The 111,722-nt window shown below is 73.6% G+C and carries 91 protein-coding genes, 1 tRNA gene and 1 other RNA gene; 32 read left to right on the forward strand and 61 right to left on the reverse strand.

All coding sequences use genetic code 11. The features are described 5' to 3' along the window. Positions 1–127 precede the first annotated feature (127 nt). The 7 genes from AB0953_RS28970 to clpS all read right to left on the reverse strand — a co-directional run bounded on the left by AB0953_RS28970 (position 128) and on the right by clpS (position 4,892). Positions 128–1,078, reverse strand: coding sequence for a cysteine synthase (locus AB0953_RS28970; protein ID WP_366862532.1), 951 nt, complete (start codon positions 1,076–1,078; stop codon positions 128–130). Beyond that, positions 1,078–1,356: a MoaD/ThiS family protein gene (locus tag AB0953_RS28975; protein ID WP_366862533.1), complete on the reverse strand. Its 279-nt coding sequence runs from the start codon at positions 1,354–1,356 to the stop codon at positions 1,078–1,080. The genes AB0953_RS28970 and AB0953_RS28975 overlap by 1 nt, the downstream gene beginning before the upstream one ends. 112 nt (positions 1,357–1,468) lie before the next feature. Further along, positions 1,469–1,576, reverse strand: a complete 108-nt coding sequence (locus AB0953_RS28980; protein WP_361920146.1) for a putative leader peptide — start codon at positions 1,574–1,576, stop codon at positions 1,469–1,471. Positions 1,577–1,653: 77 nt separating this feature from the next. After that, on the reverse strand, positions 1,654–2,076 hold the full coding sequence (locus AB0953_RS28985) for a M67 family metallopeptidase (protein ID WP_362175325.1): 423 nt from the start codon (positions 2,074–2,076) through the stop codon (positions 1,654–1,656). Between the two features lie 133 nt (positions 2,077–2,209). Continuing rightward, positions 2,210–3,649 (reverse strand): amino acid permease, encoded by a 1,440-nt coding sequence (locus AB0953_RS28990; RefSeq protein ID WP_366862534.1) that lies wholly within the window; start codon positions 3,647–3,649, stop codon positions 2,210–2,212. Between the two features lie 311 nt (positions 3,650–3,960). Continuing rightward, the gene (locus tag AB0953_RS28995; RefSeq protein ID WP_366862535.1) at positions 3,961–4,578 is read right to left on the reverse strand and encodes a DUF2017 domain-containing protein; all 618 of its coding nucleotides are present in this window, start codon (positions 4,576–4,578) and stop codon (positions 3,961–3,963) included. Then, on the reverse strand, positions 4,578–4,892 hold the full coding sequence (gene clpS, locus AB0953_RS29000) for an ATP-dependent Clp protease adapter ClpS (RefSeq protein ID WP_366862536.1): 315 nt from the start codon (positions 4,890–4,892) through the stop codon (positions 4,578–4,580). Before clpS ends, AB0953_RS28995 begins: the two co-directional genes overlap by 1 nt. Positions 4,893–4,973: 81 nt before the next feature. On the opposite strand from clpS, the gene AB0953_RS29005 reads away from it, so the two are divergent. Together AB0953_RS29005 and AB0953_RS29010 are read left to right on the forward strand one after the other, a co-directional pair. Continuing rightward, entirely contained in the window at positions 4,974–6,302 is a 1,329-nt protein-coding gene (locus AB0953_RS29005; RefSeq protein ID WP_366862537.1) for a nicotinate phosphoribosyltransferase, read from the forward strand. 321 nt (positions 6,303–6,623) lie between these two features. Further along, the gene (locus tag AB0953_RS29010; RefSeq protein WP_366862538.1) at positions 6,624–7,226 is read left to right on the forward strand and encodes a nicotinamidase; all 603 of its coding nucleotides are present in this window, start codon (positions 6,624–6,626) and stop codon (positions 7,224–7,226) included. Between the two features lie 17 nt (positions 7,227–7,243). On the opposite strand, the gene AB0953_RS29015 is transcribed toward AB0953_RS29010, so the two are convergent. Continuing rightward, positions 7,244–7,558: a hypothetical protein gene (locus tag AB0953_RS29015; protein WP_366862539.1), complete on the reverse strand. Its 315-nt coding sequence runs from the start codon at positions 7,556–7,558 to the stop codon at positions 7,244–7,246. Positions 7,559–7,690: 132 nt separating this feature from the next. Next, the gene (locus tag AB0953_RS29020) at positions 7,691–10,096 is read right to left on the reverse strand and encodes an immune inhibitor A domain-containing protein (RefSeq protein ID WP_366862610.1); all 2,406 of its coding nucleotides are present in this window, start codon (positions 10,094–10,096) and stop codon (positions 7,691–7,693) included. Between the two features lie 395 nt (positions 10,097–10,491). Between AB0953_RS29020 and AB0953_RS29025 the strand changes: the two genes are divergently transcribed. Continuing rightward, positions 10,492–10,827, forward strand: a complete 336-nt coding sequence (locus tag AB0953_RS29025; protein ID WP_366862540.1) for a hypothetical protein — start codon at positions 10,492–10,494, stop codon at positions 10,825–10,827. 26 nt (positions 10,828–10,853) lie between these two features. Here AB0953_RS29025 and AB0953_RS29030 read toward each other — a convergent pair whose 3' ends face one another. Both AB0953_RS29030 and AB0953_RS29035 read right to left on the reverse strand, forming a co-directional pair. Beyond that, entirely contained in the window at positions 10,854–11,585 is a 732-nt protein-coding gene (locus tag AB0953_RS29030) for an RDD family protein (protein ID WP_366862541.1), read from the reverse strand. A gap of 90 nt (positions 11,586–11,675) precedes the next feature. Continuing rightward, positions 11,676–13,397 (reverse strand): RDD family protein, encoded by a 1,722-nt coding sequence (locus AB0953_RS29035; RefSeq protein WP_366862542.1) that lies wholly within the window; start codon positions 13,395–13,397, stop codon positions 11,676–11,678. Between the two features lie 258 nt (positions 13,398–13,655). Between AB0953_RS29035 and AB0953_RS29040 the strand changes: the two genes are divergently transcribed. Further along, the gene (locus tag AB0953_RS29040; protein ID WP_366862611.1) at positions 13,656–14,138 is read left to right on the forward strand and encodes an SsgA family sporulation/cell division regulator; all 483 of its coding nucleotides are present in this window, start codon (positions 13,656–13,658) and stop codon (positions 14,136–14,138) included. 146 nt (positions 14,139–14,284) lie between these two features. On the opposite strand, the gene AB0953_RS29045 is transcribed toward AB0953_RS29040, so the two are convergent. Then, positions 14,285–15,676, reverse strand: a complete 1,392-nt coding sequence (locus AB0953_RS29045; RefSeq protein WP_366862543.1) for an FAD-linked oxidase C-terminal domain-containing protein — start codon at positions 15,674–15,676, stop codon at positions 14,285–14,287. 97 nt (positions 15,677–15,773) lie between these two features. Here AB0953_RS29045 and AB0953_RS29050 point away from each other — a divergent pair, with 97 nt between their 5' ends. Further along, complete coding sequence (locus tag AB0953_RS29050) at positions 15,774–17,366, forward strand: tetratricopeptide repeat protein (protein WP_366862544.1); 1,593 nt, start codon at positions 15,774–15,776, stop codon at positions 17,364–17,366. A gap of 182 nt (positions 17,367–17,548) precedes the next feature. On the opposite strand, the gene hppD is transcribed toward AB0953_RS29050, so the two are convergent. Next, on the reverse strand, positions 17,549–18,700 hold the full coding sequence (gene hppD, locus AB0953_RS29055; protein ID WP_366862545.1) for a 4-hydroxyphenylpyruvate dioxygenase: 1,152 nt from the start codon (positions 18,698–18,700) through the stop codon (positions 17,549–17,551). Between the two features lie 147 nt (positions 18,701–18,847). On the opposite strand from hppD, the gene AB0953_RS29060 reads away from it, so the two are divergent. From AB0953_RS29060 to AB0953_RS29075, 4 genes are all read left to right on the forward strand, one after another. Continuing rightward, entirely contained in the window at positions 18,848–19,318 is a 471-nt protein-coding gene (locus AB0953_RS29060) for an Lrp/AsnC family transcriptional regulator (RefSeq protein ID WP_366862546.1), read from the forward strand. A 90-nt stretch (positions 19,319–19,408) separates the two neighbouring features. Further along, positions 19,409–20,017 (forward strand): helix-turn-helix domain-containing protein, encoded by a 609-nt coding sequence (locus tag AB0953_RS29065; protein WP_366862547.1) that lies wholly within the window; start codon positions 19,409–19,411, stop codon positions 20,015–20,017. A gap of 69 nt (positions 20,018–20,086) precedes the next feature. Then, complete coding sequence (locus tag AB0953_RS29070) at positions 20,087–20,326, forward strand: hypothetical protein (RefSeq protein ID WP_366862548.1); 240 nt, start codon at positions 20,087–20,089, stop codon at positions 20,324–20,326. After that, positions 20,323–21,615 carry an MFS transporter gene (locus tag AB0953_RS29075; RefSeq protein ID WP_366862549.1) on the forward strand — a complete coding sequence of 431 codons (1,293 nt, stop codon included), beginning with the start codon at positions 20,323–20,325 and terminating at the stop codon, positions 21,613–21,615. Before AB0953_RS29070 ends, AB0953_RS29075 begins: the two co-directional genes overlap by 4 nt. Here AB0953_RS29075 and AB0953_RS29080 read toward each other — a convergent pair. The 6 genes from AB0953_RS29080 to AB0953_RS29105 form a co-directional block, all read right to left on the reverse strand. Beyond that, complete coding sequence (locus AB0953_RS29080; RefSeq protein ID WP_366862550.1) at positions 21,545–22,342, reverse strand: S16 family serine protease; 798 nt, start codon at positions 22,340–22,342, stop codon at positions 21,545–21,547. The genes AB0953_RS29075 and AB0953_RS29080 overlap by 71 nt on opposite strands. A 398-nt stretch (positions 22,343–22,740) precedes the next feature. After that, positions 22,741–23,382, reverse strand: a complete 642-nt coding sequence (locus AB0953_RS29085; protein ID WP_366862551.1) for a helix-turn-helix domain-containing protein — start codon at positions 23,380–23,382, stop codon at positions 22,741–22,743. A gap of 312 nt (positions 23,383–23,694) precedes the next feature. Continuing rightward, entirely contained in the window at positions 23,695–25,482 is a 1,788-nt protein-coding gene (locus tag AB0953_RS29090; protein ID WP_366862552.1) for a DEAD/DEAH box helicase, read from the reverse strand. Positions 25,483–25,694: 212 nt separating this feature from the next. Beyond that, entirely contained in the window at positions 25,695–26,066 is a 372-nt protein-coding gene (locus AB0953_RS29095) for a Fic family protein (RefSeq protein ID WP_366862553.1), read from the reverse strand. Beyond that, positions 26,063–26,260 (reverse strand): Arc family DNA-binding protein, encoded by a 198-nt coding sequence (locus AB0953_RS29100; RefSeq protein ID WP_366862554.1) that lies wholly within the window; start codon positions 26,258–26,260, stop codon positions 26,063–26,065. Before AB0953_RS29100 ends, AB0953_RS29095 begins: the two co-directional genes overlap by 4 nt. A 54-nt stretch (positions 26,261–26,314) precedes the next feature. Next, positions 26,315–27,817, reverse strand: coding sequence for an MFS transporter (locus AB0953_RS29105; RefSeq protein ID WP_366862555.1), 1,503 nt, complete (start codon positions 27,815–27,817; stop codon positions 26,315–26,317). Between the two features lie 203 nt (positions 27,818–28,020). Between AB0953_RS29105 and AB0953_RS29110 the strand changes: the two genes are divergently transcribed. Beyond that, positions 28,021–28,092, forward strand: a tRNA-Cys gene (locus AB0953_RS29110). 67 nt (positions 28,093–28,159) lie between these two features. Here the strand turns inward: AB0953_RS29110 and AB0953_RS29115 are convergent. From AB0953_RS29115 to AB0953_RS29170, 12 genes are all read right to left on the reverse strand, one after another. Next, positions 28,160–28,717 (reverse strand): hypothetical protein, encoded by a 558-nt coding sequence (locus tag AB0953_RS29115; RefSeq protein ID WP_366862556.1) that lies wholly within the window; start codon positions 28,715–28,717, stop codon positions 28,160–28,162. Then, the gene (locus AB0953_RS29120) at positions 28,717–31,002 is read right to left on the reverse strand and encodes a DUF6571 family protein (protein WP_366862557.1); all 2,286 of its coding nucleotides are present in this window, start codon (positions 31,000–31,002) and stop codon (positions 28,717–28,719) included. Before AB0953_RS29120 ends, AB0953_RS29115 begins: the two co-directional genes overlap by 1 nt. A 20-nt stretch (positions 31,003–31,022) precedes the next feature. Further along, on the reverse strand, positions 31,023–31,412 hold the full coding sequence (locus AB0953_RS29125) for a hypothetical protein (protein WP_366862558.1): 390 nt from the start codon (positions 31,410–31,412) through the stop codon (positions 31,023–31,025). A gap of 193 nt (positions 31,413–31,605) precedes the next feature. Then, entirely contained in the window at positions 31,606–32,772 is a 1,167-nt protein-coding gene (mycP, locus tag AB0953_RS29130; protein ID WP_366862559.1) for a type VII secretion-associated serine protease mycosin, read from the reverse strand. Between the two features lie 28 nt (positions 32,773–32,800). Then, positions 32,801–34,246 carry a hypothetical protein gene (locus AB0953_RS29135; RefSeq protein WP_366862560.1) on the reverse strand — a complete coding sequence of 482 codons (1,446 nt, stop codon included), beginning with the start codon at positions 34,244–34,246 and terminating at the stop codon, positions 32,801–32,803. Further along, a complete protein-coding gene (locus tag AB0953_RS29140) occupies positions 34,246–34,767 on the reverse strand; it encodes a hypothetical protein (protein ID WP_366862561.1) in 522 nt (173 codons plus the stop codon). The genes AB0953_RS29135 and AB0953_RS29140 overlap by 1 nt, the downstream gene beginning before the upstream one ends. 174 nt (positions 34,768–34,941) lie before the next feature. After that, on the reverse strand, positions 34,942–37,182 hold the full coding sequence (locus AB0953_RS29145; protein ID WP_366862612.1) for a xanthine dehydrogenase family protein molybdopterin-binding subunit: 2,241 nt from the start codon (positions 37,180–37,182) through the stop codon (positions 34,942–34,944). 155 nt (positions 37,183–37,337) lie between these two features. Then, positions 37,338–40,514: a 2Fe-2S iron-sulfur cluster-binding protein gene (locus AB0953_RS29150; RefSeq protein WP_366862562.1), complete on the reverse strand. Its 3,177-nt coding sequence runs from the start codon at positions 40,512–40,514 to the stop codon at positions 37,338–37,340. Further along, positions 40,511–41,398 (reverse strand): FAD binding domain-containing protein, encoded by an 888-nt coding sequence (locus AB0953_RS29155; protein WP_361915488.1) that lies wholly within the window; start codon positions 41,396–41,398, stop codon positions 40,511–40,513. Before AB0953_RS29155 ends, AB0953_RS29150 begins: the two co-directional genes overlap by 4 nt. A gap of 384 nt (positions 41,399–41,782) precedes the next feature. Then, on the reverse strand, positions 41,783–43,498 hold the full coding sequence (locus AB0953_RS29160; RefSeq protein WP_366862563.1) for a beta-N-acetylhexosaminidase: 1,716 nt from the start codon (positions 43,496–43,498) through the stop codon (positions 41,783–41,785). A 273-nt stretch (positions 43,499–43,771) separates the two neighbouring features. Further along, positions 43,772–44,056 (reverse strand): DUF3039 domain-containing protein, encoded by a 285-nt coding sequence (locus AB0953_RS29165; protein WP_030010729.1) that lies wholly within the window; start codon positions 44,054–44,056, stop codon positions 43,772–43,774. 29 nt (positions 44,057–44,085) lie between these two features. Continuing rightward, positions 44,086–44,646, reverse strand: coding sequence for a YqgE/AlgH family protein (locus tag AB0953_RS29170; protein ID WP_366862564.1), 561 nt, complete (start codon positions 44,644–44,646; stop codon positions 44,086–44,088). Positions 44,647–44,943: 297 nt separating this feature from the next. On the opposite strand from AB0953_RS29170, the gene murA reads away from it, so the two are divergent. Continuing rightward, positions 44,944–46,284, forward strand: a complete 1,341-nt coding sequence (murA, locus tag AB0953_RS29175) for a UDP-N-acetylglucosamine 1-carboxyvinyltransferase (protein ID WP_366862565.1) — start codon at positions 44,944–44,946, stop codon at positions 46,282–46,284. A gap of 214 nt (positions 46,285–46,498) precedes the next feature. Here the strand turns inward: murA and AB0953_RS29180 are convergent, their stop codons facing one another. The 8 genes from AB0953_RS29180 to AB0953_RS29215 all read right to left on the reverse strand — a co-directional run bounded on the left by AB0953_RS29180 (position 46,499) and on the right by AB0953_RS29215 (position 56,585). Next, positions 46,499–46,780, reverse strand: a complete 282-nt coding sequence (locus AB0953_RS29180; RefSeq protein WP_007264399.1) for an HU family DNA-binding protein — start codon at positions 46,778–46,780, stop codon at positions 46,499–46,501. Between the two features lie 305 nt (positions 46,781–47,085). Continuing rightward, positions 47,086–48,510 (reverse strand): NAD-dependent malic enzyme, encoded by a 1,425-nt coding sequence (locus AB0953_RS29185; protein ID WP_366862566.1) that lies wholly within the window; start codon positions 48,508–48,510, stop codon positions 47,086–47,088. Positions 48,511–48,960: 450 nt separating this feature from the next. Then, positions 48,961–51,297, reverse strand: coding sequence for a UvrD-helicase domain-containing protein (locus tag AB0953_RS29190; protein WP_366862567.1), 2,337 nt, complete (start codon positions 51,295–51,297; stop codon positions 48,961–48,963). 90 nt (positions 51,298–51,387) lie between these two features. Continuing rightward, entirely contained in the window at positions 51,388–51,960 is a 573-nt protein-coding gene (locus AB0953_RS29195) for a CGNR zinc finger domain-containing protein (protein ID WP_366862568.1), read from the reverse strand. 104 nt (positions 51,961–52,064) lie between these two features. Beyond that, entirely contained in the window at positions 52,065–52,610 is a 546-nt protein-coding gene (locus tag AB0953_RS29200) for a GNAT family protein (RefSeq protein WP_366862569.1), read from the reverse strand. 235 nt (positions 52,611–52,845) lie between these two features. Continuing rightward, the gene (locus tag AB0953_RS29205; RefSeq protein ID WP_366862570.1) at positions 52,846–54,027 is read right to left on the reverse strand and encodes a uroporphyrinogen-III synthase; all 1,182 of its coding nucleotides are present in this window, start codon (positions 54,025–54,027) and stop codon (positions 52,846–52,848) included. Between the two features lie 122 nt (positions 54,028–54,149). Continuing rightward, positions 54,150–55,523, reverse strand: coding sequence for a nitrate/nitrite transporter (locus AB0953_RS29210; RefSeq protein ID WP_366862571.1), 1,374 nt, complete (start codon positions 55,521–55,523; stop codon positions 54,150–54,152). Between the two features lie 96 nt (positions 55,524–55,619). Beyond that, positions 55,620–56,585: a LysR family transcriptional regulator gene (locus tag AB0953_RS29215; RefSeq protein ID WP_366862572.1), complete on the reverse strand. Its 966-nt coding sequence runs from the start codon at positions 56,583–56,585 to the stop codon at positions 55,620–55,622. 118 nt (positions 56,586–56,703) lie between these two features. Between AB0953_RS29215 and AB0953_RS29220 the strand changes: the two genes are divergently transcribed. Further along, the gene (locus AB0953_RS29220; RefSeq protein ID WP_366862613.1) at positions 56,704–57,921 is read left to right on the forward strand and encodes an MFS transporter; all 1,218 of its coding nucleotides are present in this window, start codon (positions 56,704–56,706) and stop codon (positions 57,919–57,921) included. On the opposite strand, the gene AB0953_RS29225 is transcribed toward AB0953_RS29220, so the two are convergent. The 6 genes from AB0953_RS29225 to ftsE form a co-directional block, all read right to left on the reverse strand. After that, on the reverse strand, positions 57,908–58,222 hold the full coding sequence (locus tag AB0953_RS29225) for a hypothetical protein (RefSeq protein WP_366862573.1): 315 nt from the start codon (positions 58,220–58,222) through the stop codon (positions 57,908–57,910). The genes AB0953_RS29220 and AB0953_RS29225 overlap by 14 nt on opposite strands. 135 nt (positions 58,223–58,357) lie before the next feature. Further along, positions 58,358–58,750, reverse strand: a transfer-messenger RNA (tmRNA) gene (ssrA, locus tag AB0953_RS29230). 87 nt (positions 58,751–58,837) lie between these two features. Next, entirely contained in the window at positions 58,838–59,323 is a 486-nt protein-coding gene (gene smpB / locus AB0953_RS29235; protein ID WP_366862574.1) for an SsrA-binding protein SmpB, read from the reverse strand. An 18-nt stretch (positions 59,324–59,341) separates the two neighbouring features. After that, positions 59,342–60,547: a S41 family peptidase gene (locus AB0953_RS29240; protein WP_366862575.1), complete on the reverse strand. Its 1,206-nt coding sequence runs from the start codon at positions 60,545–60,547 to the stop codon at positions 59,342–59,344. A gap of 67 nt (positions 60,548–60,614) precedes the next feature. Next, on the reverse strand, positions 60,615–61,547 hold the full coding sequence (ftsX, locus tag AB0953_RS29245; protein ID WP_366862576.1) for a permease-like cell division protein FtsX: 933 nt from the start codon (positions 61,545–61,547) through the stop codon (positions 60,615–60,617). A gap of 18 nt (positions 61,548–61,565) precedes the next feature. Continuing rightward, positions 61,566–62,255, reverse strand: a complete 690-nt coding sequence (ftsE, locus tag AB0953_RS29250; RefSeq protein ID WP_361920038.1) for a cell division ATP-binding protein FtsE — start codon at positions 62,253–62,255, stop codon at positions 61,566–61,568. A gap of 234 nt (positions 62,256–62,489) precedes the next feature. Between ftsE and AB0953_RS29255 the strand changes: the two genes are divergently transcribed. Continuing rightward, on the forward strand, positions 62,490–62,681 hold the full coding sequence (locus AB0953_RS29255; RefSeq protein ID WP_361920040.1) for a hypothetical protein: 192 nt from the start codon (positions 62,490–62,492) through the stop codon (positions 62,679–62,681). 205 nt (positions 62,682–62,886) lie between these two features. On the opposite strand, the gene prfB is transcribed toward AB0953_RS29255, so the two are convergent. After that, entirely contained in the window at positions 62,887–64,005 is a 1,119-nt protein-coding gene (gene prfB / locus AB0953_RS29260; protein WP_366862577.1) for a peptide chain release factor 2, read from the reverse strand. A 315-nt stretch (positions 64,006–64,320) separates the two neighbouring features. Between prfB and AB0953_RS29265 the strand changes: the two genes are divergently transcribed. Beyond that, positions 64,321–65,322, forward strand: a complete 1,002-nt coding sequence (locus AB0953_RS29265; RefSeq protein ID WP_366862578.1) for a 2-oxoglutarate and iron-dependent oxygenase domain-containing protein — start codon at positions 64,321–64,323, stop codon at positions 65,320–65,322. 239 nt (positions 65,323–65,561) lie between these two features. Here the strand turns inward: AB0953_RS29265 and AB0953_RS29270 are convergent, their stop codons facing one another. Both AB0953_RS29270 and AB0953_RS29275 read right to left on the reverse strand, forming a co-directional pair. Next, on the reverse strand, positions 65,562–66,845 hold the full coding sequence (locus AB0953_RS29270; RefSeq protein ID WP_366862579.1) for a serine/threonine-protein kinase: 1,284 nt from the start codon (positions 66,843–66,845) through the stop codon (positions 65,562–65,564). A gap of 198 nt (positions 66,846–67,043) precedes the next feature. Next, positions 67,044–68,765 carry a protein kinase gene (locus AB0953_RS29275; RefSeq protein WP_366862580.1) on the reverse strand — a complete coding sequence of 574 codons (1,722 nt, stop codon included), beginning with the start codon at positions 68,763–68,765 and terminating at the stop codon, positions 67,044–67,046. A gap of 466 nt (positions 68,766–69,231) precedes the next feature. Between AB0953_RS29275 and AB0953_RS29280 the strand changes: the two genes are divergently transcribed. From AB0953_RS29280 to AB0953_RS29305, 6 genes are all read left to right on the forward strand, one after another. Beyond that, positions 69,232–72,741, forward strand: coding sequence for an FtsK/SpoIIIE domain-containing protein (locus AB0953_RS29280; RefSeq protein ID WP_366862581.1), 3,510 nt, complete (start codon positions 69,232–69,234; stop codon positions 72,739–72,741). 129 nt (positions 72,742–72,870) lie between these two features. After that, a complete protein-coding gene (locus AB0953_RS29285; protein WP_366862582.1) occupies positions 72,871–74,280 on the forward strand; it encodes an ABC transporter substrate-binding protein in 1,410 nt (469 codons plus the stop codon). A 99-nt stretch (positions 74,281–74,379) separates the two neighbouring features. Further along, positions 74,380–75,654 carry a sugar ABC transporter permease gene (locus AB0953_RS29290; RefSeq protein ID WP_366862614.1) on the forward strand — a complete coding sequence of 425 codons (1,275 nt, stop codon included), beginning with the start codon at positions 74,380–74,382 and terminating at the stop codon, positions 75,652–75,654. Next, the gene (locus AB0953_RS29295; RefSeq protein WP_366862583.1) at positions 75,651–76,499 is read left to right on the forward strand and encodes a carbohydrate ABC transporter permease; all 849 of its coding nucleotides are present in this window, start codon (positions 75,651–75,653) and stop codon (positions 76,497–76,499) included. Before AB0953_RS29290 ends, AB0953_RS29295 begins: the two co-directional genes overlap by 4 nt. A gap of 116 nt (positions 76,500–76,615) precedes the next feature. Further along, entirely contained in the window at positions 76,616–78,934 is a 2,319-nt protein-coding gene (locus AB0953_RS29300; protein ID WP_366862584.1) for a bifunctional glycosyltransferase family 2 protein/CDP-glycerol:glycerophosphate glycerophosphotransferase, read from the forward strand. A 120-nt stretch (positions 78,935–79,054) separates the two neighbouring features. Next, the gene (locus AB0953_RS29305) at positions 79,055–79,822 is read left to right on the forward strand and encodes an iron-containing redox enzyme family protein (protein ID WP_366862585.1); all 768 of its coding nucleotides are present in this window, start codon (positions 79,055–79,057) and stop codon (positions 79,820–79,822) included. 102 nt (positions 79,823–79,924) lie between these two features. Here the strand turns inward: AB0953_RS29305 and AB0953_RS29310 are convergent, their stop codons facing one another. Next, positions 79,925–80,572 carry a TetR/AcrR family transcriptional regulator gene (locus AB0953_RS29310; RefSeq protein WP_366862586.1) on the reverse strand — a complete coding sequence of 216 codons (648 nt, stop codon included), beginning with the start codon at positions 80,570–80,572 and terminating at the stop codon, positions 79,925–79,927. Between the two features lie 146 nt (positions 80,573–80,718). On the opposite strand from AB0953_RS29310, the gene AB0953_RS29315 reads away from it, so the two are divergent. Together AB0953_RS29315 and AB0953_RS29320 are read left to right on the forward strand one after the other, a co-directional pair. Further along, positions 80,719–81,627, forward strand: coding sequence for an ABC transporter permease (locus AB0953_RS29315; RefSeq protein WP_366862587.1), 909 nt, complete (start codon positions 80,719–80,721; stop codon positions 81,625–81,627). Next, positions 81,620–82,402: an ABC transporter ATP-binding protein gene (locus tag AB0953_RS29320; RefSeq protein WP_366862588.1), complete on the forward strand. Its 783-nt coding sequence runs from the start codon at positions 81,620–81,622 to the stop codon at positions 82,400–82,402. The genes AB0953_RS29315 and AB0953_RS29320 overlap by 8 nt, the downstream gene beginning before the upstream one ends. Positions 82,403–82,613: 211 nt before the next feature. Here AB0953_RS29320 and AB0953_RS29325 read toward each other — a convergent pair whose 3' ends face one another. The 4 genes from AB0953_RS29325 to AB0953_RS29340 form a co-directional block, all read right to left on the reverse strand. Beyond that, positions 82,614–84,503: a protein kinase gene (locus AB0953_RS29325; RefSeq protein ID WP_366862589.1), complete on the reverse strand. Its 1,890-nt coding sequence runs from the start codon at positions 84,501–84,503 to the stop codon at positions 82,614–82,616. Between the two features lie 189 nt (positions 84,504–84,692). Continuing rightward, positions 84,693–89,657, reverse strand: a complete 4,965-nt coding sequence (locus tag AB0953_RS29330; protein WP_366862590.1) for an NAD-glutamate dehydrogenase — start codon at positions 89,655–89,657, stop codon at positions 84,693–84,695. 359 nt (positions 89,658–90,016) lie between these two features. After that, entirely contained in the window at positions 90,017–90,736 is a 720-nt protein-coding gene (locus AB0953_RS29335; RefSeq protein WP_366862591.1) for an HAD family hydrolase, read from the reverse strand. Next, complete coding sequence (locus AB0953_RS29340; protein WP_366862592.1) at positions 90,733–91,233, reverse strand: hypothetical protein; 501 nt, start codon at positions 91,231–91,233, stop codon at positions 90,733–90,735. The genes AB0953_RS29335 and AB0953_RS29340 overlap by 4 nt, the downstream gene beginning before the upstream one ends. A 543-nt stretch (positions 91,234–91,776) precedes the next feature. Here AB0953_RS29340 and AB0953_RS29345 point away from each other — a divergent pair. Continuing rightward, a complete protein-coding gene (locus AB0953_RS29345) occupies positions 91,777–92,193 on the forward strand; it encodes an Rv3235 family protein (RefSeq protein WP_366862593.1) in 417 nt (138 codons plus the stop codon). Here the strand turns inward: AB0953_RS29345 and AB0953_RS29350 are convergent, their stop codons facing one another. Continuing rightward, positions 92,194–92,346, reverse strand: coding sequence for a hypothetical protein (locus AB0953_RS29350; RefSeq protein WP_366862594.1), 153 nt, complete (start codon positions 92,344–92,346; stop codon positions 92,194–92,196). Between the two features lie 199 nt (positions 92,347–92,545). Continuing rightward, positions 92,546–95,338 carry a preprotein translocase subunit SecA gene (secA, locus tag AB0953_RS29355; RefSeq protein ID WP_366862595.1) on the reverse strand — a complete coding sequence of 931 codons (2,793 nt, stop codon included), beginning with the start codon at positions 95,336–95,338 and terminating at the stop codon, positions 92,546–92,548. A gap of 227 nt (positions 95,339–95,565) precedes the next feature. On the opposite strand from secA, the gene AB0953_RS29360 reads away from it, so the two are divergent. Both AB0953_RS29360 and AB0953_RS29365 read left to right on the forward strand, forming a co-directional pair. Then, on the forward strand, positions 95,566–96,141 hold the full coding sequence (locus tag AB0953_RS29360; protein WP_366862596.1) for a GNAT family N-acetyltransferase: 576 nt from the start codon (positions 95,566–95,568) through the stop codon (positions 96,139–96,141). A 39-nt stretch (positions 96,142–96,180) separates the two neighbouring features. Further along, on the forward strand, positions 96,181–97,353 hold the full coding sequence (locus tag AB0953_RS29365) for a crosslink repair DNA glycosylase YcaQ family protein (protein WP_366862597.1): 1,173 nt from the start codon (positions 96,181–96,183) through the stop codon (positions 97,351–97,353). Between the two features lie 68 nt (positions 97,354–97,421). On the opposite strand, the gene AB0953_RS29370 is transcribed toward AB0953_RS29365, so the two are convergent. From AB0953_RS29370 to mtrA, 6 genes are all read right to left on the reverse strand, one after another. Then, complete coding sequence (locus AB0953_RS29370; RefSeq protein ID WP_366862598.1) at positions 97,422–98,123, reverse strand: response regulator transcription factor; 702 nt, start codon at positions 98,121–98,123, stop codon at positions 97,422–97,424. A gap of 197 nt (positions 98,124–98,320) precedes the next feature. Continuing rightward, entirely contained in the window at positions 98,321–99,019 is a 699-nt protein-coding gene (raiA, locus tag AB0953_RS29375) for a ribosome-associated translation inhibitor RaiA (RefSeq protein WP_366862599.1), read from the reverse strand. Between the two features lie 348 nt (positions 99,020–99,367). Continuing rightward, positions 99,368–100,111: a ComF family protein gene (locus tag AB0953_RS29380; RefSeq protein ID WP_366862600.1), complete on the reverse strand. Its 744-nt coding sequence runs from the start codon at positions 100,109–100,111 to the stop codon at positions 99,368–99,370. Positions 100,112–100,218: 107 nt separating this feature from the next. Next, positions 100,219–102,180 carry an LpqB family beta-propeller domain-containing protein gene (locus AB0953_RS29385; protein ID WP_366862601.1) on the reverse strand — a complete coding sequence of 654 codons (1,962 nt, stop codon included), beginning with the start codon at positions 102,178–102,180 and terminating at the stop codon, positions 100,219–100,221. Then, entirely contained in the window at positions 102,170–104,155 is a 1,986-nt protein-coding gene (gene mtrB, locus AB0953_RS29390; RefSeq protein ID WP_366862602.1) for an MtrAB system histidine kinase MtrB, read from the reverse strand. The genes AB0953_RS29385 and mtrB overlap by 11 nt, the downstream gene beginning before the upstream one ends. A gap of 1 nt (position 104,156) precedes the next feature. After that, entirely contained in the window at positions 104,157–104,846 is a 690-nt protein-coding gene (gene mtrA, locus AB0953_RS29395) for a two-component system response regulator MtrA (protein WP_361918457.1), read from the reverse strand. 236 nt (positions 104,847–105,082) lie between these two features. On the opposite strand from mtrA, the gene AB0953_RS29400 reads away from it, so the two are divergent. The 7 genes from AB0953_RS29400 (at position 105,083) to AB0953_RS29430 (ending at position 111,602) form a co-directional block, all read left to right on the forward strand. After that, positions 105,083–106,408 carry a hypothetical protein gene (locus AB0953_RS29400; RefSeq protein ID WP_366862603.1) on the forward strand — a complete coding sequence of 442 codons (1,326 nt, stop codon included), beginning with the start codon at positions 105,083–105,085 and terminating at the stop codon, positions 106,406–106,408. A 7-nt stretch (positions 106,409–106,415) separates the two neighbouring features. Continuing rightward, a complete protein-coding gene (locus AB0953_RS29405) occupies positions 106,416–107,096 on the forward strand; it encodes a DUF4129 domain-containing protein (protein ID WP_366862604.1) in 681 nt (226 codons plus the stop codon). A gap of 380 nt (positions 107,097–107,476) precedes the next feature. Then, on the forward strand, positions 107,477–108,577 hold the full coding sequence (locus tag AB0953_RS29410; RefSeq protein WP_366862605.1) for a DUF4350 domain-containing protein: 1,101 nt from the start codon (positions 107,477–107,479) through the stop codon (positions 108,575–108,577). After that, on the forward strand, positions 108,574–109,536 hold the full coding sequence (locus tag AB0953_RS29415) for a MoxR family ATPase (protein ID WP_366862606.1): 963 nt from the start codon (positions 108,574–108,576) through the stop codon (positions 109,534–109,536). Before AB0953_RS29410 ends, AB0953_RS29415 begins: the two co-directional genes overlap by 4 nt. After that, positions 109,536–110,846, forward strand: coding sequence for a DUF58 domain-containing protein (locus AB0953_RS29420; RefSeq protein WP_366862607.1), 1,311 nt, complete (start codon positions 109,536–109,538; stop codon positions 110,844–110,846). Before AB0953_RS29415 ends, AB0953_RS29420 begins: the two co-directional genes overlap by 1 nt. Positions 110,847–110,919: 73 nt before the next feature. After that, a complete protein-coding gene (locus tag AB0953_RS29425) occupies positions 110,920–111,294 on the forward strand; it encodes a type II toxin-antitoxin system RelE/ParE family toxin (protein ID WP_366862608.1) in 375 nt (124 codons plus the stop codon). Continuing rightward, a complete protein-coding gene (locus AB0953_RS29430) occupies positions 111,291–111,602 on the forward strand; it encodes a helix-turn-helix domain-containing protein (protein WP_366862609.1) in 312 nt (103 codons plus the stop codon). The genes AB0953_RS29425 and AB0953_RS29430 overlap by 4 nt, the downstream gene beginning before the upstream one ends. Positions 111,603–111,722 lie beyond the last annotated feature (120 nt).

Consider the following 111,722-nt stretch of genomic DNA (forward strand, 5'->3'; position numbering starts at 1 on the left):
TCCGCCCGGACCCGGTTCCGGGCGCTTCGCGCCCGGTGCGCTCAAACGCCGCGCGGGCTGGATTTTCCGCCCCCGGTTTCGGGAAGGGGCGGGGACCCGCCTTGCGCGTCGGCGGGGGTGGAAGGGGTCAGGCCCAGAGTTGGCCCTGGAGGACTGCGATGGCTTCCTCGGTGGTGGGGGCCGTGTAGACGCCCGTCGAGAGGTACTTCCAGCCGCCGTCGGCCACGACGAAGACGATGTCGGCCTGTTCTCCGGCGGCCACGGCCTTGCGGCCGACGCCGATCGCGGCGTGGAGGGCGGCTCCGGTGGAGACGCCGGCGAAGATGCCCTCCTGCTGGAGCAGCTCGCGGGTGCGGGTGACGGCGTCCTCGGAGCCCACCGAGTAGCGGGTGGTCAGGACGGAGGCGTCGTACAGCTCGGGGACGAAGCCCTCGTCGAGGTTGCGCAGGCCGTAGACGAGGTCGTCGTAGCGGGGCTCGGCCGCGACGATCTTGACCCCGTCGACGTGTTCGCGCAGGTAGCGGCCGACGCCCATGAGGGTGCCGGTGGTGCCCAGGCCCGCCACGAAGTGGGTGATCGACGGGAGGTCGCGCAGGATCTCCGGGCCGGTGGTGGCGTAGTGGGCGCCGGCGTTGTCCGGGTTGCCGTACTGGTAGAGCATCACCCAGTCGGGGTGCTCGGCCGCCAGTTCCTTGGCCACCCGGACGGCGGTGTTCGATCCGCCCGCCGCCGGCGAGGAGATGATCTCGGCTCCCCACATGGTGAGAAGGTCGCGGCGCTCCTGGCTCGTGTTCTCGGGCATGACGCACACGATCCGGTAGCCCTTGAGCTTCGCCGCCATCGCCAGGGAGATGCCGGTGTTGCCCGAGGTGGGTTCCAGGATGGTGCAGCCCGGCTGGAGCCTGCCGTCCTTCTCGGCCTGCTCGACCATGTGGAGCGCGGGGCGGTCCTTGATCGAGCCGGTCGGGTTGCGGTCTTCCAGCTTGGCCCAGATGCGGACGTCCTCGGAGGGCGACAGCCTGGGCAGCCGGACGAGCGGGGTGTTCCCGACCGCGGCGAGCGGGGAGTCGTACCGCATCAGGCAGCGCCGCCGGCGACGGCGGGGAGGATGGTGACGCTGTCGCCGTCCTTGAGCGGGGTGGCGATGCCGTCCAGGAAGCGGACGTCCTCGTCGTTGAGGTAGACGTTGACGAAGCGGCGCAGCTTGCCGCCGTCGACGATGCGCTCCTCGATGCCCTTGTGGCGGGTCTCGAGGTCCGCGAAGAGCTCGGAGAGCGTGGCGCCCTCGCCGCTGACGGCCTTCTCGCCGTCGGTGTAGGTGCGGAGGATGGTGGGGATGCGGACCTCGATGGCCATGGCAGGCTCCAGTTGTGTCAGGCGGGGCGGGGCGGGCGGGGCGTCTGCGGCGCGGGCGCGCGGCGCCGGGTGCCCCGCGGTGGCTGGGGTCCCTCTGCGGGTGCTGTGGTGCTCAGGCGGCAGGACAGATGCTGCTGGCGAGGCGGCACAGGTCGACGTGCAGCCGGGCCACGAGCAGCAGGCTGCCGGGCGTCTCGATGCTCACGTCGTGGGGAACCATGCGGTCATGTTAACGATTCCCGGTCCCCCGTATGGAGTGTGATCCCGCATCGTGGACGCCATCGGCTCGCATGTTGGTCAGTAGGCTTCCACGACCTGCACTTCTTCCTCGGTGATCACGCCGTCGACGATGCGGTACGAGCGGAACTGGAACTCGCCGAGGCCGTCGGTGTCGGCGGTGGAGACGAGGACGTAGTGGGCGCCGGGCTCGCCGGCGTAGGAGACGTCGGTGCGCGAGGGGTAGGCCTCGGTGGCGGTGTGCGAGTGGTAGACGATCACGGGCTCCTCGTCCCGGTCGTCGAGTTCGCGGTAGAGCTTGAGCAGGTCCTTGGAGTCGAACTCGTAGAACGTGGGCGAGCGGGCCGCGTTGAGCATGGGGATGAACCGCTCGGGGCGACCGGTGCCGGCCGGGCCGGCGACCATGCCGCAGGCCTCGTCGGGGTGGTCCTTGCGGGCGTGCGCGACGATCTGGTCGTAGAGGGCCTGGGTGAGGGTCAGCATGAGCGACAGGATAAGCAGACGGGCCCGTTCGTACCGAGGTGTGGTACGCACGGGCCCGGATGCTGGACACGCCGGTCCGCGGGGCCCCGGCCGGCGGCCGTGACGGCCGGCCGGGTCCGCGGCCCCGCAGGCTTCAGGAGGCCTTGGTGAAGGCGGCTCCGGCGGGGTCGCGGCGCTTGAGGACCGCGTACGAGACGCCGAGGATCAGCGCCCACAGGGGGGCGCAGTACAGCGAGACGCGGGCGTCGGCGTCGACGCCCATCATCACGATGACGACGGCGATGAAGGCGAGCGCGAACCAGCTGGTCCAGGGCGAGCCGGGGGCCTTGAACTTCGAGGCGGGCAGTTCGCCGCGGTCGGACTTGGCGCGGTAGCGGATCTGGCAGACGAGGATGACGATCCAGGCCCACATGCCGGAGATGGTGGCGAAGGAGACGACGTAGTCGAAGGCCTTGCCGGGGGCGACGTAGTTGATCCAGACGCCGACGAGCATGAGGGCGGCGGAGAAGGTGGTGCCGACCAGCGGGGTGCCGCTCTTGGTCAGCTTGGTGAAGACCTTCGGGCCCTGGCCGTTGAGGGCGAGGTCGCGCAGCATGCGGCCGGTGGAGTACATGCCGGAGTTGCAGGAGGACAGGGCGGCGGTCAGCACCACGAAGTTGACGATCGCGGCGCCGATGCCGAGGCCCATCTTCTCGAAGGCGAGGACGAAGGGGCTCTCGCCGGCCTTGAAGTTGGACCACGGGATGACCGACATGATCATGATGAGGGCGCCGACGTAGAAGACGGCGATGCGCCACGGCACGGTGTTGATGGCCTTGGGCAGGGTCTTCTCGGGGTCCTTGGACTCGCCGGCGGTGACGCCGACGAGCTCGACGGCGAGGAAGGCGAAGACGACGATCTGCAGGGTCATCAGCGTCTCGCCGATGCCGTTGGGGAAGAAGCCGCGGTCGTTCCACAGGTTGGCGAAGGTGGCGCCGTCGGCGGCGTCGCTGAAGCCGATGGTGAGGATGCCGGCGCAGATCAGGATCATGCCGACGATGGCGGTGACCTTGACCATGGAGAACCAGAACTCCAGCTCGCCGAAGAGCTTCACGGAGATCAGGTTGGCGGCGTAGAGGACGACCGTGAAGATCAGCGCGTACGCCCACTGCGGGAAGCCGTCGTGGGTCCAGTACGTCATGTACTTGGCGGCGGCGGTCACTTCGGTGATGCCGGTGACGACCCAGAACAGCCAGTACGTCCAGCCGGTGGCGTATCCCCAGAACGGGCCGAGGAACTCTCGGGCGTAGTCGGAGAAGGAGCCCGCCACGGGGCGGTACATCAGCAGCTCGCCGAGGGCGCGCATGATGAAGAAGATGACCAGGCCCGCGATGGCGTAGGCCAGGATGAGGCTCGGCCCGGCCTTCGAGATCGCCTTGCCGGCGCCCAGGAAGAGGCCGGTGCCGATGGCGCCGCCGATCGCGATCATCTGGATCTGGCGGGCGCCGAGTGTGCGGTGGTATCCCTCGCCACCCTCGGCCCCGGCGCCCTCGCCGGGTGCCTTGTCGTGCTGCTCGACCTGCACAGAGGTCATGTGTTGGTGCGCCTTTCTCCACGCCGACCCGCGCCTTCGATGGCTGCGGATCGGGTCCTCGATCCCCCCGGATACGGATGGAGTTGCACGCCGGCGGTCAGCCGGTTGAAGCAGGCCGCGGGGACATGGGTGGCGTTCCCGTCGGCGGTCGTGAAGATCTATCACGGGCCGGTCTCCGGCCAGGAGGCGCACATGTGGCACAGATCACATACAAATCAGGACATGGGCCGCTAAAACGAGTCAGATCACCGCATGGCGGTGATCTGATCGTTATCCGGATTTGAGCGTCCGCTGAGCGAACAGCGGGTGCGTCAGAGCGTCTCGATGAGGGTTTCCTGCAGGCCGGTGAGCCACACGTACGCCATCGAGATCGGCTTGCGCGGATCATCGTCCGGGAGCCCGAACAGCAGCGCGCTCTCGTCGTCCTCGGTGATGTCCAGGCGGGCGGCGATGGTCAGGCGCAGGTCGTTGAGCGCGCCGAGCCAGCGCAGCGCGAGCTCGCCGGTCAGCTCCAGCACGGCCGAGCCGTCCTCGCCGGGGGTGAGCGCGTTCAGGCTGTGGACGACGGCGAGCGCGTCGTCCCGCTTGCGGGCCCGCAGGTCGTTCTCGGTGAACCGGCGGAATTCGGCCGAACGGGCGGCGATCTCGGCCTGGTCCACGCCCTTGTCCTCGGAGCCGGGGCCGCCGTAGGCGTCGGGGAAGAGCCGGGCGAGCGCGGGGTCCGCGGGCTTCTCCGTGGGGCCCTGGTGCTCCTCGGCGAACAGCACGGCCAGCGGGTCGGCGTCGGCGTCCGGCTCGGGCGCGCCCGGTCCGATGAGCTCCAGGAGGTTGACGGCGAGGGAGCGCAGGATGGAGATCTCCACCTCGTCCAGCGCGATGGCGGCCCCGCCGCCGTCGATGGCTTCGAACATCGCCGCGGAGCGCCCCATCACATGCGGTCCTGGGAGAGCGTCGCCCACAGGCCGTAGCCGTGCATGGCCTGCACGTCGCGCTCCATTTCCTCGCGGGAGCCACTGGAGACGACGGCCCGCCCCTTGTGGTGGACGTCGAGCATCAGCTTGTGCGCCTTGTCCTTCGTGTAGCCGAAGTACGCCTGGAACACGTACGTCACGTAGCTCATGAGGTTGACCGGGTCGTTGTGCACCAGGGTCACCCAGGGAACGTCGGGTTCGGGGACCGCGGAGGTCTCTTCGGCCGACTCGGTGCGTTCGATCTCAAGGGGAGCAACACTCACTTGTCCCATGCTGCCACTGTGACGGGTCCGTCGCACAAACAGGCCCCTACATTTCGTCACTCTGACGAGATGTGCGCTAGCATCCGTGGCATGAACCCTGCGGACCTGGGCCTGCCGGTGGACGTGCCGTCGACAGCGCTCTTCACGGATCATTACGAGCTCACGATGCTGCAGGCCGCCCTGGCGAACGGCACCGCCGACCGCCGCTCGGTCTTCGAGGTGTTCACCCGGCGGCTGCCCGAGGGGCGGCGCTACGGGGTCGTGGCCGGCACCGGCCGCGTCCTGGACGCGGTGGAGAACTTCCGCTTCGACGGCGCCGTGCTGGAGTTCCTGCGCGAGCGGGCCGTCGTCGACATGCGGACCCTGGACTGGCTCTCCTCGTACCGCTTCTCGGGGGACATCTGGGGCTACCCCGAGGGCGAGGTCTACTTCCCCGGCTCGCCGATCCTGCGGGTCGAGGGCAGCTTCGCCGAGTGCGTGCTGCTGGAGACGGTCATCCTGTCGATCCTCAACCACGACTCGGCGATCGCCGCCGCCGCGTCCCGGATGGCCTCGGCCGCCGGGGAGCGGCCGCTGATCGAGATGGGCGCCCGGCGCACCCACGAGCTGGCCGCCGTGGCCGCCTCGCGGGCCGCGTACGTCGGCGGCTTCACCTCCACCTCGGACCTGGCGGCCGGATTCCGCTACGGGATCCCGACCGTCGGGACCAGTGCGCACGCCTTCACCCTGCTGCACGACAGCGAGCGGGACGCCTTCACCGCCCAGGTGGCCTCGCTGGGCGGCGGGACCACCCTGCTGGTGGACACGTACGACGTGGCGGAGGCGGTGCGCACCGCCGTGGAGATCGCCGGGACCGGGCTGGGCGCGGTCCGGATCGACTCCGGGGACCTGCTGCTGGTCGCGCACCGGGTGCGGCAGCAGCTGGACGAGCTGGGGGCGGAGCGGACGAAGATCGTGGTCACCTCGGACCTCGACGAGTACGCGATCGCCTCGCTGGCGGCGGCGCCGGTGGACGCGTACGGGGTCGGCACGCAGCTGGTGACGGGCAGCGGGCACCCGACGTGCTCGATGGTCTACAAGCTGGTGGCGCGGGCGCAGTCGGCGGATCCGAAGGCACCGCTGGTGCCGGTGGCGAAGAAGTCCACCGGGGGGAAGACCTCCGTCGGGGGGCGCAAGTGGGCGGCGCGGCGGCGGGACGCCGACGGGGTCGCCGAGGCGGAGGTGGTCGGGACCGGGCCGGTCCCGAACGCCCTTGCCGACCGGCAGCTGCTGGTCCAGCTGGTCAAGGCGGGGGAGGTGGTGGCGCGGGAGCCGCTGGAGGCGGCGCGGGAGCGGCACCGCGAGGCCCGGGCCGGGCTTCCGCTCTCCGCGACGCAGCTGTCGCGCGGCGAGGCCGTGATCCCGACCGAGTACCTCTAGCCTCCGGCGGGCGCCCGGGCCGGCTTCTCCTCGCCGGCCCGCCGGCCACCGCCGGAGCCGCTGCGCGGAGCCAGTCCCCTCCCCACCCCTTCCCGAAACCGGGGCTGACGCCCCGGACCCCTTTTCCGGGCGCTCCGCGCCCGGTGCGCTCAAACGCCGCGCGGGCTGGATTGTGCCGCTGCGCGGCAATTCCAGCCCCGCCGGCGTTGGGCGGGTTCCGGGGGCGGAGCCCCCGGTTTCGGGAAGGGGCGGGGTGGGGGAAGAGCCCCCCGCAGGGGCCCGCCGCCGCACCACCACACCCCGAGCCGAAGGGCACGCGAAATGCACCGCGCACTGATCGTCGTCGACGTACAGAACGACTTCTGCGAGGGCGGCAGCCTGGCGGTGACCGGCGGCGCCGACGTCGCCGCCGCCATCACCGAGCTGATCGGCAACGCCACCGCCGGCTACCGCCACGTCGTCGCCACCCGAGACCACCACGTCGACCCCGGGCCGCACTTCGCCCGGCCCCCGGCCGCCCCGGACTACGAGACCTCCTGGCCGGTGCACTGCGTCGCCGGGACCGAGGGCGTCGGGTTCCACCCGAACTTCGCCCCCGCCGTCGCCTCCGGCGCGGTCGCCGCCGTGTTCGACAAGGGGGCGTACGAGGCGGCGTACAGCGGCTTCGAGGGCGCCGACGAGAACGGCACGGGCCTGGCGGAGTGGCTGCGCGAGCGCGGCGTCACCGAGGTCGACGTGGTCGGCATCGCCACCGACCACTGCGTGCGGGCCACCGCCCTGGACGCGGCCCGCGCCGGCCTGCGCACCCGCGTCCTGCTGGACCTCACCGCGGGCGTGGCCCCGCACACCACCGCCCGGGCCCTGGAGGAGCTCCGGGAGGCCGGGGTGGCGCTGACGGGCACCCCGGTGGTCCGCACCGCCTAGCGGCGCCGGCGGGGCCCTCAGGCGCCCCGCAGCAGGGCGCGTATCGGGTGCCAGAGCTCGCCCGCGGCGTCCGGCAGGGCGCGCCACAGCAGCCCGTCGGGGTGGTGCAGGACGGCGGTGACCTCGTCCGGGGTCGGTGGCGCGGTGTTGCCGCGCAGGTACACGGCGCGCAGGCCCAGGTTCCGCAGCCTGGTCAGGGCGCGGGCCCGGTTCGCCGCGTGGACGAGGACCCGCACGGGTCCCTCGCCGTCGCCGCCCCCGCCCGGTCTCGGCAGGGTCAGCGCGACGACGACGCTCCCGTTCGGGAGCCTGGTGAAACCTCCGGCAGGCATGCTGTACGTCTCCCCCGTCAGCTGGACGTCAATAAGGGCGGTCGACACAGGTCGCTTCGCATCTAAACGCGATCGGCCGCCGCCCGCTAGGGGGCGACGGCCGATCATGCTGTGACCTGCGGTTTTACCGGGTTACTTCGAGGAGGGGCCGACCTCGACCGTCATCTGGAGACCGTCGTAGGTCTCCTTCGCGATCTTGATCTTGGTGTTGGTGTCGGAAACCTTCACCGAACCGGTCGGGTTCTCGTCGTAGTAGTACTTGCCCTTGTGGTCGTCGAAGACCAGGTTGGCGGGCTTCGGCTTCAGGAACAGCGACTCGCCCTTGTTGTGCAGCGTGAACGCGTCCGTCGAGTACGCGCTGAACGGCGCGTCGTACGGCTGGATCTTGTTGCGCAGCAGGGTGCCGTCCGCCCACTTCATGGGCTTGGCGTTGGCGTCGATCGGCAGGATCAGACCCGAGCCGGGGTGCACGCTCGTGTTGTTGTCCTTCTGGGACTTGTCCCACAGCCAGATCAGCAGGCCGTCCTGGTACGGGTAGTGCTCGACCCAGCCCGGGCGGGTGTTGGCCCAGCCGAAGTTGTACGGGCCGACCTTCAGGGTGGAGTCGTACGACACGTAGCGGCGGTTCTCCGCGATGTAGTACTGCTCGTACTCCTTGGTGAAGCCGGCGCCGATGCGGGAGAAGCCCTTGCCGGTCCAGCCGTTGTCGCCGTTCTCGGCGCCGTCGGTGAACAGCGCGGAGCCGTCGGCGGTCAGCTTGATCGCGTCGGCGGTGAAGCCCTTGCCGCCCGCGCCGCCGTCCGTCTGGTAGCGGAAGCGCAGGTCGACCTTCTTGCCGGCGTAGGCGTCCAGCGGGAAGTTCAGGTCCTGCCAGCCGCCGGAGACGTCGGTCAGCGCCGGGGAGCCCGCGGCGTCGAGCGGGATGGCCTTGCCGTTCGCGGTACCGGCCAGGGCGGTCCAGGTGGCGCCGCCGTCGGTGGACACCTCGGTGTAGAGGAAGTCGTAGTCCTTCTCGATGTCCCACCAGCCCTTCAGGGACAGGGCGGCGGACTTCTTGCCGGTCAGGTCGACCGAGCGGGTCAGGGTGTTCTTCAGGTCGTCACCCATGCCGCTCCACCACTGCGAGGAGCCCTCGGCGGGGGTGGTGACGTCGGTCTTGACCTGCTTCTTCGGCAGCTCGACGAGCAGGGCCTGCTTGTCCTTGGTGTTGTACTCCGAGACACCGAGCTTGTGGGTGGACTTCGTCGCGGCCTTGGCCGTGTCGTAGTTCAGCCAGCCCAGCTGCAGCTTGTCCCAGGCGGTCATGTCGCCCGGGAGGTCGCCTATGGAGTCCTTGCCCTCGCCGAGCCAGGAGCCGGCCGACATCAGGGACCAGAAGCCGACCGAGTTCTCGCCGCCGCCGGTGGTGTCGTACAGGTCCGGCAGGCCGAGGTCGTGGCCGTACTCGTGGGCGAAGACGCCGAGGCCGCCGTTCTCCGGCTGCATCGTGTAGTCGCCGACCCAGATGCCGGTGTCGCCGATCTGGGTGCCGCCGGCCTTGTTGTTCGCCGGGCCGGTCTTGCCCGTGTTGGTGCCGTACGCGTACCAGCGGTGCGCCCACAGCGCGTCGTGGCCCTGGACACCGCCGCCGGCCGACTCGTCCTCGCCCGCGTGGACGATCTGGAAGTGGTCGATGTAGCCGTCGGGCTCGTTGAAGTTGCCGTCGCCGTCGTAGTCGTAGCGGTCCCACTGGTCGTACTGGGACAGCTGCGCCTTGATCTGCTCGTCGGTCTTGCCGGCCTTCTTCTGGGCGTCGACCCACGCGTTGACGCCGTCGCGGACGGTGTCCCACACGTTGGAGCAGTTGGTCTGGCCGCAGTAGTTCGAGCCGTAGCGGGCCTCGTTGTACGGGATCTTGACCCAGTCGGCGACCTCGCCGTCGACCGAGTAGCGGCCCGAGGAGGTCTTCTCGTAGTAGGTCTTCAGCGAGTTCTTGCCCTGGCCGGTACCGAAGTACAGGTCCTGGAAGTAGTCGCGGCTGAAGTCCTTGCGCCACGCGGTGCTGTTGTTGTTCGCGCGGTCGGGCTGCGCGATCGTGTTGTGCAGCGGGCCGGGCGTGCCGCCGTACTTCGGGACCGGGGGCTTGGGGCCCTCCGGGCCGTCCGGGTCGAACATGGTCGAGTTGTCGACCTGGTCGCCGAACTCGACGAGGATCGTGAAGATCTTGTCGGTCTTCTCGCGGCCGAGCTCGACGTACTTCTTGTCGTCGAGCTTGACGACCTTGGAGGCGCCCCGCTGCTCGACGTTCTTCTTGCCGCTCAGCACCTGGTCGAGGGCAGCTTCACGGGCCTGGGCCTGCTGGTCGCTGAAGGGGCCCTTCAGGTTGTGCTGGACCTGCTCCTTGGCCGGAGAGGTCGGGTCCTGCTTCTCGGCGGCCGGGACGCCGGCAGCAGCACCGTTGGCCTGGGCGGTGACGGCGAAGAAGGCGCCGGATGCCGCGGTGGCGGCCAGGGTCACGCCGATGGCTGCGGTGCGCAGTGCTCGCCGGCGGTTGGACATGCTGGTCACTTGATGTCGTTCCCCTCCCGCGGCCGCGACACAGGTCGGAACGTCTCCGAAAGGGTGGGGGGTTCCGCGCGGCGCGCGTCTCAAGTGACGACATTTGACCGGAGAGTCTAAAGAAAAGACAGACCTTGACTTCTTCCTTACAACTGCATTATGCGGTCAGGCAGTTCCGCTATCCGGACGATCCCCGGCGATAAGGGACGAAGGGGGGGTTCCCGACCGCCATGTGAGACGGGGTCATGAACCCGTGCGCCCCCCGCGCTCCGGGCACCGTGGGTCAGGTCACGCTTACCGGCTGCTGCACCCGGGCATCCCCCGTCGTAGAGTCGCCTGCCGCGCGAGCGACTTGAGCAGACCGCCCGCCCGCCGCCTTGAGGACGGACACCGCCATGCCGCGCCCCACCGCCGCCCAGTTCCTCTACGGGTCCGCCGCCGTCGTCGCCTCGACGATCGCCATGCTGCTGCTCTCGCAGACGCGCACCGGGCTCGGGGTCGCGGTCATCACCACGGCCGCCCTCGCGCTCGGCCTGCTCGTCGCGCTCACCGCGGCCGCGCCGCGCCGCCGGGGCCGGCACGAGGCCCCCGCGCAGGCGGGCGCCCCGGCCGGATCCGGAGCGGCGGATGTTACCGAAGTCACGCCCGGCGCGGCCCCCTCGGACACGGCTGCGGCCGTCCGGGTGCCCGGATCCCGGACGGCCGCCTCCGAACAGCCGGTGCACCACTGAGCCTGCGGGCCCCGCGCCTCTCGGCCTCAGGCGACGGTGACCACCACCGTCTTCGCCACCTTGTCGTGCAGGGCCTGCTTGTACGGCTTGTCCACGAGCATCGACACGATGAGCGCCAGCGGCCACAGGCAGGCGCAGCACACCAGGGTCGGCAGCCACAGCACCGCGGCGCGGGCGAAGGCCGCGCCGGAGGGCGGGACGCTGCCGTCGTTGAGCATCGCCACGCGCAGGCCGAGCGCCTTCTTGCCGACGGTCCTGCCGTCCTTGTGCGTCAGCCACCAGTCGTAGCCGATGTACGCCACGACCGAGATCAGGGTCATGGCCAGGCCCCGGCCGCTGTACGACTTGGTGAGGACCTCGCTGATGTCCTCCCCCTTGTTCGTCTCGACCACGTACCGGTTGGTGCCGAAGGCCAGCTGGATGAGGAAGAGCGGGACCAGCACGAGGAGCACGTCGAGGACCCGGGCCCCGAGCCGCTTGCCGAACGGGGCGAGCGGGGGCATGCCGGCGAGCGGGTCGGGCATGCCGTAGGGATCGCCGCCGTGCGGGCCGCCGCCGTACGGGCCTCCCGGGGGCGGGGGCGGGTAGCCGCCGCCGGCGCCGCCCGCCCCGCCGCCGTACGGGCCTTGCGGGGGCGGGGGCCCGCCGGGGGGCGGCGGGCCGTAGGGCGAGCCGCCCGAGGGGGGTGCGGGGTCGTGGGGCTTCTTGAGGAACGGGTCGTCCTCGGGCGGCGGGCCCGGCGGCTGGTCGGTGCTCATGGCCCGAGTCGAACCCGGCCCTGCCCACCCCGCAACGGGACGGCGTCCGTTCGGGGGGAGCCGGCCGGGCCGGGCGCCGCCGGGGGCGCCTCAGCGGGACACGTACGTCCCGGCTGCTCTGTCGTGCCAGCCCCTGCGGCGCGGGCGGTCCACGAGGCACCAGAACGCGGCGAAGGGGCCGAGGAGCCAGTACACCAGCCAGCGGCGCAGTGCCGCGCCGAAGCGGGGCGGGCGCAGGCCCGAGCCGGTCAGGACCCGCACGCGCAGCAGCCACTTGCCCGGGGTCCGGCCCCAGCGGACGGTGGGCAGCACCTCGTAGAACACCCCGAAGAGCAGGACGGCGCCCACCACCACGCCGAGGTACCCGGCCATGGTGGTGTCGAACAGCCAGACGGTGGTGACGCGGCCGGTGCCGCGGGCGGCGTCCACCTTGGCCCGCAGGTGGTCCGTGGCCGCGGGGACGAGGGGCCAGGCGGCCGCTGCGGCGACGGCGTAGTAGACGACGGTGTCCAGGGACCGGGCCACGGCACGCCGCAGCAGGCCGGAGGGGCGCACGGCCCGCTCGGCCATGTCCTCGAACACCGAGCGGTCCGTGGGGCGGTGGGGCGCCGCGGCCGCCCGGGCGGCCGGTGCCGCCGTGCTGCCGGGGGCCTGCCGCGGGCCGGGGGCCGGGGCGGCGGCGGGCTCCGGGCGGGCCGTGCAGGGCTCGGCCGGTGCCGGTGACTGCGGCTGCGGCTGCGGCTGCGGCTGCGCGGCCGTGCCGGCTCGCTGGGGGCCCTGGGGCGCGCGGTCGGCCGCCGGGGCCGCGGGGCGGGCGGAACGCGGCTCCCAGCCCGAACCGCGGGGCGTCTCGGGCTCCTCGGCCACCGGGGTACGGGGCTCCCAGGCGGGCTCGGGGTCGGGGGCCTCCCGGCGGTCCGTGCCGGGCTGCCACGCGGGGCCCGCGGGGGGCTCGGCGTCCCAGACCGGGTCGCGGCGGGGCGTGGTGCGCGGTTCCCAGTCGGGCTCGGGGCGGGGGGCGGGCGGGGTCCGGCGGGGGGTGGCCTCGGGCCAGGAGGAGGTGAGTCCGGACGCGGGGCCGCCTCCGGGGGCGGTGGGCCAGGCGGTGTCGGGGCCGGAGGCCGGGGGCGGGGCGGGGGCGGTGGCGGGGGCCTGGGTGAGGGCCGCCGGGGAGCGGGCCGACAGGATGCCCATCGGCTCGGCCCCGGGGCGGCCGGCCGCGGCGGCGGCCGGGGTCCGGGCGAACGACACCCCCGCCCGGCGCCCGATCGCGTCGGCGGCGTCCGCGAAGTCCACCGGCTCGGCCACGTCGGCCAGGTCCGGCCGGTCGGCCCGCTCCAGCGGCTCGGGGCGCGGTCCGCGGCCCGGGGAGACCCCGGCCGAACGGGCGGGCGCGTGCCCGGGACCGGGCTCCGGCTCGGGCTCGGGGCGGCTGCCCCAGGAGACGCGGCGGTCGTGCGGGCCGCCGAAGCCGGACTGGTGCAGCGGGTCGGCCTGCCAGGCGGCCGCGGGAGCGGGCGCCTCGGCGGGAGCGGGGGCCGGCACGGGGACGGGGGCGGGCGCCGGGGCGGGCACGGGTGCGGGCACGGGCACCGGGCGGGGCGCGGGCCGGGGACCGGAGTCGGACAGCGCCTCGGTCAGGGAGGTGTCGTCCAGGAACACCGGGCCCGTCTCGTCGGCCGCCGGGGCGGGGCGGCTCGTACCCGGCACCCAGGACAGGCCGTTCCAGTACCGGACGTAGCCGGGGATGGACGGATCGGGGTAGTAGCCCTCGCGGGCCGCGTGCTCGCCGTCACCAGGGGAGGCCGTCATGTCCCCAACTCCGATCGTGGCTTGAGGCTTGTGCAAGGGCAGGACCATAGCCAAGAACCGCGGCCCGACCGGTCGGGTAACGGGAGAATCCAAGCCTTCGGGCGAACGTCGCCCGTCAGGGCGGTTTTCGGCCAGCAGAAAGATTTCCGCCAATCCGCGGTCCGGTGCGCGAAGTCGCGTCATACCCGGGCACATCGACGCTCTCTGCAAGTGCGGGGCCACACGCCGGCCCCGTACGCCGAACGAAGCGAGGCCGCGATGCACCACCCCGTCATCGAGCGCGAGCTCGAACTCCGACTGGTCCTGTCACCCGAGCGCAGCGTCCCGGTACCGGCCCGGCTGGCCTACCTCACCGAGGACCCGTACGCCGTCCACATCACCTTCCACACCGGCTCCAGCACGCCGGTCGACTGGACCTTCGCCCGCGAGCTGCTGGTGGAGGGGGTGTTCCGCCCGTGCGGGCACGGCGACGTGCGCGTCTGGCCCGCGAAGGCGGAGGACAAGGCGGTGCTGTGCATGGCGCTCAGCTCGCCCGACGGCGACGCCCTGCTGCAGGCGCCGGCCGGCGCGGTGTCGGCGTGGCTGGAGCGGACCCTGCGCGTGGTCCCGCCCGGCACGGAGGCGGAACGGCTGGGCCTGGACGCCGCCCTGGCGGTACTGCTCGCCCCGACCCCGGCCGACGAGCTGTGGATGCGCGACCCGTGGCCCTCGGACGAGTCGGCGGACGGCGGTGACCTGTGATGCGGGGTCCGGTGAAGCGCGGCGTGCGCGGGCACATGCGCCTGGTCGATCCCATACGCCCGGGGCAGCCCGCACGCCCGGCGCGCCCCGCGGGACCGGGGCAGCCCGTGCGCCCGGTGCGCCCCGGACGGCCCGAGGGGGGCGGGTCAGAAGAGTTTGCCGGGGTTGAGCAGGCCCAGCGGGTCGAACGCCTGCTTGACCGCCTGCTGCATCTGGAGCCCCACCGGCCCCAGTTCCCGGGCGAGCCACTCCTTCTTCAGGACGCCGACGCCGTGTTCGCCGGTGATGGTCCCGCCGAGGGAGAGGCCGAGCGCCATGATCGCGTCGAAGGATGCGCGGGCCCGCCGCGTCTCGTCCTTGTCCGCGGGGTCGAAGCAGACCACGGGGTGGGTGTTGCCGTCACCGGCGTGCGCGCAGACGCCGATGAGGAGGTCGTGGGCGCGGGCGATGGCGGCGGTCCCGTCGAGCATCTCGGCGAGCCGGGAGCGCGGTACGCAGACGTCGTCGATCATCGTGGCGGGCCGCAGGGAGTCCAGGGCGGTCAGGGACATCCGGCGCGCCCGGAGCAGCAGTTCGGACTCCGCCTCGTCCTCGGCGGGAACCACGGCGGTGGCGCCGGCCGCGGTGCACAGCTGCGCCACGGCGGCGAGCTCGTCGGGCGCGTGCGGGGTGTCGAAGGCGGCCAGGAGCAGGGCCTCGGTGGTCTCGGGCAGGCCCATCCTGCCGAGGGCGTTGACGGCGCGGACGGTGGTGCGGTCCATCAGCTCCAGCAGGGAGGGCGTCAGGCCGGCCTCCATGACGGCGCAGACGGCCGCGCAGGCGGCCGCGGCGGAGGGGAACTCGGCGGCCAGCGCGAGCTGCCGGGGCGGGGCGGGCTTCAGCGCGAGGACGGCGCGGACGACGACGCCGAGGCTGCCCTCGGAACCGACGAAGAGGCGGGTGAGGTCGTATCCGGCGACGCCCTTGGCGGTGCGGCGGCCGGTGCGCAGCAGCCGCCCGTCGGAGAGCACGACGTCGAGGCCGAGCACGTATTCGGCGGTGACCCCGTACTTGACGCAGCACAGGCCGCCGGAGGCGGTGCCGATGTTGCCGCCGATGGTGCACTGCTCCCAGCTGGAGGGGTCGGGCGGGTAGTACAGGCCCTGTTCGGCGACGGCCCGCGAGAGCACGGCGTTGACGACGCCCGGTTCGACGACGGCGATCCGGTCGATCGTGTTGACCTCGAGGATGCGGTCCATCCTGACCAGGGAGAGCACGATGCAGCCGTCGGAGGCGTTGGCGGCGCCGGACAGGCCGGTGCGGGCGCCCTGCGGGACGACGGGGACGCGTAGGGCGGTGGCGGTGCGCAGGACGTGCTGCACCTGTTCGACGGTACGGGGCAGGACCACGGCCGCCGGGGTGCCGGCGGGGCAGAACGCGGCCATGTCGGTGGCGTAGGAGGAGGTCACCTCGGGGTCGGTGAGGAGGGCCTCGGCGGGGAGCCCTTCGAGGAGGCTCGCGCGCAGACGTGCGGTCGGCTCGTCAACCATGAGATCCATGGGCTCAGCGTGGCAGCCGGGGCCATCGGTGTGAACACGGCCGCGGCGGGCTTCGGACACCTCGGCGGGCCATTCATATTGACGCACAGTGAACCGCATGGACCGTATCGAGGAGGAAGCGCAGCAGCCCGCGCCGCCCGTGACGTTCACCGGCCGCAAGACGGTCGTGGCGGCCGCGGTCGCGGTGGTCCTGATCGCCGGGGCCCTGCTGGTCCGGCCGGCCCGCCCGGCGGACGACGCCCGCCCGCCGGGACCGATGGAGCGGGCCGCCTCGGCGGTCGGCATGGGCGCCCCGGCCTCCGCGGTGGACCTGACGGCGCTGGTCGCGGACCGGGAGAAGTGGCTCCAGGCCCATCCGCGCGACGACGCGTCGTGGGCGGTGCTGGGGGCGGCGTACCTGGAGCAGGGGCGCCGCACGGCGGACCCGGGCTGGTACCCGAAGGCGGAGAAGGCGCTGAAGCGCTCGCTGGAGCTGCACCCGGCGGAGAAGGGCAACTTCGACGCGATGACGGGCATGGGCGCGCTGGCCAACGCCCGGGGCGACTTCGCGACGGCCCGCAAGTGGGGCGAGCTCGTACGGGCGCAGGGGCCGAAGCAGTGGGTGGCCTACCCGGTGCTGGTGGACGCGTACACGGGGCTCGGTGACTACAAGGCCGCCGAGAAGGCCATGGAGCGGCTGGTGGACCTGCGGCCCGGGCCGGCGGCGTACCTGCGGGCCTCGCAGGTCTACCGGGACCGCGGCTGGCGCGAGGACGCCGCGATGGCGGTGGAGAGCGCGGCGGGCGCGGCCAAGTCGCCGGCGGAGAAGGCGTACGTGCTGTACCGGATCGGGGAGCTGGCGTGGGAGCGCGGCGACCCGGCGGAGGCGCTGCGCCAGTACGAGGGCGCACTGCGCACGGACCCGGCGCAGGCGGAGGCGCTGGGCGGACGGGCCCGGGCGCTGGCGGGGCTCGGCCGGAGCGGGGAGGCGGTGCGCGACTACCGGATGGCGCTGGGGCGCGCTCCGGTGCCGCGGCTGGCGCTGGAGCTGGGCGAGCTGCTGGAGTCGCTGGGGCGCCGGGAGGAGGCGCGGGCGGCGTACGGGCTGCTGCGGACCACGGCGGCGCGGGGGACGGCGCAGGGCGTGAACGAGGAGGTGGTCCTCGGCCTGTACGAGGCGGACCACGCGGATCCGGCGGCGGCGGTGCAGCGGCTGCGGAAGGAATGGACGCGGCACAAGAGCATGCAGGTCGCCGATGCGCTGGGGTGGGCGCTGCACCGCAGCGGCGACGACGCGGCGGCCCTGGAGTACGCGAAGAAGGCCACGGACCGCGGGATGCGGAGCGCGGACTTCGCGTACCACCTGGCGGTGATCGAGCAGGGCGTCGGGGACGAGGCGGGGGCCCGGCGGCACCTGCAGGAGGCCATGCGGACGAACCCGGTGTTCTCGCCGGTCCGCGCCCCGCTGGCGAAGGAGGCGCTGGCGGCCATCGGGCAGCCGCCGCCGGGCGGGCCGGAGAACATGCAGCCGCGCGTCCCGTGGGTACCGGTGGAGCTTCCGACGGCGTCGCCGTCGCCGAGCCCCTCCGCTGCCGCGGCGTCCGAGTCCCCGAAGCCGGCCCCCGCGGCGTCGGGGTCACCGGCGGCCCCCGCCGCGTCCGGGACCCCGAAGCCGGCTCCCGCCGCGTCCGGAGCCGCCGCGAAACCGTGACCGGCGCCGCCCCACCGCTGCGCGGAGCCGTTCCCCCACCCCGTGCGCTCACACGCCGCGCGGGCTGACATCAGCCCCGCCGGCGTTTGAGGCGCGGGGTCCGGGGCGGAGCCCCGATCTTTGGCGGGTCCGGGCGGAGCCCGGTTTCAGGCTCCGCCCAGCGGCAGCGGCGGCGGGACCCGCTAGAGGTTGCCGCGCTTGGCCTGCTCGCGCTCGATCGCCTCGAACAGGGCCTTGAAGTTGCCCTTGCCGAAGCCCATGGAGCCGTGCCGCTCGATGATCTCGAAGAAGACCGTCGGCCGGTCCTGCACCGGCTTGGTGAAGATCTGCAGCAGGTAGCCGTCCTCGTCCCGGTCCGCGAGGATCTTCAGCTCGCGCAGGGTCTCGATCGGCACGCGCGTGTCGCCGACCCACTCGCCCAGCGTGTCGTAGTACGAGTCCGGGGTGTCGAGGAACTGCACGCCCGCGGCCCGCATCGACCGCACGGTGGCGACGATGTCGTTGGAGGCCAGCGCGATGTGCTGGACGCCGGCGCCGCCGTAGAACTCCAGGTACTCGTCGATCTGCGACTTCTTCTTCGCGATCGCCGGCTCGTTGATCGGGAACTTCACCTTGAGGGTGCCGTCCGCGACGACCTTCGACATCAGCGCCGAGTACTCGGTGGCGATGTCGTCGCCCACGAACTCCTTCATGTTCGTGAAGCCCATGACCTTGTTGTAGAACGCCACCCACTCGTTCATCCGGCCGAGCTCGACGTTGCCGACGCAGTGGTCGATGGCCTGGAAGGTGCGCTTGGCCGGCGGCTCCACCATCGGGTCGACGGAGACGTAGCCGGGCAGGTAGGGGCCGGTGTAGTTCTTGCGCTCGACCAGCGTGTGGCGGGTCTGGCCGTAGGTGGCGATGGCGGCGAGGACGACGGTGCCGTGCTCGTCGGACACCTCGTACGGCTCGTCCAGGCCGCGGGCGCCCTGCTCGACGGCGTACGCGTAGGCGGCGCGCGCGTCTGGGACCTCGATGGCGAGGTCGACGACGCCGTCGCCGTGCTCGGCGACGTGCTCGGCGAGGAACCGGCCGCGGTCCGTGCTCGCCTTGATGACCGAGGTCAGGACGAAGCGGGCCGAGCCGTTGGTCAGGACGTAGCTGGCGGTCTCGCGGACGCCGTTCTCCGGGCCGGAGTAGGCCACGAGCTTCATGCCGAAGGCGGTCGAGTAGTAGTGCGCGGCCTGCTTGGCGTTGCCGACGGCGAAGACGACCGCGTCCATGCCCTTCACCGGGAAGGGGTCTGCCTCACGCGCGGTGTGCGGGGTTTCCAGGTTCACCAAAGACTCAGTCATGAGCGCAGAGTCCCGCCGATCCACAAGCTGCGCAATAGTTTCCTGTTCTGCTGTACAAGCTGCACAGCCGGGCGGCAGCATTGCTGAAACATCTGTGCAGGATGACCACTCCCGGGGCGACACTGGACAGCGCGGAGGAACAAACCCATGGGCATCGACGAACTCGACGGCCGGCTCATCGTCCTGCTGGCCCGCGAGCCGCGGATCGGGGTGCTGGAGGCCTCGCGGCGGCTCGGCGTGGCGCGCGGCACGGTGCAGGCGCGGCTCGACCGGCTGCAGTCGAACGGGGTGATCCGCGGATTCGGCCCGCAGGTCGATCCGGCGGCGCTGGGGTACCCGGTCACCGCCTTCGCCACGCTGGAGATCAAGCAGGGCCAGGGCGCCGACGTACGGGCGCACCTGAGCGGGGTGCCGGAGGTGCTGGAGCTGCACACGACGACGGGGCACGGGGACATGCTGTGCCGGCTCGTGGCGCGCTCCAACGCCGATCTGCAGCGGGTGATCGACCGGGTGGTGGCCTTCGAGGGCATCGTGCGGGCCTCGACGGCGATCGTGATGGAGAACCCGGTCCCGCTGAGGGTGATCCCCCTGGTGGAGCAGGCGGCGCAGGAAGGCTGACGGCGGGGTGGGGCGCGGAGGCGGGGCTTCCAAAGAACATGTTGCAAAGAAACCCTTGCATAGGTTCCTTTGCATCCCTACCGTAGAGGCATGCCCGAAGAGCCGGAAGCCCCGGAAGACCGCCCGACCCCGCAGCACCAGCAGGTGCGGACCCTCGACGCCCGCTCCCTGCGCGGCCTCGCCCACCCCCTGCGCATGCGCCTGCTGGCCGCCCTGCGCGAGGACGGGCCCGCCACCGCCTCCCAACTGGCCGGGCGGCTCGGCGAGTCCAGCGGCGCCACCAGCTACCACCTGCGCCAGCTCGCCGCGCACGGGTTCGTCGAGGACGCCCCGGAGCACGGCAAGGGCCGCGAGCGCTGGTGGCGGGCCGCCCAGGACTGCACGCAGTTCGACGAGTCGCTGGTGTTCTCCGCCGACCCGGAGACCCGCGGCGCCGCCGACGTCTTCCTGCACGAGATCGCCGCGATGCACGCCCAGGAGATCAACGGCTGGCTGGGGCGCGCCGGCGCCTGGCCCACCGAGTGGCGGCGCGCCAGCGACCTCAGCGACTTCACGCTGCGGCTGACCGCGGAGCAGTCCCTGGAACTGGTGCGCAAGATGCACGAGTTGGTCAGGTCGTACAGCGACCTGCCGCCGAGCGAGGGCTCCGAGGTCGTCCGCCTCCACACGCACGCCTTCCCGCGCCCCTCCGGCCGTTGAGGCCGCCGGCCGCCGCTGTTCGCCCTTCGCGCCTCCCCCTTCCCGTTACCCCGCAGAAGGAGTCCTGCCATGCACGCCTTCACGCACGCCGAGATACAGGCCGGGTACGCCACCCGCAGCCACGCCGCCCGCACCGCCGAGCTGGCCGCCGAGGCCGCCGCCGCGGGCCTGGCCCGGGAGGCCGCCGGTCCCCGCGCGCCGTTCGCCCCCGCCCTGCGCAACCGGCTGGGCGAGGCCCTGGTCAGCGCCGGGCGCCGGCTGATGACCCCCGCGGAGCCCGCCCGCTTCCGGACGCGGGCCGCGGGATGAGCCGACGGCCCCTCGCCGCCGTCCTGGCCGCCAACACCGTCTCCACCGCCGGAAGTTCGCTCACCCTGATCGGCGTCCCGTGGTTCGTCCTGCAGACCACGGGCAGCGCCGGCCGGGCCGGGATCGTCGCCTTCTGTGCGACCCTGCCCATCGTCGTCGCCGCCCTGGCCGGCGGACCCGTCATCGACCGGATCGGGCGCCGCCGCGTCTCGGCCGCCTCCGACCTGGTCTGCGCCGTGTCGGTGGGCGCGATCCCGCTGCTGCACTACGCGGACCTGCTGGACTTCTGGATGCTGTGCGCCCTGATGGCCGTCGGCGGCCTCGTGCACACCCCGGGCCTGACCGCCCGCTCCGTCCTGGTGCCGCACCTCGCCGAGCACGCCGGCACCACCGTCGCCCGTGCGACGAGCCTGTTCGACGCGGTCTTCCGCGGGGCGCGGATGATCGGAGCCGCGGTGGCCGGCGTGCTGATCGCGGTCCTGGGTGCCGAGGCCGTCCTGCTGCTCGACGCGGCGACCTTCGCCGCCTCGGCGCTGCTCGTCGCCGCCTTCGTCCGCGGCATCCCGGCCGCCGAGCCCCAACCGGGCGGGGAAAAGGCGTCCTTCGCCCGCTACCGGGCCGAACTCGCCGAGGGTTGGCGCTTCCTGACCCGCTCCCGGCTGCTCGCGGGCATCACCCTGATGGTGATGATGACCAACGGCCTGGACCAGGGCTGGTCCGCGGTGCTGCTGCCCGTCCACGGCCGCGAGGCCCTCGGCGGGGCCGCCGCGGTCGGCCTGATGTTCTCCCTCTTCGGCGGCGCCGCTCTGCTGGGCGCCCTGTTCTACGGGGCGTGGGGCGAGCGCCACCCGCGCCGGGCCGTGTTCGCTGCGGCCTTCCTCGTCTCCGGGGCCACGCGCTACCTCGTCGCGGGTCTCACCGGGACCGCGCTGCCCCTCGCCGTGACGATGGTGCTCGCCGGGCTGGGCGCGGGCATGCTCAACCCGATCCTCGGCACCGTCATGTACGAGAAGGTCCCCGAGGAGCTGCGCAGCCGCGTCTCCGGGGTGACCATGGCCGGCTGCGAGCTGACCATGCCGCTGGGCGGGCTGGCCGCCGGGCTGCTGGTCGACGCGTTCGGCACGTCCCGGGCGCTGCTGGCGTTCGGCGGGGTCTACCTGCTCGTCACGCTCGCGCCGCTGGTGTTCCCGGCCTGGCGGTCGATGGAGCGCGAGCCGGTCAGCAGGTCGGAACCGGCTCTCCCCGGTTCAGCGAGCGCAGTGCGCCCACCGCGTCCTTCAGTGAAGTGACGGGGATGAGCCGGAGCCCCTCCGGCAGCTCGGACCGGGCGTCCGAGCACTCCGCCTCCGGTACGAGGAAGACGCTCGCCCCGTCGCGCTGCGCGGCCTGGGTCTTCAGGGCCACGCCGCCGACCGCGCCGACCTTGCCGTCCTCGCTGATCGTTCCCGTACCGGCGATGACGCGGCCGCCGGTGAGGTCGCCGCCGCTGCCGTCGCCGTCGAGCTTGTCGACGATGCCGAGGGAGAACAGCAGGCCGGCGCTGGGCCCGCCGACGTCGGCGAGGTTCAGTTCGACCTTCACGTCCTTGGGGTCCTTGTGCAGGAATCCGAGGGCGGCCCGGGCCGCGTTCGTCTGGGAGGTGGCCATTTGCTCCAGGTTGTGGGCCTCGATCTCCTTGTCGCTTCCGCCCGACGGGTAGACGGCCTCCTTGGGCAGGACCGCCCGCTTGCTGTCGAACCAGTCGCCGACCAGCTCGGGCAGCTTCACGGAGGTGGAGGGACCGGTGGCCTCGATGGTGGTCATCCGCAGCTGGCCGGTGGTCGCGCGGGCGGGTGCGCCGGTGACGGTGATCACGGGCTTGCCGTCGCGGGCCCCGAGCACGTCGGCCGTGAGCCCGGGCTGGGCGATCACGAAGGGCAGCGGCGCGAGGGCGGCCACGGCGAACAGGCCGAGCACGGGCGCGGCACAGACGGCCAGGGCGGCGGGACGCGGCAGACGTGTGAGGCGAGAGAGCACACCGCCAATCTATCGGGCCCCGCCGGCCCGCCCGCCCCCGGCGGCCCGGCCCCACGCCGCCAGGCCTACCGCGGCCCGCCCCCTCCACCCCTCTCGAAGCCGAGGCCTGGCATTTTCAGCCTCGCCGGCGTTTGCGGCGCGGGTCCGGGCAGAGCCCGTGCCCTGCGGAGCCGGGTTCCTCGGGGCGCCGCCCCGAGGAACCCGCGCCTCAAACGCCGGCGAGGCTGGATGTGCCGGACCCCCGCTTCGCAAGCAGGGGCGAGGCTGACATGCGTGGCGCGGGTCGCGCGCCAGAGGGCGGCCCCGTACGACCGTCAGCGCAGCCCGCCGGCACAAGGCGGCGGCGCAGGACGACACGGTAGGGCGGCGGCGCAGGGATGCGAGGCGGGGGGCCGGCGTCAGCGCAGGGCGTCGGCGACCTCGCGGGCCGCGTCCACGACGCGCGGGCCGACCCGCTCGGGCACGGCGTCGGCCAGCATGACGACGCCGACGCTGCCCTCCAGCCCGGTGATCCCGACGAGCGGCGCGGCCGCCCCGCTGGCGCCCGCTTCGAGCTCGCCGTGGGTCAGCGTGTACCCGGGCTCGGTGAGGGTGCCCTGGCGGGCGGCCAGGATGGCGCGCCCGGCGGCCCCGCGGTCCAGCGGGTGGCGGAAGCCGGCCCGGTAGGCCACGTGGTAGTCGGTCCAGGTGGGTTCGACGACGGCGACGGCCAGCGCCTCGGTGCCGTCGACGAGCGTGAGGTGCGCGGTGGCGCCGATGTCCTCGGCGAGGGCGCGCAGCGCCGGCAGGGCCGCCTCGCGCACGAGGGGGTGGACCTGGCGGCCCAGCCGCAGCACGCCGAGGCCGACGCGGGCGCGGCCGCCGAGGTCGCGGCGGACCAGGGCGTGCTGTTCGAGCGTGGCCAACAGGCGGTAGACCACGGTGCGGTTGACACCGAGGCGGTTGGAGAGCTCGGTGACGGTCAGACCGTGGTCGGTGTCGGCGAGCAGTTTGAGGACTCTGAGTCCCCGGTCGAGAGTCTGTGAGGTTTCCGCGGTCACGACGCCTCTCCCTCGTTGGTGAGCGGCGGTGACTCTCGGGGGGAACGACGCCGGTCCCACGGCGACGCACGGAGAGGCCGCCGGTAGCGGCCATGGCACCGGCTGCGCTCCCGCGGCGGCGCTGCCACGGGGCGTTCGATGCGGGGACAGTAGCGAGCGGGTCCGCTCAGCGGAAGTCCTCGTCCAGAATCCGGGCGCCAACGGCCCTTTTATGGCGGTTCGGATCGTGGTTGTGACCGACTTCCGGACCCTCCCCGCCCCCGTCCGCCTGTGCGATCGGACGAGGGCGGGCGGACCGGTCGCCCGTCGGGATCACCGCATGCGGGTGGCCCACTCCTGCACCTTCTTGATGCGTTCCTTCAGCTGCCCGGCGGTCGCCTCGGCGCTCGGCGGGCCGCCGCACACGCGCCGCAGTTCGGTGTGGATCACGCCGTGCGGCTTGCCGCTCTGGTGGACGTACGCGCCCACCATCGTGTTGAGCGACCTGCGCAGCTCCAGCAGTTCCTTGTGCGAGACCACCGGGCGGCGCTCGGCGGGCAGCTCCAGCAGGTCCGCCTCGGCGTCGGGCTTGCGGCGGCTGTGCGCGATCTGCCGCGACTGGCGCTTCTGCAGCAGCAGCTGCACCTGCTCGGGCTCCAGCAGCCCGGGGATGCCGAGGTAGTCCTGCTCCTCCTCGCTGCCGGGGTGGGCCTGCATGCCGAACTCGGCGCCGTCGTACAGGACGCGGTCGAAGACGGCGTCGGACTCCAGCGCCTCGAAGGACATCTGCTCGTCCTCGCCGGTGTCCTCATCCTCCTGCCGGTTCGCCTCCTGCATCTCCTTCTCGGACTCGGCGTACGGGTCCTCGTCCTCCCCCGCCTTCTTCGGCCGGTCCAGGGCGTGGTCGCGCTCCACCTCCATCTCGTTGGCGAAGCCGAGGAGATAGGGGATCGTCGGAAGGAACACCGATGCGGTCTCGCCGCGCCTGCGCGAGCGCACGAAGCGGCCGACGGCCTGGGCGAAGAACAGCGGGGTCGAGATCGTCGTCGCGTACACGCCGACCGCGAGGCGCGGGACGTCGACGCCCTCGGACACCATGCGGACGGCGACCATCCAGCGGTCGTCGTTTCCGCTGAAGGTGTCGATGTGCTTCGAGGCGCCGGCGTCGTCGGAGAGCACGAGGGTCGCCTTGGTGCCGGTGATCTCGCGGATCAGCTTGGCGTAGGCGCGCGCCGAGTCCTGGTCGGAGGCGATGACGAGGCCGCCGGCGTCGGGGATGCTCTTGCGGACCTCGGTCAGGCGCTGGTCGGCGGCGCGCAGCACGTTCGGCATCCAGTCGCCGCGCGGGTCGAGGGCCGTGCGCCAGGCCTGGCTGATGGCGTCCTTGGTCATCGGCTCGCCGAGGCGGGCCTCGATCTCGTCGCCGGCCTTGGTGCGCCAGCGCATGTTGCCGCTGTAGGAGAGGAAGATGACGGGCCGCACCACGCCGTCGCCGAGGGCGTTGCCGTAGCCGTAGGTGTAGTCGGCGGAGGAGCGGCGGATCCCGTCGTTGCCCTCCTCGTACGTCACGAACGGGATCGGGTTGGTGTCGGAGCGGAACGGCGTGCCGGTCAGGGCGAGGCGCCGGGTCGCCGGGTCGAAGGCCTCCAGGCAGGCCTCGCCCCAGGACTTGGAGTCTCCGGCGTGGTGGATCTCGTCCAGGATGACGAGGGTCTTGCGCTGCTCGCAGCGGTTGCGGTGGAGCATCGGGCGGACGCCGACACCGGCGTAGGTGACGGCGACGCCGTGGTACTCCTTGCTGAGCGGCCCGGCCGAGTACTCGGGATCGAGCCGGATGCCTATCCGGGCGGCGGCCTCGGCCCACTGCTTCTTCAGGTGCTCGGTCGGTGCGACCACCGTCACCTGCTGCACGACGTGGTGGTGCAGCAGCCAGGAGGCGAGGGTGAGCGCGAAGGTCGTCTTGCCGGCGCCGGGCGTGGCGACCGCGAGGAAGTCCCGCGGCTGGGTCTGGATGTACTTGTCCAGGGCGCCCTGCTGCCAGGCGCGCAGCTTGCTGGCGGTGCCCCAGGGGGCACGGCCGGGGAAGGCGGGAGAGAGGTGGTGGGAGGCGGTAGTAGTCACGGTCTCCGGTTCGTGCTCTCGTCGTCGGCGGCGGCGGTCGTCGTGCTCGCCGTCGTGATCATGGTCTTACAGTCGTGATCATGGTCGTACGGAGGACAACCGGGCCACCCTACCGGTGCGGGCCCGCCCCTCGCGGAGGGACAGGCCCGTGACCTCGGGGGGTGCGGCGAGCGTCACATCGGGCGCGCCGGAGCGGCCCGGAGCAAGCCGCGCTACCGCGCGAACCCCGGCAGCTGCGCTGCGATCTTGGGAACGTCCAGAGCACCCTGGCACACGTCCAGGACGAAGCGCTCCGCCTCATCGACATCGAAGTCGGCGTCCAGCGGATGCCCGTTCATGTGCAGGAACACCCACGTCGCGTACCACGCGATGCGCTTGTTGCCGTCAATGAGCCCATGGTTGCGGGCCAGCGACTCCATCAGGGCTGCCGCCTTCTGCCAGACGTCCGGGTAGGCGTCCTGCCCGAACACACTCGACTGCGGGCGCGCCAGCGCCGAGTCGAGCAGTCCGTAGTCACGCACCTCGCTGGCCCCGAGCCGTTCCGCCAGGTTCAGCAGCTCGGGCAGGGTGAGGTAGTGCGTCACGCGAGCCTCCGGTTCAGCTCCTCACTGGCCTTCAGCACGTGCTCCGCCGCCTCGTTGAACAGGCGGGAGTGCTCGTTGATCGCCCTGATCACGGCGTCGTGCGCGAAGGACTGCATGCTGCGCCCCTCCGCCTCGGCGCGCTCGCGCAGCGCGTCCAGTTCCTGCTCTGTGAACCTCACGTTGAGACCGGCCATAGGACAACGGTACTGCTTGGTACCACTCTGTGCCAGCGATTCCGCCGCGCCGCGTCAGTCCCCGCGGGGGAGGCCGGCGGCGGCCGAACCGGGCGGCGCAGGGGCATGCAGGCGGGTGGCGACCCAGGCGCCGACCAGGGCGACGGCCGACATCGGCAGGAAGACGACCACGAACGCGGCGGGGTGCGAGGCCCCGGCCCCACCGGCGGCGGCCGAGACGGTGTGCCCGGCCCCCACCGCTCCCCCGCCGAGCGCGGCGAAGGCCGCACCGCCGGCCGCGAGCAGCACCACATTGGCCAGCGCGTCGGAGATCTGCAGGGCGGCGGAGTTCGCGCCCGCTTCCTCCGGCGCCGACAGCTTCAGCAGCAGCACGCTGGTCGAGCCGATCACCAGGCCCATGCCCAGGCACCCGATGCCCCAGGCCAGGGCCAGCGTCCACACCGGCACCCACGGCAGCAGCACCGCCGGCGCGCCCGCGATGGCCGCGGACACCATCACCATCCCGGCCACCATCAGCCGCTCCCGGTACGGCGCGACCCGCCCCTTGGACTGGATCCAGGAGCCGCCGGCCCAGGTCAGCCCGCCCAGCGCCAGCGAGAACCCGGCCAGCGTCGGGCTCAGCCCCCGCTGCGTCACCAGCATCAGCGGCACGAAGCTCTCCGCCGCGATGAACGAGCCCGCCGCGACCCCGCGCAGCAGGACCACCGCCGGCAGCCCGCGCCGCGCCCGGTAGGTGCCGCGCGGCAGCAGCCCCAGCACCGCGGGCACCAGCAGCCCGGCCCCGGCCGCGGCGGGCAGCAGCGACAACCACCGCAGGTCCTGGGCGGCGTACTGCAGCAGCCCCGCCCCGACGGAGATCCCGAGCGCGAGCCGGATCCGGCGCCGGTCGAACGCGGCGGGCGGCGCATCCGGATCCACCGGCCCGGAGGCGCTGCGCCGGATCGCGGGCAGCGCCACGGCGAGCGGGACGACGACCAGGACGGGAATCCCGAGGAACACCCACCGCCAGCCGAGGTGCTCGGTCACGGTCCCGGCGGCGAGCGGCCCGACGATCGAGGGCACCACCCAGCTCGCGGCGAAGGCTGCCATGATCGCCGGGCGGAGCCGCTCCTCGTAGGCCCGACTCACGACGACGTACAGGGCCACGATGACGAGCCCGCCGCCGAAGCCCTGCACGGCCCGCCCGAGCACGAACACCCCCATGAGCGAGGCGGTGCCCGAGCACACCAGCCCGGCGGCGAAGGCCCCGATCCCCACGGCCAGCGGCCGCAGCGGTCCCTGCCGGTCGCACCACTGGCCGGAGAGCACCATGCCGAACAGGCTGGTGGTGAAGTACGCGGAGAAGGCGAAGGCGTACAGCCCGACCCCGTCGAGCTCACGCGCGGCCACCGGCATCGCGGTACCGACGGCCGTCGCCTCGAAGGCGATGAGGAAGATGCAGGAGATCATCCCGAAGCTGAGCGTCCGGTACGCGGAACCGAGGATCCCGCCCTGCGTCCGGGCGGGATCCTGCTCGCTGCTCGCTCCTTGTGACACACGGGGTTCAAGGGCACTCATCGCCCCAGAGTAAGCGGCAAACCCACCCCTGGCCCCTGTCCGGGGGACCAATCCCGCCTGGTCCCCGAGACCTACGCCCGAGGGCCGGGGGGCCGGGGGCCGTTCGGGTTCGTGAACGCAGCATGGCAGTCGTGTGGCGCCCCCGCCGAAGCCCTTCCGCGCCGCCCGGGGCCGCTCGTACGGTCTTCTCAGCAACACCGCACGGCCGTGTGCCCGAGTGGCCTAGGGACTCGCCTGCAAAGCGGGGCACGCGGGTTCAATTCCCGCCACGGCCTCTCCCGAAGGCCGTCCAGGCCCGGCGCGACCTGGACGGCCTTCGGCATGCCTGCCGCTGACACCGCCTCAGGGGGCGTCGCTGCCGCAGCGGGTCTGCCGTTTGGCGGCCGCCAGCAGCTTGGCGATGAGCACCCTGAACAGCGGGCGCGCCTCCCTCTTCTCCATCTGCTCCGTGGACCCGCCCACCGTCACCTCAAGCTGAAACGAATCGCCTCCTGGGCTTGTGCAGGTGAGGGCGACACGGGCGCCGGTGTCGTACACAATGCCCTTGTCCCCCAGGGTGAGCGGGTCCGCACGCGGCTGGATCAATTGGGCGTTCCAGAAGAAGCTTTCGTTCAACGCCTGGCGCGTGACGGAGGCGTCGAACCGGCCCTCCCCATCGACATCCACCACGCAGGTCGCGCCCCGGCGCTCCGCAGTCAGCCGCATGTCGACGGGCCCGTCCTCGTGCACCTCAGTGCCCTTGCCCACCAAAGGGGCAAGGTCCTGGCGCGTGAAGACACCGAAGCACGAGCGTTCCGGCAGCCGTGGTGCGGCCGACGGCACCTCCTTCGAGCAGCCCACGGCCGTTCCCGCCACAACGAGCACCGTGGTGAGCCTCCGCAGTATGCGTGTGATGCGCATCAGGAACTGCCGCTCGACGTGGCGACCTGCCCACGCCCCACGGCATGCGCGTTTGCCGTCTCGGTGGAGGCCACGCCTGCGAGGGCGTCCACGGTCCGCCCGGTCATGCCGGTACCCGCTGCCGCCCTACGGACCGACTGTGCCGCGGACTCGCCCGCCGCGCGTTGGGCATCGGTGTAATCGATCACCGCAGCGTGGTCGGCCTCATCGATCTTCTTCGCGTGGTCGTGCTTCGCCCGCTCGACCACGCTCTCCGTGACATCTTCCTGGAGCCACCCCACGACGTCTCCGGCCAACGGGATCAGCTCCACGTACTTCACACCCGCTGCGCTGATGCCGCGGTTGATCCACTTGGCATTGCTTTCGACGCCCTTGACGTACTCCTCGTGCTGGTGGCCGTTCTCGGCAAACGTGCCCTCGGCCCGGGCCTGCGAGAGGATGCCCGCCACCTGGCCACCAGGATGCACAGCGCTCTTGATGGCGGCATCCACGTCCTCGTACTCGCTGCGGTGCGCGACGACGTCGTTGATGAGTGTGGTGGTGAAGGCCCGCTGGGCATTCGTCATCGCGCCGTACGCGCCGGGGTCCTGGCCGACCGCGCCGATGAACGCCGCCATGTCCGCCTTGTGGAACCTGGCCATGACGCCGTTCGCCTTGATCTGGCCGCTGCCGTTCTCCGCGGAGGCCTGGAGGTCCGGCATGTACTCCGCGGCCATCTGGCCGAAGTGCCCGGACAGGCCCTTCAGCCGGCCCTCCTCCTCGCCCGGCTTCGCCGCGACCAGCTCCGGCTCCGCGCCGATCCTCTCGACGACCCGTTCCATGACGGCCGCCATCTCCCTGGTGTGCGGGACGGGCTTCGCCGTCTCGTCGCCCGCGGCGCGCCCCGACACCGCCGCTTCGAGCGCGCCGCCGAGGGCGTCCTGCGCGGGGTGCGGGGCACCGGTCGGCGCGATGTCGAAGCCGTCCGCGTAGGGCTTCTTGTCGAGCATGTAGTCGACCATGCCCCGCGCCCGGCCGTGCAACCCGCCGACCGGCTTGTCGGCGCGCGTGACGAGCCCGTCGCCGTCGCTGTCGTCCCGGACCGGCTCGTTGAAGAAGGCGGTCGCCGCTTCCGGGTTGTTGCCGAGGACCTTCATCAGGCCCGTCAGCGGATGGAAGCCGCGGCCTCCGTCAGCGGTGTGGTTGAGGACGGCCGCCGGGTCGGCGGGGGCGCCGGACTCCCAGATCCCCGGGTGCTTGCGGTCCATTGCGACCATGTCACGGCCGACCGCAGTCAGGAACTCCGTGTCGTACGAGCCCTCGCGCAGCAGCGCCCCGAGCGCCTGGTAGCCGTACACCGGCTGGGCCAGGCCGACGTCGAGCTCCTTGCGGCCGGCCCGCATCAGCGCGGTGGTCCACGCGGCGTCGAGGTGGTTCGGGACGTCCTCGTGCGTGGCCAGGCCCAGGATCGCGCCCAGGTCGTCCTGGATGCGGCCGACCATCAGCGTGCGGTCCAGGCCGGCCCGGCCGAGGGCCGAGGAGTCCAGGGACATCGTCGCGTACGCACCGAGCACGCCCTCGGGGCCCACCCGGCGGCAGAAGGCCGTCGCGAACTCCGGGTCGTCGCGGTTGTCGTCGAGCAGGTCCTCCAGCTCCCGCAGCGCCTCGCGGTTCTGCGCGGTGCCGCCCCCGCCGACCGCCGTGATCTTCCGCATCAGCTCGGCGGCGCGGTCGGCCTGTTCGGCGTCCAGGCTCGTGTAGCGGGGCGGGCCGAAGTCGTGGCGTGCGGCGTCGGCCTGGAGGACGCGGACCAGCGAGGCGTCGGCGTCCTGGGCGTTCTCCACCGCCCGGTCGACGCGCGCCTGCCAGAGGTCCCTGTTCTTGCGGAGCAGCTGCTGGTGGTCCGGGTCGTGCCGGGCCGCGTACTCCTCCCGCGGATCGGAGAGCGGGACGGCGCAGACCCGGCCCGAGCCGTCGATCCGGAATCCGGCGGCCGGCGCCTCCTCCATCAGCTTCCGGATCTCGGCCTGGGCGGCCTGGAAGGTGGTGTGCCCGTCGGTGAGGACCAGGTGGACGCCCCTGGCGTGGCGGGCGGCGTCCTCGAACTCCTTGGCCGTCTTGTCGACCAGCGACCGTGCCACGCCGGCCGTGACGCCGTTCCACTGCGCCTTGTCGGACTTGGCCTTCATGCCGGCCCGCGCCGCCTCGGCCAGCTCGTCCAGCTTCTTGGCCATCGCGGCCCAGTCGGTGATCGCCGTCTGGAGCTTGCCCAGCGGGGCGTTCATCAGGTTCTCGTACGTCAGCACCCGCGCTCCGCCTCCCGCCGTCAGGTGAGGAGCCGGTCGAGCTTGGACGCGGTGAAGGCGGCGTAGAGCTCGTGCTCCTCCTTGGCATGGGAGGAGAGGGAGTAGTCCAGGCCGTTGGAGATGTTCGCGCAGGCCGCCACCAGGGCCTGGAGCCGGGACTCCCAGCGGGACTGCAGCGAGTGCAAGGCGGCCCCGCTGGCGAAGCCCTCCGCGGCGAGGGCGGTCGCCGCTTCCGTGGTCGCCCGGGCGGCGTGCCTGCCGTCGGTGGTGAGGCGGCCGTGGAGGTGGAAGGCCTCCGTGCCGATGGCGCCGACGTGGTCCTGGTTGAACTCCAGGTCCGCGGTGGCGAAGCCGCCGACCGCGGGCCTGGCGCTGGCCCGGGCGAGGGACCACTCCTCGTCGAACGACACGCGGCACGCTCCTGGCTCCGGGCGGGGTCGGAGCGGCCAGCGTGACACGGTGCGGTGCCGCACGGGCGAATACCGGACACGGCGTGCCGCCGCGTCGCACCCGTCCGGGCCCGGGCGGGCCGCACCTCGGACCGATCCGGGCCGGGCGGGGGCGGGCTGGATTCGGGCCCTGCCCCTCACCCGGGCGGGTGAGTCAGCGGCTCCTGCGACGGACGAGGACCGCGGCGACCGCACCGCCGCCGACGAGGACACAGGCCCCGAGCCCGAGCGCGAGCCAGGGCAGGCTGCTGCCCTTGTCGTCCGTCTTGGCCTCGGCCTGGGGCGCGCTGGATGCCGGGTTCTTGGCGTCGGCGGACGGGGCGGGCGACTTCTTGCCTTCTGCCGCCGCCAGGTCGGGAAGCGGGTACACGTCCTTCGGCCCCGGGTCGCCGGGCGTGGGCAGCGCGACCTTCGGCCGGACGATGCCGTAACCGAGGTAGTCGTTCCGCTCCTTGCCGTCGTCCGCCTTGCCGGCGGTGTTCAGCAGGACGCGGAGCACCTGGTTGTTGGTCCAGTCGGGGTGCGCGGACCACAGCAGCGCCGCGGAGGCGGAGGCGAGGGCTGTGGCGTCGCTCGTGCCGTGCGTGTTGCACAGGCCAGTTTTTCCGGCACACCCGGTCACGATGTTGATGCCAGGCGCCGACATGTCGACGTAAGCATTGTGCTGCGACTCCTTCGTCGCAGCACCGTCTGCATCAACAGCTGCAACACCGACGACTCCGGGTATCGCCGCCGGGTAGTAGACGTCGCTGTTCCCGTCGTTACCCACACCAGCAAAGATCAACTTACCCTTGGACAGGGCATATTTCACCGCAGCGGCAAGGTTCTCACTCTGGTTGACGCCCACCATGGAGATGTTGAGCACCTTGGCATCCGAATCCGCCGCATAACGAACTGCTTCGCTCATCGCCTTGAACGGCGTGCCGCCATCACCACCGAGATCGACCCGGAGCGGCAAGATTTTGACGCCTGGCGCGAGGCCGAATGCACTGTCTACGCCGCCGGGCCCTTTTCCGTTCCCGGCAATGATGGCGGCGATGCCGGTGCCGTGGTTTTCATAGTCTGTTCGCTCGTCACCGGCATAACTGGGCGCTGCGAAGTTTCTACCGGGAAGCACCTGCCCTTCGAGTTCAGGGATGCGGGCAACGCCGGTATCAATGACCGCGACAGTGACGCCCTTACCTGTGGTGATCTTCCAGATGTCGTCGGCCTTCATGGCGTCGAGATGCCATTGCTTGGACCGGACCGTGTCCGCGTGGGCCGGGGTCGCGGCGACCCCGGCCAGCAGGAGGCCCACCAGGGCCGAGGTCGCCTTACGCATGCGCATCTCGTGCAAAGGTCCGTTCTGCTCAGTCGATGACCGGCGGAACAACACGACCGTTGCCCTGCCAGGTCTCTTCGTCCTCGGACAGGTAATCGGGGCGGTCGCCCGTCCGCTGGGCATGCCGGTTGCCAGGCGTGTGGCCCCCCGCACCGGCGACGCCCATGGTGCCGCGGCCCGCCCCAGAGGCGGAAGTATTGCGCACGAGGCCCGAGCCGCCCTGCGTGAACGGCTGACCGCCCGCTACTGGACGACCGACCACGCCGGGCTGGCGCCCACCGACGACACCGCCCGGCTCCATGGCCAGCCGACGGCCCGCCGCACCACCGCCCGGCCCACCACCGTGAGGGCCACCCACGCCGGGGTGCATACCGCTGCCGCCCATACCGCGACCGCCCTGCACACCCTCCGTGCCGATGACCGTCGAACGCGGGAGACCCGGAGTAGGGCCACCGGTGGTCACCTGGCGGCCACCGATGATGCCAGTGTCACGAGGAAGCAGCGGAGCCGGACCACCGAACTTGCCGCCAGGACCCGTCAGAGGCGGCAGCTTGCTCACCGGGCCGCCACCACCGGGCAGCGTCGGCCCGGGAAGAGACGGAAGCCCGATCGGCGGCATGGGGGCGACCGGTCCGGGGCCGCTCGGGCCGGGACCAGGGAGGTTCGGCATGTTGGTGACCGGCGGGACGGTCCTGTCCGGCAGGGTGCCCACGTGGTCGAGGTCCACGTCCACGTCGTGGTCCGGCAACACCGGCACCGGAGCGGGTCCAGTGGTCGGAGGCAGTGTCACCTCCGGCCGGTGACCGCCGACCCCGCCAAGGTCGTTGGACGGACCGCTGGTCCGGGGAGTCGACGGCGCGTACGAACCGCTGCCCCCGCCGGATCCAGCGCCATAGCCGCCCCCAGAGCGCTGTATGTCTTCACTGCCGTAGACACCGTAATCCGGAACGAAATCCCCCGGCGGCGGCGGGAACGTCGGGGGCTCCACCTTGCCGATCTGCGTGTTCGACTGCTCGTACGCCCCGGCCAGCTTCGTCAGGGCGTCGATGGCCTTCTGGTGGTCGCCGCTCAGCTTGGCGTGGGACTCCGAGGCAAGCTTCTGGGCGTCCGGGTCGTTGTGGTACTTCCGAGCAGCCTCGTAGGTCTCGGCGGTCGAACTGTCGTAGGCCGGAATGTTCTTCTTGACCTCGTGCATGATCTGGGCGGCCTCGCCCATCCACTTGCCGCCCGCGGCGCTGTAGTCGCTCAGGGCCAGCGTCGCGTTGCCCGTTCGGTCGGCCCATTCCTCGAACTTGGTGGCGGCCTCGCCTTCCCAGCCCTTTACCTTGTGCTTCTTGAGGGCCTTGCCGATCTCCTCGATCGTCTTCGCCGCCTCCGTCAGGAGGGTGCTGCGGGCGGTTACCGTCTCCGGGTCGAGAGAAGCGACCATGGCGAGCAGTTGCTGGTGGGAGAAGCCCTCGAAGTTCGTCGCCATCAGATCTTGCCCTTCGGCTTGTTCGCCTCGCCGGCCGTGCCGGGCTGGGCGTCCTTGTGCTCCTTCTGCTGCTGCTTGTTGAGCGGGTCGCGATCAGGGTCGTAGTCGTGCTTGGCCTGCTTGGCGATCTGGGCCATGCGGCGCTTCTGTTCCTCGTCCATCTCGGCGTACCCCTTGCCCGACGTCTGGATCGCGATGCCCAGGCCCTCGATCTGGCCCGCCAGGTTCTTCGAGAGGTTCTCCAGCTGGGTCTGGACCGTCTCGTACGTCTTGAAGAGGGCGTCCGCCTCGGCGAATCCCTTGCCGAGGGCCCCCTTGGGGAGGGTGCCGTGGGCCAGCTTCTTGTCGTCCGCCTGGGAGTCGTTGAGCTTCTTCAGGAGTTCGTCGACGACGTTCTTGTAGCCCGACAGCGTCTCGTAGTCGACCGCGAGCGCCTTGGCCTGAGCCCGGATCGCAGCCGCCGCGCCGCTCGCGCTGGCAGCCAGCCCTGAGAACAGGTCTGGTGCTGCATTCTCTGCCACGATGGCCTCCCCGTTTGTCTCCCCGTGTGGGGTGCGGTGTCACCACCGCTCCCCGTCCCCGTTGCACCCGTTCGCACGCGAACGCAATAAGTCTCACCGATCACTTTAGCGATCGGTTCCGACACTCCCAAGCTCGGGTTGCACGTGCAATGCGACTCAATGCGGCTCTTCCGGTCAGGAGTTGGGCGCCGCCACCGCCGCCGAGGGCCTGATCGGGAGCCTGTTGACCGGGCGGCCCGTGGCCGCGCGGACCGCCGAGGCCACTGCTGCCGGGGACGTGACCACCGGGACCGCGCTCGCCGCCTTCGCGCCGAACGGGGCCACCACGTCCCGCTCCTCGACCAGCTTGACGATCCGCACCGCCGGGGCGTCCAGCGACGTCGGCAGGGCGTAGCCCGTCAGGTCGGGGTGGCGGACCATGCCGGCCACCGAGCGGAGGTTCTCCGTCAGGGCCGCGCCGACGCCCTGCGTGACGCCCGCTTCGATACGGGCGTGCAGCTGAGCGGGGTTGAGGACCCGGCCGACGTCCTGCGCGACGGCCAGTTCGACCACGCGCACCGTGCCCAGCTCGATGTCCACGTCCACCACCGCGCGGATCGCGCAGAAGGCCAGGCCGACGAAGGCGTCGCCCTGCCCGTCGCCGTCCAGCGGCTCCGTGGGGTGCGGGCGGCACTGGGCGGTGGCCCAGAGTTCCTTGCCCGCCATGGCCTCCGCGACCGTGGTGGAGAACGCGCCGTCGTAGGAGGTGATGCGGCCGTCCTTGATCTGGAGGAGCTCCGTGGACATGCCGAGCTTGTGCGCCATGGGCTGCAGGAGCTGGGTGCGGACCATCTTCGCGGCGCGCTCCACCGCCCCGCCCGAGACCCACGTGTGCCGGCCGTGCGCCGAGGGGCCGGCGGGGGGCTGGTCGGTGTCGACGGGGGCCGTCGTCACCTCGTCCACGCCCAGGACCTCCTGGACGATCTGGCGGGCGAGGGTGGCGAAGCCCTGGCCGGTGTCCACGGCCGCGCAGATCACCGTGGCCACGCCGTTGACCACCTTGACGGTGGCCGTGGAGACCTCGTCGGTGCCCTCCGCGCCCAGCATGTGCACCATGCCGACCCCGTACCCGACCCCGCGCCGCACCGCGCCCGGCTCGCCCGCGCCCTCCGGGCCGCCCGGCAGCAGCCACTCCTCCTCCGGGGCGTCCTTCGGCAGCGGGGGCAGCTCGACGTCGCGGACCGCGCGCAGGAGTTCCGCGACCGGGGCGGGGCAGGTCACGGTCTGGCCGGTGGGCAGCAGGTCGCCGGTGGCGAGGACGTTGCGCAGGCGCAGCTCCGCGCCGTCGATGCCGAGGGCGGCGGCCAGCTTGTCCATCTGGCCCTCGTACGCGGCGCAGACCTGCATGGCGCCCTCGCCGCGGACGTGCCCGGACGGCGGGTTGTTGGTGCGCACGGCCCAGCCCTCGACGAAGGCGTGCGGCACCACGTACGGGCCGCAGGCGAACGCGACGGCCGCCGCGAGCGACTCGGAGGAGGAGTCCGCGTACGCGCCGGCGTCCATCAGGATCTGGGCCTCGACCTTGACCAGGCGGCCCTCCGCGTCCGCGTGGTGGCGGTAGCGCAGCAGGGTCGGGTGGCGGTGGGTGTGGCCGAGGAAGGACTCCTCGCGGGTGGCGGCCAGTTTGACCGGGTGGCCCGTGCGCAGGGCGAGCAGGCCCAGCGGCAGCTGGAAGGCGGCGTCCTCGCGGTCGGCCGTGGCGCCCGGCACACCGGTGACCACGACGCGGACCCGGTCGGGTTCGAGGCCGAAGCAGGCCGCGGCCAGGTCGCGGTCGAGGTGCGGGTCGGTGGAGGCGGTGTAGATCTCCACGCCGCCGTCGGGGCGGGGCACGGCGAGGCCGGCCTCGGCGCCGATGGGGGCCGGGTCCTGGCGGCCGATGCGGTACAGGCCCTCGACGACGACCTCGCCGGTGGCCTCCGGGTCGCCGTAGCGCAGCGGGATGTGCCGGATCAGGTTGCCGTCGGGGTGCAGGGGCGGAGCGCCGAAGGCCTGCTCGGGGTCGGTGACGGCGTCGAGGAGCTCGTACTCGACGATGATCGCGGCGGCGGCCAGGCGCGCCGTGTCGGGGTGGTCGGCGGCGACGGCGGCGATGGGCTCGCCGTGGTGGCGGACCACCTCGTGCGCGAAGACGGGGCGGTCGGCGATGCGCCGGCCGTGGGTGGTGGCGCCGGGGACGTCGGCGTGGGTGACGACGGCACGCACGCCGGGCATCTCGGCGGCGGCCGAGGTGTCGATGGACAGGATGCGGGCGTGGGCGTGCGGGGAGCGCAGCACGGCGGCCCACAGCAGGCCCTCGGCCCACAGGTCGGCGGCGTACGGGAAGGTGCCCTCGGTCTTGGCGCGGGCGTCGGCGGGTGCGACGGAGGCGCCGATGCCGCGGGGTACCGCCGGCTCCCCGGCCTCGGCCGGGCCGCCGCCGGGCGCGCCGGAGCCGCCCGGGGCTGCGCCGGTGGTGACCGTCACCGTGGTCGTCGCCGTCGCCGTCGCCGAGCCTGCCGCGCCCGCCGAGCCCGCCGCGTCCTGCCCGCTCACGCCATGCCTCCGTTGTGGTGGATCCCGCCCTCGCCGGGCTGGGCCTGGTGCGGGATGCGCATCTCGATGCCCGCCGCCTGCGGCGCAGCCGCTCCGCCCGCCTCGGCCTCCGCCTCCGCGGCGGCCGTCGCCTCGCGTCCGGCGACGACCTCGCGGACGGCCTCCAGGACGCCCTTGTAGCCGGAGCAGCGGCACAGGTTGCCGCAGAGGGCCTGGCGGGTCTCCAGGTCGCTGGGGGCGTGGTTGCCCTCCAGCAGGTCGTGGATGGTCATGGCCATGCCGGGCACGCAGAATCCGCACTGCACCGCGCCCGAACGGCACAACGCCTGCTGCACGTCGGAGAGTTCCCCGCCGCTCGCCAGGCCCTCGACCGTCCGCACCTCGCTGCCGGCGGCCGTCGCGGCCGGGACCAGACAGGACGCGACGAGCCGGCCGTCGACCTGCACGGCGCAGGCGCCGCACTCGCCCTGCGAGCAGCCGTCCTTGGCTCCGGCGAGCCCGAGGCGTTCGCGCAGCACGTACAGCAGGGACTCGCCGATCCAGGCGCCGGTGACGGGGCGGTCGGCGCCGTTGACGCGCAACACGTAGGACGCAGACGGGTGTTCGTGGTGGGCGACGGCCGCGGCGGCCGCCTGGTCTTCCTCGTACGAGGGCCCCGCGCCCGGGAGTCCTTCGGCGATACCCGCGGCCGGCGGTGCCACGGCGATGTCCGCGGTTCCCGCACCCGGCGCGGGCCCGGCCCCGGCTCCGCCCGGGCCGTCCGTACCGTCCGCGTCCACCGCGGCAGGCGCGGCCGCGGCGTCGAAGCCGCCGCCGAGGGTGTCCCCGGGGCCGCGGCCCCGGCCTTCGCCAGCGGCCTGCCCGCGGTCGTCACCGCGGCCCTCGGCCTCGCCGTCCCCGTCGGCCCGGCCCTGGCCGTGCGGGTCGCCCGCGCCGTGCGCGAGGGCGTCGCCGCGGCCGAGCGTGCCGCCGGGGCCTTCGGCCTGGCCGCCGTGGACGTCGGTGCCGGGGCCCTGGCCGGGAGCGCCGGCCGGGTCGTGGGCGCCGGTCGACGCGTGCGCGTCCGCGGACCCGTGGGCCTCGGCCGGTGCCCCGTCCTTACCCGGACCGCCGGCCGGCCCGTGGCCGTCGGCGGCGCCGTGCCCGAGGGTGTTGCCCTGACCGGGGGTGGTGTCGTGGGCTGCGGCCTGGGCCTGGTCCTGCGCGTAGGGGCGGCCGTGGCCGTCGGTGTCGGCCGGGCCGTGGCCCAGGCCGTGCGCGTCGGCGGGGCCGTGGCCGTCGGCCGGGGGCTCGGCGTAGGTCGGGCCTTCGGCCGGGGCCTGCGCGTATGGCTGGCCGTGCCCGTCGGTGGCGGCCGGGCCGTGCCCGTCGGCCGGGGCCTCGGCGTAGGTCTGGCCGTGGCCGTCGGTTCCGGCCGGACCGTGGGTGCCGGGCACCCCGTAGGCGCCGGTGGGGCCGTGGCCCTCGGCCAGGGCCTGCGCGTACGACTGGCCGTGCCCGTCGGTGGCAGCGGCGCCGTGAGCACCGGCCGAGCCGTGGGGCTCCGCCGGGCCGTGGGGCTCCGCCGGGCCGTGGGGCTCCGCCGGGCCGTGGGGCTCCGCCGGGCCGTGGCCGTCGGCCGGGCCCTGCGCGTAGGCCTGGCCGTGCCCGTCGGTCCCGCCCGGACCATGGGTGCCCGGCAGCCCGTAGGCGCCAGCGGGGCCGTGGCCCTCGGCCAGGGCCTGCGCGTACGACTGGCCGTGCCCGTCGGTGGCGGCGGGGCCGTGGCCGTCGGCCGGGCCCTGCACGTAGGCCTGGCCGTGCCCGTCGGTCCCGCCCGGGCCGTGGGTGCCGGGCAGCCCGTAGGCATCGGCGGCACCGTGGCCCTCGGCCAGGGCCTGCGCGTACGACTGGCCGTGCCCGTCCGTGGCAGCAGGGCCGTGAGCACCGGCCAGGCCCGCGTACGACTGGCCGTGCCCGTCGGTGGCAGCAGGGCCGTGAGCGTCGGCCGGGCCGTGGCCGGGCTGGGGCTGGGCGTGGCCCTCGCCGTGGCCGTCGGCGCCCGCCGGGCCGTGGTCGTGGCCGGCAGCGTGGGCGCGGACGTAGGGCCGGGTCAGGCCGTCCGCGGCGGCCGCGGGCCGGGTGGTCTCGGCGGCCGGGGCGTGCGGCGCGGCGAACGCGCCATGGCCGTGGCCGTCGGTCCGGTCCGCGTACTGCGCCGCCGTGTCGCCCGGCCGGGTGCCGGCGTGCGCCGCGGGGGCGTGTTCGTGCGCAGGTGGGAAGGCGCCCGCGGGGTCGGCGTGGGCGGGCGCCGCGGCGGCGGCGTGCGCCGGGTCGCCCTCCGGGAGGGTGCCCACGCCGGGGCCGCCCAGGACGCGCGGGCCGCGGCTCGGGGCGCCGACGCCGGGACCGCCGAGGCGGCGCAGGCCCGCGCCCGAGGTGCCCGAGGTGCCCGGCGTGCCCTGGGCGTCGGGCAGGACGCCCGAGCTCAGCGGGGCGTCCGCGCGGGCGGTTTCGAAGCCGGGGTGGGCCGCCCACGGGGCGGGGGCGCCGCCCGGCAGGGTCACGGGGGCCTGGCTCCAGTCGGCGTGCAGGGTGTCGGGGCGGAACTCCCCGGTCTCCTCGCCGAGTTCCGGCAGGGTCCACTGGCCCGTGGCGACCGGCTCGGCCTCCCGCACGGCGTCGGGGAACTGCCATTCGGCCGTGGCCCCGGGGTCCTCGTCGCCCTCGGCGACCTCCCCGGCCCCGGCCACCGCCGCCTCCGGGCCCGCGTCCGCGAACGCCGCGGCGACCGACGCCGGGATCGGGATCGACGCCGGGATCGGCCCGCCGACCGGCGCCGGGGCAGGAGCCGAAGCGGGAGCACCGGCACCGGCACCCGCGCCGGCACCCGCCTCGCCCGCGCCCCCCGGCACCTCCGGCCACTGCGCCGGGATCGTCCAGGTCCCGGTGGCCGCCGGGTCGGTCGTGGCGGCGCCCAGCGGAAGGATCATCGGCGGCGGGACGTACCCGTGCCCGGGCGCGGCCAGCGGCTCGCCCGTGCCGAGCGCGTCCAGCATCTCCGGCGGCAGGCTGACGAACGCCGTCGCGTCGGAGTCGAACTCGGCGCCCTGCGGCACCGGCTCCCAGCCCCACGCGGCGCCGGGCCCGCCCGCGTCCCCCGTCGTTCCGTTCACGTTCTCGTTCTCACTCATGAGGTCAGCGCCCTCCCCAGGGCCCTCCGTGCCAGCACGGCCACGGTGCGCCGCAGGTGCAGCACGCCCGGGGCCACAGGTTCCCCCTGGTCGGGTACGCAGGCGGCCGCGACGTAGTCGCCGAAGGCCTCCAGCGCCTCGGGGGCCAGGGTCCGCTCCCCGTCCCAGTCGATCAGCGAGGCCACCCACTGCTCGGCCTCCAGCGGCCGCAGCGGCATCGGGGCGACCGCGCCCACGGCGATGCGCACGCCCCGGCGCGCGGGGTCCAGTACGAGCCCCACGGAGGCCACGGCGCGCCCCGGGCCGGTGCGCCCGGTGGCCTTCAGGAAGACCTGCGGCGCGTGCAGCAGCGGCACGCGCACGAAGCCGATCAGCTCCCCGGGCCGCAGCATCTCGCGGCCCGCGAGCAGGTACGAGACCGGGATCTCCCGGCGCGTCCCGCCCGGGCCGACGATGACGAGGACGGCCTCCAGCGCGGCCAGCACGGGCAGCGCGTCGCCCGTCGGCGCGGCGCTGGCGATGTTGCCGCCGAGGGTGCCGGCGTTGCGGATCTGCGGCGGCCCGGCGGCGCGCGCGGCGGCGGCCAGCGCGGGCATCAGGGCGGCGAAGTCCGGCCGGCCCATGCGGGCGTGGGTCAGGCCCGCGCCGAGCAGCGCGTGCCCGTCCTCCTGGTACTGCCAGCCGCGGATCTCGTTGATCCGGCCGAGGCTCACCAGTCCGGCGGGCCGCAGGAGCCCGGCGTTGACGGCGGCCATGAGGTCGGTGCCGCCGGCCACGGGCACGGCGGCGGGCATGGCGGCGAGAGCCGCCACGGCCTCCTCGAGCGAGGCCGGCAGCATCACGGACTGCGCCGCCTGCGGTGTGTGCGGTGCGTGCGTGGTCAACCCAGCTGCCCCTTCCCGATGTCCCGGTCACGGCGCTCACGCCTGTCCGCCGTACGGTACGTGCTCACCGCCGGGACGTGGCAACTCTGGCACATCTTCCCCACCGCCCGGCGCGAGGGTCCTCCGGGCGCCCCCTCGAGCTCCCGGCCGTCCGGTTTCCCCCGTATCGACCGAATCGACACGAACAACGGAATAGCTGGAATTGCCCAATACGCCGTTTTCGAGGGAGAGTTCCGGACAACCCCCGGGGAACGTAGGACGTACCGGATTGATCAGGAGTTCCCGGGAGCTCGGGAGAGGTCCGCACCGCCCGGTGCGGCTCGCCGCGGCCCCGGGCGGCTCCGCGCCGCCCCCGGGCGGCTCCCCCGCCTCCCGCGCGCCCCGTCACACGTTCGGCGGGGCCCCCTCGATCGGGCGTCCGAGCACCCCCGGCCGCCGCTGCCACGGCAACGGCCCGGCGGGCGGCCGGTGGTCGACGCCGAGGGCGTCCAACCGCCGCCGGTGGGCCGCCATCCGGGCCTCGAAGCCCTCGTAGTCCCGCTCGGCCGGCGCCGGCAGCCGCGACCACACCGCCTCCGCGAACGCAGCCAGCCGCGGGAACACCTGGTAGTCGACCCGGCTCCGGTTCTCCGTCACCTCGGTCCACACGTTGGCCTGCGCACCCAGCACCCGGGCCGCGGCCGCCGTCCCGGACAGCTCCGGCGGCACCGGCTCGAAGCGGTAGACGTCCTCCAGCGTGCGCACGTACCCGATCGGCACCGGCTCGTCCGGGCCCGGTGCCTGACGGTGGTCCAGGTAGACCTGCTGCTCGGGGCACATCACCACGTCGTGCCCGGCCTGGGCGGCGGCGATCCCGCCCGCGTAGCCGCGCCAGGAGGACACCGCCGCGCCGGGCGCGAGCCCGCCCTCCAGGATCTCGTCCCAGCCGATCAGCCGCCGCCCGCGCGCCGCGAGCCAGCCGTCGAAGTGCCCGGTGAACCAGGCCTGCAGCCCGTCCTCGCCGGCCACCCCCAGCTCCCGGATCCGCGCTTGCGCGGCCGGCGAGGCGCGCCACTGCGCCTTGGGGCATTCGTCGCCGCCCACGTGCACGAAGGGCGAGACCTCCGCCGGGAACAGCTCCAGGACCTCCTCGAACACGCCCTCGTAGAAGCGCAGGACGGCCTCGCCGGGCGCGAGGACGTTCTCGCTGATCCCCCAGTCGTCCCACACGCCCAGCCCCGCCGTGTCGACGACGTCGGTGTTCCCCAGTTCGGGGTACGCGGCGATGGCCGCCTGCGAGTGACCCGGTACGTCGATCTCCGGGACCACCCGGACGTGCCGCTCGGCGGCGTACGCGGCGATCTCGCGGATGTCGTCCTGCGTGTAGAAGCCGCCGTGCGGGGTCTCGTTCCACAGCGGCGAGGCCCGGTGCCCCCAGCGGCTGCGCGGCCGCCAGGCGCCGACCTCGGTGAGCCGCGGGTGGCGCCGGATCTCGATGCGCCAGCCCTGGTCGTCCGTCAGGTGCAGGTGCAGGACGTTGAGCTTGTGGGCGGCGAGGAGGTCGATGTAGCGCAGGACGCCGTCCTTGGGCATGAAGTGCCGGGCCACGTCGAGCATCAGGCCCCGCCAGCCGAAGCGGGGGGCGTCCTCCAGGGTGCCGCGGGGCAGGCTCCAGGCCCGTTCGCCGCCGCCGACGGCGGCACGCCGGTACGCGTCGGGGCCGAGCAGTTGACGGAGCGTCTGGGCGGCCCAGAACAGGCCCGCAGGGGAGGCCCCGGCGAGGTCCGCGCCGTGCCCGTCGACGGTCAGCGTGTACCCCTCGGGGCCGAGGCGTCCGGCGAGGGCGCCGTCGAGGCGGAGCCCGATCCCGCCCGGGCCGGGGCGGCCTCCCGCGTCCGCCTCCCCGTCCCCGTCCCCGTCCCCGTTCCCGGCCGCCGGGCCGGCCGTGTGCCGCCCGCCCGGCGGGAGGTCCCAGCCGGTGGCGGCGCCGAGCTCGCGGCGCAGCCAGCGCGCGGTGCCCTCGGTGCCGGGTGCGGCGTCGAGCACCGGGGCGGGCCCGAACACGTACGGCGGCGCGTCCTCGTGCAGGTCGGCGGTCAGGGGTGCGGGGATCAGGTCCATGCGTCGGCCCTTCGCTCGGAGGCGTCGCGGGGCCGCGGGGCCGCGGGGTCGCGGGGTCGCGGCGTCGCGGGGTGGGGTGCGCGGGTCGCGGGGTGGCGGCGTCGCGGGGCCGCGGCGCGCCGTGCGCCGCGCCGGTTCCGCGCAAGGGTGCTGCCGCGTCGGCCGCCGACCCCCGTACGGCGAAGGCCCCGGGGCACGCCTGTGCGCACCCCGGGGCCCCGGTCCCGCGGAGCGGTGCCGGACGGTCGCGTCCGGCACCCGCCCGCGCGGGGCCTACTTGTCCTTGCCGCCCTTGTCCTTGTCCCCGCCGGGGCCCATGGACTCGTAGATCTCCTTGCACATGGGGCAGACCGGGTACTTCTTCGGGTCCCGGCCCGGCACCCAGACCTTGCCGCAGAGCGCGACGACGGGCGTCCCGTCGAGCGCGCTCGCCATGATCTTGTCCTTCTGGACGTAGTGGGCGAAGCGCTCGTGGTCGCCGTCGCCGTGGGACACCTGCGGCGTCGGCTCTACGAGGGTCCCCGTACCAGTCCCGCGCTCGGGCTCAAGAGTGCTCATGCAAGCCAGGGTACCGACCCTTGCGCGGCTCAGTTGAGCGACGGGTCGTCCGGGTACGTCGCGACCATGGCCAGCTCGCTGCGCTGGCGGCGCAGCACCGCCCGCCACAGCCGCTGCGGGTCGGGGAAGGAGACGTCGCCGGGCTCGGACTCCACCACGTACCAGGCGCCGTCGCCGAGCTCGTCCTCGAGCTGGCCCGGGCCCCAGCCGGAGTAGCCGGCGAAGATCCGCAGCGAGCCGAGGGCCGCGGCCAGGAGCTCCGGCGGGGCCTCCAGGTCGACGAGGCCGATCGCGCCGTGCACCCGGCGCCAGCCGAGCGGCCCCTCCTCGCCGGGGATGACGGCCACGCCGAGCGCGGAGTCCAGGCCGACCGGGCCGCCCTGGAAGACGACGCCCGGATCGCCGGCCAGGCCCGCCCAGGGCAGGAGGATGTCGCCGACGCCCACGGGGGTCGGCCGGTTGAGGACCACGCCGAGCGAGCCCTGCTCGTCGTGGTCGAGCAGGAGCACCACCGCGCGGTCGAAGTTCGGGTCCGCGAGGGCGGGGGTGGCCACGAGCAGCCGCCCGGTGAGGGAGGACACCTCGGTCATGCCGACATGATCTCGCACATTCGCCCTTGAGGGGGAGCGGAGGCGGATCGAATCGCACGCAGGCGCGGGCGCACGGCAGCAGAAAGGAGCGCGTGGCGCCGATCCGGAACCGTTCGTCCGTCCGGAATACGACACTCCGCCATGAGGCGGGCACGGAGGGTGTTGTGGCCAAGTCATGACATCCATATGGCCGCGTCGGCCTTACGAACAGGGGGCCGGTGCCCCTTACCCTTTTCCCTGGTCCCTGCCCACCTCCCCCTGGCACAGCCGGGAGGACCCCTCCGGAACGCGAGATTCATGACCGGCACAGACGATGTACTGCTTGTCCACGGCGGAACCCCGCTCGAGGGCGAGATCCGTGTCCGCGGTGCGAAGAACCTCGTGCCCAAGGCCATGGTCGCCGCTCTGCTCGGCAGCGAACCCAGCCGGCTCCGCAACGTTCCCGACATCCGCGACGTGCGCGTCGTCCGCGGTCTTCTCCAGCTGCACGGTGTGACCGTGCGCCCCGGCGAGGAGCCGGGCGAGCTGGTCCTGGACCCGACGCACGTCGAGAGCGCGAACGTCGCCGACATCGACGCCCACGCGGGCTCGTCCCGCATCCCGATCCTCTTCTGCGGCCCGCTGCTGCACCGCCTCGGCCACGCCTTCATCCCGGGCCTGGGCGGCTGCGACATCGGCGGCCGGCCGATCGACTTCCACTTCGACGTGCTGCGCCAGTTCGGCGCGACCATCGAGAAGCGCGAAGGCGGCCAGTACCTCGAAGCCCCGCAGCGCCTGCGCGGCTGCAAGATCCGCCTCCCGTACCCCTCGGTCGGCTCGACCGAGCAGGTGCTGCTGACGGCCGTCCTGGCCGAGGGCGTGACCGAGCTCAGCAACGCCGCGGTCGAGCCGGAGATCGAGGACCTCATCTGCGTCCTGCAGAAGATGGGCGCCATCATCTCGATGGACACCGACCGCACCATCCGGATCACCGGTGTGGACCGCCTCGGCGGCTACAACCACAAGGCGCTCCCGGACCGCCTGGAGGCCGCCTCGTGGGCGTCCGCGGCGCTGGCCACCGGCGGCAACATCTACGTGCGCGGCGCCCAGCAGCGCTCGATGATGACCTTCCTGAACACGTACCGGAAGGTCGGCGGCGCCTTCGAGATCGACGACGAGGGCATCCGCTTCTGGCACCCGGGCGGCCCGCTCAACGCGATCGCCCTGGAGACGGACGTCCACCCCGGCTTCCAGACCGACTGGCAGCAGCCGCTGGTCGTCGCCCTGACGCAGGCCACGGGCCTGTCGATCGTCCACGAGACGGTCTACGAGTCCCGGCTGGGCTTCACCTCGGCGCTCAACCAGATGGGCGCCCACATCCAGCTGTACCGCGAGTGCCTGGGCGGCTCGGCGTGCCGCTTCGGCCAGCGCAACTTCCTGCACTCGGCGGTCGTCTCCGGCCCGACCAAGCTGCAGGGCGCCGACCTGGTCATCCCCGACCTGCGCGGCGGGTTCTCGTACCTGATCGCGGCGCTGGCGGCCGAGGGCACCTCGCGGGTCCACGGCATCGACCTCATCAACCGCGGCTACGAGAACTTCATGGAGAAGCTCGTGGAGCTGGGGGCCAAGGTCGAGCTCCCCGGCGGTGACCTCGTCTGAGGCCCCGCCAAGGCCTCCAGGGGCCGCTGAACAGGCCGAAGGGCGGCCACCCCGCGGGGGTGGCCGCCCTTCGGCGCTTCTGCGTCCTGCGCGGCGTACCGCCGGCGTGCTGCACGGCGCGCCGAGCGACGTACTGCAGGTACTGCGCGAGTGCGCGCGCCTGCACACGCCTGCCGTCCCGAGCGCCTGTGCGGCGCTCGGCACAAGGGCGGACTTACTTGCCCTTGGCGGCTTCCTTGAGCTTGGAGCCCGCGGAGACCTTCACGCTGTAGCCGGCCGGGATCTGGATGGGGTCGCCGGTCTGCGGGTTGCGCGCGGTGCGAGCGGCACGGTGGGTGCGCTCGAAGGTCAGGAAGCCGGGGATGGTGACCTTCTCGTCGCCCTTGGCGACGATCTCGCCGACGGTCTCGGCGAGCGCGGCCAGAACGGCGTCGGCGTCCTTGCGGGTCACCTCGGCGCGCTCGGACAGAGCGGCCACCAGCTCACTGCGGTTCATGTTGTACTCCCGTGTTCAACTTGCCTTGGAGGCGTGAGATCGAAGCCGATGCTGCCAGGGCCCTCGGACAGTCCCCGGACCCGGGTCTGAACGTCAGACCCTCGCGCCCGGTTACGCATCCTGCCCCCACCAGCGGCGGGAACGCCAATCCGGCACCCGCCAACGTCACACGAAAAGCGCCACAGTCACGCCCCGGTGACGCTCCGTCCGCACTGGCGGGATGCGGCTCCCGGTCCTCGTGGGCATCCCCGCAACCCTAGAGGCGCCCCGGCGGGCCCGCATCCCGCGACGCGCCGGGATCGGGCTCAGGCGGACGTGGGCGTCGTCACAGCGGCCTGGGCGGCCTTGCGGACCGCGCCGGCCACGGCGCCCGCGACCTTGTCGTTGAAGACGGACGGGATGATGTAGTTCGCGTTCAGCTCGTCCTCGCCGACGACGTCCGCCAGCGCGCTCGCGGCGGCCAGCATCATGTCGGTGTTCACGGTGCGGGACTGAGCGTCCAACAGGCCGCGGAAGACGCCGGGGAAGACCAGCACGTTGTTGATCTGGTTGGGGAAGTCGGAGCGGCCGGTGGCCACGACGGCGGCGGTCTGGCGGGCGACGGCCGGGTCCACCTCCGGGTCCGGGTTCGCGAGCGCGAACACGATCGCGCCGTCGGCCATCGCGGCGACGTCCTCGCCGGACAGGACGTTGGGGGCGGAGACGCCGATGAACACGTCGGCGCCGACCACGGCCTCCTTCAGAGTGCCCGTGTAGCCCTCGGGGTTGGTGTTGTCCGCGATCCAGCGCAGCGGCGAGTCCTCGCCGGCGTCGACCAGGTCGGGGCGGCCCGCGTGCACCACGCCGTGGATGTCGGCGCTCACGACGTTCTTCACGCCTGCGGCCAGGAGCAGCTTCAGGATGGCGGTGCCGGCCGCGCCGGCGCCGGACATGACGACCTTGACGTCCCCAACTGCCTTGCCCACCACGCGAAGTGCGTTGGTGAGGGCGGCGAGGACGACGATGGCGGTGCCGTGCTGGTCGTCGTGGAAGACCGGGATGTCCAGGGCCTCGCGCAGCCGGGCCTCGATCTCGAAGCAGCGCGGCGCGGAGATGTCCTCCAGGTTGATGCCGGCGAAGCCCGGGGCGATCGCCTTGACGATGGCGACGATCTCGTCGCTGTCCTGGGTGTCCAGGCAGATCGGCCAGGCGTCGATGCCGGCGAAGCGCTTGAAGAGGGCCGCCTTGCCCTCCATGACCGGCAGCGCGGCCTTCGGGCCGATGTTGCCCAGGCCCAGGACGGCGGAGCCGTCCGTCACGACTGCGACGGAGTTGCGCTTGATGGTCAGGCGGCGCGCGTCCTCGGGGTTCTCGGCGATGGCCATGCACACGCGGGCGACGCCGGGGGTGTAGATCATCGAGAGGTCGTCGCGGTTGCGGATGGGGTGCTTGGACGCCATCTCGATCTTGCCGCCGAGGTGCATCAGGAAGGTGCGGTCGGAGACCTTGCCCAGACTGACGCCCTCGATGCCGCGGAGCTTGCCGACGATCTCGTCGGCGTGCGCGGTGGAGGTCGCGGCGATGGTGACGTCGATCCGGAGCTTCTCGTGGCCGGAGGCGGTCACATCGAGGCCGGTGACCGAGCCACCGGAGGACTCCACGGCGGTGGTGAGCTGGGAGACCGCGGTTCCGCTCGCGGGGACTTCCAGGCGGACCGTCATCGAGTACGAGACGCTGGGCGCCGTTGCCATGGCCGTGTTCCTCTTCTGTCCCTGTTTCTTCTGTTACGCACAGGGTCCCGCGACACGGCAGGTGCGGCAGGACCTGTTGTCCGATCGTCCCACCTACCGGCCAGTAGCAGGTAACTCGCTACGAATTTCGGAAAGACTCTTCCACCATACGAGATATATCGGGGTCGGGGAAGCGCAGGGGCAACGAAAAAGGTCCGCGCCCCCGGCGAACCGGGGGCGCGGACCTGAACGCCTATGACACCGACCCGCCATGCTCGCCTCGCGGCAAGTGGTCGCTCTGAGCGACGAAGGTTGGGCCCGGGGGCTTGGATCGAGCCGGTGTCGTACCAAGGCTAACAAAGGATCGGCGCGCCCGAGCCCCCTCGGGGCGGTCGGTCTCGCCCCGCCACGCGTACGGCCGCGGGCCATCCGGCCCAGCGGCCCGCGCGACCGCCTTCGCGGCGCCCGCGGCTACGCCCGCAGCAGCGACGGCACGCCGTCCGCGTCGGGCTCGTCGCGCGCGGTGGAGATCACCGTCAGCTGCTGCGTCGCGCGCGTCAGCGCCACGTACAGCACCCGCAGGCCCGCCGGGGAGTCGCCGGCCTCGACCTCCTCGCGGGTGGTCCCGCCGGCGATCTCCGCCGGGGAGACGACCACCGTGGCGTCGTACTCCAGGCCCTTGGCCTCCAGGCTGCCCAGCGCCACCGCCCGGTCGCCCAGCTCCGCCAGCCAGCCGGCGGCCTCGGTGCGCCGGTCCATGGAGACCACCACCCCGACGGTGCCGTCCACCTGCTCCAGCAGCCGCCGGGTCTCCTCGCGCACCACCGCTCCCAGATCGCCCGCGGCGGCCGTGAAGCGGGGCTCCAGGCCGGTCGAGCGCACCGCGGTCGGCGGCTCCATCCCGGGCATCGCCAGTCGCAGCACGCGGGCCGCGACCTCGGCGACCTCCGCGGGGTTGCGGTAGTTCACCGTCAGGGTGAAGCGCCGGCGCGGCCGGGTGCCCAGGGCCTCGTCACGGGCGGCGGCCGCCTCCTCCAGGTCGATCCACGAGGACTGCGCCGGGTCGCCGACCACGGTCCAGGTGCCGTGGCGGCCGCGCCGGCCGACCATCCGCCACTGCATCGGCGTCAGGTCCTGCGCCTCGTCGACGATCACGTGTGCGTACTCGGTGCGCTCCGCCGCGATCCGCTCGGCCCGCTCCCACTGGCTCTCCTCGCGGGTCGGCATCAGCTCCTCCAGCCCGGTGAGCTGGTCCAGCGGGTCCAGCTCCCGCTTGCGCTTGGGCCGGGCCGGGGCGCCGAGCAGCTGCTGCAGCTCGTCCAGCAGGGCCACGTCGTGTACGGAGAGCGGGCCGCGGCCGTCGGGGCCGACCCGGCGCAGGGAGCGGGCCAGGCGGCGGGACTCGCGCGGGTTGAGGACCCGGCGCGACCAGCGGGAGAGCCGCCGCTCGTCGGCCAGGGCGGCGAGGACGGCCCGCGGGGTCAGCTCGGGCCACCAGGCGTTGAGGAAGTCGATGAAGACGTCCTCGGTGGAGATGTCCTCGTCGAACGCCGAGCGCAGTTCGGCGGCGAGCTCGGGGTCGCTGTGCCGGCCGGCCGCGCCGGTCTTGGCGTACAGGGCGTCGAGCAGCAGCTTGCGGGCGCGCGGGCGCAGCAGGTTGACGGGGGCGGTGCCGCCGAGGACGTTCTGCCGGATCCGGTCGAGCTCGGCGGCCTCCAGCTCCTGGCGCTGCCCGAAGGCGACGACGCGCAGCCGCTCCGGCGCGTCGCCGAGCTCGAGGGCGCCGCGGACGGCCTTGCGCAGGACCTTCAGCATCCGGGAGGAGCCCTTGATGCGGGCCACGGCGGGCTCGTCGTACGCGGTGGCCTCGGCGCCGTCCACCAGCGAGCCCAGCGCGCGGATGGCGACCTGGCCCTCCTCGCCGAGCGAGGGCAGCACGCCCTCGGTGTACGCGACGAGCAGCGGGGTCGGCGAGACGATCAGGATGCCGCCGGCGTAGCGGCGCCGGTCCTGGTAGAGCAGGTAGGCGGCGCGGTGCAGGGCAACGGCGGTCTTGCCGGTGCCCGGGCCGCCCGCGACCTCGGCGACGGAGGCGGCGGGGGCGCGGATGACGAGGTCCTGCTCGGCCTGGATGGACGAGACGATGTCGCGCATCGTGTGCGTACGGGCCCGGCCGAGCGCGGCCATGAGGGCGCCGTCGCCGATGGCGGGCAGCTCGCGCCCGTCGAGGAAGGCGGTGACCTCCGGGCGCATCAGGTCGTCCTCGACGCCGAGGACCCTGCGGCCCTTGGAGCGGATGACGCGGCGGCGCACGACGCGGCCGGGGTCCTTGGGCGTGGACCGGTAGAACGGCGCGGCGGCCGGGGCGCGCCAGTCGATGACCAGCGGCGAGTAGTCGGCGTCGAGGACGCCGATGCGGCCGATGTGGAGGGTCTCGGCGATGTCGGCCGTGAGGTCCTCGCGGATCGCGTCGTCGGCGGGGGCGACGGAGGTGTACGCGCCGTCGGGGCCGCGCTCGCCGTCCTTGCCGAGGAGGAGGTCGATGCGCCCGAAGAGGAAGTCCTCGAACTCGTTGTTCAGCCGGTTGAGGTGGATCCCCGCCCGGAAGACCTGCGCGTCGCGCTCGGCCAGCGCTCCGGGCGTGCCGACCTGGCCGCGCTTGGCCGCGTCGTTCATGAGGAACTCGGCCTCGTCGATCTTCTCCTCGAGGCGGCGGTACACCTGGTCCAGGTGCGTCTGCTCGATCGCGATCTCCCGATCGCGGACGGAATCCGCCGTGCTGTCGACAGCGGCATCCTGCGCGGCCACCAAGGCCCCCTTCTGACGTGCGTGGGCGACCGTCAACCGTACGCGAATCCGCGCCCGGTCCGCACGCCCGTTCCGATGGCCGGGCGAAGATCACCGGTCCGGGCGGGCGGCGAGGAGGCGGCGCCGGTGGCGGGCGACGCGCTCGCGGTTGCCGCACTGCTCGCTGGAGCACCACCGGCGCCGGTGGCCGCGGGAGGTGTCCAGGTAGACCCGGGTGCACCCGTCCGCGGAGCAGGCGCGCAGCAGGGCCCGGTCGCCGGGGTCGGTGAGCAGTTCCACGGTGTCGCGGGCGACCGCGGCGAGCAGCGCACCGCACTCGACGCCGCCGCACAGCTCCCGTACGAGGTGCCCCTCGCGGTCGGGGACGGCGCACAGCCCGGGGGGTGGGCCGGCGGCCAGCGCGTTGACCCGGGCGAGTGCGGCCTCGTCGGGGCCGGCCCCGGCGAGGGCGGCGCGCACCAGGCTGCCCACGTCGGCGCGGAGCACCCGGAAGGCGGCCACCCAGTCGGGGCCCACCCGGGCGAGCGGCGTCCGGTCGGGCACGAGCCCGGCTCCGGCGAGCCACAGCCGCAGCCCGTCTCCGTCCTTGATCTGCTCGGCGCCCGCGGGGGCGGCGCCGGTGGCCACCAGGTCCAGGCAGATCCGCCCGGAGTCGAACCACATGACCGTCACCGCCTCTGGTCCAGGGCCGCGGCCTTCAGAGTGCCGCGCGGCGGGTCGATGCGGAACCCCCCGTACGGGCGGCGGCGTTGACGGCGGGCCGGGGGCTACAGCGGCGGGTCGTCGTGCAGGACGCGCTGGAAGAGGCGGTGGTCGCGCCAGGCGCCGTTGATGTGCAGGTACTTGGGGGCGAGCCCGATCCGCTCGAAGCCTGCCTTGGCCAGGACGCGCTGCGAGGCGGTGTTGTCGACGAGGGTGCCGGCCTCCACCCGGTGCAGGCCGAGCTCGTCGCGGGCGATCCGGCAGACCTCCAGGAGGGCTGCGGTGGCCACGCCCCTGCCGTGCCACGCCCGGTCGACCCAGTAGCCGACGCCGCCGCTGCGGAAGGGGCCGAGGGCGATGCTGCCGAGGTTCATCATGCCGATGGGCGTGCCGCCGGCCTCCTCGATCAGGACGTACGGGACCACGCGGCCGCCGGCCTGCTCTTCCAGCAGGGCCTCGATGCGGGCCCGCTGCCCGGCCTCGGTGTAGAACGCCTCGGGGCGCCACGGCTCGAAGGGCGCCATGTGCGTGCGGTTGCGCGCCAGTGCGTCGGCCAGCCCGGCGGCGTCGGCGACGCCGACGCACCTCATCCCCACCCCGTCAATGATCATCCCGGCACGCTAACCGAACGCGCGCGCGGCGGCCAGCCCGTGATCCCGCCGCTGCGCGGAGCCATTCCCCACCCCGCCCCTTCCCGAACCGGGGCTCCGCCCCCGGCCCCCGCGCCGGCGTTTGAGCGCAGCGGGCGCGAAGCGCCCGGAACCGGGTCCGGGCGGAGCCCGGTTTCGGGAAGGGGCGGGGTGGGGAAGCGGCTCCGCGCAGCGGAACGGCGACCCCCGCGGAGCGTCACGCGCACTCGCCGGCGTCCAGCGCCAGCCGATAGCCCCGCTTGACCACCGTCTGGATCAGGTTCGGCACGCCCAGCGCCCCCCGCAGCCGGGCCATCGCGGTCTCCACGGCGTGCTCGTCCCGCCCGGATCCGGGCAGCGCGCGCAGCAGGTCGGCGCGGGAGACGACCCAGCCGGGCCGCCGGGCCAGGGCCCGCAGCAGGGCCATCCCGGCGGGCGGTACGGGGCGCAGCCCGGCGTCGACGAGGACGGCCTGGCCGCGGATCTCCAGGCGGTGTCCGGCGACCGGCAGCACCCGGGCCCGCCCGGGGAGCTCGCGGCACAGCAGCTGCACCAGCGGCCCCAGCCGGAACCGCTCCGGCTGGACGGTGTCGATGCCGCGGGCCTGGAGCGGGACGGCGGTGACGGGGCCGACGCAGGCGGAGAGCACCTCGCCCCGCAGCGCGGCGAGCACCGGTTCGGCGAGCCCGCGCTCTTCGGCCCGCGAGAGCAGCGAGGCGGCCGCGGGGGCGGAGGTGAAGCTGACGGCGTCGACGCCGCCGCCCGCCACCGTGTCGAGGAGCCGGTCCAGCGGGCCGGGGTCCTCGGGGGGCATCCACCGGTAGACCGGGACCACGACCACCTCGGCCCCGCCGTCGCGCAGGGCCTCGACGAAGCCGGGCAGCGGCTCGCCGTGCAGCTGGATCGCGATGCGCCGCCCGGCGACGCCCGCGGCGAGCAGCCGGTCGAGGACCTCGGCGAGGGATTCGGACTGCGGGGACCAGGACTCGACGAGCCCGGCGGCCCGGATGGCGCCCTTGACCTTGGGCCCGCGGGCCAGGAGTTCGACGGCGCGCAGCCGGGCCAGGAGCTCCTCGCCGATGCCCCAGCCGTCGGCGGCCTCGATCCAGCCGCGGAAGCCGATGGCGGTGGTGGCCACCACCGCGTCGGGCGGGCAGGCGAGCAGCTCCCGGGTGGCGGCGAGGAGTTCGCCGTCGTCGGCCAGCGGCACGATCCGCAGGGCGGGGGCGTGCAGGACGGTGGCGCCGCGCCGGCGCAGCAGGGCGATCAGGTCGTCGGCGCGCCGGGCGGCGGTGACGCCGACGGTGAATCCGGCGAGCGGGCCCGCCTCGGCGGCGTCCGCACCGGAGTCGGCGGCGTCCGCACCGGCGGCAGCGGCGGTGTGCGTGTCGTCGTCCATGTGACCTGCCTTGCCAGTGGGTCGTTCCTGGTGCGCGCCCGCGTGTCGAGCCACGGGTACCGAGCCTGTCAAGTCTGCGTGTCAGGCCCGGTTCCACCGTATTTCGGGCCCGTAAACCGCTGTTACACCGACGTGAGCTGCGGCTTCGCCACCGCACCGCCCTCGGGCACGGGTGCGGCAGCGGGCCGGCGAAGGTATACCGCCCAGGTGACCGCGCAGCACACCGCGTAGAAGCCGAGGAAGGTCACGAAGGCCGCCGTCCCGGATCCGGAGGACAGGAACGCCTCGCGGAAGACGAGGTTGATGCCGAGTCCGCCGAGGGCGCCGACCGCGCCGATGAGCCCCATGGAGGCGCCGGAGAGCCGGCGCCCGTACGCGGCCGCCTCCTCGCCGACCGCGCCGCGGGCCAGCGCCTTGGCCTGGAAGATGCCGGGGATCATCTTGTACGTGGAGCCGTTGCCGATGCCGCTGAGCACGAAGAGGGCGACGAAGCCGACGAGGAAGACGGACAGCGACGCGCGCAGCGACGCGGCGACGACGACCCCGGTGGCACCGGCCATCGCCACGAAGACCCCGAGGGTGATGCGGGCCCCGCCGAACCGGTCGGCGAGCGCGCCGCCCACCGGCCGGACCAGCGAGCCGAGCAGCGGCCCGATGAAGGTGAGCGAGGCGGCCTGGAGCGGGGTCCGGCCGAACTGCGTCTGCAGCACGAGGCCGAAGGCGAAGCTGTAGCCGATGAAGGACCCGAAGGTGCCGACGTAGAGGAAGGCCATGATCCAGGTGTGGCCCTCGCGGACGGCCTCGCGGACGGCGCCGCCGTCGCTGCGCACGGGCGCCAGGTTGTCCATCCGCAGCAGGGCGAACACGGCGGCCGCCACGATCAGCGGCACGTACGCGGCGAGCAGCAGCCGCGGGTGGCCGGCCCCGGCGGTGCCGATGACCAGGAGCGCGGCGAGTTGGACGACGGGGACGCCGATGTTGCCGCCGCCGGCGTTCAGGCCGAGCGCCCAGCCCTTCTTGCGCAGCGGGAAGAAGGCGTTGATGTTGGTCATGGAGGAGGCGAAGTTCCCGCCGCCGACGCCGGTGAGGGCGGCCACGGCCAGGAAGGTCCCGTACGGGGTCCCGGGCTCCATGACCACGAGCGCGGCCGCGGTGGGCGCGAGCAGCAGCAGGGCGCTGACGACCGTCCAGTTGCGGCCGCCGAAGCGGGCGACGGCGAAGGTGTAGGGGATGCGGACGAGGGCGCCGACGCTGGTGGCCGTCGCGATCAGGAAGAACTTGCCGGCCGGGTCGATCCCGTAGGCGGGGCCCATGAAGAGCACCATCACGGACCACAGGGACCAGATGGAGAAGCCGATGTGCTCCGAGAACACCGACCACAGCAGGTTGCGCCGGGCGATGCGCTCCCCGGACTCCTTCCAGAAGGCCTCGTCCTCGGGCTCCCACCGCTCGATCCAGCGGCCTCCCCTGCGCGGTGCGGTCGTACGGGTGGTCATCACACGCCTCCACAGCTGTCGGTCCGTGGTGCCGACCGTAGGAACGGCGCGTTTCGGCCTCGGTCCCCGCGGGATGACCGGTGAGAAACCTTGCACTCACCCCCGGCCGGAGGAGCCTGTGAGCGCGCCGGGGAGCCAGCTCCCGGCGGGGGCGTCGAGCCAGCCGCCGTCGGCGGCGAGCCGGGCCGCGGCCCGGTGCAGGGCGTCCAGGCCGGGGTGGCCGAATCCCTTGCGCCACACCATGGACAGCGGCGACAGCGGGACGGGGTCGACCAGCGGCCGCTTCACGCATCCCGGCAGGTCGAGGAACTCCACGCTGGCGAGCACGGGGTTGCGGGTCTTGGCCATGACCCGGCGGAACTCCTCCTTGCCGACCGCCACCGGGGCGGCCGGGGCGAGCGCGATGCCGCGCCCCTCGAACAGCTCGCGCGCCAGGCGGGTCCACTCGAGGGTCCGCGGGTTCCCGGCCCCGGCGTACACCTGCTCCCCGGCCAGTGCGTCCAGCGGTACGCGGGGCAGCGCGGCCAGCGGATGGCCCTCGGGCAGCAGCACGGCGAGCGGCTCGTAGCGCACGAGCCGGTGGGCGAGGCGGCCGCGCAGCGCCGGGTCGAGGCCCTCCACGTACCCGAAGGCGACGTCCAGCCGGCCGGCGGCGACCTCGGCGGCGGCGTGGGTGAGCCCGCTCTCGAAGCGGGCCATCAGCTCGCAGTCCGGGGCGAGTTCGCGGGCCCGCTCCAGCACGGTGCGGGCGCTGCCGGGCCCGTCGGTGTTGACGTCGACGAGGAGGGGGCGGGGTCCGGCGAAGGCGGCGGTGAGCTCCTCGTGCGCGGCCAGCACCCGCCGGGCCAGCGGCAGCAGCCGCTCGCCGTCGGCGGTGAGCTCGACGGCGCGGGTGGTGCGGACGAAGAGGGGGGCGCCCAGGGCGTGTTCGAGGCGCCGCACGTCCCTGCTGAGCGCCTGCTGGGCGGTGTAGAGGCGGGCGGCGGCACGGGTGAAGTGCAGGTCCTCGGCCACGGCGGTGAAGGCGCGCAGCAGACGGGGGTCGACATCGCGGGGGTTCACCGGCCGAGACTAACAACAGAAGCGGGTGAATCGGCAGCGGATGGGTGTTGGACGCCGCCCGGCCGCGGGCCGGATGGTGGACACCATGCCGCACACCGCCACCCCTTCCCCCACCCGTATGACCGTGACCGGCTCCACGCTGGTCCTCGCCGCTCCCCCGCGCCGCAGCGCCCGCAAGGCCGCCGCCCCGGGCCCGTACGCCCGGCTCTTCGCCCGGCCGGGCACCCGCGCCTTCACCGCGGGGAACCTGCTGGCCCGGCTGCCCATGGGGATGTTCGGCGTGAGCGCGGTCATGATGATCGCCGGGCAGCGCGGCTCGTACGCCCTGGCGGGCTCGGTCACCGCGGCGGGCATGGCGGCCACCGCCGTGGTCGCCCCGTGGACCGCCCGCCTGGTCGACCGCCACGGCCAGGCCCGCATCGCCGTACCGGCCACGCTCATCGCGGTGCTCGGCTCGCTCTCGCTGGTGCTGTGCGTCCGCCACGGGGCCCCGGCCTGGACCCTTTTCGCCTCGTACGCGGCCACCGCGACGACCCCGAACATCGGCGGGATGTCCCGGGCCCGCTGGACCCACCTGCTGGGCGGCTCGGGCGCCGAGCACCACACGGCGATGGCCTTCGAGCAGGCCGCCGACGAGCTGTGCTTCATGCTCGGCCCGGTGGTGGCGGCCCTGCTGTGCTCGGCGGCCTTCCCGGAGGCGGGCACCCTCACCGGCGCCGCCCTCCTGCTGGCGGGCATGCTCCTGTTCACCGCGCAGCGCGCCACGGAGCCGCCGCCCTCGCGGACCGCCCGCCGGGGCTCGCCGCTGCGCGCCCTCTCCCCGCTCCTGGCCCTCTTCCTCCCCCTGGGGGTGGTGTTCGGCGCGATGGAGGTCACCTCGATCGCCCACCTGAAGGCGCACGGGCTGGGCGCCTCGGTGGGCCTGGTCCTGGCCCTGCAGGCGGCGGGCTCCTGCGCGGCCGGGCTGCTGTACGGCACGGTCCGCGCCCGCGGGCTGCTCACCTGCCTGGCCGCCCTGGCGGTGGCCATGTCCCTGCCCTGGGCGGCGGCCGCAACGGGCTCGGTGGCCCTGCTGGGCGGCGCCCTGCTGCTGGCGGGCATGGCCACGGCACCGGTGATGGTCACGGCGATGTCCCGCATCCACGCCGCGACCCCGCCGGCCCGGCTCAACGAGGGCATGACCCTCGCGGTCACCGCCATCCTGGCGGGCATAGCCACCGGCTCGTCCGCAGCGGGCACGGCGGTCGACCACTACGGCACCACCACCCCGTACGCCCTCCCCGCGGCCGCGGCCCTGACGGCCCTGGCCCTGGCCACCCGCCTCAGGCGGCCTTGAGCCGGGCGACGTCAGCGGCCCGGCCCAGAAGATCCCCCACCCCGGCCACGCCGCGGTACCGGGACATCCCCGTCCGCAACGCCTTCAGGTGCTCGTCGCCCCGGCTGGACGACAAGGTGGTGTGCAGGTCCAGGAACTCCCCCCACGTCTGCGCGGCGGCTTCGATGTGCCGCATCTGCATCTGCCGGTCGGCGATGACCCCGAGGGCGTGCAGGCGGCCCTGCCGCTCCTGGAGGGAACGCGCCCGGTTGGAACGGCGCAGGGCGTTGACGGACGCCTCCCTGTCTCCGAGCCACCACATGACGTGCGCCTCGTGGAAATGGATGCGACCGGGCGGCCCGAGAGCCCTGTGGCACCGCGGGCGGCGCCCAGGACTCCGGGCATGACGAAGGCCCCGCTGCCCGGGAGGGCGGCGGGGCCTTGGCCCACATGGGATGAGTGGAGATGGCGGGAATCGAACCCGCGTCCAACGGTGCAGAACCAGGGCTTCTCCGAGCGCAGTCCGCTTCGATTTTCTCGGCCCCGGAGATCACGCGGACAAGTCTCCGACGGGCTCAGTCACTGTTTGATTTCCCTCCAGCCCCCGTGACCGGGGTTAGAGGTTTAGATGCCTAGCTGACGCCAGGATCCGGGTCGGCATCACGCCCGGGCTGACGCTCCTCACAGAGGCTTCGTTTGTTTCGCTGTTATTAGGCAGCGAGGGCGAAGCGGGAGTTATCGCTCTTGGAGTTGGCGATTATTTTTTGCGACATGTGGTTAGCGAGATCATTGCCGCTTCCTCGGCTCGCTTCCCCTGCCTCGACATCCGCTGTCGAAACCGATCATCCCCATGTTGATTTTTCAAAACGTGCGCCTACCCCCGTAGGGGCGGTGCAGGCCCCATGGTACGCGAAGTGGACCGCTGCGTGCCAGGAGATTAACGCTCGCCGCGCTGGCGCCGCCGGGCGGCCGCGATGGCGCGGTTCGTCTCGCGGGTGTCCTGCTTCTCGCGCAGGGCCTGCCGCTTGTCGTACTCCTTCTTGCCCTTCGCCAGCCCGATCTCGACCTTGGCCCGGCCGTCCTTGAAGTACAGGGCGAGCGGGACGACGGTGTGGCCGGTCTCCTGGGCCTTCGACTCCAGCTTGTCGATCTCCTCGCGGTGCATGAGGAGCTTGCGCTTGCGGCGGGCGGTGTGGTTGGTCCAGGTGCCCTGGCTGTACTCCGGCACGTGCACGTTGTACATCCAGGCCTCGCGGCCCTCCACCGACACGAAGCCGTCGACGAGCGAGGCACGGCCCTGGCGCAGGGACTTCACCTCGGTGCCCGTGAGCACGATCCCGCACTCGTAGGTGTCGATGATCGTGTAGTCGTGCCGCGCCTTCTTGTTCTGGGCGATCAGCTTGCGCCCTTTTTCCTTAGCCATAGTGCGGTCATTTTCGCACTACGGCCCCACCCCGAGGCCACCCAATACCGTGCGCGCCCGCTCCTCGGCGCCGTCGGCGGCGGCCAGGTCGGGGGTGATGCCGCTGCCGTCGAGGACGCGACCCGCCGGGGTGCGGTACGTGCCCACCGTCAGCTCGGCCACCGAGCCGTCCGGGAGCTCGGTCGGCATCTGCACCGAGCCCTTGCCGAAGGTCCGCGTACCGACCGCCACGGCCCGGCCGCGGTCCTGCAGGGCGCCCGTGACCAGCTCGGCGGCGCTCATCGTGCCGCCGTCGACCAGGGTGACCAGGGGGCGGGCGGTGTCCCCGCCGCGGGCGGCGTACAGGGCGCGCTCGGTGCCGCGGACGTCGTACGTGCCCACGAGCCCCCCGTCGAGGAAGGCGGAGGCGGCCGCCACGGCCTCGGTGACCAGCCCGCCGGGGTTGCCGCGCAGGTCGAGCATGACCCCGGCGCCGGGCGGGGCGGCGCGGACGGCGGAGCGGACCCGCTCGCCGGAGCCGCGGGTGAAGGAGGCGACCTTGATGACGGTGATCCCGCCGGGCAGCTCCCGTACGGTCACGGGGTCGGTGTGCAGCTGCTCGCGGCGCAGGGTCTCGGTGAGCTCCTCGGCGCCGCCGGCGCCGTCCCGGCTCAGCCGCAGGACGACGGGGGTGCCGGCCTCGCCCCGCAGCAGGGCCACGACCTCGGTGACGGCCAGGCCGGTCACGGTGCGGCCGTCGACCCCGGTCAGCCGGTCTCCGGCGCGCAGGCCGGCGCGGGCCGCGGGGCTGTCGGGCTGGACCTTGGCGACGGCGATGGAGCCGTCGCCGCGGCGCTCGGGCCAGAGGCCGACGCCGGTCCAGCGGCCGTCGAGGCCCTCGGCGAAGGCGGCGTACTCGCCCTGGTCGTAGACGACGCCCCAGCGGTCGCCGCTGCGGCTGACGACGTCCTGGGCGGCCTTCTTGCCGGACTTGCCCTCGGCGACGGCCTCGGCGGCGGCGCGGGCGACGGCCTCCCGGTCGGCGGTGCCGGAGGCCCCATCGGGGAGGGATCCGGGGGGAGTTAAGCCGGCGCCGGCCGAGGCGCCAGTGGCGCCGGTGGCGTCCGCGCGGTCCCAGCAGCCGAGCCCCGCGGCGGCGGTGACGGCCGTGACGAACACCAACGTCAAAGCGGCCCCGCGACGCTTGTCGCGGGGCCGGAGACAGAGGGCGGGAAGACCCGGCATGGCTGCGAGTCTAGGACAAGGGCCGTTCCGGTACGGAGGGTTGGGCGGAGCTCACACGGGGCGCTCGTCACACCTTCAGGTACTTGCGCAAAGCGACGAACGCCGCCAGCGAGGGCATCAGCACCCCGATGACCAGCACCAGCGGCAGCTTGGTCAACACCGAGTCCCAGCCGATGAAGTTGATCAGCTCCATCTTGTGGCGCAGCGAGGCGCCGTGGTCGATGACGAAGTACTGGCCGGCGCCGAGCATCAGGCAGGCGAAGAGCGCGCCGATGAGCCCGGCGAAGGCGGCCTCCATGATGAACGGCACCTGGATGTAGAAGCTGGACGCACCGACCAGCCGCATGATCCCGGTTTCCCGCCGACGGCTGAAGGCGGAGACGCGCACCGTGTTGACGATCAGCAGCAGCGCCACGATCAGCATGATCATCATGATGCCGAGGGCCGCCCAGTTGAGGTAGCCGAGCATCTGGAAGAGGTTGTCCAGCTCGGTGTGCTGGTCGGCCACGGACTGCACGCCGTCGCGGCCGGCGAAGGCCGTGGTGATGACCTTGTACTTCTCGGGCTGCTTGAGCTTCACCCGGAAGGAGTCGGGCATCTGGTCCGGGGTGATGACCGAGGCGAGCGCGGTGTGCCCGAAGCGCTCCTTGTAGTGCTTGTACGCCTCGTCGGAGGACTCGTAGTGGACCGTCTGGACCAGGTCCATCTTCTTCAGGTCGGTCTCGATCTGCTGCTTCTGCTCGGGGGTCACCGCCCCCTTGGCGCAGGCCTTGCTGCCGGTCTCGCTCTGGTCCTCCGCGTCGCTCTTGTTGCAGAGGTAGATCGAGACGTTGACCTTGTCGTACCAGTAGCCCTTCATCGCGCTCACCTGGTCGCGCATGAGCAGGGAGCCGCCGAACAGGGCGAGCGAGAGGGCCACGGAGATGATGACCGCGAAGGTCATGGTGAGATTGCGGCGGAGACCGACGCCGATCTCGGACATGACGAACTGGGCGCGCATGACGTCTGGGTGGGCCTTTCAGTGCTGGTAGCCGTAGACGCCGCGCGACTGGTCGCGTACGAGACGGCCCTGTTCGAGTTCGATGACGCGCTTGCGCATCTGGTCCACGATCTGCTGGTCGTGCGTGGCCATGATCACGGTGGTGCCGGTCCGGTTGATCCGGTCCAGCAGCTTCATGATGCCGACCGAGGTCTGGGGGTCGAGGTTGCCGGTGGGCTCGTCGGCGATCAGCAGGGCCGGGCGGTTGACGAAGGCGCGGGCGATGGCCACGCGCTGCTGCTCACCGCCGGAGAGCTCGCCGGGCATGCGGTCCTCCTTGCCGCCGAGGCCCACCAGCTCCAGGACCTGCGGGACGGCCTTGCGGATCTCGCCGCGCGGCTTGCCGATGACCTCCTGGGCGAAGGCGACGTTCTCCGCCACCGTCTTGTTGGGCAGCAGGCGGAAGTCCTGGAAGACGGTGCCGAGCTGGCGCCGCATCTGCGGCACCTTCCAGTTGGAGAGCTTGCCGAGGTCCTTGCCCAGGACGTGGACCTGGCCGTGGCTGGCCCGCTCCTCGCGCAGCACCAGCCGCAGGAAGGTGGACTTGCCGGAGCCGGAGGAGCCGACCAGGAAGACGAACTCGCCCTTCGCGATCTCCAGGGAGACATCTCTGAGTGCGGGGCGGTTCTGCTTCGGGTAGGACTTGGAGACGTTGTCGAATCGGATCACGGGTGCACCACGGTCGCCGGGAGTAGGTGTGCGTGACCATACGCGAACGGGCGCGGGGTGGGGACCCGCCGTCCGCAGTTGTCCGGTATATCCCCTGGTCGGGAACGGGCCTGGCCGCGTTTGCCCGGAGGGGCCGCGCCGAATGTCGCCGGAGCTGGCACAGTGGTAGGGGGAACGGCCGTGTTCCCCGACGCGTTGTACGAGTTGTACGAGGGGACGAGAGGAGGAGAGCGCATGACATATGACCGGCTCGTGTGCGCGAACTGCGCCGCGCCCGTCAGTCAGGGCCGCTGCCCGGTGTGCCGGGCGAACCGGGAGCGCCTCCAGCAGGAGGGCCCCTTCGCAGGCCTGAACCCCATGGCGCTCATCGCGCTCCTGGTGGTCCTTGTTGCGGCGCTGGCCCTGGTGGCGCAGCACGCCGCGTAGGCGGCGCGGACGCCGGGCGCCGCAGGCGCGGGCGCGTCGCACGTCCCGATCATGTGCCGAAGAGACGTACGACACACAGAGACACAAAACACGCGGACGACAAAGGCAACAGGGCGGGGCCCGGACACCTGAAGGTGTTCCGGGCCCCGCCCTGTCACGTCACGTCTGTCATGTCACGTCTGTCACGTCACGCCTGGGGTCGCGCTCAGGCGGCCGCCTCCTGCTCCTGCTTCTTGCGCCAGCGGATGCCGGCCTCGAGGAACCCGTCGATCTCGCCGTCCAGCACGGACTGCGGGTTGCCGACCTCGAACTCGGTGCGCAGGTCCTTGACCATCTGGTACGGGTGCAGCACGTAGGAGCGCATCTGGTTGCCCCAGCTGTTGCCGCCGTCGCCCTTGAGGGCGTCCATCTTGGCCTGCTCCTCCTGGCGGCGCCGCTCCAGCAGCTTGGCCTGGAGGACGTTCATGGCGCTGGCCTTGTTCTGGATCTGCGAGCGCTCGTTCTGGCAGGAGACCACGATGCCGGTCGGGATGTGCGTGATGCGCACCGCCGAGTCGGTGGTGTTGACGCCCTGGCCGCCGGGGCCGGAGGCGCGGTACACGTCGACGCGCAGCTCGGTCTCGTCGATCTCGACGTGGTCGCTGGTCTCGACGACCGGGAGCACCTCGACACCCGCGAAGGAGGTCTGGCGGCGGCCCTGGTTGTCGAAGGGCGAGATGCGCACGAGGCGGTGGGTGCCCTGCTCGACCGAGAGGGTGCCGTAGGCGTACGGGGCCTTGACGACGAAGGTCGTCGACTTGATGCCGGCTTCTTCCGCGTACGAGGTCTCGTACACCTCCGTGGAGTACCCGTGGCGCTCGGCCCAGCGCAGGTACATGCGCTGCAGGCGCTCGGCGAAGTCGGAGGCGTCCACGCCGCCGGCCTCGGCACGGATGTTGACCAGCGCCTCGCGCTCGTCGTACTCGCCGGACAGGAGGGTGCGCACCTCCATCTCGTCCAGCGCCTTGCGGACCGAGACGAGCTCCGCCTCGGCCTCGGCGCGGGTGTCCGGGTCGTCCATCTCCTCGGCCAGCTCGAAGAGGACGGCGAGGTCGTCGATGCGGCCGCGCAGCGCCTCGGTCTTGCGGACCTCCGCCTGGAGGTGGGAAAGCCGGCTCGTGATCTTCTGGGCTGCCTCCGGGTCGTCCCACAGGGACGGGGCCGCGGCCTGCTCCTCGAGCACGGCAATGTCTGCCCTCAGCTTGTCGAGGTCCAGGACGGCCTCGATCGACCCCATGGTCGAGGAGAGGGACTTCAGCTCTTCGGAAACATCGACGACTGCCACGGGTCCAGCGTAGCCGGTCCGCGGGCGGCACCGACCGGCCAGGCCGGTTCACCCGTTCTGATGTACGGCGATACGGGCGTACGCTCACGGTATGACTCTCCTCCTCGTCAAGCGCCGCCATGTGGACCACATGCGTGTCACGACGACGAGCTGTCTGCCGCCGGACCGTTCTCAAGCCTGATCCACCCGATCCGACTTGGTCCTGTACGCGGCTCCCGCGGCCCCCGGCGCCACCCCTGCCGGCCGGCCCTCCCCCTCCGCTGCCCCGACACCTTCCGGGGAACAGGACCCCGTGACATCCGAAACGGAGCCGTCATGCCGTCCGCGCACTCCCTCCCCGTCATCGATCTCTCCCAGGCCGACGACCCGGCCCAGCGGGCCGATTTCCTGAAGCAGCTGCACGCCGCAGCCCGGGACACCGGCTTCCTGCACCTCACCGGGCACGGCATCACCGATGCGGAGAGTGCTCGCATACTCGACGTGACCAGGGCTTTCTTCGCCCTCCCGGAGGCCGACAGGCTCGCCGTCAGCAACCTGAACTCGCCCCATTTCCGCGGGTACACCCGGATCGGCCACGAGCTGACCGGCGGGGCGTCCGACTGGCGCGACCAGCTGGACGTCGGCGCCGAGCGGCCCGCGCCGGTGGTGGGGCCCGACGACCCGCCGTACCTGTGGCTCGAAGGCCCGAACCAGTGGCCCGAGGCGCTGCCCGAGCTGCGGACCGTCGTCCTGGACTGGCAGTCCCGGCTGGCCGGGGTGGCCCACCGGCTGCTGCAGGAGCTGCTGACCTCCATCGGCGCCCCGCACGACTTCTTCGACGCCGCCTTCGCGGACCGGCCCCACCTGCACACCAAGCTGATCCGCTACCCCGGGTCCGCTCCGTCCGGCGCCGACCAGGGGGTCGGCGCGCACAAGGACTACGGGTTCCTGACCCTGCTGCTGCAGGACTCCGTGGGAGGGCTGCAGGTCGTCAAGGACGGCGGGTACCTGGACGTGCCGCCGATGCCGGGGGCGTTCGTGGTCAACCTCGGCGAGCTGCTGGAGATCGCCACCGAGGGGTACCTGGTGGCCACCGACCACCGGGTGGTCAGCCCTCCGGGGGCGGTGGAGCGGTTCTCCGTGCCGTTCTTCTACAACCCGCGGCTGGACGCGGTGGTGGAGACCGTGCCGGGCGAGTACCTGAAGTCGGCGCCGGGTGTCGCGCACGACGCCTCCAACCCGCTCCACGCGGAGTACGGCCGCAACGAGCTGAAGGGCTGGGTCCGGGCCCACCCGGCGGTGGCCCGCCGCTGGCACCCGGAACTGGTCGCGGCCTGACCCACGGCCCCGAGGCCGCCGCGGCCGCTTGCCGCTGCGCGGAGCCGTTTCCCCACCCCGCCCCTTCCCGAAACCGGGGCTGACGCCCCGGACCCCGTTCCGTGCGCTCCGCGCCCGGTGCGCTCAAACGCCGCGCGGGCTTGATCAGCCCCGCCGGCGTGTGAGGCGCGCGAAGGGGCGGGGGGGGAACGGCTCCGCGCAGCGGGGGCATGGGCAGCCCCCGGCGTACGGAGCGCCGGTCAGCGCTTCGGGGGGGCCGAGTGGCCCGGGGTCTTGGCCGGGGGGTCGTCGGAGGCGGCCAGCCAGCCGCCCACCGCCAGGCCCGTGGCCAGGGCCGCCGCCCCCACCGACAGGGCCAGCCGGCGCCGCCGCACCGTGCCGGCGCGGTGGCGGGCGGAGCCCGGACGGTGGCCTCCGGCCGGCCGCGGGACGCGGGCGGTGCCCAGCGCACCCCCGGCCAGCTCGTCCGGCGCCGGCACCCGCATCGAGGTGTGGGTGTCCCGGTTGGGGTCCGTTGCGGAGCCCGGCACCAGCGGGATCGCGCCGCGGCGGCGGACCGGGGCCGCCGGGGCCTCCCCGGCCTCCACCGGCTCCGGCTCCGCATCGTCCGGCTCGTCCACGTCCAGCGGCGGCATGCCGGCCAGCAGCGGCAGCAGGTCCCGCAGCCGGGCCGACAGCTCGGAGGCCCGCAGCCGCGAGGCCGGCCCCTTCGCCAGGCACTGCACGATGAGCTGCCACAGCTCTTCGGGGATGCCCGGGAGCGGGACCACGGTCTCCGTGACGTGCCGCCGCAACACCGCGCCCGGATGCCCGCCGCCGAACGGCGTGAACCCGGCCAGGAGCTCGTACAGCACCGTGGCCAGGGCGTATATGTCGACGGCGGCCCGCGGCGGCAGGCCCTCCACGATCTCGGGGGCGAGGTAGTCCGGCGTGCCGATGATCCGGGTCGCGGGCGCGGAAGCCCGCCCGGCCCCGGCCCCGGGCCCCGCCCCGGCCGGGCCCCCGGCCACCGCCCCGGCCCGCCGCGGCGAGTCGATCAGCTTGGCCACGCCGAAGTCGGTCAGCAGGGCGGGGTGCGCCCCGCCCGGCCCGAGGGGGCCCTGCATGTCGAGCAGGACGTTCTCCGGCTTGACGTCGCGGTGCACGACCCCGGCCGCGTGCGCCGCGGCCAGCGCGTCCGCGACGTCGGCGACGATCGCGACGGCCGCCTCGGGGGCGAGCCGCCGCTCCCGGTCCAGGCGCGTGCGCAGGTCCGTACCGCGCACCAGGTCCATGACCAGGGCCAGGTCGTTGCCGTCGACGACGAGGTCGCGGACGGACACGATGTGCGGGTGGTCCAGGCCGAGCAGCGCGCTGCGCTCCTGGACGAAGCGTCCGACCAGCTCCTGGTCGGACGCGAGGTCCTCGCGCAGCAGTTTGACGGCGACGGGCCCGTCCGGCCCCTCGCCGAGCCACACCGTGCCCGCGCTGCCGCGCCCCAGGATCTGGTGCGCGGTGTACCGGCTGCCGATTTTCCGTGCCACGACTGCTCCCTCAGCGGCTGGCGTACTGGGCCAAAGCTACGCGGCCGAGAGGGGGTTGGACGTCATGGATCGCGGCGACCTTCACTTCTGCGGGCGAAATCACGTGCTGGAAGTCGACAAATCTACGAAGTCGGCGTTCCGGGGTGCCGGACGGACGCCGGTGAGGGCGCCCGGTGAGGGCGCCCGGTTCCGGTGCCGTCAGGGGGTGGCGCCGCTCCCGCCGCCCCCGCCGGCGGCGTCGCCGATCGAGCCGACCCAGTCGACGATGTCGGCGCCCCAGGTCCACACCTGGTCCCACCAGCTCTTCCCGGTGCCGACCCATTCCTGGAGCGGGGTGAACTCCCAGATGAGCCAGCCGGCGATGAAGAACAGCACGATCATCACCAGGCAGCCCTTGAGGCAGCCGAGGCCCGGGATCCGGACCGGGTTGGCGCTGCGGCGGCGCGGTTCGCGCGGCTCCCGCGGAGGCCGCGGCTGCGGCGGCGGGGCCTGCGGGGGCTGCTGCTGCGGGGCCGGCCGCTGCTGCTGGTACGGCTGGGGCTGCGGCGGCGGGGGCGCCTGCTGCGGCTGCGGGTAGTACGGCTGCGGAGGCTGCTGCTGGTACGGCTGCGCGTACTGCTGCTGCGGCGGGTACGCCGGCGGCGGCCCCTGGCGGTACTGCGGGGGCTGCTGCGGGCGCTGCGGCTGCTGGGGCCGCTGCTGCGGCGACGGGGGCGCCTGGCGCTGCGGCCGGCGGCGCAGGGGGTCCTCGCCCGGGTCGAGGTAGTGCATCTGCGTCTGCTCGTTGCGGTCGCGCGCGGCCTGCATCTGCGATTGCCAGGGGTGCGGCTGGTCCGGCCGCTCCACGGGCGGCATGACGGAGGTCGGGTCGGCGTCCGGGACGCCCGGGGCGCCGGTGCTCGGCAGCACGGTGGTGGCGTCGGCGGCGCCGACCGGCGGGAGCACGCTCGTCATGGCGTTCGGGTCGTACGCGTCGGCCGCGCCGGGGGTCTCCGGGACGGGCGCCGGGGAGGGGTCGGGCGCGAGCAGGGCGCCGACGCCGAGGGCGGCCTCGACCTCGGCGGGAGCGCTGTGCACGCCGATGCCGGAGGCGACGACGCGCAGCCCGCGGGCCAGGTTCTCGGCGCTGGGGCGCTCGGTCGGCTCCTTGCGCAGGCAGCGCTCGATGACGATCCACAGCGGCTCGGGCACGTTCGGCGGGCGCTGCGGGTCCTCGCTGAGGTGGCGGTGGAGCACCTCCAGGGCGGTGCCGCCGGCGAACGGCGGTCGGCCGGTCACCAGTTCGTACAGCAGGATGCCGGCGCCGTAGATGTCGACGGCGGAGGTCTGCGGGCGGCCCTCGGCGGACTCGGGGGCCACGTAGGCGGGGGTGCCGACGAACTCGTGGGTGCGGGTCAGGCCCGGGGAGTCGGCGAGGCGGGCGATGCCGAAGTCGGTGAGCATCGGCTTCATCTGGCCGCCGCGCTCGTCGAGCAGGACGTTGGCGGGCTTCAGGTCGCGGTGGACCACGCCGTCGGCGTGGCTGGCGGCGAGCGCGTCCGCGATCTGGGCGGTCAGCAGGGCCGCGGCGACGGGGGTGAAGGGGCCGTTCTGCCGGATGTACTTGTGCAGGTCCGGGCCGTCGATCAGGTCCATGACGAGGGCGAGGAGGTCGCCCTCGACGACCAGGTCGCGGGTGCGGACGATGTTGGGGTGCGTCAGGCGCAGCAGGACGGAGCGCTCGCGCAGGAAGCGCATGACGATGTCGGCGTCCTGGGCCAGCTCCTCCTTGAGGACCTTGATGGCCACGGTCTCGCCGGGCTGGCCCGCGACGGCGGCCTCCGCGCCGGCGGTCTCACGCTGGCGGGCACGCCAGACGGTGCCCGTGGCGCCGCGCCCGAGCGGCTCCTCGAGCAGGTATTTGCTGCCGACTGGCCGCACGTCTCGCGCTCCCTGCTGTCGTCTGTGCACGTGGTTCGTGGTGCGTGGTGCTGGGTGTGTTTTCCGGCCCACTCTAGGGGGTGTCCCTGCGGAAGACGCGGGGTACCGGAGGTTGGTTGCCGCACATATGTCCGAAGAGTGATGTTCGAGGCCTATGCCGCAGGCGTTTTTTCGCTGCTCCGCGGGATTTCGTGCACGTGTGCGTCCGGGTGTGACCGCCCGTTGCGCGGGCCTCGGCCATTCAAGATCATTTATTGGCGGGTCCCGGGCGTGTTGTCCGCGACAGGTGCGAGGATGCACCCGTACGTACGGAACGGCGGGGACGGGAGCCCCGCCGTCCGGGCAGACCTGACCGGACGACGACGCGCCGTGCCGGGTGGGGGGTCGGGCAGGCACCTGCCCCTCCGTACCCAGCCGGGCCCGCGCGCACGCACTGCGCACCGCGCAGAAGGGACCGCTGACGGCGATGCAGATCCGGCTGACCGTCCTCGGGTCGCGCAGCGGCCACCAGACCGCGCCCGCCGGGTGTGACGTGCTCGTCACCGCGCCCCCGGGGACCGCGCTGGCCGCGGTGGCCTCCGGGCTGGCGGCCGCCGCCGGCGGCCCGGACACCGGTGGCACGGTCGTGCTGTACGCGGGGGCCGAGCGGCTCGACCCGCAGCGCGCCCTGCTCGGGGAGCCGCCGCTCGTCGACGGTGCGGTGCTGGGGCTGCACGGGCCCGTGCCGGACGCCGCGCCCGACGCGGCCGAAGGGGTCGCCGCCGCCGGGGCCCGACTGCACGTGGTCGCGGGGCCGGACGCGGGCGGGGTGCACCTGCTGCACCCGGGCGCGATCCGGATCGGCCGCTCCGCCGACGCGGACGTCCCGCTGGACGACCCGGACGTGTCCCGGCTGCACTGCGCGGTGACCGTACGGGAGGACGGGCGGGTCGCGGTGGCCGACCTGGAGTCCACGAACGGCACGACGGTGGACGGCACGCAGGTGGGCACCCGGCCGGTGGCCCTGGACCCGGGCGCGCTGCTGCGCGTCGGCGAGACCACGCTGCGGCTGGCCGCGGGCTCCCCGGGCCGCCTCCCGACGGCCCCCGACCACGAGGGCCACCTCTGCCTCCCGGCGCACCCCCGGCCGGACACCGCGCCCCGCCCGGCGGCCCCCGCCCCCGCCCGCCCGCAGGGCCCCGCCGGTCCCGCCGGCCCGGCCCCGCGCCCGGGCCTGGCCGGCCCGGCCGGCTTCGGCATCCCGGTGCAGCCGGGGCCCTCGGGCGCCGCAGAAGCCGGCGCACGCCCCGGGACGCACCCCGGCGCGGGCCCGTGGGGGCCGGCCGAAGCGGACCGGGCCGGTGCGGCCCGGCCGGCGGGGGCCGGGATCGCCGGAGCGCGGGGCGGTCCGGCGGGCCACGGCGGCGGATCCCGGCAGGGCGCGGCCGCGGGCGGCGGCGTACCGGGAGAGGTTTTCGGCCCCAGGGACGGCGGCGCCGGGGACGGCGGCTCCACCACCGGCGGTCCGGACGCGGCCGGCGCGGCCGGAGCCGCGGGCGCTCCCGGCCGGTCGGGAGCCGCCGCGGGCGGGCACGGCCCGGCGGGAGCCCCCCTGCCCGGTCCCGGCTCGGCCGCAGCGGCCGCTGGCGGAGGCTTCTCCGGCGCGGTGTGGGCCGCCGCGGGCGGGCTCGGCGCGGCCGGAGCCGCCGCACCCGGTCCGAGCGGCGCCGCAGCGGCCGGCCCCCTCGCCGGCGGCCACGGCGCGGGCGGGCACGGCCCCGGCGAGCACGGCTCCGGCGGCCACGGCGGCCACGGCCCCGGCGGTGCGGCCGCCGATGCCGTCGGCCCCGCGGAGCCGCCCTCGGCCGCAGACCGGCCGCAGGGCCGGGCCGGCGGCATCCGGCGGCGGGGCGGGTTCGGGGCCTGGGCCCGGCGGTGGGTCCGGGGCGAGACCGGGGCGGAGGAGGAGCTCCCGGGCGGCGGTCCGGTGGCCGCCGTGCCCGACGTGGACGATCCGGCGGCGCTGCTGCTGGCCGCCCTCGGGCCGACCCCCCGGCTGTGGTCCCGCGAGCCCGGCCGGCTCGAGGTCGGACTCGGCGCCGGCAGCCGCGTCGCGCTCCAGGACGTCGGCGCGCTCGGCATCGCCGGCCCGCGCCCCCGCCTGGCCGGGGTCGCCCGGTCCGTGGTCGCCCAGCTCGCCGCCCTGCACGCGCCGGCCCAGCTGGAGATCGTCCTCATCAGCAGCGACCGGGCCCGCCCCGTCGAGCAGCGCCGCGAGGACTGGGCCTGGCTCGGCTGGCTGCCGCACGTGCGGCCCGCGCACGGCCAGGACTGCCGGCTGCTGCTGGCGTACGACACCGAGCAGGCGGCCGCCCGGGCCGGGGAGCTGACCCGCCGCCTGGAGGAGGGCCCCCTCGGCGCCCCCTGGGCGGGCGCCGACCGCGGGGCGGTCCGCGAGGCCGCCGCCGCGCACCGGGGCCCGTACACGCTCCTGGTGCTGGACGGCGATCCGGGCACGGCGGCGCTGCGCGAGCTGACCGGCCGGCTCGCCTCGCACGGTGCGGCGGCCGGGATCCACCTCCTGGTCCTGGCCGAGACGGCCGCGGCCACGCCCGCCTCCCCGCTCACCGAGACCTACGAGGCCGCCGCCGCGGCCACCCCCGCCTTCCGGGACTGCGGGGCGGCCGCCCTGCTGAGCGGGGAGGTCGCCACGACCGTGCGCACCTTCGCCGTGACCGGCGGGCGCCCGGTGACGCCCGGCACCACCGCCACCGCGGACGCGGTCTCCGCGGCCTGGGCCGAGCGGTTCGCCCGGGCCCTGGCCCCGCTGCGGGCCGAGCCCGCGGGGGGCCCGCAGCGGTCGGCCGCCGCGCTGCCGGCCACGGCCCGGCTCCTGGACGAGCTCGGGCTGGCCCGGGCCACGCCGGCGTCGCTGATGGCCCGCTGGGCGGCCGCCACGGACGAGAGCCGGGCCGTCGGCGGGCTCGTCGAGCTCGTCCTCGGCAGCGGGCGCGGCGGCCCGGTCGGGGCCGAACTGGTCCACGACGGCCCGCACCTGCTCGTCGAGGGCCCGGCGGGCAGCGGCCGCACCGAGCTGCTGCGCGCGATCGCGGCCTCGCTGGCGGCCGCGGCCCGGCCCGACCGGCTGGGCCTGGTCCTGCTCGACGGCGCGGGCGGCGAGCGGGGCGACGGGCTGCTGCCCGCCGCCGAGCTGCCGCACGTGGCCGCCCACCTGGTGGCCTCGGACCCCGTGCGCATGCGGGAGTTCGCGCAGGCCCTCGGTGCCGAGCTCAAGCGGCGGGCGGAGCTGCTGGAGGGGACGGCCTTCGCCGACTGGCACGCGCAGGGCGCCCGGTCCGACCGGATGGCGGCGCCGCGCCCGCCCGCCTCCGGCGAACACCTCGGCGGCGGCGAGCTCGATCCGCCGCGCACCGGAACCCTGCGGCTGCGCGCCTCCGCCGTGCGCACCGAGCCGGCCGCCGGGCCGAGCCCGCTGCCGCGCCTGGTGGTGCTGGTCGACGACTACGACGCCCTGGTCGCGCCCGCGTTGGGCAGCGCGGGCCGCCCCGCCGCCGGCTCGGTGGTGCGTGCACTGGAGGCGGTGGCCCGCGACGGGGCCCGGCTCGGGGTGCACCTGGTGGCCGCGAGCGCCCGCCCCGACCGTACGGCCGACACCGAGCTGGCCCGCTCGGGCCCGCTGCGCGTCGAGCTGGACGCCCCGGACCAGCCGGGCCCCGGCCGCGGCCGGCTCTGCTTCGCCGACGGGCGGACGGTCCCGTTCCAGGGCGGGCGGGTGACCGGGCGGATCCCGCGGACGGCGACCCTGCGGCCGACGGTGGTGCCGTTGGAGTGGGACCGGATGGGTGATCCGCCGGCCCGCCGCCCGGTGCGCGAGCTCGGCAACGGCCCGACGGACCTGGCCCTGCTGGCCAGCGCACTGGACCGCGCCTCGCACCTGGTCTCGGCGATACCCGTGCCGTTCCCGGCGGCGCCCTGACGCAGCCGGGCCCGGCGCCCGCCGCGCCGCCGCGGGGGCGGTGCGGCCCGGCGAGGCGGTATTGCGGGGGTGCGCGGCTCGGCGTAGACCTGTGGGTCAGGTCACACCACGGGAATCGGGGGCAGAGCCATGCGCAGCAGGCCCGAAGCGAGCCGATCGAAGAACCGCAGGAAGGGGAGCCGGCACAGGGGCGGGGGCCCCGCCGCCTGGGCGGCGCTGGCGGCCGCGGGCGTCCTCGCGCTGAGCGCGTGCGGGGACGGCGGCGGCAACGGCACGAAGGGCAGCCCGCCGACCTCCGGCGCCTCCGACGCGCAGTCGGTGGCCTTACCCCGGCTGGACGGGGAGAAGCTGGAGGTCGCGGCGGTCTGGACGGGGCCGGAGCAGGCGAACTTCACCAAGGTGCTGAGGGAGTTCGAGAAGCGGACGGGGGCCACCGTCACGTTCGTCCCGGCGCAGGACCCGATCGTGACCTTCCTCGGTACGAAGATCGCGGGCGGCCAGCCCCCGGACGTGGCGCTGCTGCCGCAGGTCGGCGCGCTGACCGCGGCGGTGCAGAACAAGTGGGCGCAGCCGGTGGGCCCCGAGGCCCGGGCGCAGCTCGACAAGAACTACTCGGACGGCTGGAAGAAGCTGGGCGCGGTCGACGGGACCCAGTACGGGGTGTACTACAAGGCGGCCAACAAGTCGCTGATCTGGTACAACGCCAAGGCCTTCGAGGCGGCCGGCGTGCAGCCGCCGAAGACCTGGAAGGAGTTGCTGACCGCGGCCGACACCCTGTCCGCGTCGGGCACCCCGGCGTTCTCGGTGGCCGGTGCGGACGGCTGGACGCTCACCGACTGGTTCGAGAACATCTACCTCTCGCAGGCCGGCCCGCAGAAGTACGACCAGTTGGCGAAGCACCAGATCAAGTGGACGGACGACAGCGTCCGGCAGGCGCTGACCACCTTCGGGGAGCTGCTGTCCCGCAAGGACTTCCTGGCGGGCGGCCCGAGCGGGGCGCTGGCGACCGAGTTCCCCAAGTCGGTGACGCAGACGTTCACCGGCGGCGACCGGCCGGCGGCGGCGATGGTCTTCGAGGGCGACTTCGTGGCGGTGAACATCGCGCAGACCAAGGCGGAGATCGGCAAGGACGCGCTGGTGTTCCCGTTCCCGGCGGTCGGCGAGAAGGAGCCGGTGGTGTCGGGCGGCGACGTGGCGGTCGCGCTGAAGCCGTCGAAGGGCGCGCAGGCGCTGCTGACGTTCCTGGCGTCGCCGGACGCGGCGCGGATCCAGGCCCGTGCGGGCGGCTTCCTCTCCCCCAACAAGGCGGTGGGCCCGGACGCTTACCCCAACGAGATCCAGGGCCGCATCGCGCAGGCGCTGATCAAGGCGGGCGACGACTTCCGCTTCGACATGTCCGACCAGGCCCCGGCGGCCTTCGGCGGCACCCCGGGCGCGGGCGAGTGGAAGGCGCTCCAGGACTTCCTGGCGAACCCGGGGGACGTGGCGGGCACGCAGGCCAGACTGGAGGCGGACGCGGCCAAGGCGTACGGGAACTGAGCCGTGGCAGCCACGGCCGGTAGGGGCACCGGTACGGCGGCGGCCGCGCGCCCGGCCGCCGCTGCGGATCCGCGCGCCCGGCAGGAGCGGCGGCGCCGGCTGGTCGCGGCGGCGTTCCTCCTGCCGGCGCTGGTGCTGCTGGGCGCCCTCGTCGTGCACCCGATCGGGTACTCGCTGTACCGCAGCTTCTTCGACCGCTCCGGCGACACCTTCGTCGGAGCGGACAACTACGCGCAGATCCTGCGCGACGACGCGATCCGCACGGCCGTGAAGAACACGGCGCTGTGGGTGGTGCTGGCCCCGGCCACGGCCACCGCGCTGGGCCTGGTCTTCGCGGTGCTGACGGAAAGGGTGCGCTGGGGCACGGCGTTCAAGCTGCTGGTCTTCATGCCGATGGCGATCTCGATGCTGGCGGCGGGCATCATCTTCCGCCTCGTCTACGACCACGACCCCGACCGCGGCGTCGCCAACGCGGTCTGGGTCGGCGTCCACGACACCTTCGCCCCGGCCTCGGCGTTCCCCAAGGCCCGCCCGGGCCGGGACTCGCCGCTGGTCCCGGAGCAGGGCGCCGCCGCGGGCGGCTTCACCACCCGGGAGCCGGTACGGGCGGGGGTGCCGGTGCTGCTGCCGCTGGTCGGGGTGGCGCCGGAGGCCCTGCCCGAGGGGACCCGTACGGCAAGGGCCGCGCCCGCGGAGCCGGGGAAGGTCACGGGCACGGCCTGGCAGGACTTCACGCGGGGCGGCGGCGGCCGTACGAACGCGGTCGACCCGGCGGAATCCGGCTTCGCCGGGATGCGCGTGGAGGCGGTCAAGGACGGCCGGGTGGTCGATGCGGCGACGACCCGGGCGGACGGCACCTTCACCCTGTCCGCGAAGGCCGACGGGGCGCTGCTGCGGCTGCCCGCGTCGAACTTCAAGGAGCCGTACGCGGGGGTGGAGTGGCTCGGCCCGGCCCTGGTGACCCCCTCGGTCATCGGGGCGTACGTGTGGATGTGGGCCGGGTTCGCGATGGTGCTGATCGGGGCGGGACTGGCTGCGGTGCCGCGGGAGCTGCTGGAGGCGGCGCGGGTGGACGGGGCGAACGAGTGGCAGGTGTTCCGCCGGGTCACGGTGCCGCTGCTGGCGCCCGTCCTGGCGGTGGTCCTGGTGACGCTCGTCATCAACGTGATGAAGATCTTCGACCTGGTCTTCGTGATCGCGCCGGGCTCGGTGCAGGACGATGCGAACGTGCTGGCCCTGCAGCTGTACCGGACCTCCTTCGGCACGGATGCCGACCAGGGGCTCGGCAGCGCCATCGCGGTGCTGCTGCTGGTGCTCGTGGTGCCGGTCATGCTCTACAACATCCGCCGGATGCGCCGGGAGGCGGGCCGATGAGCTGGGTGCACACCGCTGCGGCGAAGGCGGCCGGCGGGGCCGTGCGGGTCTTCCTGGTCTGCGCGGGCCTGTTCTGGCTGCTGCCCACGATCGGCCTGCTGGTCTCCTCCTTCCTCGATCCGAGCGCGTTGAGCGAGGGCGGCTGGTGGCAGGCGCTGACGGCCCCGGCCCGGCTGACCACCGGGAACTACGAGCGGCTGCTCGCCGACCACACCATCACGAGTGCGCTGCTCAGCACCGTGGCCATCACCCTGCCGGCGACGGCGCTGGTCCTCGTCCTCGGCGCGTTCGCCGGGTACGCCTTCGCCTGGCTGGACTTCCCGGGCCGGGACTGGCTGTTCCTGGTGGTCGTCGCCCTGCTGGTGGTGCCGGTACAGGTGGCGCTGATCCCGGTCTCGGAACTGTTCGGCGCGGTCGGCCTGTTCGAGACGACCGCCGGGGTGGTGCTGTTCCACACCGCGTTCGGGCTGCCGTTCTCGGTGTTCCTGCTGCGCAACTTCTTCGCGCAGATCCCGCGGGAGCTGCTGGAGGCGGCCCGCCTCGACGGGGCGGGCGAACTGCGGCTGTTCGCGCGGGTGGTGCTGCCGCTGGGCGGGCCGGCGATCGCCTCGCTGGGCATCTTCCAGTTCCTGTGGGTGTGGAACGACATGCTGGTGGCGCTGGTCTTCGCGGACTCGGCGCACCCGCCGATCACGGTGGCCCTGCAGCAGCAGGTCCGGCAGTTCGGCAACAACATCGATGTGCTCGCGCCGGGCGCGTTCCTGTCGATGGTGGTGCCGCTCGTGGTGTTCTTCGCGTTCCAGCGGCAGTTCACGACGGGGGTGATGGCCGGCGCGGTGAAGTGACGCTAGCGCTGACGCTGACGCTGACGCTGTGTAACCCGTTTGCCGCATGCGGCGTAACCCGATCGCCACGCCGGGGGTTCCTGGGCAAAGTGCCCGCGCCGACCCCTGGATGTGCCGTGCCCCGGTTCAGCGTCATCGTGCCCGCGTACAAGGTTCAGGCGTACCTCCAGGAGACCTTGGACTCGGTCCTCTCGCAGGACTGCCCGGACCTGGAGCTGATCGCCGTCGACGACGCCTCCCCGGACGCCTGCGGGGCGATCATCGACGAGTACGCCTCCCGCGACCCCCGGGTCACGGCCGTGCACCTGGCACACAACCTGGGCCTGGGCCCGGCCCGCAACGCGGGCCTGGCCCGGGCCACCGGCGAGTACCTGGTCTTCCTCGACGGCGACGACACCCTCGCCCCCGGCGCCCTGCAGGCCATCTCCGACCGGCTGAAGGACACCGGCTCCCCCGACGTCCTCGTCTACGACTACGCGCGCGCCTTCTGGACCGGCGAGCTGGTCCGCAACCGGCTCGCGCACCGCCTCAGGGAGGACGGCCCGGCCAGCTTCCGGCTCGCCGACCGCCCCTGCCTGCTGGGCATGCTGATGGTGGTGTGGAACAAGGCCTACCGCCGCGAGTACGCCGAGCGCGAGGGCCTGTCCTTCCCGACCGGCCTGTACGAGGACACCCCCTGGACGTATCCGGCGCTGCTGGCCGCCGAGTCGATCGCCGTCCTGGACCGGGTCTGCGTGCACTACCGGCAGCGGCGCACCGGCTCGATCCTGACCACCACCAGCCGCCGCCACCTGGACGTCCTCGACCAGTACGAGCGGGTCTTCGGCTTCCTGGCCACCCGTCCGGAACTGGAGCGGTGGCGGCCGGCCGTGCACCGGCGGATGGCCGAGCACTTCTGCGCCGTGTACGCCGACCCGCGCCGCCTGCCGCGCGCGGCCCGGGCGGAGTTCTTCGCCCGGGCCTCGGTGCTGCTGCGCCGGCACCGGGCCGCCGGCTCGCCGCCGCTGCCGCTGCCGCTGCCGCTGTCGCGCACGGACCGGATCCGGCACGCCTTGATGCGGCTCGGCGTGCGCCGCACCTACCGCACCCTGTCGGTGCTGCGCGCGGCGGCCCTGGCGGCGGGCGGCGGCGCGCGGTCGCTGGGGCGGGGGCTGCGCGAGAGCGCGCTGCGCCTGCACTACCGCATCCAGCGGCTGCTGCCGCTGTGGCCGGAACTGGCGGTGTTCTCCGCGTACTGGCACGGCGGCTACGCCTGCAACCCGGCGGCGATCGAGGCCAAGCTGCGCGAGCTCGCGCCCGGGATGCGGACGGCGTGGATCTGCGACCCCCGCCACGCGGCGACCCTGCCGCCGCAGACGACCCTGCTGCGGCCGGGTTCGGCCGCGTACTGGACGGCGCTGGCGCGGGCCACGTACCTGACGACCAACGTCAACTTCGACCGGTCCCTGGTCAAGCGCCCGGGCCAGGTCCTGCTCCAGACCCAGCACGGCACCCCGCTCAAGCGGGTCGGCCTGGACCTCCAGGACCGCCCGGCGGCCACCCCCACGGCGGATTTCGAGGGCCTGCTGCGCGGCGCGGACCAGTGGGACTACCTGCTGTCCGCGAACCGGCACTCGACCCTGGTGTGGGAGCGGGCGGTGCCGGCCTCGTACACGACGCTGGAGTACGGCTACCCGCGCAACGACGCCTTCCACCGGGCCACCGGGCAGGACGTGGCGGAGCTGCGCGAACGCCTCGGCATCCCGGCCGGCTCGACGGCGATCCTGTACGCGCCGACCCACCGCGACTACCGGCGCAGCCGGCCCGAGCACCTGGACTTCGAGCGGGTGCTGCGGGACCTCGGCCCCCGGTTCACGCTGCTGGTGCGCCGGCACCTGACGTACGCGGAGGCCCCCGACACCCCGGGGGCGGCTGCGCCGGTCCTGCGCCACCCGCGGTTGATCGACGTCTCCGCGCACCCCTCGGTGGAGGAACTCTGCCTGGCGTCGGACGCGTTGGTGACGGACTACTCCTCGCTGATGTTCGACTACGCGGCGCTGGACCGGCCGATGGTGATCCACGCGGACGACTGGGAGGCGTACGAGGCGGCCCGCGGCACCTACTTCGACCTGCGCTCGTGTCCGCCGGGCGCGATCGCCCGGACCGAGGACGAGCTGGTGGACATCTTCGCCACCGGGCACTGGCGGGGCTCGCGCTCGGCGCAGCTGCGGGCGGCGTTCCGGGCGCGGTTCTGCACCCACGACGACGGGCTCGCGGCGGAGCGGGTGGTGCGCCGCGTCTTCCTGGGACAGCCGTCGCTGGTTCCGCCGGTGGTTCCGCTGCACGAGCGGCGGCCGGCGCCGGCTGCGGGTTCGGCGACGGGGCCGGCGGGCGGATCTCCCCTCGCCCCTGGGCCCACGCTGGCCCCGCTGACCACTCCCGGGCTGTGGCCCTAGCCGGGCCGTCTGCCCTTCCGGTTAATACGCCAGCGGAGCGTCTGCTTCTGCGCCACTATGGGAGCGCCTTGCCCTGTGATCGACCGTCGGGCGTCCCCACACGGAAGAGGTGTTCTCGTCATGGCGTTGACCGCTCCCTGGAACGCGGAGTTAGCCGGCAGGCTCGTCGAATCGAACTTCGTCCAATGGCAGTACGGTGCACGTTTCCTGCCCGCCGAGGCCGTCCCCCTGCATCCGGTGGTGGAGGAGGCGAGCCGGCTGGTCCCCGAGAGCGGGGTGGAGCGGCACCGGTTCTTCGAGATCGCGGCGGGATCGCGGCCCGCGCTGGAGTTCTGGGTGTCGCAGGAGCTGTTCGTCACCGGGGTCTTCGCGCAGCTCCTCAGCCTGACCGGCAGCGCGCTGGTCAACGTCCACCAGCGGGCCCGTTTCAACCTGGTCCTCCATGGGGAGCACGGAGGCGTGAAGGACGGCGTCGCACGGGCCTCCCACCCCTGGCTGCTGCACCGCCTGGCGCACAGCATGGGGATCGCGCCCGACTCCGTGACGCCCGCGGAACCGACCTACGACTTCCTGCGGGACCTGGCGTCCGCGATGGGCTCCCCGGTGGCGGCCCTCGGGGCGCTGGGCGTGGGCAACGAGCAGATGCTCGTCCCGGAATACGGCGCCGTCAAAAGGGCATTCGAAAGCGCGGCGCCCGAGGTCGAGCACGGTGAATTCCTGAACGCCAACATCGACGAGGACACCGAGCATTCGGCTCTGATCGCGCACATAGCCTCCGAGCTGATCGCACACGACCCCTCGCTGGCCCAGGACTACCTGTCCGCGGCCCGCAGCTCTGTTTCCGCGCGCATGCGCTACTACGACAGGCTGGCCGATCTGTTCCTCTGACCGTCCTTCCCGTCCCTCTGGTCTCTCTTCTCTTTCTGCTCTTCCCTTGTTCTCTCCGGCGGATCCAGTTCCGCTCCTACGACCCGTCGCAAACGCGTGGGCTCAGCCGCGGGCGGACGTCAGGCCCGCCACCACGGCTTCGGCCAGTTCGTCGAGGTAGGCCGGCGGGGCTTCGTCGCGCACCACCACCTGCCGCCAGTACAAGGGGCCGATCGCCAGGTCCAGCGCCCGGCCGGGGTCGGTGCCCGGGGGCAGCTCGCCGCGCGCCACGGCGTCCGCGACGATGCCCTGCGCCATCCGCAGCTCGCCGTCGAGCAGGGCGCCGCGCACGGCGTCCCCGAGCTCGGGGTTGCGGGCCGCCTCCACGAGCAGGTCGGGGATGACCGCGGAGGCCACCGGGTGGCGCAGCAGGTGCGACATCACCTCCAGCAGGGCCCGTACGTCCCCGTGGAGGGAGCCGGTCGCGGGCACGGGCAGGCCGTCCGCCGCGAAGGCCTGCACCAGGTCCAGGACCAGGTGCAGCTTGGACTTCCAGCGCCGGTAGACGGCGGTCTTGCCGACGCCGGCGCGCCGGGCGATCCCCTCGATGGACATCCGCGAGAACCCGACCGCGGCCAGCTCGTCCAGCACCGCGGACCGGATCGCCGCGGTCACGTCCTCGCGCAGCACGGCGGCCCCGGCGGGGGCGCGGCGGGCGGGGGCCGGGTCGGCGGCGGGGGCGTCGTCGGGAGTGGAGGCGTCCGTGGTCATGGACAGAGCATAGCCGCGCACGCCGACCCCAATCCGTCACGACGATACGGTTGCGTTCCGTCGCAGTGGGCCCTAACCTCGCCGTAGCGACGATACGGTTCCGTCCCATCGCCCCCCGACGCCCGACCCCGTCGAAAGCGGCCCCTGTGACCCCACCGACCCTGGCTCCCGCAACGGCGCCCGCCCGCCCCACCCCCGCCGAACTGGCGGCCGCCCACGGCCTGACGGTCAGCGGCGCCCGCCCCCCGCTGCCGGCCTACGTGCGCGGCCTGTGGGAGCGCCGCCACTTCGTGACCGCGTACGCCACCGCCCGGATGCAGGCCACGTACAGCACGGCGAAGCTGGGCCAGGTCTGGCACCTGGCCACCCCGCTGCTGAACGCCGCCGTCTACTACTTCATCTTCGGGATCGTCATGCACGCCAGCCACGGCGTGCCCGACTACCTGCCGTTCCTGATCACCGGCATCTTCGTCTGGGACTTCATCGGCAGCTCGGTCAACGCCGGCACCCGCGCCGTCCACAGCAACCTCGGCCTGGTCCGCGCCCTGCACTTCCCGCGCGCCAGCCTGCCCCTCGCCTCCGTGGTCCAGCTCTTCCAGCAGCTGCTGGTCACCATGGGCGCGCTGGTCCTGCTCCTGCTGGCCTTCGGCCAACTGCCCTCCCCGTCCTGGCTGCTGGCTCTCCCCGTCCTCTTCCTCACGGCCGTCTTCTGCGCGGGCTGCGCCATGGTCATGGCCCGCATCGGCAGCAAGAGCCCGGACGTCAGCCAGCTGATGCCGTTCGTCCTGCGCACCTGGATGTACTCCTCCGGCGTGATGTGGTCCATCGACGGGATGCTGAGCCAGGACCAGGTGCCGCACTGGGTGGTCCTCGCCCTGAAGACCAACCCGGCGGCCGTCTACATCGACCTCATGCGCTACGCCCTGATCGACAGCTTCCACGCGCACGCCCTGCCGCCCCACGTGTGGGCGATCGCCGTCGGCTGGGCCCTGCTCGCCGGCGTCGGCGGGTTCGTCTGGTTCTGGAAGGCAGAAGAGGAGTACGGCCGTGGCTGACCCCACCGCAACCGCCGCCCGCGTCCCGACGGTCATCGCCGACGACGTGCACGTCGTCTACAAGGTCCATTCCGGCGGCCGCAAGGGCGGCGCCACCGCCGCGCTCAGCCGGATCGTCTCCCGCAAGCCGGCGCCGGGCGTGCGGGAGGTGCACGCCGTGCGCGGGGTCTCCTTCACCGCGTACAAGGGCGAGGCCATCGGCCTCATCGGCACCAACGGCTCGGGCAAGTCCACCCTGCTGGCGGCCATCGCGGGCCTGCAGCCGGTCGCCCGCGGCAAGGTCTACTCCCAGGGCCAGCCGTCGCTGCTCGGGGTCAACGCCGCCCTGATGAACGATCTGACCGGCGAGCGCAACGTCATCCTCGGCGGTCTGGCCATGGGAATGAGCAGACGGCAGATCCGCGAGCGCTACCAGGACATCGTCGACTTCTCCGGCATCAACGAGAAGGGCGACTTCATCTCCCTGCCGATGCGCACGTACTCCTCGGGCATGGGGGCCCGGCTGCGCTTCTCCATCGCCGCGGCGAAGGACCACGAGGTCCTGATGATCGACGAGGCCCTCGCCACCGGTGACGCGGCCTTCCAGCGCCGCAGCCAGGCCCGCATCGAGGAACTGCGCGCACGGGCCGGCACGGTCTTCCTGGTCAGCCACAGCCTCGGCACGGTCCGCGAGACCTGCGACCGGGCGATCTGGCTGGAGTCGGGCACCCTCCGCATGGACGGCCCGTCCAAGGAGGTCTGCGACGCGTACGAGTCCTACACCCGCGGCACCTGACGCCCCCGCCCATCCAAGCCCAACGCTCGCGGCGCCGCACCAGCCCCGCCGGCGCTCGCGGCGCCGCTCCAGCCCCGCCGGCGCTCGCGGCGCCGCTCCAGCCCCGCCGGCGTTTGAGGCGCGGGGGCTCGGGGGCAGAGCCCCCGCAACGGCGCGTCACCCGCATCACCGCAACCGGCGGCGCCTCACCGCACGGCAACCCGGCGGCGCCTCACGGCACCCGCCACTGCTGGGCCTTGCTGCCGGAGACGCAGGCGACCACCGTCAGCTGCTGCCCGGGGCCGTTGTCGGTCAGGCAGCCGCCCTGGAAGGCGATGTCCTTGATGAGGTAGGCGCCGGTCCCGGCAACCCGCTCCAGGTTCCACCACACGCCTCCGCCGCCGCCGAGCTCGGCGCGCACCGTGTCGCCGAACTGCGTCAGCGCCCGGCCGAGGTACGGGCCGCTCGGGGAGCAGGCGCGGAAGGACTCGTAGTTGCTCCGCTCGTACACCCAGCCCAGCGCCGTGGTCCCGCCCATCACCACCTTGGTCCCGGCGGCGGTGCTGTTCGACGCCAGGCCGACCTTGAGCCCGTCCCCCACGTTGGTGATCGCGCCCCACACGCCGGCGCCGCATCCGGCGGGCGGGGCGGACCCGGAGCCGCCGCCCGCGCCGCCCGGGGTGCCGCCGCCGCCCTGCTGCCCGCCGCCGGAGGGGGTGCCGCCGCCCGACGGCGTGCCGCCTCCCCCGGAGGGGTTCGTGGTGCCGCCCCCGCCGGCGGCACCGCCGCCCGGGGTGCCGCCGCCCCCGGGTCCGCCCGGCGCGGGGCCGCCCACGGCGCCGCCCTGCGCGGCTGCGGGATCCTGGCCGGGCCCGGGGGCCGAGGGGGCGGACGGGGTGCCCTGCGCAGCGCCCGGGGTGGCGGAGGCCCCGGGCACCTGGCCGGCGCCGCCGGAAGCCGCGGGTGCGGCCACCGACGGGGAGGGCCGGCCGCCGGCGCCCGCCGCGTCGGCCTCCTTCGCCCACGGGGCGATCTGGAAGACGGTGACGGCCACCGTCGCCGTCACGCACACCGAGACGGCGACCGGCACGACGACCCCTTCGGGGACGCCCAGCCGCTGCCACCACTTCCTCCGCCCGGAAGCCCCCGCCGCACCCGCCCCGTCCGCCGCACCGGCCCCGCCCGCCCCGTCCGCCGCGGCGGCCCCCGCCGGCCCGGCCACGCCCGGCCCCGCCGGGGCGTCCAGCTCGCCGAGCGGCCGTCCGGCGGCCGCACGGCGCGCCGCGGCGGCCATCACCGAGGCGTCGGCGTACCGCTCCTCGGGCCGCTTGGCCAGGGCCCGCGCCACGAACGCGCGCACCGGCTCCGGCAGGGCCTCGGGAAGGGCGGGCGCGGGCTCCCGGACGTGCTTGAGCGCGATCTCGACCACGGACTCGCCGGTGAACGGCGGCTCCCCGGTGAGCAGTTCGTAGACGACCACGCCCATGGAGTACAGGTCGGAGGCCGCGATGGCCCCGAGCCCCTCGGCCTGCTCCGGGGCCATGTAGAGGGCCGTGCCGAGCACGGCGTGGGAGTCGGTGATACCGGTGCTGGCCGCACTGGAGCGCGCGATGCCGAAGTCCGTCACGGTCACCCGGCCGTCGGGGCCCAGCATCAGGTTCGACGGCTTGATGTCGCGGTGCGTCACGCCCTGGAGGTGTGCCGCGTGCAGCGCGTCCAGGGCCTGCCCGGCGATGTCGAGCGCCTGCTCGGGCGGCAGCGGACCGGACTGCGCCCGGACCTCGTTCAGGGGCCGCCCCTCGACGAGCTCCATGACGATGTAGGCGACCTGCTCACCGGACTCGATCGGGCTCTCGCCGTAGTCGTGGACGTCGACGATGCCGGGGTGGCTGAGCGAGGCGAGGACCGTGGCCTCCCTGCGGAACCGCGCCGCGAACGCCGGGTCGTCGAGCAGCGCCGGGAGCAGGACCTTGACGGCGACCTGCCGCCGGAGCACGGCGTCGTCGGCCCGCCACACCTCGCCCATCCCGCCGCCGCCGATCCGCTCGGTCAGCGTGTACCGGTCCCCCAGGACCGTGCCCCGTCCCCACATGCGTGTCCCCCGCAGCGCCAGCTGTCCCATGGTCCGTACAAGTGCAGCCGGACTCAGGGTACTTGGGGCCGCGCACCGCCGCCCCACCCGGTGCGCTCCCTGCCCCGGCCCCAGGCCCCGGCCCCCGCCCCGGCCCAGCCCCCGGCCCGCCGAAACGGGAAGGCCCCGGCCCCCGGAGCGGAATCCGGGGGCCGGGGCCTCGTGCGGTGGGGCCGGGACTCAGGCGTGAGCCCTCAGCAGCGACCGCATGGTCCGCATCGCCACGGACAGGTTCGCCAGGTCGAAGTCGTCCGACCCGCGGATCTCGTCCAGGGTCGTCCGCGCCCGGCTGATGATCGCCGCGTTCTTCTCCTCCCACGCCTTGAACCGCTCCTCCGGCGTGGAGTCCCCGTTGCCGGCCGCCAGCACGTCGGCGGTCAGCGCGGCGTGCGCCGCGAACAGGTCCTCGCGGATGGAGGCACGGGCCATGGACTGCCACCGGTCCGCGCGCGGCAGGTCGATGATGCGGTCCATCAGCTGGGTGATGTCGAGGCGGTCGGCGAGGTCGTAGTACACCTCGGCGACACCGAGCGGGTCGACACCGGTGCGGTCGGAGATCGCGACGATGTCCAGCGTCGGGAACGCCGACGAGAACCCGGCGACCTTGGCCGCCAGCTCCTCCGGCACGCCCTCGCGCGCCAGCTCGTCCAGCACCAGCTGGTACCACTCGAGGTCCGCACCGCGCACCAGCTTCGGCAGCTCGCTCCAGACCTGCGCGACCCGGTCGGCGAACAGCTCGATGGTCTCGGTGATCTGCAGCGGCTGCGGCCGATTGTTCAGCAGCCAGCGCGTGCCCCGCTCGACCAGGCGCCGCGAGTGCAGCCGCACCCGGGTCTGGACGTCGGCCGCGACCTTGTTGTCCAGCGCCTCGACCGCGTCCCACACCTCGGCCAGGCCGAAGATCTCGCGGGCCGCGAGCTGCGCCCGGACGATCTCCTCCGTGGAGGCTCCGCTCTCCTCGCGCAGGCGGTGCAGGAAGGTCGAACCGCCGGTGTTGACGGTGTCGTTGACCAGGACCGTGGTGATGATCTCCCGGCGCAGCGCGTGGGCGCCGACCTGCTCGGGGAACCTCTCGCGCAGCGCCGCCGGGAAGTACGCGTCCAGCAGACGGCGCAGGTACGGGTCGTCCGGCAGCTCGGTGGCGATCAGCTCGTCCGCCACCGTGATCTTGGTGTAGGCCAGCAAGACGGCCAGCTCCGGCTGGGTCAGGCCCTTGCCGCTGCCGAGCAGCTCGCGGACCTGCCGGTCGGAGGGCAGGAACTCCAGGCTGCGGTCGAGCAGTCCGGCCTGCTCCAGGCGGCGCATGAACCGCTGCTGCGCGTGCAGCAGGCTCGACGCCTGGGCGACGCCGTTGGCCAGGGCGACGTTCTGCGCGTAGTTGTTGCGCAGCACGAGCCGGCCGACCTCGTCGGTCATCTCAGCGAGCAGCGAGTTGCGCTGCTTGAGGGTCATGTCGCCGTCGGCGACGACCGCGTTGAGCAGGATCTTGATGTTCACCTCGTGGTCGGAGGTGTCCACGCCCGCGCTGTTGTCGATGGCGTCGGTGTTGACCTTGCCGCCCTCGCCGCCGGCGCCGACGCGGGCGAACTCGATGCGGCCGAGCTGGGTCAGGCCCAGGTTGCCGCCCTCGCCGATGACCTTGGCGCGGACGTCGGCGCCGTTGACGCGGATGGCGTCGTTGGCCTTGTCGCCGACCTCGGCGTGCGTCTCGGTCGTCGCCTTGACGTAGGTGCCGATGCCGCCGTTCCACAGCAGGTCCACGGGGGCGTGCAGGACGGCCTGCATCAGCTCGGCCGGGGTCATCTTGGTGACGCCCGCCTCGATCCCGAGGGCCTCGCGCATCTGCGCGTTGACCGGGATGGCCTTCGCGGAGCGCGGGTGGATGCCGCCGCCCGGGGACAGCAGCGCGGTGTCGTAGTCGGCCCACGAGGAGCGCGGCAGCTCGAACAGGCGCCGGCGCTCGGCGTAGGAGACGGCCGCGTCCGGGTTCGGGTCGATGAAGATGTGCCGGTGGTCGAAGGCGGCGACCAGGCGGATGTGCTCGGAGAGCAGCATGCCGTTGCCGAAGACGTCACCGGACATGTCGCCGACGCCGACGACGGTGAAGTCCTGGGTCTGGGTGTCGTGCCCGAGCTCGCGGAAGTGCCGCTTGACGGACTCCCAGGCGCCGCGGGCGGTGATGCCCATGCCCTTGTGGTCGTAGCCGGCCGAGCCGCCGGAGGCGAAGGCGTCGCCCAGCCAGAAGCCGTAGGACTCGGCGACCCCGTTGGCGATGTCGGAGAAGGTCGCGGTGCCCTTGTCGGCGGCGACGACGAGGTAGGTGTCGTCCTCGTCGTGGCGCACGACGCCCTGCGGCGGGACGACCTCTCCGCCGACCATGTTGTCGGTGATGTCGAGCAGCGCCGAGATGAAGATCTTGTACGAGGCGATGCCCTCGGCGAGCCACGCGTCGCGGTCCACCGACGGGTCCGGCAGGTTCTTGGCGACGAAGCCGCCCTTGGCGCCGACCGGCACGATGACGGTGTTCTTGACCATCTGCGCCTTGACCAGGCCGAGGATCTCCGTACGGAAGTCCTCGCGGCGGTCGGACCAGCGCAGGCCGCCTCGGGCGACCTTGCCGAAGCGCAGGTGGACGCCCTCGACGCGCGGGGAGTACACCCAGATCTCGAAGGCCGGGCGCGGGGCGGGGAGCTCCGGGATGGCCTGCGGGTCGAACTTCATCGACACGTAGGAGTGCTGCTCGCCGTCGGCGCCGAGCTGGAAGAAGTTGGTGCGCAGGGTGGCCTTGATCAGCGTGAGGAAGGAGCGCAGGATCCGGTCCTCGTCGAGCGAGGCGACCTGGTCCAGGGCCCCGTCCAGCTCCTCCAGCATGGCGTCGATGAGCTCGGTGCCGGCGGACTGGCGGCCGGGCGACATCCGGGCCTCGAAGAGCGAGACCAGCAGCCGGGTGGTGTGGACGTTGTTGCGGAGGGTGTCCTCCATGTAGTCCTGGCTGAAGGTGGAGCCGGCCTGGCGCAGGTACTTGGCGTACGCGCGCAGGACGACGGCCTGCCGCCAGGTGAGCCCGGCGCCGAGCACCAGGGTGTTGAAGTTGTCGTTCTCGGCGTCGCCGCGCCACACGGCGGCGAAGGCGTCCTGGAAGCGCTCGCGGGCGTCGTCGCCGAGGTAGTTGTCGCCGTTGGCCGGGACGGGCATCCGCAGGCCGAAGTCGTAGATCCAGGCGTTGCTTCGGTCGCTGCAGCGCAGCTCGTACGGCCGCTCGTCGGTGACCTCGACGCCCAGGCGCTGCAGGACGGGCAGGACCGCGGACAGCGAGACCTGCTCACCGGTGCGGTAGATCTTGAAGCGGCGCTCGCCGGGGCCGGCGCCCACGGGCTCGTACAGCGACAGGGCGAAGTCGCGGTCGCTGGCGGCGAGCCGCTCCAGGTGGACCAGGTCGGAGACCGCGGCGCGCGGCGTGTGGTCGGCCTTGTAGCCCTCGGGGAAGGAGCCGCCGTACTTGCGCAGCAGTTCGGCGGCGCGCTCCTCGCCGAGCTCGGCGGTCAGTGCCTCGCCGAAGCCGTCGGCCCAGGAGCGGGCGGCCTCGACCAGGCGGGCCTCGACGCGCTCGACGTCGGCGTCGGTCAGCGCGGGCAGCCGGGTGCCCTGCGGGACGCGGACGACGAAGTGGATGCGGGAGAGGATCGACTCGGTGTTCCAGGCGGTGAAGTCGACGCTGGTGCCGCCGAGCTCCTCCTTGAGGATGTCCATCAGCCGCAGCCGGACGCCGGTGGTGAAGCGGTCGCGCGGCAGGTAGACGAGGGCCGAGTAGTAGCGGCCGTACTCGTCCTGGCGCAGGTACAGCCGCAGCCGGCGGCGCTCCTGCAGGTACAGGACGGAGGTGGCGATCTCGCGGAGCTTGTCGACCGGGGTCTGGAACAGCTCGTCGCGCGGGTACGTCTCGAGGATCTGCAGCAGGTCGCGGCCGTCGTGGCTGGACGGCGAGAAGCCGGCGCCCTCCAGGACCTCGGCGACCTTGCGGCGGATGACCGGGACGCGGCGCACCGACTCGGTGTACGCGGCGGAGGAGAACAGGCCGAGGAAGCGGCGCTCGCCGACGACGTTGCCCTCGGCGTCGAACTTCTTCACGCCGACGTAGTCGAGGTACGAGGGGCGGTGCACGGTGGCGCGGCTGTTGGCCTTGGTCAGCACCAGCAGGCGGTGCTCGCGGGCCTTGGCGCGGGCGTCGGCCGGGAGCCGGTTGAAGGACGGCGAGACGGGGTGGGCGTCCTCCTGGCCGTGGTGGACCGGGTCGGAGCGCAGGATGCCGAGGCCGGTGCCGGGCACGGCGGTCAGGGCGTCGCCGTCGACGAGGTTGTACTCGCGGTAGCCGAGGAAGGTGAAGTGGTCGTCGGCGAGCCAGCGCAGCAGCTCGCGGGCCTCTTCGCGCTCGTACTCGTGGAGGTCGGACGCGCAGGGCTCGTTCGGCAGCTCGTCGGCGATGCGCAGCGCGGCGTCGCGCATCTTCTCCCAGTCCTCGACGGCCTCGCGGACGTCGGACAGGACGCGCTGGAGGTCGCCGGTGATCTGCTTGAGGTCGGCGCGGTCGGTCTCGCGGTCGATCTCGACGTGGATCCACGACTCGACGAGGGAGTCGTGGGGGCGCGCGGTCCGCGGGCCGTGGGCGTCGCAGTCGGGGCCGAGGATCTCGATCAGCTTGCCGGTGATGTCGCGGCGGACGACGACCTGCGGGTGGATGACGACGTGGATGCCGCGGCCCTGGCGGGACAGCTCGTTCGTCACGGAGTCCACGAGGAACGGCATGTCGTCGGTGACCACCTCGACCACGGAGTGGCTGGAGGTCCAGCCGTTCTCCTCGACGGTCGGCGTGTGCACGCGGACGTTCGCGGTGCCCTGCGGGCGGTTCTCGGCGAGCCGGTAGTGCGAGAGCGCCGCCCCGAAGACGTCGACCGGGTCCCGGTCCAGGAGGTCCTCTGGCGCGGTGTGCAGGTAGTAGCGCTGGAGATAGGAGAGCGTCGTGTCCCGGTCGGGGCGCTCTTCCTGCTCGGCCCCAGTCGGAAGAACCCCCCCGGCCGGGCTGTGCTCAGCTACCCGGGCCGCCCGCGCGAGCAGCTCGGCCTTTGCTTCGTCCAGCTTGGTCTGCATGTCCTCTGGCTCCTGTCGCGCGCCATTGCGTGACGTAGGTGAAGGAAGGAATGACGTAGCGCCGCGAGGCGGGGTGGTGTCCGTCCGGAGCCGACGCTATGTCGTCGTGGGAGCCGTCCGGGAGGGATTCGGCCAAGATCGGCGCGGTGTCCCGGAGGCGGGGACCAGCGAAGGCCCGGGCACGGTCGTGCGCCGGGCGCAGGCCGGGGGCTTCGGCGCCCCCGATGACTATCGCGCTGATCACGGGTACCAGGCTATCTCGCCGGACCCCCCTCACGTCACGGTCCGGATCTGTACAAAAGCAAGTCCGGAAGTTTGACGATGTGCGCAGTGACGCGAACGGCCGTGCGTGCCAGTCGCTATTCGGCCAGCTCGCGAGCAGTGCGAACGGCCTCTGCCAGGGTGTCCACGACCGGGACACCGGCCGATTCCAGACTGGTGCGGCTGTGCGAACCACCCGTGTAGAGGACGGCCCGCGCGCCCACGTGCGCCGCGGCGAGGGCGTCGTCGACGGCGTCCCCGATCAGGACGGTCGCCTCCGCCGTCACCCCGGAGTGCTCCAGGGCCTGCATGTGCCGGACCAGGTGCCCGGCCTTGGAGGTGTGCGAGGGGCCGGTGCGGCCGTCGACGCGCAGGAAGTGCCGGTCGATGCCGTGGGCGTGGACGAGCGGGACGAGCCGGTCGTGCGGGGCGAGCGACAGCAGGGACTGGGTCAGCCCGTCGGCCTGCCAGTCGCGCAGCAGCTCCCGGGCGCCCGCGGTCAGGCCGGCGTCCTCGGCGGCGGCCCAGTAGTGCCGGTGGAAGGTGGCGTCCATGACCTCCCACTCCGCCTCGGTGGGCAGCCGTCCCATGAGCCGCTCGTAGAACTTCGGTACGGGGACGACGTAGAGCTCGCGGTAGCGCTCCAGGGTGAGCGGCGCGAAGCCGAACTCGGCGAAGGAGGCGTTCGTCGCCGTGATGACGGCGTCGATGTCGTGGAGCAGGGTCCCGTTCCAGTCCCAGACTATGTGGACGGGGTTCTTCCGGTTCTTCCGGTTCTCCCGGTTCTTCGGGCTCTTCGGGCGGTGTCCGTCGGTCATGCCAACAGCCCCGGGATCTCCTGCACGCCGAACCACAGCAGCTCGTGGTCCTCGGCGCCGTCGACGGTGAACGCGGCGTCCTCGTCACCGGCGTCGGCGGCGGGCAGCGCGGCGGCGGCCGCCGCCACGTCCTCGACGGCGTCATCGGCGTCGACGTGCACGGCGGCGGCCGTGGTCAGGCGCACCGGCCCGGCGAGGCCGACCTGTCCCAGCGTGGCCTCGTCCAGGCCCGGGACGGCGCTGACGGCCTTGTCGGCGACGTCCACCGCGACCACGACGCGCTTGCGGGGGGCGGCGGCGTCCTCGGCGAGCAGCCGCAGCGAGGCGGCCGCGGCCCGGCCGAGGGCGGCGTACTCCAGCTCCTCGATGTCGTCCGACACGTACCACTCCCGCAGGGCGGGGGTGACGGCGTACGCCCGCAGCGGGGCGCCGCCCAGCTCACCCGCCTTGTGCGCCTCGGCGAGCCCGGGGAGGGTCAGGGGGACGTACACGCGCATGGCCGGCTGCTTTCGGTAGTCGGAAACCCACCCAGCATACGACCGCCGCCCCACGGCCTCCGAGACCAGCCTCCGCGTCGAGGCTGCAGCCCGGCCGTTCCGGCCCCACCGCCCCTTCCGGGGGGGCCGACCCGGCGGGCCATTCCCACCCCGCACCCGTCGAAGCCGGGTGGGGGCCGCGTTTCGACCCCGCCGGCCTCCCGAAACCGGGGTCCGGCAACTCCAGCCCCGCCGGCGTTCGAGGCGCGGGCCTTGGGGCGGAGCCGCAGGGCACCCGTCCGGGGTGTGCGGGGACTGCGCGGGGTGACGGGCGGGGTCCCCTTTCGGGGTGTCGGAGACGGGGGCTCCGGCGTCCACCTGGGGATACGGGCAACGGGCCGGAGGCCCACGGGCACGGGGCCGGGGTCACCCGGATAGGTGGATCGGGTCGGAGCCGCCGGCAGGCCCGCGGGCCCGTTGCAGAGGGTGGCGGGCGGCCGTAGAAGATCCCCAACCAAGTTACCGCCCGGTACCGCACCGGGCCCGAGTTTCGGGGGACCACCCATGACCGGGACGGGAAAGACGACCAGGCCGACGGGGCCCACCGGCACCCGCCCACCGGCCCGCGACGACCGGCGCCGGCCGAGCCGCCCCCGCCGCCCGAGGGCCCCGCACGACTGGTTCGCGGAGCGCCTGCTGGCGGTGGTAAGCGGCCAGCGCCCGGTGCACTCGCTGCTCGGCCTCACGGTCGGACCGGCCTACGACCAGCTCATCGACCTGGCCCCGGCCGGACCCCTCCCGGTCCGCTTACGGCCCGTGCTGCGCCACTGCGGCCGCTTCCACCCGGGCCCCGGGGTGATCGAGGCCTTCGCCCGCATCGCGACGGGAGACCGCGTCTCGGCCATGGCGTTCCGCCTGGAGCAGGGCCCCGACCAGCGCTGGCGCTGCGCAGCCGTGGAGATCCGCGGCCCCCGCCCCTGACTAACGGCTGGTCCACCAGGCCGCCCCCGTGCCGGTGGCCGTGGTCACCAGCGTGATCAGCCAGACGGGTACCCGGTCGACGACCACGTGCAGACCACCGCAGCGCAGCTCGAACTGGGGGCGCGGAGGTTTTGCCTCAACTCGCTTGTCCATGACTCCAGTTTGATGCCACTCACCCCCGGCGCGTCATGATGCGGATCTGTACAAAACCAGCGGTCCGACTTTGACGCAGTGAGCAGCGCCGCCCTCGCCCGGCACCCGCCACCCCGCGTCGAAACACCGCCGGGCCCGGTCGCGCAGTGCGTCGCAGCTGCGCGGCCGGGCCCGGCGGGGCGCCCCCAAGGGGCGGGGGCTACTTCTTGCGGCGGCGGCCGCCCGCGGCCTTCTGGGCCTTGCGGCGCTCCGCCCGCGTCATGCCGTCACCCGCGGCGCCGTCCGCGTCGAAGTCGCCCTCGACGACGCCGCCCTCACCGTCCACGGTCGGCGCCGAGAAGTGCAGCCGGTCCGGCCGCTGCGGAGCGTCCAGCCCCTTCGCGCGGATCTCCGGCCGGACACCCGCCGGCTCCTTCTCCAGCGACGGCGCGGCGTCCTGCACCGGGACCTCCTCGACCTGCTGCTCGACCTGGACCTCCAGGTTGAACAGGTAGCCGACGGACTCCTCCTTGATGCCCTCCATCATGGCGTTGAACATGTCGAAGCCCTCGCGCTGGTACTCGACCAGCGGGTCCTTCTGGGCCATCGCGCGCAGGCCGATGCCCTCCTGGAGGTAGTCCATCTCGTAGAGGTGCTCGCGCCACTTGCGGTCCAGGACCGAGAGCACCACGCGCCGCTCCAGCTCGCGCATGATGTCGGAGCCCAGCGCCTTCTCGCGCGCCTCGTACTGCTCGTGGATGTCGTCCTTGACGGACTCCGCGATGAACTCGGCGGTGATGCCGGCGCGGTCGCCCGCGGCGTCCTCCAGCTCCTCCACCGTCACCTTGATCGGGTAGAGCTGCCTGAAGGCGCCCCACAGCCGGTCCAGGTCCCACTCCTCGGCGAAGCCCTCGACCGTCTCGGCCGCGATGTACGCGTCGATCGTGTCGTCCATGAAGAAGCGCACCTGCTCGTGCAGGTCCTCGCCCTCCAGGACGCGGCGGCGCTCGCGGTAGATGACCTCGCGCTGGCTGTTGAGGACCTCGTCGTACTTCAGGACGTTCTTGCGGGTCTCGAAGTTCTGGGTCTCGACCTGCGACTGGGCGGACGCGATCGCGCGCGTCACCATCTTGTTCTCGATCGGCACGTCGTCCGGCACGTTCGCCATCGCCATGACCCGCTCGACCATCTGCGCCTTGAACAGGCGCATCAGGTCGTCGCCCAGCGACAGGTAGAAGCGGGACTCGCCCGGGTCGCCCTGACGGCCGGAGCGGCCGCGCAGCTGGTTGTCGATACGGCGCGACTCGTGCCGCTCGGTGCCCAGCACGTACAGCCCGCCGAGGGACTTGACCTCCTCGAACTCGGCCTTGACGGCCGCCTCGGCCCGCTGGAGCGCGGCGGGCAGCGCGTGCGCCCACTCCTCGATGTGCTCCTCGGGGTCCAGGCCCTGCTGGCGCAGCTCGGCCTCGGCGAGGTCGTCCGGGTTGCCGCCGAGCTTGATGTCGGTACCGCGGCCGGCCATGTTCGTGGCGACCGTGACCGCGCCGCGGCGGCCGGCCTGGGCGACGATCGTGGCCTCGCGCTCGTGCTGCTTGGCGTTGAGGACCTCGTGCGGGATGCCGCGCTTGGACAGCTGGCGCGAGAGGTACTCGGACTTCTCGACCGAGGTGGTGCCGACCAGGATCGGCTGGCCCTTCTCGTGCTTCTCCGCGATGTCGTCGACGACGGCGGCGAACTTGGCGACCTCGGTGCGGTAGATCAGGTCGGGCTGGTCGATGCGCTGCATCGGCCGGTTCGTCGGGATCGGGACGACGCCGAGCTTGTAGATCTGGTGGAACTCGGCGGCCTCGGTCATGGCCGTACCGGTCATGCCGGACAGCTTGGTGTAGAGGCGGAAGAAGTTCTGCAGGGTGATCGTGGCGAGGGTCTGGTTCTCGTCCTTGATGTCCACCCCTTCCTTCGCCTCGATCGCCTGGTGCATGCCCTCGTTGTAGCGGCGGCCGGCCAGGATGCGGCCGGTGTGCTCGTCGACGATCATGACCTCGCCGTCGATGACGACGTAGTCCTTGTCCTTCTTGAACAGTTCCTTCGCCTTGATGGCGTTGTTGAGGTAGCCGACGAGCGGGGTGTTCACCGACTCGTACAGGTTGTCGATGCCGAGCCAGTCCTCGACCTTGGAGACACCGGCCTCGTGGATGCCGACGGTGCGCTTCTTCTCGTCGACCTCGTAGTCGCCGGTCTCCTCGATGCCCTTGAGCGGGTTGCCGGGCTCGCCCTTGGTCAGGCGCGTGACCAGCTTGGCGAAGTCCGCGTACCACTTGGTGGCCTGGTCGGCCGGGCCGGAGATGATCAGCGGGGTGCGGGCCTCGTCGACGAGGATGGAGTCGACCTCGTCGACCACGGCGAAGTTGTGGCCGCGCTGCACCAGCTCGTCCTTCGACCACGCCATGTTGTCGCGCAGGTAGTCGAAGCCGAACTCGTTGTTCGTGCCGTACGTGATGTCGCAGGCGTACTGCTCGCGGCGCTGCGCCGGCGACATGTTCGCCAGGATGCAGCCGACGGTCAGGCCGAGGAACTTGTGGACGCGGCCCATCATCTCGGAGTCGCGCTCGGCCAGGTAGTCGTTGACCGTGATCAGGTGCACGCCCTTGCCGGACAGCGCGTTCAGGTACGCGGGCAGCGTGCCGACGAGGGTCTTGCCCTCGCCCGTCTTCATCTCGGCCACGTACCCGAGGTGCAGGGCCGCGCCGCCCATGATCTGCACGTCGTAGTGCCGCTGGCCCAGGACGCGCTTGGCCGCCTCGCGGACCGTCGCGAAGGCCTCCGGCAGCAGGTCGTCGAGGCTCTCGCCGTCCTGGTAGCGCTGCCTGTACTCGTCCGTGAGCGCCCGCAACTCGGCGTCGGAGAGGTTGACGAAGTCCTCTTCGATGGAGTTGACCTGGTCCGCGATGCGGTGCAGTTTGCGCAGGATCTTGCCTTCGCCTGCACGCATGAGCTTGTTGAAGACGGACACCGGGGTTTGTCTCCTCGCCGGTCGGGCCTGGCACTGGTTCGTACGCGGGCACGGAGGGTGGGCCCCGCCGCACCGGCCATCGTAAGCGAGGACACGGTCGCGTCGGGAGGTCCGCCATGGCCGCAGGACGGCATGCGCCCGGAATGAGAACGTACGGGGGGCACGGAAGGTGCCGCCCCCGCCGAAAACTGTTCGCCCGCGATGACCGGCGCCCGCAGAATTCGTCCATGGAGCCCACGGCACTGACCACCCCGCGGCTGCGGCTGCGCCCCTTCGTCCCGGCGGACGAGGAGGAGGTGTACGCGGCCGTGCAGGACCCCGACATCCAGCGCTGGACCATGGTCCCCTCACCGTACGGGCGCGAGCACGCGCGCGGCTTCGTCGGCACGATCGTCCCGGACGGCTGGCGCGACGACACGGCGTACGCCTTCGCGGTCCGGCTGCGCGGGGACGGCCCGCTGGTCGCGGCCGTCGGCGTGCACGTGCGCGGACCGGACGCGTACGAGATCGGGTACTGGGCCGCCAAGGAGCACCGGGGCCGCGGATACACGGCCGAGGCCGTGGAGGCCGTGGCCCGCTGGCTCTTCACCGAGGTCGGCGCGACACGGCTGGAATGGCGCGCCGAAGCCGGCAACGCGGCCTCCCGGGCCGTCGCCCAGAAGGTCGGCTTCCGCATCGAGGGCGTCCTGCGGGCCGCGCTGCGGCGGGGCGGCACCGACCGCGACTGCTGGGTGGGCGGCCTGCTCCCGTCCGACCTCGGCCTGACCCCGGCGCGGCCGTACCTGCCCGCCGCCGAGCGCTGACCCGGCCCGTTGTCAGTGGCGGCGCCTAGGCTGCGGCGCATGACCACCGCCACCGCCGCCGTGTCCCTCTCCGCCGACGATGCGCGCCGGATCGCCCTGCGCGCGCAGGGCTTCCTCGGCGCGCCCGACCGCCGCGGCGGGGTGCGCGGCATGCTGCGCCACCTCGGGGCGGTGCAGCTCGACACGATCTCCGTGCTGGCCCGCTCGCACGAGCTCGTCCCGTACGCGCGCCTGGGCGCGGTGGGCCGGGAGGCGGTGGAGCGGGCGTACTGGACCGAGCAGCACGCCTTCGAGTACTGGTCGCACGCGGCCTGCATCCTGCCCGTGGAGGAGTGGCCGCACTTCGCGTTCCGCCGGCGCGTCAAGCGGGCGCAGGGCTACCGCTGGCACAGGATGAAGGACAAGGAGGGCTCCTGCCGGCTGGTCCTGGACCGGCTGCGGGCGGAGGGCCCCCTGACCTCGACCGAGCTGGGCGGGGCGAAGAACGGCGGCCCGTGGTGGGACTGGTCCGAGACCAAGATCGCGGTGGAGTGGCTGCTGGATGCCGGGGACGTGGTCGTGACCGAGCGGCGCGGCTGGAAGCGGGTGTACGACCTGGCCGAGCGCGCCGTACCCGGCGAACTGCTCCACGACGACCTCGACGACCGCGAGTGCCTGCGCCGCCTCGTGCGGCTCGCCGGGCAGTCCCTGGGCGTGGGCACCCGCGCGGACCTGGCCGACTACCACCGCCTCAAGGGAGAGCAGGTCGATGCGGTGATCGCCGACTCGGGGCTGGTGCCGGTCGAGGTCGAGGGCTGGGGCAAGCCCGCCTGGGCCGACCCGGCCGCCCTCGCGGCGCCCCCGCGCGGCCGGCACCGCACCACGCTGCTCTCGCCCTTCGACTCCCTCGTGTGGGACCGGGCCCGCACCGAGCGGATCTTCGGCTTCGCGCACAGGCTGGAGGCGTACGTGCCCAAGCCCAAGCGGGTCTATGGGTACTTCGCGATGCCGGTGCTCGCCGGCGGGCACCTGGTCGGCCGTGTCGACCCGGCCCGCGAGGGCAGGACGCTGGTGGCCCGGCAGGTGACGCTGGAGTCCCCGAAGGCGGCACCGGCCGCGGCACGCGCCCTGCGCGAGGCGGCGGAGTGGGTGGGCTGCTCGGACGTCCGCGTCGAGCGCGCCGCCACCCCGGCCGAGGCGGCCGCCGTCACGGCGGAACTGGCCGCGCTCTGACGGCCGGACCGGCGCCAGGCGGGACCGGCCGCCAGGCCGGACCGGCCGCCGGCACGGCCGGGCCGCGGTCAGCGGATCTCGAGGATCTTCTCCCGCATCGCGTAGACGACCGCTTCCATCCGGGAGTGCAGCTGGAGTTTCTCCAGGATGTTGCGGACGTGGTTCTTCACGGTGTTCTCCGAGATGAACAACTCCTTGGCGATGTCGCGGTTGTTCATTCCGGTCGCGACCAGCTTCAGGACTTCCAGTTCGCGGTCGGTCAGCCGCGGCGCGGGCAGCAGGCGCCGCTCGTCCGTCCGCTGGATCATCGACTTGAACTCGGTCAGCAGTTTCGACGCCATCGAGGGGCTGATCTGGGACTGCCCGTCGGCCACCGCGCGAATCGCGGTGGCCACCTCGTCCGTGGAGATCTCCTTCAGCAGGTACCCGGTGGCGCCCGCCTTGATCGCGTCGTAGAGGTCGGCCTCCTCGTCGCTGATCGTCAACATGATGATCTTGGCGGAGGGGGCGACCTCCTTGATCGAGGTGCAGGCCTCGATCCCGCCGCGCTTGGGCATCCGCACGTCCATCAGCACGATGTCCGGCAGCAGGTCGGCCGCCTTGTCCACCGCCTCGGCGCCGTCCCCGGCCTCGCCGACGACCTGGATGTCCTCCTCCTGCGCCAGGACGATCTCCAGCCCGCGCCGGAACAGGGCGTGGTCGTCGACGACGAGCACCCGGATCGGCTCCCCGCCGTCGTCACCGCGCACCGGCCCGAAACCGTCCGCCATCGTTCCTCCCCCTGCAAGTGCCGAGATTCCGGCCAACCGGGCGGAAGTGCCCACCCGTTGACTGACCGCCATGATTCCATGCCCGCACCGCCCGGCGGGGTCGTGCGGCCCGCACGTTGGCGCATACGCATCGCACGGGTGCCCCCGCGGACGCCGTGGCGTCGCACGGGGGCACCGTACGGAATGGGAACGCGGCGTCAGCCGCCGAGCGCACCCCCTGCGCCGCCCGCGCCGGACTCGTCCTGGCTGGAGGCCTGGTCGGCGTTGAGGTGGATCACGCCGTAGTCATAGCCGTGGCGCCGGTAGACGACGCTCGGCATCTTGGTGTCGGAGTCGACGAACAGATAGAAGTCGTGGCCGACCAGCTCCATCTCGTACAGAGCCTGGTCGAGCGACATGGGCGCGGCCGAGTGCGTCTTCTCGCGGACGATGAGCGGGCCTTCGCCCTGGACCTCGAGCGACCCGATCCTGGTGGTCGGGACGGCGTCCTCCATCTCCTCCCTGACCGGCTGACCGTTGCCGTTGAGGGTCGCCACGCCCGGGACCACGTCGGCGACCTCGGCCGCCGAGAGCCGCCCGGTACCGCGGCGGGTGAAACGCTTGTCGTGCTGCTTGCGCAGCCGGGCCTCCAGCTTCTCCTGTGCCAGGTCGAGCGCCGCGTACGGGTCGGTGGCGGCGGCCTCGGCACGGATGACCGGGCCCCGCGAACGCAGGGTGATCTCCACGCGGTCGGAACGGTCGGCCTGGCGCGGGTTGTGCTCCTTGGACACCTCGACGTCCAAGCTGATCACCTTGGCGTCGAGCTTCTGGATCCGCTCCGGATTCAGCTTCTCGGCCACGTGCTTGCGGAACCGCTCGGGCACCTCGGTCTTGCGGCCCTTGACGACGATGTCCACGCAGAACTCCGTTCCCGGATAGCTCCGCCCCTGGGCGAAGCGTCTCCCTTTCGCACCAGGCTCCGGTGAACACCGGAGCCACGGACTTGGCGACTTTCACCTCCTCCTCCCCCATCGGCAAGATCTACACCCCACCGACTTCGGAGTCGAGAGACAGCCTCTGACACGAAGATTCGGACAACGACGAAACGTGCGATCCGATGCGCGGGTCCAGGGTCGCCAGTTCCTCACAACCGAACATATCTCTCCCGGACGGTTGTCGGCACCCGCTACCGGACCGTACCTCCGTTCAGGTGGCCATTCCCTCTTACTACCTGCAACGATGCGCCTTCCCCTTCGGTTCCAAATCTATTCACGGGAATGATGCTCTGTCCGGGTAGTAGACCGGATTCGTACGAAAGACCGGGCCGGAGCCGCCACGACGGCCGCTCCCGCCACCGGTCCGAGCCCGCCCGCGCCGAGCGCCCGGGCCGCCTCCGCGAGCGTCGCGCCGGTCGTGGCCACGTCGTCCACCAGCACGATCCGGACCCCGGCCGCCAGCCGCTGCGCACCCGGCCGCACCCCCAGCGCACCGTCGAGGTTCGCCCGCCGCTCCCGGGCCGCCAGGCCCGCCTGGTCCGCCACCGACCGCACCTGGCGGATCACGGGCGCCACCCGCACGGGCACACCGGCCCGCCGCAGCCGCCCCGCGGCCGCCAGCGCGATCCTGCGCACCGGATCGTGGCCGCGGGCCCGCACCTGCCGGCGCGCCGAGGGCACCGGCACCAGCAGCAGTCCGGCCGCCGGCCCCGCCGCCGAGCCGCACCCGCCCGCGCGGACGGCCGCGGCCACGGCCCCGCCGAGCGGGCCGGCCAGGGCGAGGGCCCCGCGCTCCTTGTGTGCGAGGACCGCGGCCCGTACGGCGCCCTCGTAGACCGCGGCCGCATGCACCGGCGGCAGCCCCGGCGGGCAGGGCGAAGGCCGCACCGGCCCGGCCCGGCTCCCGTCCAACGCCCGCGCGCAGCCGGCGCACAGCACGACGCGGGCCGCCCCGCAGCCCGCGCAGTCGGCCGGAAGCACCAGCCCGGCGAGCTCCTGCCACCACCCGCGCACCCCGCCACGGTGCCGCGGCCGGCGCCCCGCCCGCCACCCCTGTGGACGACGGCGAAGCCGCAGGCCGGCCCCGCCGGCCCGGGCCCCGGCCGGGCCGGGGCCCGGGATCAGCCCGGGTACACCGGCGCCCGCCCGCCCGCCGCCACGGTGCGCCACTGCGCACCCGGCGGCAGCCACACGATGCCGTCCTCGTCCGAGGACGCCACCACCGGCTTCTTCTCGTCCTCCGTCGCCGCCACCGCGACCAGCCCCGCCGCCCCGGGCAGGCTCGCCGCGACCATCGACCCGTCCGCCAGCATGTACCGGGCCTGCACGACCCCGCCGCTCTCCCGGCCGACCACCAGCAGCCGCCCGTGCGGCGCCCAGCTGAGCGCCGTCACGTCCGCCATCTGCGGGGCCGCCGGGCGCAGCTCGCGCACGGCCACCACCGACCGGTCGCCCTTGCCGCCCTCGGGCCGCTCGATCCGCCCGATGTACAGGCGCTTGCCGTTGCCCTTCTGCACCAGCAGCGCGAGCCTCACCCCGTCCGGGGAGGCCTTCAGCGCAGTGATCCGCCCGCCGTCGAGCCCCGACACGTCGACCTTCTGCGGGGCCGCCGAGCCGGCCGGCACCCAGTACAGGGCCGGGCCCTGCAGGTCCTGGTCGGCGATCCACAGGTTGCCGCCCGCGTCGAAGCTCGGCGCGCTCAGCCCGTTCGGCTTGGCGCTCTTGGAGGTGAGCACCGGCTGCGGCATCGGCCCGGCGGTCGTCAGGTTCACCTGGTACAGGCCGCGCCCGTCCTCGGAGACCACCGCGGCGCGCTTCTCGTCGTACGCCACGGCCGCCGAGGAGACCTTGAACGGGGCGTTCGGCGTGGACAGCGGCCCCGGCACCGGCTCCGGCCTGTACTGCTGGTCCTCGCTGTTCACGTCGAGCTTCATCCGGACGAGCCGGCCCTCGGCGTCGACGTAGTACTGGTAGTCGGGCGACGGGACCCGGTGCGCGATGGCCGCCGCCGCCGCGTCGGTCACCGAGCACAGCGAGGACCGGTCCGCGCGCAGCAGCTCCACCCGGTCCAGCCGGGACGCCGTCAGGTCCTTGACCGTCGAGAGCAGTTGGGTGGCCATCTTCTGGCACTGCGGCTGCGCGACGTTGTCCGCCTTGTCGTTCAGCGGCACGCGCAGGGTGTTCTGGCCGTCGTACGAAAGGGACTTGGTGCCCTCGCGCAGCTCCGTGCCGGTGGGGAAGCTCGAAGTGACCACGGGCCCCAGCCACTTGGAGGGGCCGGCCAGCAGCGACTGCACCGTCTGCGTGGTCGGGTCCATCCGCGAGTCCGGGTCGCTGCGCTGGCGCACGTACACCGGGTCGGCGACGAGCGTGCCGCCCGCGAAGTAGTACTTGTTCACCGGCATGTAGATGCGCTGGAAGTCCGACTCGCTGAGCACCAGGTTCTTCGGGGGGGTCGCGATCCGCCACTGCTTGTTCTCCTGGACCAGCTGGAGGAACTCCTCGTAGCGCTCGCCCGGGTTCTCCGGCTGGTACGCGCTGCGCTCGTCCACCGTCGCGAGCTTCGTGCCGGCCATCTTGAACTTCGGACCCGCGGGCTCCTTCTCGGCCTGGACGGAGAAGCGGTCGATGCCCCCGGAGAGCACGGTGACCGAGCCCGGCCGCCAGGCCTTGGCGGCGTCCTCGGTCAGGTACTTCCGGGCGGTCTGGAGCTGCGGATCGTCGCTGGTCATGGCCTCGAGGAAGCCGTCGACGATGTCGGTGGGGCCCGCCTTGTCGGCCGGCGGCACACCGAAGACCCGTACCTGCGAGTCCACGCCCTGCGAGGCGCGGACCTCGCGGATCTCCCCGCTGGAGGGCATGGACGCGCAGCCGGCCAGCAGCAGCGCACCGCCGGCGGCGGCGGCCGCACCGGCCCGGCGGACGGCCTGCCGGCGCCGCTGCGGCCCGTGCTGCCGGGGCTCGCGCTGCCGGGGCCCGCCGGGCCGCTCGCCGGGCCGCTCGCTCTGCTGCTCCTGCTGCTGTGCGCGGCGGCCGTCGCCGCCTGTGTGCTGCACGGGTCCGGCGTCCACCTCAGCGCCCACCTGCTCCATCCTCCTGTGCTGCCTGGTCGGCCGGCCGGGCCACGACACGGGCCCCGTTGCCGGGCAGGGCCGTCGGGTCCGCGGGCACCGGCAGCGCACCGGCCACCGCCGACCGGGGCGGTATCGCCGAGCGCTCCGGCCGGGCCGGGGCCTGGGCCCGCGGCCCCTTCGCCCCGGATCCGGAACCGGCGGCCTCGGCCGCGGCCCGGGCCCGGTTGGCCCGCGAGTCCTCGGGCTCCAGCGGGATCGGGGAGCCCCGCAGCGGCTCGTCCGCGGTGCGCGGCAGGGTCAGCCGGAACTGCGAGCCGCCGCCCGGCTCGCCCCAGGCCTGGAGCCAGCCGCCGTGCAGCCGGGCGTCCTCGACGGCGATGGACAGGCCGAGGCCGGTGCCGCCGGTGGTGCGGGCGCGGGCCGGGTCGGCCCGCCAGAAGCGGTTGAAGACGCGGGTGGCCTCGCCGGGCTTGAGCCCGACGCCGTAGTCGCGCACGGCGACGGCGACGGCCCCGCCCGCGGAGGCGAGGCGGACCACCACGTCGCGGCCCTCGCCGTGCTCCACCGCGTTGACGACGAGGTTGCGCAGGACGCGCTCCACACGCCGGGCGTCGGCCTCCGCGATCACCGGCTGGGTGTCGCCGAGCACCCGGATCCGGGTGCCCTTGTGCTCGGCCAGCGGCTCGGCCCCGTCGATGACCCGGCGCACCACGTCGCGCAGGTCGATCGGCTCGGCCTCCAGCGCCGCGGCCCCCGCGTCGAACCGGCTGATCTCCAGCAGGTCCGACAGCAGCGACTCGAAGCGGTCGAGCTGCCCGGCCAGCAGCTCCGCCGAGCGCGCCGTGACCGGGTCGAAGTCGACGCGGGCGTCGTGGATGACGTCGGCGGCCATCCGCACGGTCGTCAGCGGCGTGCGCAGCTCGTGCGAGACGTCCGAGACGAACCGCCGCTGCATCCGCGACAGGTCCTCCAGCTGCTGGATCTTGACCTGGAGGTTCTGCGCCATCTTGTTGAAGGCCTCGCCGAGGCGCGCGATGTCGTCCTCGCCGGTGACCTTCATCCGCTCCTGCAGCCGCCCGGCCGACAGCCGCTCGGCGATGCCCGCGGCCATCCGCACGGGGGTCACGATCTGCCGTACGACGAGCCAGGCGATGGCGCTGAGCAGGACGACCACGAACAGCCCGGCCGTCGCGATGGTCGACTTCACCAGGTTCAGCGACTCCTCCTCCTGCGTCAGCGGGAAGAGGTAGTACAGGTCGTAGGGGTCGCCGTTGATGTCGGTGAGCCGCTTGCCCACCACGAGCGCCGGCTCGGGTGCCTTGTCGCCGGCCCCGGCCGTGTACTTGATCTGCGAGAACGTCTTGAACGTGCCGGTGGCGTGGTTGACGGCCCGGCGCAGCTTCGGCGGGACGCTCGCCGTGGGGTCCACGTTGCCCGAGGCCCGGGCGCCCTTGACGCCGGAGGCGCCCGCACCGCCGGGTGCGGCGGCCGCGGCCGGGCCGGTGCCCGCCGCGCTGCCCGTGCCGGCGCCGAGCGCGACCACCTCGAAGGCGGTCTGGCCGCCGCTGGCGAGCTGCTTGACCAGCGAGTTCATCCAGGTGCTGGCGTCGCGGCCCAGCTTGTTGTCGGTGGCGTCGGGCCCGTCCACGGTCGCCGGCGTGTTGGCCTTCTCCTGCGCCACCGCGAACCCGCCGGCGGCCTGGCTCTGCGCGGCCTCCTCCTTGGCGTCGAGGAGCCCCTTGCTGACCTGCGCGATCACCACGAAGCCGAGCGCCAGCACCACGGCCAGCGACATCAGCATCGTGGCGGCGACCACCCGCAGCTGGATGTTGCGCCGCCACAGCCGGACAGCCGGAAGCAGCGGGCGCCGCACGAGTCGTACGAACAACCGCAGCACAGGGCCGCCGGGTGCTCCTTCCTGGAGCAGCCGGCCGGCCCGCAGGGCTCCCCAGCGGGAGCCGCCCCGCGGCCTGCCGGGCTTCACGTCAGCTCGGTCCTGCCTTGTAGCCGACACCACGCACCGTCACGACGATCTCGGGGCGCTCCGGGTCCTTCTCGACCTTGGAGCGCAGACGCTGTACGTGCACGTTGACCAGGCGGGTGTCCGCCGCGTGCCGGTAGCCCCATACCTGCTCCAGCAGCACCTCGCGGGTGAAGACCTGCCAGGGCTTGCGCGCGAGCGCGACCAGCAGGTCGAACTCGAGCGGGGTCAGGGCGATGGAGTTGCCGTCGCGCTTGACCGAGTGCCCGGCCACGTCGATGACCAGGTCACCGATGGCCAGCTGCTCCGGCGCGGGCTCCTCCGAGCGGCGCAGGCGGGCCCGGATGCGGGCCACCAGCTCCTTCGGCTTGAACGGCTTGACGATGTAGTCGTCCGCCCCGGACTCCAGGCCGACGACGACGTCGACCGTGTCGCTCTTGGCGGTGAGCATCACGATCGGCACCCCGGACTCGGCCCGGATCAGCCTGCACACCTCTATGCCGTCCCGTCCGGGCAGCATGAGGTCGAGCAGCACCAGGTCCGGCTTCGCCTCCCGGAAGGCAGCCAGTGCCTTGTCGCCGTCCGCTACGAACGACGGCTCAAAACCTTCTCCACGCAACACGATGCCGAGCATCTCGGCCAGTGCGGTGTCGTCGTCGACGACAAGGACGCGTCCCTTCATGGTTGACATCATCCCATTAGCCAATCGTTACCCGGCGGTGAGCTGTCCCACAGCCAAAAAGGCTGGAAATCGCCCCTCGAACCTGCCTGGAGATCACATCGACCAGTCTGCCCCGGATCCGGGCGACAATTGAAGCCGCCGACGGCCGCCGGATCGGGGGGACGGCCCGTCCGCTCACCGTTCCCACGTGGCACGATGGCAGCCGACCTGCGCCCCCCGCCGCCCAGGCGTCACGTGAAGGAGCGACGATGAACGACTCTCCGGGCCGGCCGACGCCCGGACCCTCCCCGTCCGGCGACGGCGAGCGGCCGAGCGCAGCGTCCCACGGCCCGAACGGCGACGACACCCCGGCCACCGGCGCCGCCGCCCGCCCCGCCGGCGCCCAGAAGTGGTCCGCCGAGCAGCCGCCCCCCGCACAGTGGCAGAGCCCCGGCGCCCCCCAGCCGCCCACCGGGCCCGCCGCCCCCGCGCCGACCCCGCCGCAGCAGCCCGCACCGGGCGGCTGGGGCCCGTACGGCAGCGGCCCCGGCGGACCGGGGCAGCAGGCCGGGCCGGGCGGACCGGCCCCGTACGGCCAGCCGGGCGGCCCCGCAGGCCCCTGGGGCAAGCCCCCGGCCGCCAAGCCCGGCGTCATCCCGCTGCGCCCCCTGGACCTCGGCGAGATCCTCGACGGCGCCGTCGCCACCATGCGCGGCCACTGGCGCTCCGTCCTGCCGATCACCCTGGTCGTCTCCACGGTCATCGGGGTCCTCGGCGTCCTCGTGCAGAAGTACACCGTGCCCGACCTGCAGGTCGCCGCGGACCCGCAGAGCGACCCGGCCGAGGCCTTCAGGAACCTCGGCAGCAGCCTCCTGGTGACCGGCATCGACGCGTTCGTCCAGGTCATCGGCACCATCGCGGCCACCGCCCTGCTCACGATGATCTTCAGCCGGGCCGTGCTCGGCCGCAGCTCCTCCATCGGCGAGGCCTGGCGCGAGGCCCGCCCGAGCCTGCTGCGCCTCATCGGCCTGACCCTGCTCGTGGCCGTCGGCATGGCCCTCGTCTTCGCCGTCCTGATCGTGCCCGCCGCCCTGGCCGGCAGCATCGGCCTCGCCGTCCTCGGCGGCCTGGGCGGGCTGGTCCTTGCGGTCTGGCTGGGCATCACGTTCAGCCTGGCCTCGCCCGCGCTGATGCTGGAGAGGTCCGGAGTGATCACCTCGCTGCGCCGCTCCGCCAAGCTCGTCAAGGGCTCCTGGTGGCGGATCTTCGGCATCACCCTGCTGACCGGGCTCATCACCGGCTTCGTCTCGGCGATCATCGTCTGGCCGCTGACCATCGTCGGCCTGATCGCCTTCGGCGGCGGCATCAGCGGCCTGGAGGACGGCACCGCCGCCACCGCCTGGGGCGCGCTCATCCTCTCCGGGATCGGGGCGATCATCGCCCAGACCATCACCATGCCCATCCAGTCCGGCGTCACCGTCCTGCTCTACGTCGACCAGCGCATCCGCCGCGAGGCCCTCGACCTGGAGCTCGGCCGGGCCGCCGGCCTGGAGCACTACGGCGCCACCCCGACGGCCCCGCCCACCGGAGGCTGATGCACCGATGATGAGCACGGGGGGCCTCATCACACGGGCCGCGGCCCACCTGCCGGCCGCGGAGACACCACCGGTGACGACACCGCGCGACCCCGCCCGCGAGGCGGCCCGGCGCGAGCTGTCCAAACCGCTCTACCACCAGAACGACCCCGGGCTCGTCCAGCGCGCCCTCAACAGGTTCTGGTCCTGGGTCGGCGAACTCTTCGACCGGGCCGGCAACGCCACCCCCGGCGGCACGCTCGGCCTCGTCGCCATCGCCGTCCTGGTGGCCCTCGCCGCGGCCGCCCTGTGGTGGCGGCTGGGCACCCCCCGGCGCACCGCCGCCACCGCCGCCGCCCTCTTCGACGACGGCCCGCGCAGCGCCGACGACCACCGCACCGCCGCCGAGGCCCACGCCGCCGCCGGCCGCTGGAACGAGGCCGTCCAGGAGCGCATGCGGGCCCTGGTCCGCTCCCTGGAGGAACGCGCCCTCCTCGACCCGCGGCCCGGCCGCACCGCCGACGAGGCCGCCGCCGAAGCCGCGGCCGCCCTGCCCGGCCACGCCGCCGACCTGCGGGCCGCCGCCCGCACCTTCGACGACGTCGCCTACGGCGGCCGCACCGCCGACGCCGAGGGATACGCCCACCTGCGCACCCTCGACCTCACCCTGACCCGCACCAAGCCGCTCCTGACGGGAGCCCCGTCATGACGCCCCCGAGCCCCTCCCCGGACCCCACGCCGCAAATACCCCCGGCCTCCACCCCGGACACGCCCCCGCCCCCGGGCCCGCCCCCGGCTCCCGCCTCGGCCCCGGCGTCCGGCGGCACCGCCCCGGCAGCGGCTCCGGCCCTTGGCACCGCTCCCAGGCCGAGCACCGCCCCGGCGTCGGGAGCGGCGTCCGCCGACCCGGCTCCGGCCTCCGGTTCGGGGACGGCGCCCGCCGCAGCCGGCGCGACTGCCGGCGGAGGCGCGGGCGGCCCCGCCGCGGCCAACGCCGCCGCAGGCACGGCCACCGCCACCGCCGGCCTGACGCCCGCCATCCTCTGGCGGCGGGCCCGCGGGTTCCTCATCGCCCTCGGGATCCTCCTCGTGGCGGCCGTCACCCTCGCCGCGCTCGGCTCCGACAGCCGTCACGGCCGGCTCGACCCCCGCTCCCCCGACCCCGAGGGCAGCCGGGCCGTCGCCGAGCTGCTGCGCGCCCGCGGCGTCGGCACCCGCGTCGTCACCACCGCCCGCGAAGCCGCCGAAGCCGCCGGCCCCCGCACCACCGTGCTGGTCGCCCACCCCGACCGGCTCGGCCCGGCCCAGCACCGCGCCCTGCGCTCCGCCATCGACCTCTCCGGCGGCCGTACGGTCCTCCTGGCCCCCGGCGGCACCGCCCTGGACGCCCTGGCCCCCGCCGTGCACACCGCCGGCACCGCCTACGAGGCCGCCCTCGCCCCTGCCTGCACCCTGCCCGCCGCAGCCACCGCCGGCCGCGCCGACACCGGCTCCGGCCACCGCTACACCACCACCGCCCGCGGCGCCCAGGCCTGCTACCCCAGCGGCGGCCACCCCACCCTCCTGGTCCTGCCCTCGGCCACCGCCGGCGGCGACACCGTCGTCCTCGGCTCGGAAACCGCACTGCTCAACAGGACGCTCGCCGCCGAGGGCAACGCCTCCCTGGCCCTCCAGCTCCTCGGCACCCGCCCCGACCTCGTCTGGTACCTGCCCTCCCCCGCCGACCAGCAGGACACCGAGGGCGACACCGCCGACCGGTCCTTCCTCGACCTCGTCCCCGCCGGCTGGTCCTGGGCCCTGCTGCAGCTGGTCCTCGCCGCCGCCCTCGCCGCCCTGTGGCGCGCCCGCCGCCTCGGCCCCCTCGTCGCCGAACGGCTCCCCGTCGCCATCCGCGCCTCCGAGGCCACCGAGGGCCGCGCCCGCCTCTACCGCCGCGCCGACGCCCGCGACCGCGCCGCCACCGTGCTGCGCGCCGCCTCCCGCGAACGCCTCGCCGCGCTGGTCGGCGTACCGTCCGCGCACACCCACGACCCCGCGGTCCTGCTCCCCGCCGTCTCCGCCCGCCTCACCGACCCGCCCGGCCGGGACCTCACCGCCCTGCTCTTCGGCCCCCCGCCCGCCGACGACGCGGCACTCGTCGCGCTCGCCGACCACCTCGACGCCCTCGAAAGAGAGGTCCGCACCTCATGACGGCCACCACCGACAGCGCCCGCTCCTCCCTGGAAGCGATCCGCACCGAGATCGGCAGGGCCGTCGTCGGCCAGGACCCGGCCGTCACCGGTCTCGTCGTCGCCCTCCTGTGCCGCGGCCACGTCCTCCTCGAAGGCGTCCCCGGCGTCGCCAAGACCCTCCTCGTACGGGCCCTGGCCGCCTCCCTCGACCTGGACACCAAGCGCGTCCAGTTCACCCCCGACCTGATGCCCAGCGACGTCACCGGCTCCCTCGTCTACGACGCCCGCACCGCCGAGTTCTCCTTCCAGAACGGCCCGGTCTTCACCAACCTCCTCCTCGCCGACGAGATCAACCGCACCCCGCCCAAGACCCAGTCCTCGCTCCTGGAGGCCATGGAGGAGCGCCAGGTCACCGTCGACGGCACCCCGCGCCGCCTGCCCGACCCCTTCCTCGTCGCGGCCACCATGAACCCCCTCGAGTACGAGGGCACCTACCCCCTCCCCGAAGCCCAGCTCGACCGCTTCCTGCTCAAGCTGAACGTCCCCCTGCCCTCCCGCGAGGACGAGATCGGCGTCCTGACCCGGCACGCCGCCGGCTTCAACCCGCGCGACCTGCGGGCCGCCGGCATCCGCCCGGTCGCCGGCGCCGCCCAGCTCGAAGCGGCCCGCGAGGCCGTCGCCTCCGTCGCCGTCTCCCCCGAGATCGCCGGCTACGTCGTCGACATCTGCCGCGCCACCCGCGAATCGCCGTCCCTCACCCTCGGCGTCTCTCCGCGCGGCGCGACCGCCCTGCTGGCCACCTCCCGCGCCTGGGCCTGGCTGACCGGCCGCGACTACGTCACCCCCGACGACGTCAAGGCCCTCGCCCTGCCGACCCTCCGCCACCGGATCCAGCTCCGCCCGGAGGCCGAGATGGAAGGCGTCACGGCCGACGCCGTCCTGACCGCGATCCTGTCCCACGTCCCCGTCCCCCGCTGATGGCCCTCACCGGACGCGCCGCCCTGCTGGCGGCCCTCGGCAGCCTCCCCGTCGGCATCCTCGAACCCGGCTGGACGGGTCTCCTCGCGGTCAACGGCCCGCTCGCCGCGGCCTGCGCCGTCGACTACGCCCTCGCGGCCCCGGTCCGCCGACTGGTCCTGTCCCGCGCGGGCGACACCTCCGTCCGCCTCGGCGAACCGGCGGAGGTCCACCTCACCGTCACCAACCCCGGCCCGCGCCGACTGCGCGCCCGCCTGCGCGACGCCTGGCCGCCGAGCAGCTGGCTCCCGGGCACCGAACAGCAGGCCTCCCGCCACACGGTCGACATCCCGGCCGGGGAACGCCGCCGCCTGACCACCCGCCTGCTGCCGACCCGCCGCGGCGACCGCCACGCGGACCGCGTGACGATCCGCTCGTACGGGCCCCTCGGCCTCCTCGCCCGGCAGGGCACCCACACCGTGCCCTGGACCGTCCGCGTCCTGCCGCCCTTCACCAGCCGCAAGCACCTGCCGTCGCGCCTGGCCCGCCTGCGCGAACTCGACGGCCGCACGAGCCTGCTGACCCGCGGTGAGGGCACCGAGTTCGACAGCCTCCGCGACTACGTCCCGGGCGACGACACCCGCTCCATCGACTGGCGGGCCACCGCCCGCCAGGACAAGGTCGCCGTCCGCACCTGGCGCCCCGAGCGCGACCGTCACATCCTGATCTGCCTGGACACCGGCCGGACCTCCGCCGGCCGGGTCGGCGACGCACCCCGCCTGGACGCCGCGATGGACGCGGCGCTCCTCCTCGCCGCCCTGGCGACCCGGGCCGGCGACCGCGTCGACCTGCTGGCCCACGACCGCCGCCCGCGCGCCCGGGTCCAGGGCCGGTCGGCCGCGGACACCCTCCCGGCCTTCGTCAACGCCATGGCCACCCTGGAGCCCGAGCTCGTCGAGACCGACGCCCGCACCCTCGTCTCGACCGTCCTGCGCAACGCCCCGCGCCGCTCCCTGGTGGTCCTCCTGACCAGCCTGGACGCGGCCCCCGTGGAAGAGGGCCTGCTCCCGCTCCTCCCCCGCCTCACGCAACGCCACACCGTCCTGCTGGCCTCGGTGGCCGACCCGTACGTCTCCGAGATGGCGCAGTCCCGCGGCACCCTGGACGCGGTCTACGAGGCCGCTGCCGCCGCCCAGTCCCAGTCCCAACGCCGCCGCACCGCAGACCAGCTGGCCCGCCACGGCGTCCACGTCGTCGACGCCACCCCGGACACCCTGGCCCCCGCCCTGGCCGACGCCTACCTCGCCCTGAAGTCCGCCGGCCGCCTCTGACGTCACCCCCGTTCGGGCGGGACCCACCCGGTATAGCCCTGCCCCCACTCGCGCCGCCCTAGCCTGCGTTCTCGTGATCGAACGCTGGAGCATCGAGCTCGAACCAGAGGTTCTCGCCTGGCTGGAGTCGCTCCCCATCGCCCACTATCGCGCGGTGGAGCGGCATGCAGACCGGTTGGCGGAAGCCCCGACCACGCTGAGCGAGCCCTACTCCAGGCACCTTGAGGGTGCTGTGCGCGAGTTGAGGTTCTTCCTCGGACCCGAAGCCGTGCGCATTACGTACTGGCTCACATCGGGCCGCCGTATCGTGTTGCTGACGGTCTTCACCAAGTCCCGTATGCGGGAAGAGTCGCAGGTTCAGCGCGCACTCTGGAAGCAGAAGGAGTGCGAGTCCGAGCATTCGCCCGCCCATGACACCTACCAGCGCGCTTTCGAGGAGCAGCAATGAGCAAGGGCTACCACACCCGGTGGGTCATCCCGGAGGTGCATCGCGCATCCGCCGCTTACGTCGAAGCGGGCGCCGCCATCGCGCTCGGACAGGCTGTGTACGACCGCCGCACCTTCCTCGGCCTGACACAGCACGAGCTGGCCCAGCAGGCCGGCCTCTCCGATGCAGACGTCGAGCGCATTGAGGGGGGGGCCGTCACCCCCGAACTCAGTCTGCTGCATACCCTCGCCCGCGCACTCGACGCCAAGCTCGACCTCTCCATCGAGTCGGACGACACCCACGTCAGCTTCACGCCGCGTGCAGCTTGACAAGAGCAGGCCGCACGCCGGCCCGTAAACGCAGAAAAGCCCCGCACCAGAAGGTGCGGGGCTTTCCCACAATGATTGTTCGGCGGCGTCCTACTCTCCCACAGGGTCCCCCCTGCAGTA

Origin of the sequence: Streptomyces sp. NPDC046866 (assembly GCF_040704625.1) — a bacterium.
GTDB lineage: Bacteria > Actinomycetota > Actinomycetes > Streptomycetales > Streptomycetaceae > Streptomyces.

Excerpts from the sequence above, each read along its gene's own strand:
- AB0953_RS28970 (WP_366862532.1), bottom strand. The coding sequence starts at position 1,078 with ATGCGGTACGACTCCCCGCTCGCCGCGGTCGGGAACACCCCGCTCGTC.
- AB0953_RS28975 (WP_366862533.1), bottom strand. The coding sequence starts at position 1,356 with ATGGCCATCGAGGTCCGCATCCCCACCATCCTCCGCACCTACACCGAC.
- AB0953_RS28980 (WP_361920146.1), bottom strand. The coding sequence starts at position 1,576 with ATGGTTCCCCACGACGTGAGCATCGAGACGCCCGGCAGCCTGCTGCTC.
- AB0953_RS28985 (WP_362175325.1), bottom strand. The coding sequence starts at position 2,076 with ATGCTGACCCTCACCCAGGCCCTCTACGACCAGATCGTCGCGCACGCC.
- AB0953_RS28990 (WP_366862534.1), bottom strand. The coding sequence starts at position 3,649 with ATGACCTCTGTGCAGGTCGAGCAGCACGACAAGGCACCCGGCGAGGGC.
- AB0953_RS28995 (WP_366862535.1), bottom strand. The coding sequence starts at position 4,578 with ATGGGGCGCTCCGCGGCGATGTTCGAAGCCATCGACGGCGGCGGGGCC.
- clpS (WP_366862536.1), bottom strand. The coding sequence starts at position 4,892 with ATGGGACAAGTGAGTGTTGCTCCCCTTGAGATCGAACGCACCGAGTCG.
- AB0953_RS29005 (WP_366862537.1), top strand. The coding sequence starts at position 4,974 with ATGAACCCTGCGGACCTGGGCCTGCCGGTGGACGTGCCGTCGACAGCG.
- AB0953_RS29010 (WP_366862538.1), top strand. The coding sequence starts at position 6,624 with ATGCACCGCGCACTGATCGTCGTCGACGTACAGAACGACTTCTGCGAG.
- AB0953_RS29015 (WP_366862539.1), bottom strand. The coding sequence starts at position 7,558 with ATGCCTGCCGGAGGTTTCACCAGGCTCCCGAACGGGAGCGTCGTCGTC.
- AB0953_RS29020 (WP_366862610.1), bottom strand. The coding sequence starts at position 10,096 with ATGTCCAACCGCCGGCGAGCACTGCGCACCGCAGCCATCGGCGTGACC.
- AB0953_RS29025 (WP_366862540.1), top strand. The coding sequence starts at position 10,492 with ATGCCGCGCCCCACCGCCGCCCAGTTCCTCTACGGGTCCGCCGCCGTC.
- AB0953_RS29030 (WP_366862541.1), bottom strand. The coding sequence starts at position 11,585 with ATGAGCACCGACCAGCCGCCGGGCCCGCCGCCCGAGGACGACCCGTTC.
- AB0953_RS29035 (WP_366862542.1), bottom strand. The coding sequence starts at position 13,397 with ATGACGGCCTCCCCTGGTGACGGCGAGCACGCGGCCCGCGAGGGCTAC.
- AB0953_RS29040 (WP_366862611.1), top strand. The coding sequence starts at position 13,656 with ATGCACCACCCCGTCATCGAGCGCGAGCTCGAACTCCGACTGGTCCTG.
- AB0953_RS29045 (WP_366862543.1), bottom strand. The coding sequence starts at position 15,676 with ATGGATCTCATGGTTGACGAGCCGACCGCACGTCTGCGCGCGAGCCTC.
- AB0953_RS29050 (WP_366862544.1), top strand. The coding sequence starts at position 15,774 with ATGGACCGTATCGAGGAGGAAGCGCAGCAGCCCGCGCCGCCCGTGACG.
- hppD (WP_366862545.1), bottom strand. The coding sequence starts at position 18,700 with ATGACTGAGTCTTTGGTGAACCTGGAAACCCCGCACACCGCGCGTGAG.
- AB0953_RS29060 (WP_366862546.1), top strand. The coding sequence starts at position 18,848 with ATGGGCATCGACGAACTCGACGGCCGGCTCATCGTCCTGCTGGCCCGC.
- AB0953_RS29065 (WP_366862547.1), top strand. The coding sequence starts at position 19,409 with ATGCCCGAAGAGCCGGAAGCCCCGGAAGACCGCCCGACCCCGCAGCAC.
- AB0953_RS29070 (WP_366862548.1), top strand. The coding sequence starts at position 20,087 with ATGCACGCCTTCACGCACGCCGAGATACAGGCCGGGTACGCCACCCGC.
- AB0953_RS29075 (WP_366862549.1), top strand. The coding sequence starts at position 20,323 with ATGAGCCGACGGCCCCTCGCCGCCGTCCTGGCCGCCAACACCGTCTCC.
- AB0953_RS29100 (WP_366862554.1), bottom strand. The coding sequence starts at position 26,260 with ATGGCCGGTCTCAACGTGAGGTTCACAGAGCAGGAACTGGACGCGCTG.
- AB0953_RS29105 (WP_366862555.1), bottom strand. The coding sequence starts at position 27,817 with ATGAGTGCCCTTGAACCCCGTGTGTCACAAGGAGCGAGCAGCGAGCAG.
- AB0953_RS29115 (WP_366862556.1), bottom strand. The coding sequence starts at position 28,717 with ATGCGCATCACACGCATACTGCGGAGGCTCACCACGGTGCTCGTTGTG.
- mycP (WP_366862559.1), bottom strand. The coding sequence starts at position 32,772 with ATGCGTAAGGCGACCTCGGCCCTGGTGGGCCTCCTGCTGGCCGGGGTC.
- AB0953_RS29135 (WP_366862560.1), bottom strand. The coding sequence starts at position 34,246 with ATGGCGACGAACTTCGAGGGCTTCTCCCACCAGCAACTGCTCGCCATG.
- AB0953_RS29150 (WP_366862562.1), bottom strand. The coding sequence starts at position 40,514 with ATGAGTGAGAACGAGAACGTGAACGGAACGACGGGGGACGCGGGCGGG.
- AB0953_RS29160 (WP_366862563.1), bottom strand. The coding sequence starts at position 43,498 with ATGGACCTGATCCCCGCACCCCTGACCGCCGACCTGCACGAGGACGCG.
- AB0953_RS29165 (WP_030010729.1), bottom strand. The coding sequence starts at position 44,056 with ATGAGCACTCTTGAGCCCGAGCGCGGGACTGGTACGGGGACCCTCGTA.
- AB0953_RS29170 (WP_366862564.1), bottom strand. The coding sequence starts at position 44,646 with ATGACCGAGGTGTCCTCCCTCACCGGGCGGCTGCTCGTGGCCACCCCC.
- murA (WP_366862565.1), top strand. The coding sequence starts at position 44,944 with ATGACCGGCACAGACGATGTACTGCTTGTCCACGGCGGAACCCCGCTC.
- AB0953_RS29180 (WP_007264399.1), bottom strand. The coding sequence starts at position 46,780 with ATGAACCGCAGTGAGCTGGTGGCCGCTCTGTCCGAGCGCGCCGAGGTG.
- AB0953_RS29185 (WP_366862566.1), bottom strand. The coding sequence starts at position 48,510 with ATGGCAACGGCGCCCAGCGTCTCGTACTCGATGACGGTCCGCCTGGAA.
- AB0953_RS29195 (WP_366862568.1), bottom strand. The coding sequence starts at position 51,960 with ATGTGGTTCGACTCCGGGCGGATCTGCCTGGACCTGGTGGCCACCGGC.
- AB0953_RS29200 (WP_366862569.1), bottom strand. The coding sequence starts at position 52,610 with ATGATCATTGACGGGGTGGGGATGAGGTGCGTCGGCGTCGCCGACGCC.
- AB0953_RS29205 (WP_366862570.1), bottom strand. The coding sequence starts at position 54,027 with ATGGACGACGACACGCACACCGCCGCTGCCGCCGGTGCGGACGCCGCC.
- AB0953_RS29210 (WP_366862571.1), bottom strand. The coding sequence starts at position 55,523 with ATGACCACCCGTACGACCGCACCGCGCAGGGGAGGCCGCTGGATCGAG.
- AB0953_RS29220 (WP_366862613.1), top strand. The coding sequence starts at position 56,704 with ATGACCGTGACCGGCTCCACGCTGGTCCTCGCCGCTCCCCCGCGCCGC.
- AB0953_RS29225 (WP_366862573.1), bottom strand. The coding sequence starts at position 58,222 with ATGTGGTGGCTCGGAGACAGGGAGGCGTCCGTCAACGCCCTGCGCCGT.
- smpB (WP_366862574.1), bottom strand. The coding sequence starts at position 59,323 with ATGGCTAAGGAAAAAGGGCGCAAGCTGATCGCCCAGAACAAGAAGGCG.
- AB0953_RS29240 (WP_366862575.1), bottom strand. The coding sequence starts at position 60,547 with ATGCCGGGTCTTCCCGCCCTCTGTCTCCGGCCCCGCGACAAGCGTCGC.
- ftsX (WP_366862576.1), bottom strand. The coding sequence starts at position 61,547 with ATGCGCGCCCAGTTCGTCATGTCCGAGATCGGCGTCGGTCTCCGCCGC.
- AB0953_RS29255 (WP_361920040.1), top strand. The coding sequence starts at position 62,490 with ATGACATATGACCGGCTCGTGTGCGCGAACTGCGCCGCGCCCGTCAGT.
- AB0953_RS29265 (WP_366862578.1), top strand. The coding sequence starts at position 64,321 with ATGCCGTCCGCGCACTCCCTCCCCGTCATCGATCTCTCCCAGGCCGAC.
- AB0953_RS29280 (WP_366862581.1), top strand. The coding sequence starts at position 69,232 with ATGCAGATCCGGCTGACCGTCCTCGGGTCGCGCAGCGGCCACCAGACC.
- AB0953_RS29285 (WP_366862582.1), top strand. The coding sequence starts at position 72,871 with ATGCGCAGCAGGCCCGAAGCGAGCCGATCGAAGAACCGCAGGAAGGGG.
- AB0953_RS29295 (WP_366862583.1), top strand. The coding sequence starts at position 75,651 with ATGAGCTGGGTGCACACCGCTGCGGCGAAGGCGGCCGGCGGGGCCGTG.
- AB0953_RS29305 (WP_366862585.1), top strand. The coding sequence starts at position 79,055 with ATGGCGTTGACCGCTCCCTGGAACGCGGAGTTAGCCGGCAGGCTCGTC.
- AB0953_RS29310 (WP_366862586.1), bottom strand. The coding sequence starts at position 80,572 with ATGACCACGGACGCCTCCACTCCCGACGACGCCCCCGCCGCCGACCCG.
- AB0953_RS29325 (WP_366862589.1), bottom strand. The coding sequence starts at position 84,503 with ATGGGACAGCTGGCGCTGCGGGGGACACGCATGTGGGGACGGGGCACG.
- AB0953_RS29330 (WP_366862590.1), bottom strand. The coding sequence starts at position 89,657 with ATGCAGACCAAGCTGGACGAAGCAAAGGCCGAGCTGCTCGCGCGGGCG.
- AB0953_RS29335 (WP_366862591.1), bottom strand. The coding sequence starts at position 90,736 with ATGACCGACGGACACCGCCCGAAGAGCCCGAAGAACCGGGAGAACCGG.
- AB0953_RS29340 (WP_366862592.1), bottom strand. The coding sequence starts at position 91,233 with ATGCGCGTGTACGTCCCCCTGACCCTCCCCGGGCTCGCCGAGGCGCAC.
- AB0953_RS29345 (WP_366862593.1), top strand. The coding sequence starts at position 91,777 with ATGACCGGGACGGGAAAGACGACCAGGCCGACGGGGCCCACCGGCACC.
- AB0953_RS29350 (WP_366862594.1), bottom strand. The coding sequence starts at position 92,346 with ATGGACAAGCGAGTTGAGGCAAAACCTCCGCGCCCCCAGTTCGAGCTG.
- AB0953_RS29360 (WP_366862596.1), top strand. The coding sequence starts at position 95,566 with ATGGAGCCCACGGCACTGACCACCCCGCGGCTGCGGCTGCGCCCCTTC.
- AB0953_RS29365 (WP_366862597.1), top strand. The coding sequence starts at position 96,181 with ATGACCACCGCCACCGCCGCCGTGTCCCTCTCCGCCGACGATGCGCGC.
- AB0953_RS29370 (WP_366862598.1), bottom strand. The coding sequence starts at position 98,123 with ATGGCGGACGGTTTCGGGCCGGTGCGCGGTGACGACGGCGGGGAGCCG.
- mtrA (WP_361918457.1), bottom strand. The coding sequence starts at position 104,846 with ATGATGTCAACCATGAAGGGACGCGTCCTTGTCGTCGACGACGACACC.
- AB0953_RS29400 (WP_366862603.1), top strand. The coding sequence starts at position 105,083 with ATGAACGACTCTCCGGGCCGGCCGACGCCCGGACCCTCCCCGTCCGGC.
- AB0953_RS29405 (WP_366862604.1), top strand. The coding sequence starts at position 106,416 with ATGATGAGCACGGGGGGCCTCATCACACGGGCCGCGGCCCACCTGCCG.
- AB0953_RS29415 (WP_366862606.1), top strand. The coding sequence starts at position 108,574 with ATGACGGCCACCACCGACAGCGCCCGCTCCTCCCTGGAAGCGATCCGC.
- AB0953_RS29420 (WP_366862607.1), top strand. The coding sequence starts at position 109,536 with ATGGCCCTCACCGGACGCGCCGCCCTGCTGGCGGCCCTCGGCAGCCTC.
- AB0953_RS29430 (WP_366862609.1), top strand. The coding sequence starts at position 111,291 with ATGAGCAAGGGCTACCACACCCGGTGGGTCATCCCGGAGGTGCATCGC.